We start from the raw sequence: 115343 nt of genomic DNA, 5'->3' as shown, positions 1-115343 counted from the left end.
AGTCCTAAATCTGTTCCAACATTTCCTGAACTAACTTGCCATAGTGTTGAAGATTTTCACGTGCTAAACACACGAGAAATGCAACGTTATACCATTTCACAAGAAAATATTGATATTTATGAGCAAGAAGTAATTCCTTATTGGGAAGGAAAAACCATTAGAGAACGAATTTTTAAACACGTTCCAAATGAATGGAGTAGAGCCTATGAAGCTGGTTTGTTTACAGAGTTTATGGAGCAACGTGCTCCTGGCCATACAGCGTTAGATGGAAAAGTTTATAAACTTGGAATGCTTGATTTTAAAAAGCAAATTCAAGAGCATTTAGATAGTTTAGATTTTTTAAATGATGCTGAAGCTACTGATAAAAAAGAGCAGTTAGAAGGAATGAAAATTTCTTGTGACGCTGCCATTGTTTTTGCTGAACGTCACGCAGAAAAAGCCGAAATATTGGCAAAAACTGAAACCAACTTAAAACGAAAAGAAGAATTATTAAAAATTGCTGAAGTTTGCCGTTGGGTTCCAGCCAATGCACCTCGAAATTTTTGGGAAGCCATACAAATGTATTGGTTTGTTCATTTAGGAACTATTACCGAATTAAATGGTTGGGATGCTATGAATCCTGGTCATTTCGACCAACATTTAGCTCCTTTTTACGAAAAAGAACGAGCAGAAGGAACGCTAACCAGAGAAGAAGCAAAAGAGTTGTTAAGTTGTTTTTGGATTAAAGTTAACAATCATCCTGCACCACCAAAAGTTGGAATTACAGCTAAAGAAAGTGGAACTTACAACGATTTTACAAACATAAATATTGGAGGTGTAAAGCCCGATGGTTCCGATGGTGTAAGCGAAGTTTCTTATATAATGTTAGAAATTATTGAGGAATTGCACTTGTTACAACCTGGAAATTCGGTGCACGTAAGTACAAGAACTCCAGATAGGTTTTTAAAAGAAGCGTGCAAAGTTATTCGTCAAGGTCACGGTTATCCTTCGGTTTTCAATCCAGATATTTATATTCCAGAAATGCTAAATCAAGGAAAATCTTTGGTTGATGCTCGTGAAGGTGGTTGTAGTGGTTGTATTGAAGTTGGTGCTTTTGGAAAAGAAGCTTACATTTTAACAGGTTATTTAAACGTTCCTAAAATTATTGAAATCACTTTAAATAATGGAATCAATCCGCTAACAGGCAAGCAAGCAAGTATTGAAACTGGAGATCCAAGAGATTTTAGCAGTTATGATGAATTGTATGAAGCCTTCAAAAAACAACTAAATTATATTGTAAATCAAAAGATTTTAGTTAGTAATTATATAGACAGAATGTTTGCTAAATATAGTCCTGCAACATTTTTATCGGTGGTTATTGAAGATTGTATTTCGAAAGGAAAAGATTATTACAACGGAGGACCACGTTACAATACCAATTATATTCAATGTACTGGTTTGGGTACTGTAGCTGATAGTTTATCAACTCTAAAAAAACACATTTTTGAAGATAAAACATTTTCAATGGATAAAGTTTTAACTGCTGTTGCTAATAATTTTGAAGGTGAAGAAATTTTGCGTCAAACAATAATTAACAATACACCTTTCTATGGAAATGATGATGCTTATGCAGATTCAATTGCGTTGGAAGTTTATAATGATTTGTTAGATGCCATTGATGGAAAACCAAATACAAAAGGTGAAACATTTCATTTAAATATGTTGTCAACTACGTGTCACGTGTATTTTGGAAAAGTTATGGGAGCAACTCCAAACGGGCGTTTGGCTCACAAATCAATTTCCGATGGAACTTCACCATCTCACGGTGCGGACACTAATGGACCATCGGCAGTTATAAAGTCTTTAACAAAATTAGATCAAACCAAATCTGGAGGAACTTTATTGAATCAACGTTTTTTACCAAGCTTGTTAAAGCGAGATGAAGATATTATGAAATTAGGACATTTGATAAGAACCTATTTTGCTCTGGGAGGACACCATATTCAGTTTAATATTGTAGACACTGCAACCTTGTATGCTGCGCAAGAAAACCCTGAAGACTATAAAGATTTATTGGTGAGAATGGCTGGTTACAGCGATTATTTTAACGATATGAATGCTGATTTACAACAAGAAGTGATTGATAGAACTGAAAATGAATCTTTTTAAATGAAAACAGGTTTAATTTTCGATATTAAAAAATATGCCATAAACGATGGTCCAGGAATTCGTCTCACGGTGTTTTTCAAAGGTTGTAATCTATCGTGTCAATGGTGTCATAATCCTGAAAGTATTTCGTTGAAAGTTCAAAAAATGTACACTGCTTCAAAATGTATTGGAGCATCAAAATGTTTAGATAATTGCCCAAATGAAGCTTTAAAAATGACTTCAGAGGGGATTGTTACAGATTATAACGTTTGTAATTTATGTGGTATCTGTGCCGAAGTTTGCCCAACAAAAGCATTTAAAATGTTAGGAAACAATATGCCAATTTCAGAATTAATGAAGCAAATTGATAATGAAGCAATCTTTTTTGATCAGTCGGGTGGAGGTGTTACATTTTCAGGGGGAGAACCTTTATTGCATTCGGCATATTTATTAGAAGCATTAAAAGAATGTGGTAAAAGAATGTACCATAGAGTAGTGGATACTTCAGCATTTTCTAATGAAAAAACTATTTTAGAAGTTGCAGATAACTGTGAAATGTTCTTAATAGATTTAAAATTGATGGATTCTGAAAAGCATAAACTTTATACAGGAGTTTCTAACGAAAAAATTCATTCAAATATTAAAGCTTTAGCACAAACAAACTGTGATTTAGTTTTTAGAATTCCACTGATAAAAAATGTAAATGATACTAATGAGAATATTATTTCAACTGCAGAATTTATTAGTTCATTAAAGTTAAATAGTACTGAAGTTAATTTGCTGCCTTATCATAAAGTAGCTGAAAACAAAATGATGAAATTGGGTATTCCAGAAGAATTTATTCAATTTGAAAAGCCTAACAGTGAAAGAATAAAATTAATAATTTCTATTTTTAAAAATTATGGAATTTTAGCAAAAGTAGGAGGTTAATATATAACTTAAATAGCCTTCATTTGAAGGCTATTTTGTTTAAGAATATATCTTTTTATTTGATATTTTATTATTTTAATTATAGGTCCTTCTTCCTGGTCTTTTTCTAATTGTAATGCTATTCGATTTTTTTATTCCTCCAGGTCTTTTTCTAAAATCTATGTTGTAAGATTTTGATTTATGAATTCCTCCAGGTCTTTTTCTTTTAGAAGTAGCATCAATTACTTCAGCTTGGTTTATTTTTGTATCTGAAGAAGCTTTGTAATAATCATAACCCTTTTTAGATGATTGAGAGAATGCAATTGTTGAAATAAAAAGTGCTGCGAATAATAATAATTTGGTTTTCATAATAGTTGTTTTAATAGTTAAAAAATATGTTTGTTTACTATTATATCAACTACACTTAAATTTTGTTACCCTAAAATTTAAACTATCTGAAATTCCAGTTAGAATAACTTGTAGATTTTTCTAATTTATTTTCTAAAGAATCTTCCATTTCAGAAAAAAAATCAATTCCAGTTTTTTCTTCAATATTGTCAATTGAAGTAACAAATTTATATAATGCTTTATTAGTTTCTTTATGCGGTATTATAAACGCAATTGCCTTAATTTCAGGTTCGTGATAATCTAAAATTATTTTATAAAAATAATTTGGAACAGCAACTTTTTCGGAGCCTATAGTTTTTAAATCAGATGTTAAGATTCCTCCGGTTACAACATATAATTTTTTATATTTATTAGCCCAATATCGTGTTTTTTGTTCTAACCTGTTCCAAATTCCAGAATTGAAGTCGTGTTTTTGGGGCGAAATATTACTGGTTAAAAATGTTTCATCATGTGCCGATTTTGAGAATTTTCGATCTCCTGCTGGACATAAGTGGCCTTTGTCGTAACCTGAATTTGAATAATTTTTATAATGTGCACTTTTTGATGATACTTTTCTGTCTTTTATAAAATAAGGACGATCAAAGTTTGAATTGGATAAATGACCTTTACTTAAATCATACGCAACCCATTCAGCTTGTTCAAATTTTTCAGCATAACTTAGTGAATAATAATTATGATGAATTATTTGACCTGTGGTTGTAGTTGGTAAAAAATTAGATGTACCAGTATTTACTTTTTCAGTTGAAAAATTTAAATCCTCTACAGAATAATTATCCCAAACGTAAAATAATACAGCAAAAAATATTGTTAATGCAACATAGATGTTTTTTCTATTTATCACTTTTTAAAGGTATTTCTTTAAAATTTTCTGTTTTTGGTAATGCTTTAAAAATTTCTACAAATTCTAATGGGGGAGAGGTTAATTTTCTTTTCATTAAATCAATCCAAGCACCATACACTTTAATTTCAGCTGATAAAATTCCGTCCTTATTAAATATTTGATGGTTAAATCTCCAACGTTCTATTCCCTTTGAAACTCCTTCTAGTTCCATTTTTACTGTAATATTTTCACCTATATGAATTTCTTTTAAAAACGATGTTTCTTCTTTAAAAAGAATGGGTCCTATATTAAGTTTTGCAAATTCGTTTATAGAGAGTCCATGTTCTTGAAAATATCGAACTCTTACTTCAGCAGCATAATCATTATATGCTGTGTGTCTCATATGTCTGTTTGGGTCAAAATCGGACCACTTTGTATTAAATGTAACTTCGAATTTCATATTGTATTTTTAAAGCAGCAAATTTACATGAAATTCAATAAAAAAACCTCCTTACTAAGGAGGTCTTTTAAATATTAATAATTAATGGTTTTTAGTATTTTGATGGATTATAAATTTGACTATCTATAATTGGTCCTTGTTTTTCTATTGTTGGGTAAATTATACAAGGTTCACAACGTTCGCCACCACAAATTGGTGTAAACGTAATTTTATAATTTCCGTAGGTGTTAAAACTGTAATTAAATAGTTTTCCATTTCCTGAAATTATAATTCCATTAGGGCCTTCAATTTCCCATTTGTATTCCACATCACAGTCTTCTGGGTTGCAAACATAGTTAGGAGCTGTAAATGTATAGTTTAAAGATGGATTTAATACAAAATCACTTCCACATTCAATATTTTTCTCAAAGTTTGTTTCAAAATTTATTTTTTGTTTTGGGTCTTTCGGAATTTTTTTAATGTAACCTTTTATGGAAACATTTTTTGATAACCATTCACCACAATCACAATCCTCTACACAACATTCAATTATAAATGGATCACTTCTGTCAAAACATAATTTTTCGGAATCTTCAACAATTAAAGACCAAGTTCTTGGAGGGTCACAAGGAAATCCATTAGGAATTGTATATGTAAATGAACCTGTATTTGGAATTCCAGTTGCTAAAACTGAATATATTCCTCCGTTTGTAACATCAAATAACGAAATAGTAACTTGTCCTGTTGGTGTTGTGCCAGACCAGTTTAAATTAACGGTGTCTCCAATGCAAAACTTTTGGCCTTGTCCTAGGTCCTTAATATCTATGTTACAAGGTTCAGGTTCAGTTTGTTGATCGCTTGAAAAACATATAATTTTTTCACAAACATTACAGTTTACATCTTTTACTTTTACTTTTAGGCAGAAATAAAATTCCACATCACAACAATCTAAGTTTAAAACCTCTGGATATAAAATATTAAGATTAACAGATGAATTTATAATTGAAGGGTTTCCTAATAACCAAGACAAACTACTTGTGCCATTATCACCTGCATTTAAAATTAAATTGTTAAGGTTTGTTGTAGAGGTTGTTAATATTCCAAAAATACCTAAATCTTCTGGTTTACACGCTCTTTCAGAATATTCAATATGATAATCTACCATTGAAATTTCTACTTCTTGCAAAGGCACACTTCCTCCGTTAATACTAACATTAAACGAGCCATTATTTTCTTGAATAGTTGCATCAAAACCTTCAATATCACAACATTCGGTACCTGTAACACAAGCTGCAGGAGCCTCAGGGCTTCCGTAATTAGCGCTTAATTCAACACCTGAAGTAATCATTTCTGCGGTAGCCGAAACACTTTCGTTACAACAATTTCCTCCACCTGATTTTACTACAGGAATAGTTATAGTAAAATCATTTCCTGGGAATATTTCTGTTGTAGGATTTATATTTATGGTTAAACTACCAGAAGTTGTAAAAGGTATTGGTGTTGCAATAGCATCTTCTATGTTTATTTGTCCGTTCACAGAAACACAATCTGGTAGCATGTCAGCAATAACAATATTGTTTAAAGGCACACTACCACTGTTTATAACCTTAATAATATAATTGAAACTACCTCCATTTTCTACAATTTCTTGATCGGCATATTTATTAACTTCAAGCACTCCTATTTGATCTACAGTATAAGAAGCACTACTTTGTTGGGTATCGGTATATGCTGTGTTTACTTTATTGCCATACATTTGAGTTAGTATTTCGGCATCAAATTCTATTACTAAATAGTTTGCTCTATTAAAATTACATATACCTGGCATTCCTGTAATTGCAAAACTTGGATCTTGCAAGTCTGAGGTATCTGGAATTACTGAAAAAGTAATAGGTTGTTGATTAGAAAAACTATTACCACATAACCAATTATTTGTTGAATAAGAATTGTCTTCATAATAAGTAGTTGAAATAGATGATGTGACAATTTGTAAATTTTGATTAGGTAAGCCTAAATTATCAGTAATATTAGTGTTTAAGTTTCCTGAACCTGCATTTCCTATAACAAATTTAAAATGCACTAAATCACCAATATTATAAATATTTCCAACTGGCTGATTAGTTACGCATTTTCTAAATATTTCCTTTGGAAATGGAGCAACTACCTCAAAATTACAAATAGCAGTGTCATTTAAAATTGATTGATCAATTACTGGACAGTTTACACCATTGCATTGAGTTCCGCTTCCACCGCTATTATTAGAAACACTTCCTGCATTATAATTAATTTGTGCATTGTTTGTAATAATAGTACCAGTTGTAACACTACTGTTAACATCAAAGTATATAAAAATATCTTTATAATCACCAGGATTTAATATATATGGACTTGTGGCAGGTGTAAATAAATAAGTTTGCCCTGTTATGGCTGGTGTGTTTACCCACATAGAAGGATCAATTCCAGTATATCCATTACTCCAATATGTATCAGAGATTCCCGTTATTGTAATATCAGTAGGTATTACATCAGTAATTGAATTAATTTGCCATGGAACATTGCCATCATTGTAAATGCTAATTCTGTAGTATCCACTACATCCTGCGGTTATTTGATAATTTGGAACAATATTCATACCACTAGAAGAATAAACAGATTTAGTGAAAGCTAATGATGCATTTGGACTTTGTAATGGTGGCGAAACGGCAGTAGCAGTTCCTATCATGGTTTCACAACCATCACCCAAATTAAAATTGTAGTCAATATTATTGGTAATTTGTGTACCAGTATTTTGGCAATTTTGCAGAGTTACATATTTAAAAGGAAACCAATTATTAGCATTAACGTTAATTACTCCGTTTGAAACAACCGGTAAGGTTGTGTTTTCCGTCAATGTTCCTTGAATTTTATAGTTTCCATATCCGGATGGATTTGGGTTATTATTAATTACTTTAATTCGCCATTTAGAGGTTCCACAAACCAAATCACCTATAACAAATTCTTTTGTTACAGTCCAATAATTAGCCGCTCTGGCAATAACACTTACTGAAGTAGTACAAGTAGTTATTACACCTGCGCAATCTAAAGTTACGGTTACATCAAATGTACCTACTGCACCGTTACAAGTTATGTGATTTGGAAATTTATAATACACATTAAAGTTATAACCCTCATTGCCCTTTAAGGGTCCTGGGTCGCCATTTGTAGTTGGGGTATCATCATTTTGATAGGTTCCACCTCCCATATTTATAAAAGGAATTGCAACTGAATTTTGAAATTGTAAGTTTGATGAATTTGTAATGCTTACAGTTTTTACACAAGAAGCATCATAATTACCAGATAGCGTAATGTTTAATTCAATATTATCTCCAGTTAAAACTTCAGTTGGAACAGAAACTTCTACATTTTCACCACTTAAATTGCATATACTTGTATTAGGTGTATTATTTACTGTAATTTGAGAATAGCCTATTGTTGTTGCAAATAAAAATACTAGCAACATATATGTTTTGAATGTATATATTTTATTTTTCATGATAGTAATTTTTATTGGTTATTAAAGTTAAAACAGTGAGTAAATACACACGATTTACAATTGCTTTCTTCATAAAATATTTTAACTTTTATGCATACTGTGTAATTTATTTCACAACAACTTGGATCGAGACCAGAAATTGGACCAGGTAAACCTATTGTTAAGTTTACAGGAATTGTACCGTTTAATGCTGAATTACTTATGTATTTTACATTTTTAGTAGCATTATTGTTAGAATTGGTGCTTCCAGAAGCAGTTTCATTTACTAATTGCAAACTAGTAGAGCCATTTATTGAGGTTCCAGGCATTAATATCATTCCTGATTCTTCAACATTACCAACACCTTTTGAGCAAGCTGAAGGGTTTGCAGAATAACTATAAGATTGAATTTGAAATTCTATTCCATAAATTGGAACATTTACATTAATATCTCCATCAAAATTAAATTGATTTCCAGTTGTGCCATTTAATGCAATATTGAAATTATCAAATGATACTTCAATTTCTTCACATTCGTCACAAATACATTCTGGTAATTCATCAAAATTAGCACTAACACCTGGCTGGCATAAAACAGGACTTGGATCTAAATCGTCACCTTGTAAACCAAAACCAATTGCGGTTACACTTGCAGCAACTGTAACTTCAAAACAGTAACTTACTGTTGTGCTGGTTGTACCAATTTGTGTTAAAAGTGTTGGGTTTGGACTTACCATTGTGTAAGTTAAAGAAGCGTAAGATTGATCAAATACGGATAAACCAGAACCTGGATTTATAAAAGTTAAATCTCCTGAAGTACTTGAATAGGTAGAGTCAAAACAAATTTTAAACTTTCTATTTTCCCCTTCATAACCCAAACACTCTATTTCTTCATTAGAAATGGCAAAATCTATTTCGCAATTGCTAAATGTAAAATATTTAATATCAGAAGAATTACCCGTTGTTGTTTCGATAACTTTCCATCGGTATTGCCCATTTTCTAAGTTTTTTTCTTTAAAAATACGTTCAGAAGCTATGGAAATATTGGAAGTTTTTTCAATAAAAATACGTTGCGATTTTTGATTGTCTCCAATTTTTGTAACCTCAAGAATAAATTGTGGGTTTGGAATTTTAGAGCCAACAACGTTCCAAGTAAATTTTTTAATTTCCTCAGCATTTTTAAAAACACTGTTGTTTTTTGGTAAAACACTAATTATTTTTTGTTGTTGATTTTTTTTATCTGCTTTTTCTTTTGCAAGATTTGTTAGAATAATTGAGCCACTATTTTTAGAAGATGTTGTATTACTTCTACTTGCGTTATGGTCTTGTGCTTTGGAAGATGTATTATTAGGTTTTTTTCCAAAACTATAGCTTAAACCAAATCCATAATTTAATAATTGAACGCTAGAGTTAATTGTTGAAGTTTCATAAGTTATTTGAGTGTCTAAAAGTTTACGAGCTTCATCTTGGCTAATTACTCCATCTCTGTCCAAGTCAAATTTTTGGACATCTGTTTTGGTTTCTTCAAACGATAAGTCTTCTGAAAAGGAAGACAAATAATTTGCGGCAATATAGAACGTTAAATTTGGATTTAATTTGTATCCAAGTTTAATTCCAGCATTATAAAATCCCATACTTGTGTTTTCTTTATGTGATATATTATAAACAGGAATTGATGATGGAGTATCAGCATCTTCAATAATTAAGTCACTTTCTAATGTATTAGATTTGATAGTCATAGATCCAACTCTACCTGTAATAATTGTTTCAAAATCACCTAAGTTAGTTTTGAAACTAGGCCCAATTCCATAATAGGAAGTTTTCCATTTCTCTGATTTTAGAGCAAGAGGAACTCCAGTTTTTTCAGTAAATTTTAACAAGTTACCCTCGGTTGGATTTGAAAAGCTTCCAATTGAAATTCCAGCACCTATTTTAGAAAAATAATAGTTGGATGATAATTCGATAAAGCTTCCATCACCGGCAAAAGAATTATCGCTAAACGACGAAGAAGGTGACGACATACCTGCCGCAACTATGACTTCAACCAAGCTCATGTTACTTGTTTTTAAATCATTTGGTTTTTTTTGAGAATAGCCAATAGCTACAACTGCAAAAAAAAGAAGGATACTTAATTTTTTCATAATTTATTTTGATTTTAAATTAATAATTGCATTAAATGGTTAATGCTCATATTACCATATCAAAAAAATCAAAGAATTGTTACCTTTCGTAATCAGCGATATTTATTTTATGGGATGTAATAATGATTTAATCTATTTTTAGTGATTTTTTAGGGTATAAATAATGTATTTGATTTTTTTTAGTTTTTACAAAGTACAAAATAATTTTTAATTAGTTGAAATTTAACTCGTAGAGTGTAAGAATGGATATATTCAATAATAAAGACTGATAAAGGAATAATTTAATTGAAAGATTTGGTAAAATTGATAATTTAATTTTTAACATCTAAAGCGTCTCTAAGAGCATTACCTATTAGCATAAAAGCCATAACTAAACTCATAATTGCTAAGCCTGGAATAATAGCCAAATAGGCTTTACCTAAAATAATATAACTGTAGTGATCTTTAATCATTGCACCCCAAGATGGAGTGGGAGGTTGAGCTCCAATACCCAAAAAACTTAATCCGCTTTCAATTAAAATTGCACCGGCAAAATTTGCTGCTGAAATTACAATAACGGGTGCCATTATGTTTGGTAGTATATGATTAAAAACTATTCTGAAATTAGAAAATCCTAATGCTTTTGCAGCCTCAACATATTGCATTTGTTTGGCACTCATAATTTGTCCTCTAACAACACGAGCAACCTCTACCCACATAGTTAGGCCAACAGCAATAAAAACTTGCCAAAAACCTTTTCCAAGCGCTAGTGTAATTGCAATAACCAGCAATAAGGTTGGAATTGACCAAGTTATATTTATGAGCCACATTATAAACGCATCTACCTTTCCACCAAAATAACCTGCTGTTGCTCCAATGGAAATTCCTATTATTAGAGAAATAAATACTGCAATAAACCCAATAAAAAAAGAAATCCTTGTTCCAATTAACATTCTACTAAGTAAATCTCGGCCATATTTATCTGTTCCTAAGTAAAACTTTTTTAGGGATATATAATTGGAAATACTTTTGTTCTTAAAAATTGATATTGGATATGATTTTGAAATAGTTTCCAGGCCATTTTCGGTATAAGAATCTATTATTAAATCGTTTTTTGAAACAGTGTAATTAGAGATTGGAATTTCTGTTTTTTGCAGTGTTTTTCCGTAAATAAGTTTATTGAAGAAAGACTGGTTTTCTTCATTTTTAGTAGGTAATGTTAGCATTAAAACCTCAAACCCTGGTTTTTTAGAATGAATTTCTAAATGCATTTGGTTTGCATTTCTACTATTGTCAGGTGCCAATAAATAGGCGAAAATGGCTACCATTCCACACATAATAATAAACCAAAAACTAAACACTCCAGTAGTGTTTTTTTTAAACTTCTGGAGTGCTAATTTTGTAAGAGAATTGGTTGTGTTTTTCAATAGTTTAGCTTTACTGATGTAAAGTTACAACTTTTAAAAATTATTTTTTAACTAAATGATGATTTGGTTTCAATTTTAAATCTTCTAAAACATTTAAAGCTTCCGCTACATAAATATCTTTTTTTAAGTTTTTATGCCATGTACTTCTTTTTTCAGTCAAATCAGTATCATTTTTTAAAATTGCTTTTTCGTAAAGCGGAGATTCGAAGGTTAAATTAGTTGTATAATTTTTAATCTCATCAAATTTAGATGATTCATTTTTGTGATACTCTAAATCATTTTTATATGCTTCATAGTTTAGGTAAACTATTGAGTCGTCCTGAGATTTTTTTAGCCATTTAGCATTTTCATCAATTAGTTTAAAATAAGTATTGTTAGCTATTCTTTTCTTACTATTACCTATTACTTCATTAAAATTTGCATAATTATTCCATAAAGCATAGTTCGCTTCCGGAACTTTATCAAATTTAAGAGGATTAGTTAAATCGCGTTCACCTATTTCCATATAAGTATATCTACTTGGTAACATTATATCTGAATGAACACCTTCAAGTTGTGTCGATCCTCCATTTATCCTGTAAAATTTTTGAATAGTAATTTTCAAAGCTCCAATATCTTCTTTTAAATTGTGATATCTATTTAAATCTAAAACGCTTTGTACGGTTCCTTTTCCGTAAGTTTGTTTTCCTCCAATAATAACTGCTCTTTTATAATCTTGCATTGCAGCTGCAAAAATTTCTGAAGCCGAAGCAGATAATTCATTTACTAAAACAACTAGTGGGCCATCCCACTGCATTTTTGGATCAATATCACTTTTAATTTGGGCTTCTTTATCTCTATATTTTACTTGTACAACAGGTCCTTGATTAATAAATAAACCTGTAATTTCAATAGCTGTTTTTAATGATCCTCCTCCGTTATTTCTAAGGTCAACAATTAACCCTTCAACATTTTCTTTTTTTAATCGCTCAATTTCTTGAGCCATATCTGTTGTAGAATTTCTATAATTTTTTTCGTCAAAATCTATGTAAAATTTAGGAAGGTTTATTACACCAAATTTTTTCCCATTTTTATTTACTACGGAAGATTTAACAAATGTTTCTTCTAATTCAATTACATCTCTAATAATAGAAATTACTTTAATTGTACCATCTATTTTCTTAACAGTTAACCTAACTTCCGTACCTTTTTTTCCTTTAATAAATTCAATAGAATGGTCTAAACGCATTCCTACTATATCCAAAGGTTCGCCGTCTCCTTGAGCTACTTTAAGAATTATATCTTCGGCTTCAAGTTCTCCTTGCTTCCAAGCAGGACCTCCAATCACTAATTCACTTACTTTTACATAATCATTTTGCTTTTGGAGTCGTGCTCCAATACCTTCAAGTTTACCCGAAATACTTTGGTCAAAACCTTTTTTCTTTATTGGATCGTAATAATTAGTGTGTGGGTCAAATTCTTCTGAAATACAATTTATATAAGTTGAAAATAAATCGGAATGATCTAATTCTTTCAATCTATTAAAATATTCATCCATATTTTTTAAAGTAGATTCTCTTGCCTCAATTTCAAGTTCTGAAAATGTTTTTATTTTATAATTTTTATCTTTTTTTAGTTTATCATCTTCCTCGTTTACCTTATCATAAACACGTGTTAGAACGCTAAATTTCATCAATTTTTTCCAATGCGAAATTAATTCAAAAGTGTTAGTTGCATATTTGGTTTTTTCATAATCCACATTTAAGGTTTCATCAGACATAAAATCTATTGGATGTGTTAAAATTTCTTTATAATAAGCTTTAGATTCTTCGGTGCGTTCATTAAAACGCTTGTAAACTAAATTAAAAAAAGTAAGGTTTTCTTGTTTTATTTGGTCGTCTATAGCATTTTTGTAAACCGAAAACTCCTCAATGTCAGATTGTAAAAAATACCTTTTGGAAGGATCCAAACTTTCTAAAAATTTAGTGTACACATTTTTAGAAAAATTATCATTTATTTCCTGCGGATGGTAATGCCATTGTGTTAACACATAATTAAGTATTGTAATTAAAGCTTTATCCTTTGGGTCTGTATCTTCTAGCTTTTTAAAGCTAGTTAAAAGCATTATTATTACAAGTATTGGTAATATATATTTTAAGTTTTTCATCAGTATCTTTCTTGTCAAATTATAAGTTAAAACTAGCATTATTACAACTAAAATAATGCCAATATTATATATGAATGTCTAATTTAACCTTTTTTTATAAATATAATATCAGTATTAATATTTTTGTTCAACATTTATCTAAGTGTATTTAAATATCTTATTTGGTAAAATTGAACATTTTAATTAGGCAATTATTACACGTACAATAATAATTAAAATTGAAGTAGACTTATACTTATAAAATGTTAAAGTTTAATTTATTTAAACCAAATAAATTGTAGTAGCTTTGCTGTTTAATTCAAAGTTATGAAGAAAAAACCTTTAATTTTAGTTACAAATGATGATGGAATTACTGCACCTGGAATAAGGACTTTAATTTCTGTTATGAATGAAATTGGTGATGTTGTTGTTGTTGCTCCCGAAGGTCCACAAAGTGGTATGGGACATGCTGTTACCATTGACGATGCGTTGTATTGCGATGCAATTAAAATAGATGATGGTCCACAAAAAGAATACAATTCATCTGGAACTCCGGCCGATTGTGTAAAGCTGGCAGTAAGTGAAATTTTAGATAGAAAACCAGACTTATGTGTTTCAGGAATCAATCATGGATCCAACTCATCAATCAACGTTATTTATTCTGGAACAATGAGTGCAGCTGTTGAGGCTGGTGTAGAAGGAATTCCTGCTATTGGATTTTCATTATTAGATTATTCATGGAATGCCAATTTTAAACCTTTAAAAAAATATATCAAACAAATTACACTAAGTGTTATTGAAAATAAATTGCCCGAAGGAGTGGTTTTAAATGTTAATTTTCCAAAATGTGAAACATTTAATGGAATTAAGGTGTGCAGACAGGCCCGGGCAAATTGGGTTGAAGAATTTGATAAAAGGAAAAACCCAAGAGGTAGAGAATATTATTGGTTAACTGGGAAATTTGTTAATAAAGATGAAGGAGAAGATACAGACGAGTGGGCATTGGCAAATAATTATATTTCTGTTGTTCCGGTGCAATTCGATTTAACCGCGCATAGTTTTATTAAAAAATTAAATAGCTGGGATTTATAAAAAAAATTTCAATATGAAAAAAGAAATTCTTATTGGTTTTTTAGTGGCTTTGGCTGCCACATTTTTTGGTGTGTTTATTTTTATTGAATTCTTTTCTAATTATGATTTTTATACAAGTATTGATTTAATAATAGAAGGAGGGTTGCAAGGTAAGGTTTTGGTTTTAGGAGCTATAGCTAACTTTTTTGTTTTTTTTATATTTTTAAAAAAGAAACAAGTTTATAGAGCTAGAGGAGTTTTATTAGAAACTTTTGTTATAGCTTTTTTTGTTTTGTTGTTAACGTTATTTACAAAATAAGGATATGAAATATTATATTATTTCTGGAGAGGCATCAGGTGATTTACATGGTTCTAATTTAATGAAAGCTTTATTGAAGAAAGATCCTAAAGCTGATATTAGATTTTGGGGAGGTGACTTAATGCAGCAAGTAGGAGGTGAGCTTGTGTTACACTACAAAGAAAGAGCTTTTATGGGGTTTGCCGAGGTAATAACAAACCTTTCAAAAATTTTCGGATTTATAAAATTTTGTAAAAAAGATATACTTCAGTTTAATCCAGATAAAATTATTTTTATTGATAATTCAGGTTTTAACTTACGAATTGCAAAATGGGCAAAACTAAATAAATTTAGAACTATTTATTATATATCTCCTCAAGTTTGGGCAAGCAGGTCTGGAAGAGTTAAAGCAATAAAACGAGATATTGATGAAATGTACGTGATTTTACCTTTTGTAAAAGATTTTTATAAAAAGTATGATTTCGATGTTAAATTTGTTGGTCACCCACTGTTAGATGCTATTTCTAATCGAAAGAAAGTTCAAGAAGAAGATTTCAAAAAACAATTTCAATTATCAGATAAACCAATAATAGCATTATTACCAGGAAGCAGAAAGCAGGAGATCAAAAAAATGCTTTCTATTATGCTAAAAATGGCTGAAAAATTTAAAGATTATCAATTTGTTATTGCTGGAGCTCCTAGTCAGGATTTTGATTTTTACAAACAATTTATAAATAAAGAGAATGTACAATTTATAAGTAACAGAACATATGACTTGCTTTCTGTTTCCTATGCTGCATTGGTAACTTCTGGTACGGCAACTTTAGAAACAGCATTATTAAAAGTTCCAGAAGTTGTTTGTTATAAAACAAGTTGGTTATCTTATCAAATAGGAAAGCGATTAATTGATTTAAAATTTATTTCATTAGTAAATTTAATAATGGAGAAAGAAGTGGTTAAAGAGCTAATTCAAGAAGATTTTAATGAAGTTAATTTGCAAAAAGAACTTGATAAAATACTTAATGGACAGGAGCGTTCAAAAATGTTTTTAGAATATTTTGAACTTGAGAAAAAATTAGGAGGTGTAGGAGCTTCAGAAAAAACAGCTGAATACATCATAAATAAGCTTCAAAATTAATTAAAAGTTGCCAACTTTAAGATGAGTTTTATAAAGTAATGTTTTTAATGTGTAGTTATAAGGTTGAAAATCAAAGTTCTATAACGCTTTAAAAAAAGTGTTGATGCATTAAATATTTTAACCAACAATCAATTATTTTATTACATTTACCCTGTTAAATTAAATTTTTAACAGTAAGTTTCATGAAAGATATAGAAAATATTGAGTTAACGTATTTAAAAATTGAAGACTATAAAGAGCTGAAGGCAGCCATGATAGATTCATATACAACAATGCCAGATTCTTTTTGGAAGGAATCTCAAATTGCTTCGTTAATTGACAGGTTTCCAGATGGTCAGGTGGTAATAAAAATCAACGACCAAATTGCAGGCTGTGCTTTATCATTAATTGTTGATTATAAGAGTTTTGATGATCATCATACCTACAAAGAAATTACAGGGAATTATACTTTTAGTACACATACTGACGATGGAGATGTGTTATATGGAATTGATGTTTTTATAAAACCACAATATCGAGGTTTAAGACTGGGAAGGAGATTATATGATTACAGAAAAGAACTGTGTGAACGATTAAACTTAAGAGGCGTAGCTTTTGGTGGTAGAATTCCAAATTATCATAAATATTCAGACACGTTATCACCAAAAGATTATATAGCAAAAGTTAGAAGAAAAGAAATTCACGATCCGGTATTAAATTTTCAGGTCTCTAATGATTTTCATCCAAGCAAAGTATTGAAAAATTACTTGGAAGGAGATGAGGCTTCTAATGATTATGCTGTTTTATTGGAATGGGACAATATCTATTATGAAAAAAAATCTAAAAAAGCATCAGTAATTAAAAAAGTTGTGCGTTTAGGTTTAATTCAATGGCAAATGAGGCCATATAAAGATTTGGAAGAATTAATGACACAGGCAGAATTTTTTGTGGATGCCGTTTCTGGTTATCGATCAGATTTCGCACTGTTTCCAGAGTTTTTTAATGCTCCGTTAATGGCAAAAAATAACCATTTAACTGAAGCGGAAGCTATTCGAGAATTAGCAAAAGAAACAGAAGAAATAGTTAAGCAATTCTCACAATTATCGATTTCGTATAATATAAATATAATTACCGGAAGTATGCCAGAAATGCAAGAAGGTAAGTTATATAATGTTGGATATTTATGTAGAAGAGATGGATCTGTAGAACGTTATGAAAAATTACACGTAACACCTGATGAAGCAAGAGTTTGGGGATTACAAAAAGGTCATGAATTAAAAAGTTTTGATACAGATTGTGGAAAAATAGGTATTTTAATTTGTTACGATTCTGAATTTCCAGAATTAAGTAGAATTTTAGCCGATGAAGGAATGGATATTCTATTTGTACCATTTTTAACCGATACACAAAATGGCTATTCAAGGGTAAGAAATTGTTCACAAGCACGTGCTATTGAAAATGAGTGTTATGTAGCTATTGCTGGTAGTGTTGGAAACTTACCGAAAGTTCAAAATATGGATATTCAGTATGCACAATCAATGGTTTTTACCCCTTGTGATTTTGCTTTTCCCGCCAATGGAATTAAAGCCGAAGCCACACCAAATTCGGAAATGATTTTAATTGCAGATGTAGATATTGATCTATTGAGACAATTACATCAATTTGGTAGTGTTAGAAATTTAAAAGACAGACGTAGAGATTTATACGATGTAAGAAAGTTATAATTTAAAATTATTTAAATGTTTAAAAAACTATTAAATTACACTATACAAGGAATTTTGTATCTCGCTCCAATAAGTGTAACTGTATATATTATGTATTCAGTTTTTAACTTAATCGACGATTTTTCAAAAAATTTAATAGCACGTTTTTTCGACATTTCAATTCCGGGAATTGGAATTTTAAGTTTGGTGTTGTTTTTAATTTTAATTGGATTTCTTGGTCAAACGTTAATTGCTAAACCCTTAAAACAAGTTACTAGAAGTATTATTGAAAAAATACCTATACTAAATTTTATTTATAAAGCATTAAATGATTTGTTCGCTGCTTTTATTGGGAAAGAAAAAAAGTTTAGTAAACCAGTTTTGGTAAAAGTAAACTTGAATAGCGATTTAGAAAAACTGGGTTTTATTACTGAAGAAAGTTTAAATTTTTTAGATGAGCCTGGAAAAGTTGCTGTTTATTTTCCACATTCGTACAATTTTTCAGGTGAGTTATTTATTGTACCAAGAGAAAATATAAAGCCATTAAAGGCAAACTCAAGTGAAGTTATGAAATTTATAGTTTCGGCAGGTTTAACGAGTGTTTCAGATAATAAAAAAGAAACTAAATAAGAAAACTCTGAAATGAATTAACATTTCAGAGTTTTTAATTGAACAAAATAAATAAATAAAAAATTAGTTGCAAATTGCCTCGAGAGTATCTTCAATATCTCCAGGAGTACTCATTATTTTCATAAAAGTTCCCATAGTTAATTCAGGCCAATGTAAGGCTATTCTATATTTTCCGTGGAGCATAGTTGCTTTATTTCCTTGTAAAATAATTTCATAGGGTAAGGCGGCAACATGGTCTTCACCAATTTTGGGTAAAAAATACGATTCACCATCACTAGTGCTTTTTAATCCAACTCCAAATACTGCTACTTTTTGGTTTGTATATATTAATTTGTAAACACCAACCGTACTACCTTTGTTAGCTGAAAGGTTTGCTTCAATTGTTTTTAAACCTTCTTCGAAAGAAGAATATTCATTTAAAGTTACTGGATCAGTAAAGTAAGGCATCATAATTTTATAATGGTATTTTTTAAGCTTATCAGCTTTTATAGATCCACCAAAAGGTTTAAAGTCTTTCCCTATAGAGGTAAGTGCAGTTTTTAAATCACTGCTAAATTTTGTAAAAACGGCTTTGTAAGAGTTATAATTGTCTCCAAGATATGCACGTAAAATATAATCTGGATTTGTGTATGAAATGGCAACTTGGCCATCTTTTTTAACTAAACCAATTTTAAAAGTTGCAGCTAATGCACCTCTGTCTTTTACCTTAATTACTGTGTTTTTTAGATTTTGGTTTGTAAAAGCAATTACTTTTAGCGATTTTTTGTTTGAAGGATTATAGGTTCCTAAAATTTCAAAAGAATTAGTTTTTAGTGCATCAATAATTTTTTTTGAAATTTGGTCAATACTTTCTGAAGTTTCAGAAACTTTAATATATGGTGAAATATCTTGAGCAAATGAATTGAAGCCTATTAATAAAACTATTAAATATTTAAGTAATGAGTTTTTCATATTTGTTTAATTATAATAATATATAAAGCTAATTGATATAGCTGCAAAGTATTATGATATAAGTCATTACGTAACTATTGTTACTTTAAATAAGTATAAAATATTTTTTGTAGCTTTATCAAGCTATGATTAAGTTTTTAAAGTTTGTTCCAGTTCAACTAACTTTCTTTTTAACTTTTGGTATTTTAGTTGGACACTTTTTCTCAATTAAACCTTCCGTCTTAATTGCAATAAATGCAGTGCTTTTTATTATTTTAAGTATTGTGTTTGTTATTTCTTTTATATTACATAAACAACATGTCATATTTAGAATCTTGGCTTATTTCGTATGCATATTGGTTGGAGTAACTTCAATTACGTTAAATACTCAAATTAATAAAAAACTCCATTATTCTAATTTCACTAGTTTTAACAATTACAAAGCTAAAACAAGTACCTTATATTTTCGAGAAGTATTAAAACCATCTAAAAATTATAACAAGTTTAAAGCTAAGGTTATTAATTTTGAAGGAAACAAAAGTATTGGAAATGTTATAGTTAGTATTAAAAAAGATAGTATTGTTAATACGTTGGAGGTTGACGATGTAATTCTTATAAATGGAATATTTAACCAAATTAACTCGCCTTTAAACCCACATGCTTTTGACTACAAAAAATATTTAGCAAATAATCAAATTCATCATCAGGTTTTTATTTCAAAAAATAAATTTATACACCTTCCAAATAAGATTTCATCAATTAAAGGTTGGGCAGCTGAATTTAGAGAAAAAATAAATAAATCATTAGTAAAGTATGGTTTTAAAGAAAATGAACTGGCAGTTGTTAATGCTCTTTTACTTGGGCAAAGACAATTAATTTCTGAAGATTTAATAAATAGTTATGCCGATGCTGGAGCCATCCATATATTGGCCGTTTCGGGTTTACACGTAGGAATTATTCTTATTATATTAACGTTTTTTTTTAAGCCATTTCATAAGTTTAAAAACGGTAAATTAATTTCAAGTATTTTAATTGTTATTTTGTTGTGGTTGTTTGCAATTATTGCAGGATTATCACCATCTGTAGTTAGAGCTGTTACAATGTTTACCGCATTATCCATTGGAATGCATCTTAATAAACCTACAAATACCTATAACACTTTAGTTATATCAATGTTTTTTTTGTTACTAATTAATCCTAACTTTCTATTTGAAGTAGGATTTCAATTAAGCTATTTGGCTGTATTTTCAATAATATGGATTCAGCCGAAAATTTATAATTTAATAATTCCAAAATTTTGGATTGTTAGAAAAGCATGGCAATTATTAACTGTTTCTTTTGCAGCACAACTAGGTGTTTTGCCATTGAGTATTTTTTATTTTCATCAATTTCCAGGATTGTTTTTTATTTCTAATTTGGTAATTATTCCATTTTTAGGATTTATTTTAACATATGGTGTTTTTCTAATTGCGCTAGCATTATTTAATGCTTTACCTCAATTTTTAGCAGATATTTTTATATACATTATTAAATTGATGAATGGTTTTGTTAGTTGGGTTGGTAGTCAACGTTTTTTTATTCTTGAAGACATTGGAATTTCCTTTTTATTTATGTTGCTTACCTACGGGTTAATTGTTTCATTTTTTAAATGGACCGAAAATAAGGTGTTTTATAGATTGTTTGTTTTTTTAATTATAATGATTGCTATTCAAAGCGTTTCAATAATTGAAAAAAGACAAATAGAATCAACTAATGAATTTATTCTTTTTAATGAAAACAGAACTAGTTTAATAGCAAATAGAAAAGGAAAACAATTAACAGTTTATTCAGCATACGATTCTATAAATAAGTTATATAGTTTTAACCCTTATTTATTAAATACAGGATTAATTAAAAGTTTTAAAGTTAAAGAGACAAAAAATCTATTTAAATTAAATAATGAATCAATTTTAATAGTAGATAGTTTAGGGATTTACAAGTTTAAATCTATAAAACCAACAATAATAATTTTACAAAATTCTCCTAAAATAAATTTAGAAAGACTTATTAAATTACATAAACCTAAATTGGTAGTTGCCGATGCTTCAAATTATAAATATTATATAAATAAGTGGGATAATACATGTACTAAAAAGAAAACTCCTTTTTACAATACTATGCAAAAAGGAGCTTTTTTTATTAAATATTAATTAAATAATATTAATCGTTAAACTCATAAGTGAAATTTTCTTGATAGTTTTCCCAATCACCTTGAGCTGTAATTTTTTTATAATCATCCGTTTTAAACAATTTTAAATATAGTTCCAATTGTTTTGGAGTTTTATATCCAGGCAATGGAGTGATAAAATTTGCGTCCTCATCTAAGAAAAGCAAAGTTGGATATGCTCTAATACTAAAATGGTTCGATAACTCATGTGGGCTATTTCTTCCTGAACTTTTTGGGTTAAAATTTGGATTTGTAAACGTATTTCCTTTAAAATTAATTGTTTCGTTTCCTTCCGCATTAAACTTAACGGCATAGTAGTTTTCGTTTACATATTTTACAACATCTTTATTTTGAAAAGTGTTTTTATCAAGCATTTTACATGGGCCACACCAAACGGTATATGCATCAACAAATATTTTTTTAGGCGTTTCTTTTTGAGCCATTATAGCCTCTTCAAAACTCATCCAGTTAATTTTTTGAGCAGAAACTGTTAAGCTAAATAATGTAATTGTAAGTAATATTATTTTTTTCATTTTAATCAGTAGTTTTATATTGTATCGTTTGCTTTGACGCAAAAACGTTGCCAAAATTACAATTATTCTTTAAATTTATTTTACACCGTGCATTAATTTCTTTAAAACCGGACTTAATAACAAAGCAATTCCACCAATAACAATTGGCACAAAAGTGAAAATTAAGAAGAACGTAGAAATATCATATTTAGTTGTAACATCATCAATCATTGCTCCCATTTTTCCTGAAGCTTTATTACCAATTGCTAATGCCAAATACCAAACTCCAAACATAAATGCAATCATACGAGGTGGAACTAATTTACTAACATATGAAAGTCCAACCGGTGAAACGCACAATTCGCCCAAAGTATGAAATAAATAAGCCAAAACAAGCCAAACCATACTTACGGAAGCTGTTTTTGCTCCCTGAGGAATTCCATTTGCTCCGTAAGCTAAAAATGCAAAACCTATTCCTAAAAAGAATAGTCCAATAGCATATTTTGATGCAGGAGCAGGGTTGTACTTACTTTCCCACCATTTAGAAAACAATGGAGCGAAAGCAATTATAAATAATGAATTTAAAATTAAAAACCAGGTAGCTGGAATCTGAATTTCGTTGTCTTTTTTCCGTATAACAGAAGCCTTAATTGTTGTTGGAATTGCATTAGCTTGCTCTTCTGAAAGGTATTTAAAATTAACACCTTTTTTATCAATATCAATAATTGATATTTCTGCATCTGTTTTAAATTCAGAAGAAGAACGAACAACTGCAATAGAATTACTTACAATGGCATTTTTAGGAACCGTAGTGTTTTCTGTAATAATAACAGGTTTTTTATCAGTTTCAGCCATTTTATAACTAGGGTAGCTAATTTCGTAAGAATAAGTGTTGAAGTTATTATAAATTTTCCAACCTACAATTGCCCATATTAATACAAAGCTAAATCCTAAAATTAAATTAGATACAAGGTACTTTTTAAAGGTTTGACGAAATAGTAAGAAAAGCACCCAAGTAATTAATGCAATTGGAACTACAGTAATAATTACATCTACAATATTAAAAATAAGAGCCGAATTTCCCGATAATATTCTACTTGTATAATCTTTAGCAAAAATACTCATAGAACCTCCAGCTTGCTCAAAAGATGCCCAAAAGAAAATAATAAAGAAAGCAATAATTACAACTGCAATCATTTTATCACGGGTAATTTTACTATATCTTACAATTCTTGATCCTATTAAATATAAAAATAATAGCAATGTTATTGAAATAGTTTGTCCGGAATAGTCAACTCCTCCAAACTCTAAAAAATTAACACTTCCAATTTTTGATAAAGGATCATTTATAACCCAAATTAAACCTAACGTGGCAATTATTGCAATTAAAACTTTATCAATAAGTTTAAATGGATTTAATTTATCTTCAATTTCAGTGTGGTCATCAGTTTCAATAGTTTTATTTACCTTATTGGGTTTGCTTCCGGCATCACCAAATATTCCTTGAGCTAATGTAAATTGTAATAAACCAAGCAACATAAAAATACCAGCTAAACCAAAACCCCAGCTCCATCCTAAAATTTCTCCTAAATAACCACAAAGCATAATTCCAAGAAAAGCTCCTGCATTTACACCCATATAAAAAATAGTGTAAGCACCATCTTTCTTTTCAGGAAAATCTTTATATAAAATTGAAATGAATGAACTCATGTTTGGTTTAAAAAAACCAGTTCCAAGTACTAATAAAAGTAATCCTAAATACAAGAAAAAAGGAGTTTCTATAGCCATGCTAGCGTGACCAAAAGTCATTATTAAAGCTCCAATAATAATAGCTTTTCTATTACCTAGATATTTGTCTGCGAGTGTTCCACCAATAATTGGTGTTAAATATAGCAGCGCTAAATATGTACCATAGAGTGCTAATGCGTTTTCACGAGGCCAATCCCAACCACCAATTCCTAAAGAACTAACTAAAAATAATACTAATAAGGCTCTCATTCCATAGAATGAAAAGCGCTCCCACATTTCAGTGAAAAATAAAACAAAAAGCCCTGATGGATGCCCTAAAACTTGTGTCTCGAAAAATTCGTTATGATTTTTACTCATTTTAAAAATATTAGTTTGATCCAGCTTTTTTTAACTGTTTTTTAATAACATAATCATAAATAACTAGCCCAATAATTGTTGATAATCCTATAGCAGCAATAACATACCAAATATTACCAGGATGATACATTTCCCAAATATGATTTGTCATTTGATCCTGGCTCATTTGTAATTTAGATGCAGCTTCTTGGTAAAACTGATTTTTTGTATATGCTTCACTAATTTCTGGTAATTCAATATTTTTTGAAGTCAATTCTCTTCTTATTAAACTAACTTTATCGGACAGATTTTGATATAAATCTCCTGTAATCCATTTGGTTAGTAGGTTTGCAAAGGCAATAGGTAAAAAATAAGTCCCCATGTATAGAGCTTCTTTTCCTTTAGGTGAAATTTTAGCTATATAATCAGAAAATTTTGGATTGGAAGTCATTTCTCCAATTGCAAAAATTAAAATACCAAATATTGTAAAGAATACATTTGATGTGTAAAAAGATAAGGCAATACCAATAACTGCAATAAAAATCCCAGTCATCATAGCGTTAATTGGTTTCCATTTTAATATTATTGTCGAAACAATCATTTGTAAAATAACGATAAAAAACGCATCAAGATTTACCACCATTTCAGGGTTAATTCCTCCGTGTTTATTTTTGAAAAATTCAGCAATCCAAGGTGTATAGTTCGATAAGGTATCGTAAAGAGGTTTTGTATTTACCCATTCTTCAATAAATACAGGCAACGTGTAAAACAATTGATTAAACATTAACCAAAACCCAACCATTATAATAAGCAACAAGGTCAATTTCATATCCGACAGAGCTTCTAAAATATTTTTTAATGACTTAATAATAGTTTCGCCTAATGAATCTTCATTTTTCTCTCTGTTTGGTTCTTTGAAAAAGAAAACTACAATTATTAAGTTTATAGCAATTGCCACAGCAGCCATAATAAATACAATTTTCCAACCATATTGATCTCTTAATTTTGCAGAAAACAGAGGTCCAAAAAAACCTCCAATATTTACCATCATATAAAACACTCCAAAGCCAAAAGATGAATTTCGTTCATCTGTAGATTTGGTTACAATAGCTGAAGCAACAGGTTTAAACATTGCTGCACCAACAGCAACAATTAAAAACAGCAAAAAAACAGAGGAGTAAGAAGTAACTTCTCCCATAAAATAATAACCTATACCTAGTAATAGATAAGCAATAATTAGAGATAGCTTATAGCCAATTTTATCAGAAATTGCTCCTGTAATAATGGGTAGTAAATATAAAATAAAGGTTACATAAGACATAATTTCACCCCTTTCGATATGAGTAAAACCTAAAGCGCCTTCATCAGTTGAACCGGTTAAATATAATGCTAAAACAGCAAATAAACCATACCAAGCCCAACGTTCAAATAATTCCATTGCACTTGCAATCCAAAAAGGTTGAGTGAACGATTTCAACAACCCAATAAAACCTAAATCTTGTTTTTCTGTACTCATTATTTTTAATTTTTTAAAATGGAACTATATTATCTAAAAAGCTCAAGTATTGAATACCTGAGCTTTTAATATATTATTTAATTTTAGTTGTTTTCATATCTTAGTGAATACCTTTCATTGCCTTGTTTAAGAAAGGAGAAAGTACTACTAAGCAAATACCCGAACCTAGCATTAGCATTGTAATAAAAGGGTATAATTGAAAATCATATTTATGCAAAATACTTTCTAGCATCCCGGCTAAATAGTTACCTGCAGCAAAACTTGCCATCCATAATCCCATAACTACAGAAACTAATTTCTTAGGAGCTAATTTTGTAATCATTGAAAGACCTATAGGAGACAACATTAATTCACCTAATGTTAATACAACATAAACTACAACTAACCACCAAGGAGAAACAAGTGTACCTCCTTCTGCTGCATTACTTGCTTGTGTCATTATCCAAAATGCAAAAGCACCTAAAAATAATCCAATTGCAAATTTGATTGGTGTTCTTGGGTTGAATTTCATGGCATCCAATTTTAACCACATAACTGAAAATATTGGAGCGAAAATTAAAATTGCAATAGGGTTTACATTTTGAAACCAAGTAGCTGGGACATCCCATCCAAAAATAAGTCTATCGGTGTTTTCTTTTGCAAATAAATTCATTGTACCACCAGCCTGTTCAAACCCTGCCCAAAAAGCAATATTAAAAAAGGCAAGTACTAAAATTACAATCATTCTACTCCATTCTGAGGATCCATTTGTACCTTTAAAAATTACATAACCCAAACCTATAATACCAACTGCAAAACCTACATAAGTTATTATACTTGTAACATTGTCAGGTAATAATCCCCAAATAAATATGATTAATAATGTAGTTAAAACTAAAGCTATGGAATAAATTACAATATCGCGCCAGTCTTTTCCGTCTAAAACAAATTTATCTTCTGGTGAATTTGGTGGTAACCCTTTTTGTTCTAGAGAATGTTCTCTCATTTTTAACCAAAGAACACCTACAATCATTCCAATACTTGCAGCTAAATATCCATATCCCCATGAAACATTTTCACCTAAGGCTCCAGCAATAAAAGGCCCTAAAATAGCCCCCAAATTTATTCCCATATAGAATATATTAAATGCAGAATCTTTTCTTGGGTCATTATCATCATAAAAATCACCAACAATTGTTGAAATATTTGGTTTAAAGAATCCATTTCCAATAATTAAAACACCTAAGCCAAAATTAAATATAAAAAGACGTGTTTCGGCGTCTAACGAACTTGATAAAAAAGCACTGGCGGCTAATAAGGATTGTCCTACAGCCATTACAAGCCCTCCAATATAAACTGTTTTTCGTTTTCCAAGAAAATTATCAGCTACCCAACCACCTAGAATAGGTGTTAAGTAAACTAATCCTGTAAAAATTGCATATAACGTTAAAGATTCTTCTCTATTTAATCCAAATCCGCCATTTGCTAATTCTGCTGTAAGATATAAAGTAAGCAATGCACGCATTCCATAATAACTAAATCTTTCCCACATTTCTGTAGCAAATAGTGTATAGAGTGCTTTAGGATGTCCTTTTTTTATTGTTTCGTTAGTCATTATTTTTAAAATTTAATGTTGGTTGTAAAGTTATTTATAATTTTAAAACTTAGTTTTTATTTTTTAAATTTTGCTGGATAAATTTAGTCATTTTATTATAAAGATGTAATCGGGTATTTTTACCTCTGTAAATTCCATGTGTTCTGTCTGGATAAATAGCCTGTTCAAAAGGTTTATTAGCTTCAATTAATGCATTTGTTAAGCGCATTGTATTTTGAATATGAACATTGTCGTCTCCACTTCCGTGCACCAATAAAAAGTTTCCTTCTAATAGAGAAGCAAAGTTTAAAGGTGAATTTTCATCATATCCAGAAGGGTTTTCTTGAGGTGTTTGCATATAACGTTCTGTGTAAACGCTATCGTAAAATCTCCAGCTTGTAACGGGTGCAACGGCAATTGCCATTTTAAATACATCCTTTCCTTTTAATAAACAATTGCTAGACATAAAACCTCCATAACTCCAACCCCATATACCAATACAATTTTCATCGATGTAGTCTAATTGTGCCAATTTTTTTACAGAATCAATTTGGTCTTGAACTTCGTATTTACCTAATTCTTTATAAGTTACTTTTTTAAAATCACGACCTTTAAAACCAGTTCCTCTTACATCTATACAAACTACAATGTAACCTTTTTGAGCTAGATGGTGATACCAATAATCATTATAACCATTCCAACTATTGCTTACAGATTGAGAACCTGGCCCCGAATATTGAGTTATTAATAAAGGGTATTTATTATTAGAGTTAAAACTAACTGGTTTTATCATCCAAGAATTAAATGATCCGTTTTCAGTTTCTATCGTAAAGAATTCTTTTTTAGAAAGATTATAGTTTTTTAATTTATTGGCTAATTGATTGTTGTTTAAAACTTCTTTTAACAGCTCACCTTTTTTATTGTGTAAAGTGTAAATTGTAGGTGTGTTAACATCAGAAAAAGTATTGATAAAATAATCTAAATTTTTACTAAATGAAGCAGAATTAGTTCCAGAAGCATTACTTAAACGTTTTTTGTTTTTTCCATTAAAACCAATTGAATAAACGGTTCTGTTTATGGAGCCATTTTCAGTACTTTGGTAAAAAATGGTTTTACTTTTTTCATTAACGCCATAAAAATCGGTTACTTCCCATAACCCTTTAGTTATCTGATTTTTTAATGTTCCTTCTTTAGAATAATGATAAATATGATTGAAACCATCTTTTTCGCTTGTCCAAATAAAGCTGTTGTCCTCTAAAAAAGTAAAGTTGTCATGAATATCAACATAGGCTTTATCAGTTTCATTTAATACAACATTGGTTGTGCCTGTTGAAGTATTTATAAAAAATAAATTTAAACTATTTTGGTGACGGTTTAAGGTAATTGCACTTAATGTTTCAGTATTTTTTGTCCACTTAATTCGCGGTATGTATTCGTAACTGCCTAAATCCACTTTTGAAGTCTTGTTAACTGCAGTATTGTAAATATGAAGTGTAACAATAGAATTTTTTTCACCAGCTTTTGGATATTTAAAAACCTGTTGAGTTGGGTATAAATTATTTCCAACAATATCCATTGAAAATGTTGGCACTTTTGTTTCATCAAAACGTAAAAAAGCTAAATGTTTACTATCATTACTCCATTCAAAGGCTCTTACAAAACTAAATTCTTCTTCATAAACCCAATCACAAATTCCATTTATAATTTTATTTTTTTTACCGTCTGTTGTAACCTGAATTAATTCCTTAGTTTCTAAATTTTTAATATAGATGTTATTGTTTTTTACAAAGGCTATTTTTTTACTATCGGGAGAAAAAATTGGTTCTTGAATTTTTTCATCGTCAATAATTGTTACACTTTTAGAATTTAAATCATACACAAAATAATTACCTAATGTTGAATGTCTGTAAATTGGTTCAATAGCTACACCTAAAAGTAGTTTAGTTTCATTTTGATTAAAATTATAAGTTTCAAAATAGCGCAATTCGGATAAATTTTTACTATCAACAACCGTTTCAATTTTTTCAAGAGTTTTGTAACTATATTTGTCAACACTTATACTTTTAGTGTTTTCATTAAAATTTAGAAGACTATAGAAATCCCCATTCATGGAGTTTAATTCATTCATTCCTTGGGTTCTAAAAGCACCACTCCAAATTTCTTCTAGGGTAATATCTTTTTTTTGTGCTGAAACTAAAGTTGTTACAGCAAAAAAAAGAAAAATAATTTTTTTCATAAATTGTAATTTCGAAAAATAAATGCCAAGTTTAAGAAAATTTTGGTAATTAAAGGGTGAATAAAATCATAAAAAATACAAATTTGGTAATATATAATTATGTTTAATTAATCAAGTATCTTTGCTTTTTTTAAATTCAAGATTAAAAATGTCTAAAACAATTAACGGGTTTTCAAAGTTGACTAAAATTGAAAAAATAGATTGGCTTATTGAAAATTTTTTTGAAGGTGATAAAAAAGCACGAAAAATTTTAAGTCAGTATTGGAATGACAATAAAATTATTCAAGATTTACACGATGATTTTATTGAAAACACTATTTCTAACTATTATTTACCATTTGGAATAGCGCCTAATTTTTTGATAAACGGTGTGGATTATACTATTCCAATGGCTATTGAAGAAAGTTCAGTAGTTGCAGCGGCTTCATTAGTAGCTAAATTTTGGAGTACACGAGGAGGTTTTAAAGCTGAAGTTATTTCAACAGTTAAAATTGGACAAGTACATTTTATGTTCGAGGGTAATAAAGCTGAACTTCAAAATTATTTTAATACAAAAAAGAAAGATTTACTTAAAGCAACTGAAAGTATCACCAAAAATATGCGTAAGCGAGGAGGTGGAATTTTAGACATTGAGTTGCGCGACAAGACTAAAGATTTACAAAACTATTATCAACTACACGTTACTTTTGAAACTGTTGATAGCATGGGAGCTAACTTTATAAATTCTTGTTTAGAAGCAATTGCTAGTGAGTTTGAAAAAGAAACTATCAGAGTAATAATGAGCATACTTTCAAATTATGTTCCGGAATGTTTAGTTAGAGCAGAAATAAGTTGTAATGTTGAAAATTTATATGCGGATAATTCAGAATTTTTAGCTCAAAAATTTGTAGAAGCTGTTCAAATTGCAAATATAGAACCGTATAGAGCAGTAACACATAACAAAGGCATTATGAATGGAATTGATGCAGTTGTAATTGCCACAGGAAATGATTTTAGAGCCATAGAATCTTGTGTACACGCATATGCCGCCAAAAATGGTAGGTATAAAAGTTTATCCAATGCAACTATTGAAAAAGGAATATTTAAATTTTGGATTGAAATTCCATTGGCATTAGGAACCGTTGGAGGTTTAACATCATTACATCCTTTGTCTAAATTCTCAATGCAATTGTTAGGAAATCCTACTGCAAAAGAATTAATGCAAATAATTGCAGTGGCAGGTTTGGCACAAAATTTTGCAGCTTTGAGAGCACTAACAACAACAGGAATTCAAAAAGGACATATGAAAATGCATTTAACTAATATTATTAAAGGTTTAGGTGCAAGTGAAACTCATAAAAAGTTTTTAATAAAGTATTTTGAGAACAAAACTGTAACACATAATGCTGTTGTAGAGGCTTATAATAAATTGGTTGAAAATAGATAATGAAAGAATTTTACAGCAACGGAAAATTATTATTAACGGGAGAATATTTTGTCTTAGATGGAGCAAAATCTCTAGCTTTACCAACAACTTGTGGACAAAATTTAATTGTAAAGCAAATTGAAGAACAGCAATTAATTTGGAAGAGCTACACAAATACTGACGAATGTTGGTTAGAAGCTATTTTCGATTTACCAAAATTACGTTTGTTTAGTGCCGATTTTGAAGCAAGTGAAGATGGAGGAAATGATACATTAGCGGAAACCTTAATGCATATTTTACAGGAGGTTAGAAATTTAAATCCTAATTTCTTGAATAGCAATAAAGGCTATTTAGTGGAAACACATTTAACCTTTCCTAAAAATTGGGGATTGGGAACCTCTTCAACATTAATAAATAATTTAGCAAATTGGGCAGAGGTAAATCCATATATTTTACTTCAGAATACTTTTGGAGGAAGTGGTTACGACTTAGCTTGTGCAAAACATAATACATCAATTTTTTATACAAGAAATGGAATAAAACCAACTATAGAACAAGCCGAATTTAATCCTCAGTTTAAAGATCAACTGTATTTTGTGTACTTAAATAAAAAGCAAAATAGTAGAGAAGGGATTAAACGGTTTAAAGAGTTAAAAGGCAATTTAACCTCAGAATTAAGTGATATTTCGAGTTTAACAAATGCCTTTGTGGAATGTAATAATTTACAAGATTTTGAAAAACTATTACAAGAACATGAGCAATTGGTTTCAAAAACAATTCAACTAAAAACAGTACAAGAAATATATTTTTCAGATTATTTTGGGCAAACAAAAAGTTTAGGAGCTTGGGGAGGCGATTTTATTCTTGCAACAGGAAATGAAAATTCGATAAAGTATTTCAAACAAAAAGGATTTCAAACAATAATTCCATATCAAGATTTAATTTTATAATTGGTGAAAATCCTCATTCTGAATTTATTTCAGGATCTCATCAATCTTGGCAATAATTATTATGTGAATCTGAACTAAATTCAGGTTGACCAAAAATAAGCAAGTTGAAAATATGAAGAAAAAACTAATAATAGTTGGTGGAGGTGCAGCAGGTTTTTTTGCAGCAATTAATGCAGCAGAATTAAATCCAGAATTGGAAGTTGTTATTTTAGAAGGGAGTAATAAAGTACTTCAAAAGGTTAAAGTAAGTGGAGGTGGACGCTGTAATGTTACACATGCTTGTTTTATACCAAATGATTTAACCGAGTTTTACCCCAGAGGAAGAAAAGAATTACTAGGTCCTTTTCATCAATTTATGACTGGAGATACCATGGAATGGTTTGAAAATAGAGGAGTTCCTTTAAAAATTGAAGACGATAATCGTATTTTTCCCGAAAGTAATTCATCTCAAACTATTATAGATTGTTTTACTGAAAGTGCTAATAATGCAGGAGTTGTATTAAAAACCAGTTCTAGAGTAGATACTATTGAAAAGAAAGGTGAACAGTTTGTTGTAAAAACAAATTCTGAAGAATTTATTACAGATTATGTATTGATTGCCGCTGGTAGTAATGCTAAAGTCTGGAGTTTAGTGGAAGGTTTAGGACATAAAATTGTTCCTCCAGTACCTTCATTATTTACCTTTAATATTTCTGATGAAAGATTGAAAAATATTCCAGGAATTTCGGTTCCAAATGCTTCAGTAAAAATTCTAAATTCAAAACTAGCAGAGCAAGGACCATTATTAATTACACATTGGGGATTAAGTGGACCTGGAATTTTAAAACTTTCGGCTTGGGGCGCAACAGAATTATCTAATAAAAATTATAATTTTGAAATAGAGGTAAATTGGCTGTCCAAACCTACAGAAGGAGTTTTAGAGTTTTTAAAAATTCAAAAAAATAAAAACGGAAAAAAGCAAGTTATTTTGCGTTCAGTTTTTGAAGATGTTTCAAAACGTTTATGGTTTAAACTAGTGAAGGCTGCTCGAATTTCGGAAACTGCTCAATGGGCACAATTAAGTAATAAACAGTTAGAAGATTTAGCTAACCAATTAACTAAATGTACATTTAAAGTTAATGGAAAAAGTACGTTTAAAGAGGAATTTGTAACTGCAGGAGGTGTTGATTTAAAAGAAATTAATTTTAAACGTTTTGAAAGTAAATTCCATAAAAATTTATTTTTTGCAGGGGAAGTGTTAAATATTGATGCGGTAACAGGTGGATTTAATTTTCAAAATGCTTGGACAGGTGGTTGGATTGTAGCGAATTCAGTTGGTAATTAATTTTTGATGTCATTCTGAAAGTGGTGTTAACGAATTGAAGAATCTTGTTTGAATTGAAACATAAGATTTTTCGCTATCGCTTAAAATGACATTTATAATTCTAGATAAAGTATATACGATATGAAGAATCTTTCACATAATTAGAACCCGAGATTCTTCAACATGATAAAAAATGATAAGCTATGCCAATTGTCCACGATGCGGTTTTAAAGCGTCTCTGTAGGTTTTCATATCAACTTCATCAACAATAATAAACGCAATAGCGTGCATTTCGGAAATTATTAAAAAGTTAATTTCGTAGAAATGTAATTTTTCAATTAATGCAAACTCTTTTAAATGAATACAATGGTGTTCAGCAGTTTTTTGAGAAGCCGGGCCTTTAAAATCCCAAATTAGTTTTAATTTTCTATTCATAATTACTTATTACTAATGTAAATTAGTAAATCGCCAATTGCTAAAGAAACTTTTACCGTATTTTCAATGGCTTTATTTCTTGTTCCAACTCGCATTCCAAATATTAAACTTTCATCATTTAAAGGGTATTTTAATCCTTTGGTTTTAACGCTATGAGCTTCAGGAAAAGGAACCAATGAAATAGTTTTGTTTAAAACATTTTCTAAAATACATTCGTTATTTATAAAAAAATAGGTTCCAAAATCATCGAAAAAAGTTATTCGTACATCATTAATCCATAAAAGTGCCGTACTTAAATTTCCTAAAAAATGGTCATGCTCTTTCCCGCTTCCTCCATAAATATCAATAGAAGTAAACCCTTTATCTTTTATAATTTGAAGGGCTTTTTCAAAATCGGTAAAATTTTGATCGGGAGTATTAATAACTTCTACATCTTTTGGAACTTTATTTATAGAATCAAAATCACCAGTAACCAAATCCGGAACAATATTATTTTCTTTAAAATGGTTGTACGCACCATCTATTGCACACGAAAAATCGTATTTAGATAAGTCTGGAAAAACCTTCGGTTTTAACCCATTTAAAAGAATAAAAGCCTTTTTAGTTTTCATATTTTGTAAAAGTAACTAAAAAGGCAGATAAGTGTAAAATTTATTTTTTAAGTATGTTCAAAATAATAATTCCAATTCTGGCAATTAGAAAAACAATCATACCAAATAAAGGAGAAAGAATTGCAACTTTAAGTCCGCCAGCTAAAATAGAAGGTGAAACATCTCCCATTGCTTGAATTGCGTCAAACGCAGTTATTAAACCAATCATTTGACCTAAAAATCCCCAAACCAATACAAATAAACTAATGGAACTTACCACAGTAACCGTTTTGTCTCGTGTTGTTGGTTTTACAAAACCTCTTATTAAAAGTGCAATAATTACAATTAAAATAAAAAGTGTTGTGTACATAAATAATGGACCTCCTTCATCTAATCTTGCTAAAAATGGATTTCCAATTAAAGGTTTAAAGGTTTGAAGTGCTAATAACATAATGTGGTTTTTTTAAAATTATAAGTCAAAAGTAAATTGTTTACTAATTAGTTAAATTTAATTGCGGTAATTGACAAGAAAGTTACGATAATCAACAGATTAAACCAGAATTTTGTAGAATAAAGTTGGAAATTGGTAAAATGAGGTGATTTTTTCTGTTTCTGTCGCTAAAATAGATTTAACTTTAGCATTATTTGCATATTGCACTTTATGAAAAGTAAGAATACTATTTTAAAATATATTTTAACCATTTGTGGTCACCTACTATTTTGGATAGTAATTTATAATTTTTACGCCTATTTTTTAGGATATGGAAGTTCAAATACGCAATATGTAAAATTGTTTTCGGCGTTTTTAATGCCTATTACAATTCTTGTAAGCTATTTTTTAATTTATTATTTAATCCCTAATTATTTACTCACTAAAAAATATTTATATTTTATTTTATACAGTATTTACACACTTATTCTCTCGGTGTTTTTAATTATTTTATCCATAATGTATGGATTACTATATTCTGAAGGTTATAAAAATGTTGGTAATTCTGCACCACTAACTAAAACACTGCCATTTATTGTGCTAGGAGTTTATTTTGTGGTGTTAATTATTGTGTCATTTAGTTTAATAATGTACAATTATAAATCTATAGTGAGTAATGAAAATTTAAAGAATAAAATACTGCAAACCCAGCTACAAATTAAAGATCAAGAATTACGGTTTTTGAAGATGCAAATTCATCCACATTTTTTATTTAATTCATTAAATACCATTTACGGTTTTGCTCTAAAAAAGAAAGATGAAGCACCAGAAATGATTCTAAAACTTTCTAATTTACTAGATTATATTTTATATCAAATTGAAAAACCACAAGTTTTATTAATGGACGAAATTAATCACTTAATGGATTATGTTTCTCTTGAAAAAATGAGATTTCATGATACATTAGAGGTGGAAACCAAAATTGAAGTTTCAAATAATACTACTCAAACTGCACCTATGTTATTAATACCTTTTGTTGAAAATGCATTTAAACACGGTGATATTATAAATGGTAGTTTAAATGTTGAAATTAGTATAAAAACAGAAGGAAATAAGTTATTTTTTGAAATAGAAAACACATCAATAAAAGAAAATAAAATTAATAAAGGAATTGGGTTGGAAAATATTGAAAAACGATTGGAAATGTTATACACAAATAAATATTTATTAGAAACCAAACAAACGGACAATAGTTTTAAAGTAAAATTGATTATTAAGAATTTAAAACAGTTTAAAAATGAGTAAATTAGTTAACTGTATTATTGTTGATGACGAGCCCATGGCACGTGAAATTTTGCAAAATCATTTACAAAAAGTAGACGCAGTAAATGTGGTTGCCACTTGTAAAAATGCCATTGAAGCGTTTAATGCAATAAATTCTAACCAAATAGATTTAATTTTTTTAGATATAAACATGCCTGAAATATCAGGACTTTCGTTTGCGAAATCAATCAATAAAAACATAAAAGTAATTTTTACAACAGCTTATAGAGAATATGCTATTGACGGTTTTAATTTGCAAGCGGTAGATTATTTATTAAAGCCAATTTCGTTTGAACGTCTATTGCAAGCTGTAAATAAATTTTTAGGAGAAACAAATGTTGAAGTAACTAATTCTTCAATAGAAATAAAGCCCGAAAAAAATGATTTTATTTTTGTGCGTGCTGATCGTAAAATGATGAAAATTAATTTTTCAGAAATTAAATATGTCGAAAGTTTTAGCGATTATTTAAAATTCCATTTAAATGAAAAGGTTATTGTTACTCGCGAAACAATATCAAGTATTGAAGCAAAATTGCCTAAATTAGATTTTTTAAGAATTCATCGCTCATTTATTGTTTCAATTTCAAAAATTGAATCGTTTACAAACGAGTTTATTGAGATTCATAAAAAAGCATTGCCCATAAGTAGAAGTTATAAAAAAGATGTACTTCAAAGATTAGATAATGTTTAGCTAAAACATTTATCTTTGCGCAAAATTTTTGTTTTGATTGAAGCCGATTTTATTTTAGAAAATTATAATTCAAATTCCATAAAAAGTGGGAATGCTACTTGGAAAACTCCTAGCAATATTGCTTTGGTAAAATATTGGGGAAAACGCGATCCGCAATTACCAGAAAATGCTTCTGTTAGTTTTACATTAGACGCTTGTTTTACGTTAACTACTTTAAAATATACAAAACGTCATTCTAAACTTAATTCAGAATCTCATAATGGTGGTTATAATTTTGAAGTTTATTTTGAAGGGAAAAAGAAAGAGGATTTTAAACCAAAAATTGAAACATTTTTTAAAAGGGTTGAACAATACATTCCTTTTTTAAAAGACTTCAATTTTATTATTGAATCAAGAAATTCCTTTCCTCATAGTAGTGGAATTGCTTCTTCGGCTAGCGGAATGAGTGCCTTAGCTTTGTGTTTAATGAGTATTGAAAAGGAATTAAATCTTAAAATGACAGATGAATATTTCAATAAAAAAGCATCGTTTTTAGCGCGTCTAGGTTCTGGTAGTGCTTGTAGAAGTATAGAAGGAGAATTAATTGTTTGGGGTAGTCATAAAGATATTAAAGGAAGTTCTAATTTATTTGGAATTAAATATCCTAATAAAGTTCATGATAACTTTAAAAATTACCACGATACTATTTTGTTGGTTGATGAAGGGGAAAAGCAAGTTTCTAGTACAGTTGGGCATAAATTAATGCATAAGCATCCTTTTGCGGCACAACGTTTTAAACAGGCTAATGATAATGTTTCAAAACTATCAGAAATACTTCAAAATGGAGAATTAAAACAGTTTATTGCTATTGTTGAAAGTGAAGCATTGAGTTTACATGCAATGATGATGACGAGTAATCCATATTTTATTTTAATGAAACCTAATACATTAAAAATAATAAACAAAATTTGGGAGTTTAGAGCCTCAACAAATAGTAACATTTGTTTTACGTTAGATGCCGGTGCCAATGTACATATATTGTTTCCTGAAATAGAAAAAGAAGAGGTTAACAATTTTATAACAAGTGAGTTAATTCAGTATTGTCAAGAAAATCACTATATTTGCGATAGAGTTGGAATAGGGGCAAAACTAGTATCCAATAATTAACATTTATGAAAGGACCACTTTTTTACGCTAAAATATTGTTATTTGGTGAGTATGGAATTATAAAAGATTCCAAAGGTTTGGCCATTCCTTACAATAGTTTTCAAGGAGCTTTAAAAAAGACAGAAGAGCTAAATGATAATGCCAAAAAATCTAATGAGAATTTAAAGAAGTTTTACGTCTATTTAAAAAGATTGGAAACTAACTTAGTAAATTTTAGGTTAGATGAATTTAAAGCTGATATTGAAGATGGTATGTACTTTGATTCTAGTATTCCACAAGGATATGGAGTTGGGAGTTCTGGAGCGCTAGTTGCTTCAATTTATGATAAATATGCCGATGATAAAATTACTGTTTTAGAAAACTTAACTCGTGATAAGTTAATGTTGTTAAAACAAGTTTTTTCTTTAATGGAATCTTTTTTTCACGGAAAAAGTTCAGGTTTAGATCCATTAAATTCATATTTAAGCATTCCAATTTTAATCAATTCAAAAGATAATTTAGAAGCAACAGGAATACCTGCTCAAAGGGAAGGAAAAGGAGCAGTTTTCTTGTTAGATTCTGAAATAATGGGTGAAACGGAACCTATGATTAACATTTTTATGACAAAAATGAAAAATGAAGGTTTTCGAAAAATGTTAAATGAAGATTTTGCTAAATATACAGATGCTTGTATAGATGATTTTTTGAAAGGAAACGTTAAATCCTTATTAGGAAATGTAAAAGGACTTTCTAAAGTTGTATTAGATAATTTTAAACCAATGATTCCTCAACGCTTTCATAATGTTTGGCAAAAAGGTTTAGAAACTAACGACTATTATTTAAAACTTTGTGGCTCTGGAGGTGGAGGTTATATTTTAGGCTTTACTAAGGATTACAACAAAACAAAAGAGCTGCTAAAAAACTATAATTTAGAGTTAGTTTATAGATTTTAAGAGTTTGTAATCGAGAAAAATTTCAATAATGGATTTATTAGAAATCTCAAAAAATAACAGCAAAAAAAATGCTCCGTTATATATAAAACTATTAAGTTTATTCTCTGTTGTTCGCGGTTATAATATTTTTTTAATTGTAATAGCTCAATATTTAGCATCAATTTTTATTTTTTCACCGGATAAATCACTTCGTCACGTATTATTAGATATTCACTTATATTTAATTGTGTTGTCAACATTATGCGTAATTGCCGCGGGGTATATTATTAATAATTTTTACGATACAGAAACAGATCGTATAAATCGTCCAGTGAAATCTAAAATAGATGCTATTGTAAGCCAAAGAGTAAAATTACGTATCTATTTTGCTCTAAATTTTATAGGCGTTTTAATTGCCTTATTTGTCTCTTTTAGGGCATCATTGTTTTTTGCAGTTTATATTTTTGGAATTTGGTTTTATTCACATAAATTAAAAAAATATCCATTAATTGGATTGTTTACAGCTGCAATTCTCGAAATTTTACCTTTTTTCGCAATATTTGTTTACTATAAAAATTTTTCTGAAATTATTTTTACGCACGCCGCTTTTTTGTTTTTTATATTGTTAGTAAGGCAATTAATTAAAGATTTAGAAAGAATTCAAGGAGATTTTGTCCAAGACTATCAAACAATTGCGGTTAAATACGGAGAATATTTTACGAAAATATTAATAACCTTATTGGTTTTTTTAACACTCAATCCAATTTACTTTTTATTAAAATACCCTGAAATTGGAGGGATGAAATATTATTTTTATGGAAGTATATTGGTGTTAACTGTATTTGTATTTTTGTTATGGTTTAGTAAAAGTAAAAAGCAATTTGTAATTCTTCATTTACTATTAAAGTTTCTAATATTGGCAGGAGTTTTTAGCCTTGCATTAATTGATTATTCTGTTATAATAAATCGAATATTGTAAAAGAGATATTATTTTAAACTATCAACTAAATTTAAATCTGTATTCCTTGTTTGTTGCTCTTAGCTACCACATATTATCTTGAATTTTTTGTCTTTTAAAGCTACTTGTAAAATTTTTTGTTTTAGTTTGTGAAAAGCTAATAGTTTAAATAAGTAATAATAGTGTAAAAAATGTAGTTGTTTATAATAATTTAATTTTAGTGTTTATACCTCTATATCAATCTGTTTTATAATTTGTTACCGTTGTAATTTTTGAAATGTTATTTTTTTTATAAGAAGATTAGATATACTTTTGCAAAAAATTAAAATAATGAATTCTAATAAAAACTCGTCGAGAGGACGACACCAAGGAAAAAAGAGTCCTCAAAAATCTTCAACAAGTAAATCTGGAGGGAATAGAAAATTTTCAGATCATTCAAAATCAAAACCTTTTAAAAAATCTACTGATTCTGATACTAGGGGAGGATCTCAAAATTTTTCAAATAAAAAATTTGACACAAAAAGAAAATTTGTAGATAAAGATAAGGAAAGAAGTAAGCCTAAACAAGTAAGTATTTCTAATGAAAGCGAGGGAATTCGCTTAAATAAGTATATTTCAAATTCAGGAATATGTTCAAGGAGAGAGGCAGATGTTTTTATTGCTGCTGGAAATGCCACTGTTAATGGTAAAATAATTTCCGAAATGGGGTATAAGGTTATGCCAACCGATGAAGTAAGATTTGATGGATCTTTAATAAGTCCAGAAAAAAAGAGATATGTTTTACTTAATAAGCCAAAGAATTTCATAACCACAATGGAAGATGATAGAGGGCGAAAAACGGTAATGGATCTTGTTTCAAATGCATCAAAGGAACGTATATATCCAGTTGGAAGGTTAGATAGAAATACAACAGGACTTTTATTGTTTACAAATGATGGAGAGCTTGCCAAAAAATTAACACATCCTAAGCATAATATTCAAAAAATATACCACGCTACATTAGATAAGAAATTAAGCAATTCAGATTTGAATAAAATAGCCGAAGGTTTTATACTTGATGAACGTAGGATTCAAGTTGATGAAATATCCTATATATTAAATCAACCGAAAAATGAAGTTGGTGTTAAAATTCATTCTGGTAGAAATAGAATTGTAAGAAGAATTTTTGAACATTTTAATTATAGCGTTTCAAAATTAGATCGCGTTATTTTTGCAGGATTAACAAAAAAAGATTTACCAAGAGGACATTGGAGATATTTAACAGAGATGGAAGTTAATAATCTTAAAATGTTGTAAAACAGATCATTAATCTAAGTCTAAAACCAAGAGGAATCTTGGTTTTTTTTATGTCTTTTTTGTTTAAAATAAATTTAGTTTTTTTTTATTTACTTTATTTATTCATTCATTTATTTTTTTATATTTGAGAAATTGAAATTACATTTTTAGTGTAATTATTACAGTTTTAAGTCTAATTATAACATATTTATTTTGAAGAGGATAATAGTAGATTATAAAAAATTAACACCAGAAATATTAAATTTATTGGTAGAAAAATTTCCTGACGGATACGGAATTAGAGATATTGTCCATTTTACAAATCATAAAGGTCAATTTGTTGATGCGGTTGAAGTAAAAACAGAGGATACCATTTATTTGGTTAAAATAAGCGAAGAATTAGCCGATTCAATGGATAATTATGAAGAAGAAGAAGAAGATACAGAAATTAACGATGATTTAGATATTTCAGTGGATGATGTAGATTTAGAAGCTGATTTAGATGATTAATTAAAAAAAATATAAGCCATAAAAAAACCTGTTGAAATTATCAACAGGTTTTTTTTTATACTATATGTAAAATTAAAAAACCCGAACTTTTGTTCGGGTTTTTATGGTGGTGCCTCCAGGAATCGAACCAGGGACACAAGGATTTTCAGTCCTTTGCTCTACCAACTGAGCTAAGGCACCATTGCGTTAGCGGATGCAAATATAAATGTATTTTTTATACTAAACCAAACATTTTTTAAAAAATCTGTCGTATTTTTGATACTTGTTAAAAAAACTTAATGCATTTAATAATCGATATAGGAAATACTAGAATTAAAATTGCTGTTTTTAATAATAGTGAATTAATTTATAATGAAGTGATTACAGAGAAAAATCTTCTTCATACTGCAATTGTTTTAATTGAAAAATACAATTGTACAAGTGGAATAATTTCTTCGGTTGGAAATGTAAAAAAAAATGAAATTGAAGAAATAAAATCAAAAATTAAGCTAATAGAGTTGAATTCTGACACTAAAATTCCATTTAAAAACAATTATTCAACACCAAAAACGCTTGGAGTAGATAGAATTGCTTTGGTTTCGGCTGCAGTTTCAAAGTTTAAAAATAAAAATGTTTTAATAATTGATGCAGGTACTTGTATAACCTATGATTTTGTTAATAGTATTAAATGCTATTTTGGAGGAGCCATTTCACCAGGTTTAAAAATGAGGTATATGGCACTTAATATGTTCACAAAAAAATTACCACTTCTTGAACCTATTTTTTCAATAGAATTAATTGGAAATTCAACCGAAAGCAGTATTCACTCGGGAGTAATTAATGGCATTATAAATGAAATTGATGGTTCAATTTTTGATTATAGAAAAAAAAATAGAGATTTAACAGTAGTTTTAACAGGAGGAGATGCTAAATTCTTGTCAAATAAATTAAAAAATAGCATATTTGCCAATCCTAATTTTTTGCTAGAAGGATTAAATACAATTTTGACCTATAATTTAAAATAAATGATAAAAAAAATAATAGTAGTTTTAACACTATTTATATCGGTTATCAGTTTTGCTCAAAAAAATAATGCCTCGGCATATTCTTTTTTTGGTATTGGAGATAAAAACAATACAAATACTGTTGATCAAATTAGTATGGGTGGAATTGGAGTTTCATTAAATGAAGCTTTTCGTTTAAACTTATCCAATCCAGCATCATTATCGGGTCTAAAATTTACAACCTATACACTTGGAATTGAAAACATAAATATAACAGCTAAAGATGGTGTTGATTCAGAGGCAGGTTCTGCTACGTACCTTTCCTATTTAGCTATGGGAATCCCATTAAGTGAAAAAGCTGGATTATCGTTTGGTTTAATGCCAAACTCATCCGTTGGTTATTCTTTAACATCAAGTATATATGATTCTGAGAATGAACTATCTGAAGTTTCAATTTATGAAGGAGAAGGAGGTACGAATAAGGTATTTTTAGGTTTTGGAATTCAACCATTTAAAGGACTTAGTGTTGGTCTTCAAGGAAATTATATTTTTGGAGAAGTTGAAAACAGTATTGTAAATCAATTAAAAGGCGCTTCTTTAGGAACAAAATATGAAACTATTTCTACTGTAAAAGGATTTGCGTTGAACGGTGGATTTCAATACATAACTAAATTAAATGATAAATTGAATTTTCATTTAGGAGCGAATTTTGAAATAGAATCTGAAACTGATACAGATGGGAAGGAAAATATTTATTCTTTATCTGCGGCAGGTGTTCCAAGAGATACAATTTTAAGCCTAGAAAGTAAAGGGTTAATAAAGTCACCTTTAAAATCTTCTGTTGGTATTGGAGTTGGACGAGAAAATAAATGGTTTGCTGGTGTCGATTATAGTTTTCAGGAAGCTATAGAGTTAGAAGGAAGTGTAAATGCAAATTATTCAAGAATAGCATACGACAAATACAGTAAAATTTCAATTGGAGGATTTTATACTCCAAAGTTTACGTCAATTACAAGTTACTGGGAAAGAGTAACTTATAGAGCTGGATTAAAGTTTGAAAAAACAGGTTTAAAGGTTAATGGAGATGGAGTTGGTAGTGATTTTACACCAATTGACGATTTTGGCATATCTTTTGGAGTAGGGTTACCAGTAAGTAATCAGTTATCTAACTTAAATCTTGGATTCGAATTTGGAAAAAGAGGAAAAATTACTAATGGATTAATTCAGGAAAATTATATGAATTTTAGATTGAGTTTTTCATTAAATGATAAATGGTTTAAAAAACGAGAAATATTTTAATTAAAAATTAGAGAAATGAAAAAAATGAGACATGTAGTAACCTTATTATTTTTATTAGTATCAACACCCATTGTATTTGCACAAGCTAATGCAGATTGTACTATAAAGTATAACCTTTTTAAAGGAGATTACAACGCAAAAAATTATGATAATGCTTATGAAAACTGGATGTGGTGTATGGATAACTGTCCAACTTTATCTGTTAATATTTATAAGTATGGAGTCAAAATAGCAGAGCATAAATTTGAAAATGCAGCTCCTGCAGATAAAGCTGCTGCTGCGGATGTTGTAAGAAGAGTTTTCAAACAAAGATTAGAGCATTTTCCAAAAGATAAAGCAGATGTTTTAGATAAGATGGCAACTTTTGAAGCTGAAGCAGGTTCATCTGAAGACGTTGTTTACGGATTATTAGAGCAAACTTTTAAATTAGATCCAACAGAACTTTCACCAAAAAACATTTACAGTTATTTTGATATTATTTTAAATAAATATAAAGATTCTGACACTCAAAAAGTATTTGATACCTATGATGAAGTTGGAGAAGCTATTGAATTAAAAAGAGAATATTACGCAAAAAAAATTGGAGCAATTAATGCAAAAGATTCTACAAAAATTTCATCAAAAGATGTTAAAAACAGAAAAATTTATCAACAATTAACAACAAATTTATCTATTGTAGAAAGTGGATTAGATCAAAAACTTGCTTCTATATCTACGTGTGAACGATTAATTCCTTTTAATAGAAAGAACTTTGATAAATTTAAAAATGATGGTATTTGGTTAAAAAGAGCTGTATCGAGAATGTATAATAAAGAATGTACAGACGATCCACTTTATGATCAGTTAGTTGAGGCTTATGTTCATGCCGATCCTTCTCCTCAGGCCTCTGTATTTTACGCTGGTATTTTAATGAAGAATGGTGAAACAAATAAGGCAATGGAATACTTTAAAAAAGCGGTTGATCAAGAAACCGATACTTACAAAAAGGCGGGTCACTTATATAAAGTAGCACAAATTCTTAGTAAAAAAGGAAGAAAGTCTGAAGCAAGAAGTTATTGCTACCAAGCTTTAGAACAACAGCCAACAATGGGTAAAGCCTACTTGTTAATAGGAAGTATGTATGCATCTAGTGCAAACTCTTGTGGAACTGATATTGTTTCAAAAAGAATGGTATATGTGGCAGCATTAAATAAAGCTAGAAAAGCAAAAGCAATTGATCCTAGTATTAGTTCTCTTGCCAATAGATTTATAAATTCTTATTCGGGTAATATTCCTACTACAAAAGATTTATTTGTTGCAGGTGTTAAATCTGGAACATCACATAAAATAGGATGTTGGATAAATGAAACAGTTAGAGTTCCTTAATAATTTTAATTAAAATATTATAATTGATTATATTTGTTATATGACAAAATCAATTGTACATAATGTAAGAAACATTGCTATTGTATTTTCAATAGCAATGTTTTTTTCATGTACTAACGACGCTAAAGAAGTGAGAGATTTTTTAGCTGATAAAAATTTACCCATTGGAGTAGCTAAGGATATTTATATGAAACATACAGACTCTGGTAGGGTGGATGTTAAAATGAAATCTCCAATTATGCTCGATTTTAGAAATAGAGAAGAACATCCGTATTCAGAATTTCCGGAAGGTATTTATATAACCACAATTGAAAAAAATGGTGATTCTACTTCTATAAAAGGAGATTATGCAAAAAGCTACGATAAGACAGAAGTTTCTGAAATAAGAAATAATGTTGTAATAATTAATTATTCAAAAAAGAATAAATTAGAGACTTCAGAAATTTATTGGGATCAAAAAACACATTATTTTTTTACTGAAAAAAGATTTGTATTTTACACTGAAACAGATACCATTTATGGAACTGGTTTCGAAGCTTCAGAAGATTTAGATATTTGGTGGGTTAAAAATCAAAGTGGAGTTATTAAATTAAACGAATAAATTATGAAAAATATTTCCAAAATATTTGAATACGGTTACTTAATTATTGCCGTTGTGTTCTTAGTAGAAACTGTATTAAATTGGAATACGGATAGATCTAGATCTTATTTACTATTGGTTTTTGCAATTTTAGCGATTTTTATGTATTTCTTTAAGAAAAGATTTAGAGCTAGAATGGAAAATAGGACTAAAGATTAAATGGAGGTTCAAATAGCTGTAATATTAATATCTATATTGCTTTCTGCCTTTTTTTCGGGGATGGAGATAGCATATGTATCGGCTAATAAATTTCAAGTTGAACTTGAAAAAAAGAAAATAGGTTTTACCTCGAAAATTTTAAGTAGGCTTACTTCAAACTCCTCCAAATTTATTACTACCATGTTGGTTGGTAATAATATAGCTCTTGTGGTTTATAGTTTTTTTATGGGAGAATTTTTAATTCAATTACTTCCCATTGAGAGTTTTAATGAATTTACACTTTTATTTCTTCAAACAATAATTTCAACTATTATAATTTTAGTATCGGCCGAATTTTTACCTAAAGCAATATTTCGAATTTACGCTAATGAAATGCTTTGGTTTTTTGCACCATTGGCCTACTTTTTTTATGTGATTTTTCATTTTATATCAAATTTTATAACCTTTATATCAGATTTTTTTCTGAGAACTTTTTTTAATTCAACAAAAGACGTTGAGCAAAAAGAGTTTACCAAAATAGAATTGGGAAATTATATTACAAAACAATTAGAAAATGCAAAAGATTATGAGGATGTAGATACGGAAATTCAAATTTTTCAAAATGCATTAGATTTTAACAATTTAAAAGCTAGGGAGATAATGATTCCTAGAACCGAAGTTGTTGCCGTTGAAATAGGAGAGACTATTACTAATTTAAAAAAATTATTTATAGAAACAGGGTATTCAAAAATACTTGTATATAAAGTTTCTTTAGATGATGTTTTAGGATATGTTCATGCGTTTGAGTTATTTAAAAAACCAAAAAACATAAGGTCCATACTACTTCCTGTTGAATTTGTTCCAGAAAGTATGATGATAAACAATGTTTTAAATGTGTTAACCAAAAAAAAGAGAAGCATCTCTGTTGTTTTAGATGAATTTGGTGGAACCTCGGGTGTTATAACAGTAGAAGATATTGTAGAAGAATTATTTGGGGAAATAATTGATGAACACGATACTGTAGAATTACTTGAAAATAAAATTAATGATAGAGAATATGAATTTTCTGCAAGATTAGAGGTTGATTATATAAACGAAACGTATAATCTAAATATAGAAGAAAATGAAGCTTATGAAACTTTGGGAGGTTTTATAGTTTATCATCACGAAGATATTCCAAAAGAAGAAGAAATAATTGAAATTAATGAATTTCAATTTAAAATGACACGAGTTGATTCATCAAAAATCAATGAAGTTTACCTAAAAATTATCGATAAAGTTGAATAGAATAAATGTATAATTTATTAGTTCCTATTTTTACTGTTAATTGTGGTAATTTCACTTTCATAATTAAATACTTAATTGTATTTTCGCACACTATAATAAAACAAATAATATAATGGCAATTTTATCAAAAATTAGAGATCGTTCAATGTTTCTAATCCTAATTGTAGGATTAGCACTTTTTGCATTCGTATTAGATCCAAGTTCTATACAACAATTTTTCAGTACCAGTAAGATTAATGCTATTGGAGAGGTCAATGGAGAGGAAATAGATAGAGAGGAATTTGCACGTCAAGTTGAGAATTATAGATCTCAAAATGGAGGCAGAGTTTCACAGATGCAAGCAGTAAATGCAGTTTGGACAGGAATGGTTGGTGAAAAAGTTTTTCAAGACCAATTAGAAAAAGCTGGAATTGTAGTAGGAGAGAAGGATATTTGGGATGCAATGGTTTCATTAAACGAAATCCAGAATTCTCCATTATTTAAAAATGAGGCTGGTTTATTTGATGAGGAAAAGCTTAAAGAATATATAGCTAATATGAAAGATGATGCAGACGCTGGTAATCCACAAGCATGGACAAGTTGGTTGGCTACAGAAAAAAGTATTAAACAAAACTTAGAAAGAGAGGCATATACATCATTGGTAAGAGCAGGTTTAGGTGCTTCATTAAAAGAAGGTGAACGCGATTATTTGTTTAATAACACCAAAATGGATGCACAGTTTGTATATGTGCCATACGCTTCAATACCTGATAGTTTAGGATCTGTATCTAGAGATGAAATTCAAGCATATTTAAAAAATAATAAAAAACGTTTTAAGGCAGAAGCTGGAAGAAGTTTAAAATACGTGAAATTTGATATAGTTCCTTCTGAATCTGATGACGCAGAAACGAAACAAACAGTTGAAAACTTTATTAATGATAGAGAAGAGTATAGTAATGCTGCTAAAACAACAGTTAAAATAGCTGGATTAAAAAATGCAACAGATTATGAAGCATTTTTAAGCGAAAACAAGTCTGATTTAGGAATTGATAATGGATATAAGTTCAAAAATCAAGTTTATGCTGAAGTTTCAGATGAAATATTTAATTCTGAAGTAGGAATAGTTGTTGGTCCTTATAAACAAAATGGTTATTATAAAATATCAAAAGTTGTTGAAACAATTCAATTACCAGATTCTGTAAAATCTAGCCATATTATTGTTCCATTTGCAGGAACAACAAGATCAACTTCTACAAAAACAAAAGAACAAGCAAGAAAAACTATAGATAGTGTTTTTGCTCTTGTAAAAAATAATAAATCCAAATTTACATCAATTGCAGATGAAATTAATTCAGATGGAACAAAAGGTAAAGGTGGAGATATTGGATGGGTTCGTAAAGATCAAGCATTTTCAGCTTCGTTTGATAAAGATTTTGCAAACTTTATTTATAAAAATAAAAAAGGTAGTATTGATATTGTGGAGACAGCATTTGGATTTCATATTATTAGAATAGACGATCAAACTAAATATGAGAAAGCTGTGAAGCTGGCTACCTTTGCTCGTTTAATTGAGGCTTCAGAAGAAACTGAAAACATTATTTTTGAACAGGCTGAAACATTTAATGCAATGTTAGCAGAGGGAAAAGATATAAATGAAGTAGCTGAAGAAAATAAATACATAGTTCAATCGGCAATGGATTTAAAAGCTTTGTCAGAAGTAATTCCAGGATTGGGTGCGCAACGTCAAATGGTTACTTGGGCGTTTAATGAGGAAAGAGAAAAAGGAGACTCAAAAAGATTTGACATTGATGTTAATGGAAAAAGAGGATATGCAGTTACTGTTTTAAGTAATATTTATACTGAAGATGGTATATCATTTTCGTCAGATTTATTAACTGGAGTTCGAAAAGAATTAATTGAAAAGAAAAAGGCAGGATTAATTGAGAAAAAAATGACTGGGTCTTCTTTAGAAGAAATTGCAAAAAATAGCGGAGTTACTGTTAGAAGCGCATCTTCGGTTAGTTTGTCTAGTCCTTTATTATCGGGTGTAGGAAATGAACCTGCTGTTGTTGGGGCTATGTCAACAATAAAAATTAATGAAATTTCTGATAAAATTTCTGGTGAAAAAGGAGTATTTGTTGTGAAGGTAACAAAACGTGACGCTCCTGTTGAATTAGAAAACTATGATTCTTTTAGAAAGAAAATTATAACAGAATATCAAGGAAGAGGAAATCAAGTTTATAAAGTGCTAGAAGAAACAGCAGACATTAATGATAATAGAGCTAGATTCTTTTAATTTATAAATGTACATAAATTGAATCATAAAAAAAGCGAGCATTAGCTCGCTTTTTTTATGATATGAGGTTTTAAGTTATCCGTTCATAGATATTAAAAATTCTTCATTTGAAGTGGTAAATTGAATTTTATCTTTAATAAATTCCATTGCCTCAACAGGATTCATATCTGCTAAATATTTTCTTAGTACCCACATGCGTTTAACAGTTTTTGGGTCTAATAATAAATCATCTCTTCTTGTACTGGATTTTACCAAATCAATAGCAGGATAAATTCTACGGTTAGCAATATTTCTTTCTAATTGAAGCTCCATATTACCTGTACCCTTAAACTCTTCAAAAATAACTTCATCCATTTTCGATCCAGTTTCAGTCAATGCAGTTGCAATAATAGATAAAGAACCACCATTTTCTATGTTACGTGCGGCTCCAAAAAATCTTTTTGGTTTATGTAAAGCATTAGCATCAATACCACCCGATAAAATTTTCCCAGATGCAGGCGCAACAGTATTGTATGCTCTTGCTAAACGAGTAATTGAATCTAAAAGTATAACAACATCATGACCGCATTCAACCAATCGCTTTGCTTTTTCTAATACAATATTGGCAACTTTTACATGTTTATCTGCAGGTTCATCAAAAGTAGAAGCTACCACTTCACCTCTAACGCTTCGTTGCATATCTGTAACCTCTTCTGGTCTTTCATCAATTAATAAGATTATTTGATAAACTTCAGGATGGTTCGATGCAATAGAGTTAGCAATGTCTTTTAATAACATTGTTTTACCCGTTTTAGGTTGAGAAACAATCATACCTCTTTGACCTTTTCCAATTGGGCAAAATAAATCCATTATTCTAGTAGAGAGTGTATTTGATCTCCCTGCTAAATTAAATTTTTCCTCTGGAAATAAGGGCGTTAAGTGCTCAAAAGAAACACGATCCCTTACAACATTTGGATTTAATCCATTAATTTTTGAAACGCGTATTAAAGGGAAATATTTTTCTCCTTCCTTTGGTGGGCGTACAACTCCCTTAACAGTATCACCAGTTTTTAATCCAAATAGTTTTATTTGAGATTGAGATAAATAAATATCATCTGGCGAAGATAAATAATTGTAATCAGATGAACGTAAAAAACCGTATCCATCAGGCATCATTTCTAGTACACCCTCGCTTTCGATAATTCCGTCAAATTCATAATCGGGATCTCTGTAGCGATTGTTGTTTTTTCGAGAATCTTTTTGATCCTTTTGTTGATTAGGATTTTGTTGTTTACCTCTATTTTGTTGATTCGGATTTTGTTGTTTGTGAGGTTGTTTAGTCTGTTGTTTTGCAGGTTGCTTAACTTGTTGTTTAGCCTCTCTTGTAGCTGTTTTTGATGTTGCTTCAGAATTAGAAATAGCCTTTTTTGGTTGTTGATTAGGTTTACCTTTAGGAGTTTCTTTAGGAGTTTCTTTAGGAGTTTCTCCATTAGCCTCTTTAGGTAAATTAGGCTTAATTTCTTTTGTTATTGGAACAGCATTTGCTTCAATAACTTTTTCATTTTGTTTAGGCTTATCAGTATTAGCAGGAGAAGATTCCTTTTTTACAGGAACTTTTTTAGTAATTCTTTTACGCTTCGGTTTGTTATCACTATTTGTAGGTTCTTTTTTAAGAACTTTGGAAGGCGTAGAAGCTTGAATATCTAAAATTAAATATACTAAATCTAATTTTTTAAGCTGGCTATATTTTTTAGCTCCAATTGTTTTTGCTATCTCTTGTAGCTCAACAAGAGTTTTCTCCTTTAGTTGGGAAATTTCAAACATTATGTTATTTTGTAATTATTGTTTTTATAAACGTACGTAATATGTTATTCTTTCTAAGAATTTTATTGTGAGTAAACTAAATGATGGTTAGTTGTTTTAATTGTAGTCGAATTGCTTTGTAAGAGTCAATTGATATGCAAATATATGAAAATATTTCACATAATAATGTTTAGAACTTTAAAAATAAAATGTATTTTTGCAATCCATCAATTTATTATGATTCAAAGGATACAAACTATTTACTTGTTATTAGCAACTTTATTTTCGGGAGGGTTAATTTTCTTCTTGAATTTATGGGTTACTGAAGAGGGAAATAAGTATTTTGCTACAGATTCCTTTAATACCGATAGTATGTTATTGAAATTAATTACATTATTGTTTTTAGTATCATCTTTAATAACATTAATTGCGGTATTTCAATATAAAAAAAGACAACTACAATTTGTTTTGGGACGTCTTTCAATTTTGATCAACTTTATTTTATTAGGTGTGCTCGTATATTTTGCACAAAACTTATCTGGAGAAATGGAAGTTTCGGAGAAGGGTATTGGGTTGCTTATTCCAATTTTAACGATACTATTAGTTGTAATGGCTAATAAAGCAATTAAAAAGGATGAGGAGCTTGTAAAATCTGTCGACAGATTGCGGTAAACCTAACATCTTAGTATATTTAGTGCAGAAAAACCATTTTAATTTTAATTAAAATGGTTTTTTGTTTCTAACGGTTTTCCGTGATGGATAAATTTCATTACTTTTAAGTATGGTATGGGATTTTATTAAATAATATATTTGCAAAGGGAAATTTATGAGAAAGATAACAGTTCATATTGCCGATGACCATCAATTGTTAATTGATGGTTTGGTTGCAGTATTATCATCAGAAGAAAATATTGAAATTGTTGGTACTTCGCTCAATGGAGAAGAAGTATTGAGTTGGTTTGATAATCATAAGGCAGATATTTTAATTTTAGATATTAATATGCCAAAGATTGATGGAATTTCTGTTTTAAAAAGCTTCTTAAGTAAAGGTTTACAACAAAGTGTTATTGTGTTGTCTAGTTACGATGATTCTAAATTAATTAAAGAGGTTTTAAAAATTGGCGCACGTGGTTTTTTAGCAAAAAAATGTGCGGGACATAGCATTGTTAATGCAATAAATGATGTTTATAGTGGAAAACAATATTTTAGCGATAGTATTAAAGAAAAACTACTTCTTACATTTTCAACAAACCCATCTAGCATTGAAGAAATTTCTCAAGATGGAACTTTTTTTAGTGCGCTAACTCCAAGAGAAATAGATGTGCTAAAATTAATTTGTAAGGAAATGAATTCAAAAGAAATAAGTGCTAAACTTCATATTAGTGTTAATACTGTTGAAACTCATCGAAAAAATTTAATAAATAAGTTGAAAGTTAAAAATGTTGTTGGGTTGGCTATTTATGCAATGAAACACAATATTGTTTAATATTTAGCTATTTTTTCAATTATGTATAAAGTTTTATATTGTTTTCTAATACTTTTTTTAGGGATAAACCATGTAGCAGCCGCTAATTTTAAGTTTGATTATGAACATTTTAATTATTTAGAATCTGATAATGGAAGCTTAAAACTTATTAAAAAACTTTTAGAAGATGGCAAAAGTGAAGAGGCTTTAGAGAAATTATATAAATATATTGAAGAAGTAAAAATAACTAAAGAAAATAAAAAGGTTATTGAGGCAAAAATTTTACTTGCTGATATTTATAGAGAAAATGGAGATTATAAAAAATCCACATCAATTTTTAACGAAGTTATTCCTTTAATTTCTGATGATCTTAGAAACCTAGAATATGTTTTTTTTAAAAAAGGAGGAAATTTTCAAAGAGATAGTCAAATTGATTCTGCAAAAGTTTTTTATGAAAAAGCAGTTGAAGTTGGTGAAAAAGTAGTAGATAACGAGGATTTAAAAGCAAAATTATATTCAAATTTATCAGGCATATTTTATTTAAATGGTGATTACGATAGTGCAATTAAATATTTTAAAATAGCAGCCAATTTTCAAAAAATTCTTGGGAACAAAGATATTGAAGCAGGAATTTTAAACAATATTGGGAGTGTTTATTATATGCAAGGGAAATACACGAATGCTTTAGAAACTTTTCAAAAGGCATTTGATTTAGTAGGTTTTGGACAAGAAGATTTACAAAAACAAACTAGAAATAAGTCATATATAAATATGGCGTATGCATATAGCAAACTAAAAGATTATAAAAAAGCATTTGAATATCAGGATAAATATTTTTCACTTAATGATTCTTTACAAAAGGAGTTAAAGTATAAGGAAATTGCGGTTATACAATCTGAATATAATTTAGAGAAGAAAGAAAAGGAAAAAGAAATTGAAAAAGCCAAAAGAAAGGATGCAGAGTATTTAACTTTTGGCCTAAGTATAGCAGTAATAATACTGTTATTAGGCGTTTATTTTTTACATAAATTGTATAAGTTAAACAAGAGAAATCACGTATTACAAATAAATCAAGAGCAGCTTTTAAGTCAGAATAAAATTGAAAAAATAAAAACCGATAATCAATCAAAAATTTTAGCGGCTACTTTAGATGGGAGACTTGAAGAACGAAAAAAGATTGCTAATGTACTTCATGATAATGTTAGTGCCTTACTATCTGCAACAAATTTACATTTGTATGCAAGTAAAAAGAAATTAAAGGAAAATGTTCCAACTGAAATTGAAAAAGCTCAACAAATATTAGATGAAGCTTCAGAGCAAATTAGAGATTTGTCGCACAACTTAATATCATCAGTACTTGTAAAATTTGGATTATCAGTAGCAGTTCAAGATTTGTGTGAAAAATCATCAAATTCAAGTATTAGTTTAATTTGTATATCTAAAGATATAGGTAGATTTTCAGAAAATTTTGAAATTAAAATGTTTAATATTATAAATGAATGTGTTAATAATATTTTAAAGCATAGTAAAGCAAAAAAAGGGATTATTTCATTAGAGCAGTTAGATGCAAATTTAATTATAAATGTTTCTGATAATGGAGTTGGTTTTGACGCTAAGGGAATTTCGGGTAAAGCAGGAATTGGTTTAAATCAAGTTAAAGCTAGAATAAAAGTTTTATACGGTACAATAGAAGTAAATTCTTCAAAAGAAGGAACTCAAATTTTTATTTCTGTTCCAATTGAGAATTAACGTTTTTCTAATTCAATAATTTCTAAATTAGAAATATTTCCTTTTGAAATTTGAAAACGAAGCATTGTTCTTACTTTATGAAAGCCACTTTTACCAGCGGCGCCAGGGTTTAAATGCAGCAGGTTTAATTTTTTATCATAAATTACTTTTAAAATATGTGAATGCCCGCTTATAAAAATTTTAGGAGGATTTGCGATAAGTTCATCTTTTACTCTAAAATCATACTTGTTTGGGTAACCTCCAATGTGGGTAATCCAAACAGAAACACCTTCTGTTTCGAACTTATTATCTAACGGAAATTCAGATCTAATAGTGCTATTATCAATGTTTCCGTAAACAGCCTTTAATGGTTTTAATTTAGAAATGATATCAGCAACCTCAATACTTCCAATATCTCCAGCGTGCCAAACTTCGTCTGCTTTTTTAATATACTTAAGTATTTGGTCATCTATAAAACTGTGCGTATCGGAAAGTAAAATAATTTTTTTCATTCTTATTGAAAATTTAAACTCACAAATAAGCATTATATTTGCAGTCGTACAAAATTAGCATTTCAATTGAGATATTTTATAGAAATAGCATATAAAGGAACAAATTATCATGGATGGCAATTACAGCCAAATGCTATAACAATTCAAGAATTAATTAATAAGGTTTTAACAACGATATTAAGATGTGATATTAATGTTGTTGGAGCAGGAAGAACAGATTCTGGCGTACATGCTCAACAATTGTTTGCTCATTTCGACTATGATGCTTCAATTGATTCTAATGAATTTTTATATAAAATGAACTCATTACTACCTATTGATATTGCGGTGCTTAATATTTTTAAAGTATTTGACGATGCGCATGCAAGGTTTGATGCACTTAGTAGAAGCTATGAATACCGTATTTATTTTGGTAAAAATCCTTTTTTAACAGATACAACCTGGCAACTTATTAATAAAAAGTTAAATGTTGAATTAATGAATAAAGCGGCTGAAATTTTATTAACTTTCGCCAACTTTAAGTGTTTTTCTCGCTCTAACACTGATGTTAAAACGTATAATTGCGATGTAACTAATGCTGTTTGGGTAAGGAAAGGAAATGATTTAGTTTTTCATATTTCGGCCGATCGTTTTCTACGAAATATGGTGCGCGCCGTAGTTGGTACTCTAATTGATGTTGGAGTTGGGAAAATTACAATTGAAGATTTTATTAAAATAATAGAAAGTAAAGATAGGAAAAATGCGGGGCCATCGGCTCCTGCACGCGGTTTGTTTTTAACTGAAGTAAAGTATCCTAAAAAAGTATTTATAAATGAGTAAAAAAATTACAGGTAAAGCCTTTGATTTAAAAATATTTAGCAGGTTAATGTCTTTTGCAAAGAGTTACCGTTATGAATTTATTATAAGTACACTTGCCGCAATTATTCTTTCGGTAGTAGCTGTTGCTAAGCCAATTTTGCTTCAAGAAATAATAAACACATACTTCGAGAGTAAAGACAAAGTAGGTTTGTTAAATTTTTCGCTAATAATGTGCGGTTTTTTAATTTTGGAAGTTTTGTTGCAATTTGTATTTATCTACAAAGTTAACTGGCTAGGACAACATATTATAAAAGATATTAGAGTGAAATTGCAAAATCATATGTTGCAATTTAAAATGGCCTATTTCGATAAATCTTCTGTGGGTAAATTGGTTACACGTTTGGTTTCAGATACCGAAACAATAGCACAGTTCTTTGGTGAAGGTTTGTTTATGATTATAAGTGATTTATTAAAAATGCTTGTAGTGGCAATTGTAATGCTATTGATTAATTGGAAGCTGGCATTGGTTGCTTTTATTGTGCTGCCAATTTTAATATATGCTACAAAAATATTTCAAATTGCTATTAAATCATCATTTCAAGAAGTAAGAACTCAAGTTGCTAATTTAAATGGCTTTGTGCAAGAAAGAGTTACAGGGATGAATATTGTTCAACTGTTTAATCGCGAAAAATTAGAATATGAGAACTTTGTAAAAATTAACGAAAAGCATAAAAAAGCCTATATAAGAACAGTTTGGTATTATTCCATATTTTTTCCAATTGCGGAAGTGTTAACTTCTATAGCAGTAGGTTTAATTGTTTGGTTTGGAGGAATTGACATTGTTAATTCAGGAATTACTAATGCGGGTGAAATAGTAGCTTTTATTATGATGTCTCAAATGTTGTTTAGACCTTTAAGACAAATTGCTGATAAGTTTAATACTTTGCAAATGGGTATGGTTGCCGGTGATCGTATTTTTGAAATATTGGACACTGAAAGTAGAATTGCAAAAAATGGGACAGTTGTTGCCGAGCATTTTAAAGGTGATATAGCTTTTAAAGATGTTCGTTTTAGTTATATAAAAGGTGAAGAAGTTTTAAAAGGTATATCATTTAACGTTAAAGCTGGGGAAACTGTAGCAATAGTAGGTGCCACCGGAGCGGGAAAATCCACTATAATTAATTTAGTAAATCGTTTTTACGATATAGATAATGGTGAAATTTGTATTGATAATCATAATATTGCTCAATATACATTACAGTCCTTAAGAAATCAAATTGCAGTGGTTTTGCAAGATGTTTTTTTATTTTCAGATACCATTTTTAATAACATTGTTTTAAATAAAGAGGGTGTTTCTTTAGATGATGTAAAAAAAGCGGCAAAAGAAATTGGAATTCATAAGTTTATTATGAGTTTACCAAACGATTATAATTACAATGTAAAAGAGCGGGGAGCTATGCTTTCATCTGGTCAACGACAATTGATAGCCTTTTTAAGAGCCTATGTTAGTAATCCCAGTGTGTTAATTTTGGATGAAGCAACATCATCAATTGATTCATATTCAGAAAAATTAATTCAAGAGGCAACAGATAAAATAACTAAATATCAAACTTCAATTATTATTGCCCATAGATTAACTACCGTAAAAAAAGCAGATAGAATTATTGTAATGGATAAAGGTTTAATTGTAGAGCAAGGTTCTCATGCTGAATTGTTAGAGAAAGAAGGTTATTATAAAAATTTATACGATATGCAATTTGCCAATGAGGTTGTGTAAAATTAGAGTTAATTTAAATCGTACCTTATAGTTTCAATCAATTCATTAGTATTTTTATATAGAACAAATTCACCATCTTTAATATAAGTAATTTTTCCGGTTTCTTCGGAAACAACAATACATAAACAATCGGTTTTTTCAGTAATACCAATTGCAGCTCTATGTCTTAAGCCGAACCGAGATGGTAGTTGTTTTTTTGATAATGGTAGTATTATACGAGTTGCGATTATGTAATTTTCTTTAATAATTAGAGCTCCATCGTGTAGTGGACTATTTTTGTAGAAAATGCTTTCTAAAATTGGTTGATTAATTTCTGCATTCATTATATCACCACTATTTTTTACAAAGTCTAAATTATGGGTTCTTTCCAAAACAATTAAAGCACCTGTTTTTGTAGAGGCCATTGCTTCACAGGCGGCAATAATAGTTTCTACATTCATATTGGTATGAATTTCGGTATTTAAAAATTTTAATTGTTTTAAAAAATTTCTTTTGTTTGAAAAATTTGTGGACCCAAGCATTAATAAAAATTTACGAACCTCAGGCTGGAAAACAATTAGAACTGCGATGGCTCCAACACTTATTAAAGTACCCAACAAGCCGCTAAGCATTTCCATTTGTAAGGCTTGAGTAATTTTCCAAATTAAAACCACCAACGCAATACCAATAAAAATATTAATAGCAACAGTTCCTTTTAAAAGTTTATATATGTAATACAGCAAAAGAGCAACTAATACTATGTCTAGTGCATCAAGAAAAGTAAAGTCTAAAAAGTCTAGCATTAGTTTATTTTTTTTGTAAAAATAGGAAAAAGATTACATATTGGTTGCTTAATCACATCCGCAATCGGGAACTTTATTTGGGTCGAAAATAAACTCAATGTTATTTGTTAAAATTGCGTTATTCCTTAACGATTGTATTTGGGTTAAATATAGCAGATAATCCTTGTACCTGAGGTTTTGATTAAAATTTAAATGTAGCATTGTTTGATTACCTTCAGCAGAAAATTCAACAAATTGAAGCAGGGTTTCTTTGAATTCTCCGTTTTCCATTTTTGCATCATTAACCCAAGTGTTTGTTGGATTGAAAGTTAAGCTTATGTTGTTGTAATTACTATAGTCTTGGCTGTTTTCTTTAATAAAAGTTTTAGATAAAACGCTGTCGGTAATAAATGTTGTTTTATCAAATTCAATAAAAGAAAGTTTTTTAGAAATAGTATCTGAGTAGCTAAAATAATCATGCTTGCCTTCTTTTGAATGAATTCCATTAGCATGTTTGTGTTTTAATTTATTTATAGAAGGAATTATGGATTTTAGAGGTAGATTTTTATCAATGTTATAAATCCAGTTGGTTGAGCTGATAGTATTTTTTCTGTTTATATCAGCAATAGTATCATTGTCTTCAATTTTTAAAAACATCCAAACCTGAGAGTGGTCGTGTACTTCCTGAATTCCATTAATAGCTAATGTTGGGATTTTTATTTCTTTTTTTGAACAGCTAATAGATATAGCGAATATTAATAGTAGTGTGAGTTTTTTCATTCTTTTTAACTAAGTAAATCTAAAATTTTTATTGCTTCCATAGCCTCTTTAACATCATGCACTCTTAAAATATTTGTCCCTTTTTGCAATGCTATTACATTTGCAATAGTTGTTGCGTTAAGAGCCTCGTTTGATGAAATATTTAAAGGCTTGTACAGCATAGATTTTCTAGAAATACCAGAAAGTATTGGAATTTCAAGATTTTTAAACAATTCAAGGTTATTTAATAAAGTGTAATTATGTTCAATGGTTTTTCCAAAGCCAAAGCCAACATCTGCAATAATATCGTTAATACCTTCCAATCGTAATTGTTGCAATTTTTCAGAAAAGTAATACAGCACATCGGTTACTACATTTTTGTAGCTTGGATTTGTTTGCATAGTTTGTGGTGTGCCTTGCATATGCATTATTATATATGGTACTTGAAGTTTTGCAACCGTGCTAAACATTTTAGTGTCCATTGCACCTGCAGAGATATCGTTAATTAAACTAGCACCTTCTATTATAGCTTTTTCGGCAACGTTACTTCTAAAAGTATCTACAGAGATTCTTGCTTTCGGGAAATTTTTTAAGATTAATTCTAAAACAGGAAGTAGTCTGATTAATTCTTCTTTTTCTGAAATATGTTTGGCTCCAGGTCGAGATGAATAAGCACCAATATCTATAAAGGTAGCTCCTTCGTTTAGCATTTTTTTAACGTGCTTAATAATTAATTCATTGGTTGAGTGTTTACCGCCATCAAAAAAAGAGTCGGGAGTTATATTTAGAATCCCCATTACTTTTGGGGCGTTTAAGTTAATTAATGTTCCATTACAATTAATACTACTCATTAGCTCACAACTGTATTAATTACTTTGGTCATCACCGGAGCTTTGTAATTAAACATTTGCATCAATAAATCATCAATAGAATTAGATACAATTAACATGTCTTTATTAGATTGTTTTAAATATCCTTCTTTAACCATTACGTCTAGTTGTTTAATTAAAAAATTAAAAAAACCATTTGTATTTAAAATTCCCACAGGTTTTTGCTCAATTCCTAATTGACCTAGTGTTAGTGCTTCAAAAATTTCGTCCAAAGTTCCAAATCCACCAGGAAGAGCAATGTAGCCGTCGACCAATCTACTAATTTTAACCTTTCGTTTACTCATGGTTTTAGTCACTATCATTTCTGTAATATTTGTATGAGCAACTTCTTCGTGTCTTAATAAACCTGGAATTACGCCAATTACTTCTCCTTTTTTATCTATAATGGTATCCGCTAAAACACCCATCATTCCAATTTTTCCACCTCCATATACTAATCCAATGTTGTTTTCAGCAAAATAATTACCAAGTTTTATGGCATCATTTTTATAAACTTCACTAAATCCTAAACTTGAACCACAAAAAACAGCAACTTTCTTCATTATTTATTAAATGTTTGGTTAATTCATTAAATTTGTTCGAAATTTACGGAAATATTTAAAGTTACATGCAACAAACTTCAAAACAATACGACGCAGTTATTGAAAAATGTCGATCATTATATATAAATAAACTAAAAGATTATGGAAGTGCTTGGCGAATTTTACGTTTACCATCTTTAACCGATCAAATTTTTATAAAAGCACAACGAATTCGTCAGTTGCAGCAAAATTCTACCAGAAAAGTTGATGAAGGTGAAGTTTCTGAATTTATTGGAATTATTAATTATTCAATTATGGCGTTAATTCAACTAGACAAAGGAGTTGTTGAACAACCAGATTTATCAAATGAGGAGGCCATTACTTATTATGATGAGCAAATTGCAATTACTAAGCAATTAATGGAAGATAAAAATCATGATTATGGTGAAGCGTGGCGTGATATGCGTGTTAGCTCATTAACCGATTTAATTTTACAGAAGTTGTTACGAGTAAAACAAATTGAGGATAATAAAGGGAAAACATTGGTTTCAGAAGGGATTGATGCTAACTATCAAGACATGATTAATTACGCAGTGTTTGCACTTATACATATAAATGAAGCTTAAAACAATGAAAATACTAATTCACATTTCTCGCTTAATCGTTTCTTTAACATTTATTTTTTCAGGATTTGTAAAATTAGTCGATCCTTTGGGGTCAACATATAAGTTTCAAGAGTATTTTGGAGCTGATGTTTTAAATCTAGAATTTTTAATTCCCTATGCATTACCTTTTTCTATTATATTAATATTAGCAGAGATAATGCTTGGTGTTATGTTGTTGGTTGGGTATTTGCCAAAATTAACTGTTTGGAGTTTGCTTGGTATTATATTGGTATTTCTTTTTTTAACGTGGTATTCGGCATATTATAATAAGGTAACAGATTGTGGCTGTTTTGGTGATGCTGTAAAACTATCCAGTTGGGGAACTTTTTATAAAAATATAGTATTAATTGCGTTTATTGCTATTTTAGTTATTGGTGTTAAAGAAATTAAACCATTATTTAATATTAGTGTTGCTAAATGGAGTTCGTTTCTTTCGTTTTTTCTTTTCTTATATATTATATATTATGTGTTAGTCCATTTACCTTTAATAGATTTTAGACCTTATGCAATTGGAAAAAACATTCCAGATGGTATGGAATATGTGGGCGACATAGAGCCTCCAATTCATGATTTTTATTTGGAATCTAGTGATGGAGAAGATCTTACAACTTCAATATTACAAGGTGATAAGGTAATGTTAGTTGTGGCATATAATTTAAGTGTTAGTGATAAAGAGGGTTTTTCAAATATTAAAGTTGTTACAGATAAAGCAATTGATAATGGATATTTGGTATATGCATTGTCGTCTTCTTTAAATGAAGAATTTTCTGAAATAAAAAACACATATAATTTAAATTTCGATATGTTGTTTGGTGATGAAACCATGTTAAAAACAATTATTAGGTCAAACCCAGGTGTTATAACCTTGCAAAACGGCACTGTAATGGGTAAATGGAGTTGGGTGGATGTTAGTAAATTGGATTTTAAATAATTGATTTACCATTTTTATTAGTATAATTATTACCTTTTCCTAATGTTTTGTTTTTATGGAATTTATTTCATTAAATATTCAAAGTATTATTCAATTATATATTTAAGTGTTGTTTAAATAATGCATTATTTAACGGTGTAACTTAATTATATTCTATTTTTTATATAAACCTATCATATTTCTCATTTAGGTTAATTCTCCATCTAATTTTATAATTCTAGCTTAGATAATCAGTTTTCTAGCTGATTTGTTATGCGTTGAATCTTCAAAATTAAACTATTTAACATTTTTTTTATGTCTTCTATTATCCGTGAAGTTGTAAAGCTCAGGTAAAAGAAGTCTAAAATTGATAAAATAGCATATCAAAATTGCAAAACCCTAAAAAAATAGGGGTAAAAATAAATAAAATGTAAAAATAACATTTACTACCCCTAAAAATTAGGGGGGTAAAAAAAATAAATATATTTTTGTCAAGAAATCAATTATAAAAATCACTTTATTATGAAGAAAATTGAAGTTATTATTAGAAAGTCAAAATTTGATGAAGTTAAAGAAGCTTTACATCAAATTGAAGTCAATTTTTTTAGTTACTGGGATGTAACTGGAGTTGGAAACGAAAAACAAGGTCATGTTTATAGAGGTGTTAGTTATAGCACAACAGATATACAACGAAGATTTTTGTCTATTGTAGTTTCTGATCCTTTCTTAGATATAACTATTGATGCAATTCTAAAATCTGCAGGAACAGGAATGGTAGGAGATGGTAAATTATTTGTCTCTACAATTGATGAGGTTTATAGAATTAGAACCAAGGAAAAAGGAACTGACGCTGTAAACTAAAAAATTAAAAAAAAGAATTAACTAATTATTAAAAAATAAAAAATTATGGAAGCTAACGCTGTATTGGATTTAATGTGGATTGTGATCTGCGGAATTTTAGTGTTTTTTATGCAAGCGGGTTTTACCCTTGTTGAGGTTGGGTTTACCAGATCGAAAAACGCAGGAAATATAATTATGAAAAATGTAATGGACCTTTGTATTGGGAGTATTGGGTTCTGGGCAATAGGTTATACTGTAATGTATGGAGAAACAATAGGTTCTTTTATAGGGAAGCCAACGTTGTTTTACGATAATGTAGAAGATATGCATAACTTGTTTTTTCAAACTGTATTTGCTGCGACTGCTGCAACTATTGTTTCAGGGGCAATTGCTGGTAGAACAAAGTTTACTACGTATATTATCTTTTCTTTTATAATGACTGTGGTTATTTATCCAATTTCTGGTCACTGGGTGTGGCAAGGTGAAGGTTGGTTAACAGAACTTGGTTTTGTTGATTTTGCTGGTTCAACTGTAGTACATTCAGTTGGTGGATGGGCTGCACTAGTGGCTGCAATTTTAGTGGGTCCTAGGTTAGGGAAATATACAAATGGAAAATCGAACGCGATTCCAGGTCATAACTTGGTGTTAGGGGCTTTAGGTGTGCTAATCTTATGGTTAGGTTGGTTTGGTTTTAATGCTGGTTCTGAATTAGCTATTTCAGGAGATAGTGCAAATGCTGTTGCGGGTATTGTTATTACTACAAACTTGGCTGCTGCGGCTGGAGCTCTTGCTGCTATGTGTGTTTCTTGGATAAGATATGGAAAGCCAGATGTGTCTATGACGTTGAATGGTGCTTTAGCTGGTTTGGTTGCAATAACCGCTGGTTGTGCAGCAGTTAGTCCTGCAGGTGCTTTTGTTATTGGGCTAATCGGAGGTTCTGTTGTTGTGTTGTCAATTGATTTTATCGATAAAAAATTAAAAGTTGATGATCCTGTTGGTGCAGTTTCGGTACACGGTGTTTGTGGTGCGCTAGGAACTTTATTGGTTGGGGTGTTCGCAACTGATGGTGGATTGTTATATGGTGGAGGTGTTTCACTATTAGGTGTTCAGGCAATTGGTGTTGTGGCAATTGGAGCTTGGGCTGCGGCAACTGCATTTGTAGTGTTGTTTATCTTAAAGAAAACTATTGGGTTAAGAGTTTCTAAAGTAGAAGAGGTAGATGGATTAGATGAGCACGAACATAAATCAAGTGTATATAATTAATAAGATAGGTTAAATAATAAAGAACATTAATAAATAAAAATTAAAAAAATGAAAACAATTTTAAAAAGTACATACGTAAAGGCATTTCTACTTTTAGCTGTAATTTTTGTAACGGCTTCAGGTTATGCTCAAGAAGAAAAAGCAGAGAAAAAATTAAGTTTAAGCGGGTCTGTAGATGCGTATTACCAAACTAATTTGAGTGCTTCTGATACTGATGCTCAATCTTTTGGGTCGTCATTTGCTAATGAATTAGGTTTTGCAATGGGAATGGCTAATATTGTTGCGGCTTATGAAGGTGAAAAAACTGGTGTTGTAGCTGATATTACTTTTGGGCCACGTGGTGATGACGCTACAGGTGGTTATAACTTAAATCAGTTATATGCTTATTTAAATGTTTCAGAAAGTACAACTTTAACAATGGGTAGATTTAATACGTTCTTAGGGTATGAAGTTATTTCTCCAGTAGGTAATTTTAACTATAGTACTTCATATTTGTTTTCAAGTGGGCCTTTTTCACACGTAGGTTTAAAAGCGGATTTTGCTTTATCTGAAAGCGCTAGTTTAATGTTGGCTATTATGAATGTTACGGATGTAAATAATAACTTAACAGGTAATTACTCTCTTGGTGCTCAATTTGGAATTGCAGGTCAGTACTTAAATTTATATTATGATAATGGAGAAGCATTAGGTTTTGAAATTGATTATACAGGTGGTTTTGATGTGTCAGATTCTTTTTACTTAGGAATTAATGCTGCTCTTGCAGATAACGATGGTGAAGGTTTTTATGGTGCTGCACTGTATCCTCAGTTAGGTCTTTCAGATGGTTTTACATTAGGTTTAAGAGGGGAGTATTTTGGAACTAAGTCTGATGTTGATCCTGAAAAAAGTGTTTTTGCTACAACTCTTACGGGAAGTTATACTGTTGAAAATTTAACAATCAAGCCAGAGATTAGATTAGACTCTTGGAGTGATGATATGCCGTATGTTGATGCTGATGGATTGGCTACAGATAAATTATCTTCATTCTTAATAGCTGCAATTTATTCATTCTAGTGTGTATTTTCATTAGGTGTATCTTAATGTAAATTGCCACTTTATAAAAATATATAATTGAGGTTTAGTTTAAAAATTGTCTAATGACCATGTGTTGTTAGGCAATTTTGTTTTGTATAATATTCTTAAAAAATCATTTATTGATTTGCATGTATTAAAAAGTATGGGGTAATATTGCATTTTTTGTAAAAAAAAATATTAACCCCCTATAATTTATAGGGGGTTAATATTTTTTTTTACTTTTGCACACGATCAATTATATAAAACAGTTTATTATGAAGAAAATTGAAGCAATTATTCGAAAATCCAAATTCAATGAAGTGAAGGAAGCTTTACATGAAATTGAGGTTAATTTTTTTAGTTACTGGGATGTAACTGGTGTTGGAAATGAAAAGCAAGGGCACGTTTATAGAGGTGTAAGCTATAGTACTTCAGATATACAGAGGAGGTATTTATCAATTGTGGTTTCTGATCCTTTTTTAGAAAGAACTGTTAAGGCAATTATGGATTCTGGAGCTACAGGGCATGTAGGTGATGGAAAAATTTTTGTTTCAGATATTCAAGAGGCTTACAGAATAAGGACAAAAGAAAAGGGTTCAGATACGCTAAACTAAAAAATATTTAAGATTATATTATGGAAGAAACGCTATTTACAGTGAATAATGTTTGGATGATGATATGTACCGCGTTGGTATTTTTAATGCATTTAGGATTTTCGCTTTTAGAAATTGGATTAACAAGACAAAAAAACACAATAAACATTTTGTTTAAAAATGTATTTATTATATGTATTGGGTTGATACTCTATGCTTTAGTAGGTTTTAATTTAATGTATCCTGGTTCGTTTATTTGGGGAGGTGTGTTGCCAGATTATTTTGTTGATTTATTTGGTCTAAGTTTACCTGAGAATGGATTGACGGCAGAGTATGCTGATGGAGGTTATACTTATTGGACTGACTTTTTATTTCAAGGTATGTTTGCGGCTACTGCTGCAACAATTGTGTCTGGAGCTGTAGCTGAAAGAGTTAAATTGGGAGCATTTATGGTATTTGCACTTGTTTATGTAGGTTTGGTTTATCCAATTGTTGGTTCTTGGAAATGGGGATTAGGTTGGTTGGATGAGTTAGGGTTCTATGATTTTGCAGGTTCAACATTGGTGCATTCAGTTGGTGGTTGGGCAGCTTTAGTTGCTGTTTGGTTATTGGGAGCTCGTATTGGTAAATTTAAAAAAGATGGTTCCGTAGGAGCTATTCCTGGTCATAATATGCCTTTTGCAACTGCTGGAGTTTTTATTCTTTGGTTAGGTTGGTTCGGTTTTAATGGAGGTTCTGTGTTGTCTGCAGATCCTGGAGCTACTTCACTTGTGTTAGTTACAACTTGTGTTGCTGCTGCATCCGGGGGAATGTCTGCTTTTTTAGTTTCTTTATTTAAATATAAGCAATATGATTTGTCTATGTTTTTAAATGGAGTTCTAGGAGGGCTAGTTGGGATTACGGCTGGAGCTGATTTAATGAGTGTAACAGATTCAATTGTTATTGGGTTTATTGCTGGGGCGCTTATTGTGTTAGGTGTTTCTTTAATAGATAAGTTAAAATTAGATGATCCTGTTGGTGCAATAGCTGTTCATTTAATTTGTGGTATATGGGGTACGTTAGCGGTTGGAATATTTGGAGATTTAGCTGGTTGGGCTCAATTTGGATATCAAATAATTGGTGTTGTTGCTGTGGGTGTTACCTGTTTGGTGTCTGCTTATGCAATTATTAAAACATTAAAAAGTACTGTTGGTATTAGAGTTTCGTCCGAAGAAGAGCAAGAAGGGTTGGATATACATGAGCATGGTATGGATGCATATCCTGACTTTCGATTAAATCAGCATTAATTTTTTATAAAATTTAAAATAAATATAAAAACCTGCTTAATATATTAAGCGGGTTTTTTTTGTTAATTTGTTTAATAGGTTATTTGTTTTGTGGTTTATGAAAATCCTTAACTCCTGCTAGAATTTCTATGGGCAAAATGTTTTCGCTTGGAGGAATTGGGCAGGAAAATTTGTGGTTGTATGCGCAATACGGATTATAGGACTTGTTAAAATCGATAATTATTTTGTTGTTGTTATTTTTTGGGATTTCTAGGTCAATGTATCTTCCGCCGCTATATGAAGATGTGCTGTTGGTTTTGTCGTTAAATGGTAAAAATAAATAGTTGTTGTTTGGGGTTAAATTTAAATCGTGGTTTTGGTAAATGCTTAACTCCAAGGTGGTTCCGTTTAATTCAAATTTGGCAATTCCGTATTTTTTGTATAGCGGAGCTCTTTCTGTTGTGGTTGGCATTTCGAAAATTGGAGCATTAGGTGTATGGGTGATACTAGCGTTAACTTTATAATTTTCATCAATATTAAAAAAATCTAATGATTTAAATGTTTTGAAATCTTCATTGGTTAGCGGTGATTCATTTCTATCAGCGAATTGTGTATTTAATTTATATTGAAATTGTTGAATGCTTTCTTGGTATGTTTTAGGTGGTGTTGAGCATGATAATAAAGTGAGAACAATTAGAGTTACAGTTAGAAATTTCATTTTTGTTTAATTAGTAGTGGTAATTAGAATAGAGGTGTTAATGTTTTATTTTAAATAATTTTTAATAACTTCTTTCACTTTTTTGCTGTCTTCAGCTGCATTCACTTCTGCGTTTTTGTATATAATTTCTCTTTTTTTGTTTAAAACAAAAGTCCATCTAGGTGTTGTAAGATTACGTGAAAAAATAAGCTCTTCGTTGTTGATTATTCTTTTTATTGATCCTCCTTTTTTAATTGGAACTCCAAATAACTTAGAAATTTCACCAGTTTTGTCTGAAAGTAAAGGGAAATTTAATTGATAATTGTCTTTAAAGTGTTTTAGATTTTCAACGTCGTCACCGCTAATGGCTACAACTGAAATTCCAAGATTGGAGAATGAAGATTTGTCATCTCGGTATGCGCAAGCTTGTTTTGTGCAGCCTCCAGTCATTGCTGCAGGGTAAAAATAAACTACTAAAAAATTGGAGTCAATATTCGATGAATTCCATTCTTTTCCGTTTTCATCAATTCCTGAGAAATTGGTTATTTTATCCCCAATTTTTTTTTCATTATTCATTTGAGAAAAACTTGAGATAGCTATAAAAAGTGTTGTAATTGTAAAGATGTATTTCATTTTAATATTTTTTAGTTGTGTGTTTTTAAGTTAGGGTTACTTCAATTCCAAATTCGGTTAATCTAGCATGAGTTTTACTATCAATATTTTTGTCGGTTATAATTTGGTCAACTTCTTCTAAGCCACATATTCTGCCAAAACCTTTTCTGCCAAATTTTGACGAGTCGGCTAATACAATAATCTTTTGTGCAGCGTTAATCATTGCTTTGTTTAATGATGCTTCCATTGAGCTGGTGGTTGTTAATCCGTATTCTAAATCTATTCCGTCAACTCCTAAAAATAATTTAGTGCAAGTAAATTCAGCTAACATTTTTTCAGAAATAGGGCCAATTACTGAGGATGAGCTTTTCCTAAGAACGCCACCTAGCTGAAGAACATCGATATTTGTTTTTTCTGAGATTATAAGGGCTGCGTTTAATGATGCGGAAAGTACTGTTAAATCAGTAATATCGTTGAGTTGATGTGCAAATTCAATAATTGAAGTGCCTGATGCGAGAATAATGCTGTCATTTGGAACTAAAGTGTCTACTGCACATTGGGCTATTCTAAATTTTTCTTCTTTATGGAGCTTTTCTTTTTCGTTAACCGTTTTTTCTGTGGCGTATGGATTTGATGGTATAGCTTTTCCATGTGATCTAAATAATAAGTTTAATTCTTCTAAAAGCTTTAAATCCTTTCTTATGGTTACGGATGAAACGTTAAATTCTTTACTTAGTTCGGAAACTGTAACTGAGCCATCTTTTTCTAATTTGTTAAGGATTAGCTTGTGTCTTTCTGCTATTTTAATGCTCATAGTAATTCATGTTTTTAAACAAATATACGTAAAAAATTGACTAGAATGTTTCAGTTTTGTGTGATGAAAGTAACTTTTAAGAAGAAATAGATTGAAAATTTTCTAAAACGAAACCTAATAATAACACAAAAGTATGTTAAATTGATATAAAACGAAACTAAAACGTTATAGCGGAACGCTTATGAAACCTACTAAAATGAAAAATTACTAAAAAAAAGTTTCAAAAAGTTTCGAAATGTTTCTAAAATTTATAAATTTACATTGTAGAAAAGAATAAGTTTAAACAAATTATAATAGAAGTCATGGTAAGAAGTGAAATGATTAATAAGGTTGGAAAAAGCTCAAATGAGTATGATTTCATAGTTATTGGTGGTGGGGCAACAGGAATTGGAATTGCATTAGAAGCCTCGGCACGTGGGTATTCTGTAGTGTTATTGGAGAAATCTGATTTTACAAAGTCAACTTCGAGCAAAAGTACAAAATTAGTTCATGGTGGAGTTCGGTATTTAGCTCAAGGAGATGTAGGTTTGGTGAGAGAGGCCGTTGTAGAAAGGGGGCTGCTAACTCAAAATGCACCTCATTTAGTTAAAAATCAGTCGTTTATAATTCCTACGCAAGGATTGTTTGATGAATTACAATATACTGTTGGTTTAACGCTATATGACCTGCTAGCTGGTAAATTAAGTTTAGGAAGGTCAAAAAGAATCTCGAAAGCAAAAACCCTTAAAAGAATTTCAAACATTAATGCTGAGAAAATTACTGCTGGTGTTGTGTATCATGATGGTCAGTTTGATGATACTAGATTGGCAATTAATACATTGCAGTCTTCTTCTGAAATGGGCGCAATAGTTTTAAATTATTGCAATGTAAAGGGGCTAGTTAAAAATAAGGAAGGGAAAGTTTCGGGTGTTGAGTTTATTGATGAAGAAACAGGAATTGAATATAAAATAAAAGGAAAACAAATAGTAAATGCAACCGGAGTGTTTGCTGACGATGTTTTAAGAATGGATTCTCCAAATGCAAAAAAAACAATTGCTCCAAGTCAAGGTGTACATTTAATGTTGGATAAATCGTTTTTACCTGAAAATGATGCTATTATGATTCCTAAAACGGATGATGGTAGAGTTTTGTTTTTAGTGCCTTGGCATAATAGAGTAGTGATTGGAACTACTGATACTCCAATAGAAAAGGAATCTTTAGAGCCAATTGCTCTTGAGGAAGAAATAGAATTTATTTTAAATACAGCAGGAAGATATTTGAAAAAATCTCCAAAAAGAAGCGATGTTTTAAGCGTATTTGCTGGGCTTCGACCTTTGGCTGCTCCAAGTGGTGATGGAAAAAAAACGAAAGAGATATCAAGAAGTCATAAAATTTTTACTTCTGATTCGGGATTGTTGACAATGGTTGGTGGAAAATGGACAACATATAGAAAAATGGGGCAGGATTTAGTTGATAAAACTGAAAAAAATCACGGATGGAAACATGTACCATCAAAAACAAAGCATTTAAAGATACATGGATATAAAGAAAATGTAGATCATAACAATCCTCTTTATTTTTATGGTTCTGATGAAAATGAAATATTAAAAATTGCAAAAGTAAATGGAAATAGCAATATAATTAGTAAAAAGCTTGAGGTGATAGATGCTCAGGTGGTTTGGGCTGTTAAAAATGAAATGGCTCGCACTGTGGAAGATTTTCTGGCAAGAAGAACTCGTTGTCAACTGCTAGATGCTAAGGAAAGTATTAGAATGGCACCAAGAGTTGCGGAAGTTATGGCAACTGAAATGGGAAAAGATCTTGATTGGCAAAAAAATCAAGTGGCAGAATATCAAGAAATTACATCTAATTATATTTTGTAAGAATACGAACAAATTAACCAAAACAACCAATATATAATGGAAAATAAATTAATATTAGCCTTAGACCAAGGCACAACATCATCCAGAGCGATTTTATTTAATAAAAATGGTGAAATAGTAAAGGTTTCTCAGAAACCATTTGAGCAAATTTTCCCAAAACCAGGATGGGTTGAGCATGATGCGAATGAAATATGGTCGTCTCAAATATCTGTAGCTGCTGAAGTTGTTGCTCAAAAAGGCATCACAGGTGAAGATATAGCTGCGATTGGAATTACTAATCAAAGAGAAACAACTGTTGTTTGGGATCGCGAAACTAGTGAGCCTATTTACAATGCAATTGTTTGGCAAGATAGAAGAACTTCAAAGTATTGTGATGAGTTAAAAGAAGCAGGCCATATTGATATGATTAAAAAGAAAACAGGATTGGTTTTAGATGCATACTTCTCTGCAACAAAATTAAAGTGGATTCTTGACAATGTTGAAGGGGCAAGAGAAAAAGCAGAAGCAGGTAAATTATGTTTTGGAACAATTGATACCTGGCTAGTATGGAAACTAACACGTGGAAATATGTTTATCACAGATGTTTCTAATGCGAGTAGAACCATGTTGTTAAACATTCATACGTTAGAATGGGATGAAGAATTATTAGAGCTGTTCAATATTCCTAAAGCAATTTTACCAACAGTAAAAGAGAGTAGTGAAATTTATGGAACTACTGCTACTACTTTATTCTCTACTAAAATTCCAATTGCGGGAATAGCAGGAGACCAACAAGCTGCATTATTTGGACAAATGTGTACGAAACCAGGGATGGTTAAAAATACTTATGGAACCGGTTGTTTCTTGTTGATGAATACAGGAGAAAAAGCAGTTTATTCCGAAAATAATTTATTAACAACAATAGGTTGGAAAATAAATGGTAAAACTACCTATGCTTTGGAAGGAAGTGTATTTGTAGGAGGAGCTGCAGTTCAGTGGCTACGTGATGGTGCAAGAGTTATTAAAACTGCGCCAGGTGTAAACACCTTAGCTGATACCGTAGAAGATAATGGAGGCGTTTATTTTGTGCCAGCACTTACAGGGTTAGGAGCTCCATATTGGGATCAATATGCTCGTGGGGTTATTATGGGAATTACTAGAGGAACTACAGATAATCATATTGCAAGAGCAACATTAGAAGGAATTGCTTTCCAAGTGTATGATATTGTAAAAGCTATGGAGGCTGATGCAGGTGAAAAAAGTATTGAATTAAGAGTTGATGGTGGTGCTGCTGCAAGTGACTTGTTAATGCAAATTCAATCAGATTTATTTGGATTTAAAATTATTAGACCAAAAACATTAGAAACAACTGCATTAGGTGCTGCTTATTTAGCTGGGCTAGCTGTTGGTTATTGGGATAGTGTTGATGATATTCAATCCCAATGGATAGTAGATAAAGAATTCTATCCGCAATTAGAGGAAGAGAAAGTTGAAAAAATGTTGCATTACTGGCATAAAGCTGTTAAGTGTGCTCAAAATTGGATAGAAGATTAACCTTTAAAATATAATATTATGTCAATTTTAGTAGCAGAAATATTAGGTACAATGATGCTTATTCTTTTAGGGAATGGAGTAGTTGCCAATGTAGTTTTAAATGGAACAAAAGGAAATAATTCAGGATGGATAGTAATAACAACAGGTTGGGCTTTGGCCGTTTTTGTTGGGGTAGTAGTTGCGGGTCCATATAGTGGTGCTCATTTAAATCCGGCGGTAACTGTTGCTTTGGCAACCGCAGGGAAACTTTCTTGGGATTTAGTTCCCGAATATATAGCTGGAGAAATGATTGGAGCAATGTTAGGAGCGTTTTTAGTATGGGTTTTTTATAAAGATCACTTTAAGGCGACAGAAGATGAAGGAGGTAAACTTGCCTGTTTTAGTACAGGTCCAGCAATTAAAAACACTTTTTCTAATTTAACAAGTGAAATAATAGGAACTTTTGTTTTAGTATTTGTAATATTTTATTTAGCAGGGCCAAGTCTTGATATTCTTGGGGATGTAAATGCCAGAGCTATTATTGGTTTGGGGTCTATTGGAGCAGTACCAGTTGCATTTTTAGTGTGGGTTATTGGATTATCATTAGGCGGAACAACTGGATATGCAATTAACCCTGCACGTGATTTAGGTCCAAGAATTATGCACGCTTTATTGCCTGTAAAAGGTGGAAGTGATTGGGGATACTCGTGGATTCCTGTTGTTGGGCCAATTATTGGAGCTGTTATAGCCGCTCTTTTGTATGTTGCATTAGCTTAAATTATTCCATAAAAATATAAAACAAATAAAATGAAAAAAGTATTATTAATACTAGTAGCTGCATTTGCGGTGCAGGTAAATATTGCTCAAGAAAAAAAATTAAAAGACAGTCCAATTGATTTTTCGGTGGATTTAAAATCAAATCATTTATGGAGAGGTTTAGTAATTACAGATAAACCTATGGTTGCGGTTTTTACTTCTATAAAACTAAACAAATCTGGCAGTTTTACAACTGGTTTTTGGGGAGGAATGTCTTTTTCAAATGAAAGTGATGGAACTTCTTATAAAGAAATAAATTACTATGTTCAATATGCAAAAAATGGTTTTTCTATTGGATTGTGGGACTTGTTTAATACACGTGGAGTAGATAGCCCTGATGTATGGAATTATGACAAAGAAACAACAGGTCATATTTTAGACTTAAGAACATCTTATAATTTTGGGGAGAGTTTTCCCTTAACCTTAGAGGCTGATTTTTTATTACACGGAAGTGCTGATTCTCAAATAACTGATGGTGAGTATGAGAAACGATATTCTACTTATATGCAGGTTGCTTATCCTTTAATAAGTGAGGCTAAAGTAAATCTTAATGGATTTGTTGGTGCTGGATTTTCATTGAATGGAGATACTCATTTATATGGAGATGGACAAGAGAACTTTGATTTAGTAAATGTTGGTTTAACAGCTTCAAAAGTTGTAAAATTGGGTAATTATAGTATGCCGGTATCGGCAACTACACTTTGGAACCCTTCTTTAAAAATTGCGAGAGTTCAACTAGCCGTTACTGTATTTTAATTAAAAATTTAATTATACAAAATTCTTTATATTTACGAAACCCATAATTTAGATGAAAGTCTAAGTTATGGGTTTATTTTTTATATATGATTAAGATAATTATTATTCAGGCACTCCGTAGTTTTCTACAACATAATCCAAATCTTTATCTCCTCTTCCACTTAAATTTACAAGTATTGATTGTTTTGGGTTTGCTTTGGCTAATTTTAAAGCGTATGCAACGGCGTGGGCACTTTCTAATGCTGGAATAATTCCTTCCATTCTGCTTAATTCATAAAAAGCTGCAATGCATTCATCATCTGAAATACTTTCATAAGTTACTTTTTTTAAATCTTTTAACATACTATGTTCGGGTCCCACACCTGGATAATCAAGCCCACTTGCAATAGAGTGTACAGGAGCTGGTTCACCTTTTTCATCTTGTAATGTATAACATTTAAATCCATGAATAATTCCAGGTGTTCCTAATGTCATAGTTGCAGCGTGATCTCCAATTGTTTCTAATGATTTTCCGCCCGGTTCAACACCATATAATTTGCATTCGTCATCTTCTAAAAATGCTGAAAAAATTCCTATTGCATTACTACCTCCGCCAACACAAGCTACAACGTTATCTGGAAGTTCACCAGTCATATCAAAAAATTGATCTTTTGCTTCAATTCCAACAATACGTTGAAAATCTCGCACCATCATTGGGAAAGGATGTGGTCCAACAACTGATCCTATGCAATAAATAGTATTAATTGGGTCTTCTAAATAGGCTCCAAATGCACTGTCAACGGCTTCTTTAAGTGTTTTTAATCCATGTGTAGCAGGAACAACTTTAGCTCCTAAAATTTTCATTCTTAAAACATTTGGATATTCCTTTGCAATATCTACTTCTCCCATATGAATTTCACATTCCAAACCAAAGAAAGCAGCGGCAGTAGCTAAGGCAACACCATGTTGTCCTGCTCCAGTTTCAGCAATTAATTTCTTTTTTCCAAGGTGTTTTGCAAGTAAAGCTTCACCCATGCAATGGTTTAGTTTATGAGCTCCGGTATGATTTAAATCTTCGCGTTTTAAATAAATTTGTCCACCATATTTTTGTGATAAACGATGGCAATGATATACAGGTGTTGGTCTTCCTTGAAAATGTTTACGGATGTCTCTTAATTCTGAAATAAATTTATGAGATTTGCTAATAGCAAAATATGCATCATTAATCTTTTTCATTTCTGCTTCCAATTGAGGAGGAATAAAAGCTCCGCCATATTCATTGAAAAAACCTTCTGGGTTTGGGTAATTTTTGAAGTAATTTGCTGACATTTTAAAATATTTATGTATTTATTCTATTCTATATCTTCAATAATATTGAAAATTTCACCTAATTTAATTCTTTTTTTAGCAGCATCAATTGATAGTTCTAAAATATTTTTAGATCTTAACTTGGGTTTATTGGTTTTATTTTGATTAAACTCCTTTTTAAAATTATTGTTTTTAATTTCAGTAATTAAATTCCAAATTTTGTTGGCGCTTTTTTTGGTAAATTCTTCAATAATATTTGATCCGCCAAATGGATCTACAGTTTTTGTAATAAAAGTCTCTTTTTCAATTAAATTGAAATTTTCTTTTGAAGTTATGCAGCTTTGTGCTCCTCCTAAAACTGCTGATAGGGTATTTAAATAACTATTGGAATTTGTTATATGAATTTTTAGTGCTTGCGATTCTTCCAGTTTTGGAGAGTATTGTTTTATAAGTTTTGACCATACTATACGCAAGGCTCTTAATTGAGCAATGGTATTTGAGGGTGAACCGTTAAGTTCAATACTTAAGCTGAATTTAGGTGCGATGTTATCGATTTTTAAACCTTTTGAGAGGCATACTTCAATATAATTTGAGATATTAGAAATTAATTTGGCTAAGGTATTTTCAAAATTTATATTTTTCTCGGAAAAGGTGGTTGAAAATAAAATTGTTTCGAATTGTGAGACGTGTTTATTTAGGTAAAAAAGAGTGTCGGTTAAATTGTTTTTTTTAATTGAATTTTTAATGCAATGTTGTATAGAAAAATTTATTTGTTTGTTATTAAAACCAAGTTCTTCTGATGTTGCTAAAAAAATTGCAATCAAAGGTATGTTTAAGGTTGTGTCTAAATTAAGTGTAAAAGAAATATTATTTAAAGGTAGGTCATTTAAAAGTATGCACATATCATCTACGGAGTTTACTTTAATTCCATTTGATGAATTTTTTGATGTAAATTTTAATATAAAATCTTGATATCCTTTTTTTAAATTTATTTTAATTATTTCATTACTTTTTAATGGAGAGTTGTGGTCAATTACCATTTTACATTTCAAAGGTTTTTGAATAAACATTGAGGTGTAAATTCCTCTTAAAAAAGGTGCATTCCCAGCAATAGATTGCTCGTATTCAAAACTTTGTTTTTTTTCGGTTTGAATATCAATTTTTAAATCTGAAAAATCTTTACGTCTCATTTATTTTACTAATTTAATGTTCTAATTTTTCAGTTAATCGTTTTTCAATAATTGGGGTGATTAATGTTTTATATCCAGCTTTAAGTTTGTTTTTTGAGGGTTTGTTTGTGTTGTGTTTTTTTAAATTGATTATGTCAGTTAACACAATAGTTCCATTATTAAAAGCAGTTTGTTCTTTTTGTGCATTCTCATTAATTTTTCTTTGAATAGTGTCATTTTTTAATTGGCTTAAAAAACCACCACTTTTTTCAATATCTTTAAAAATAGCTAAAGACTTTTCAGCAATTTGGACAGATAAGGATTCTATGTAACTTGCTTCTTCTGCAATGTTTTGAATGTTTTCAATGTTGCATTTCTTTTTTAATATAAGCAATTGGTTTTTAGATACCTTTTCACTTAATGTATTGTTAAGTGTAAATAAATTGTCAAACAAAAAAGTGGATACAGTATTGGAGCCACCTATTGAAGCGCTCAGGCATTCATTAGTTGATCGTATAATATTTGTTTTTAAGTCTATTTTGGTTTTATTTCGTTTTGTAGGTTCACAAAAAATTATTGCATTTGCACTAATATTGTATTTTTGAAGTATTAAGTTATAGAGATAGCGAAATGCTTTTATTTTCGCTATTTCAAAAAAGAAATTACTTCCAATTGAAAAGTTAAATTGAATTTTGGAAGCAATATTGGCTCCAAATTTTGTTAAATATTCATTTACATGAGCCAGTGTATAGGCAATTTGTTGAACGTTGTTTGCGCCTGCATTTTGATAAATATTAGAGTTGATACCTAAAATAAAAGTTGAAGCATTTCTTTTTAAAAGGTTTTCAATAATGTTAAAATCGGAAGATATTGTAGAGTGCCAATTACCTGTTTTTGCTAAATTACCAATTATATCTATGTTATAAAAAACAACTTCATTTTCTAATTTCTGTATTAATTCTGTTAAAAAGACCTCGTTTAAGAAGTGAAAGTTAAAATGAAATGTAATGTTTTTATTAAGTAAATTGTCAAATAGAATAGTGCTATTAAAACTGTTTTTTACATTAAATTTTATTGCATTTGCACCATTTTTTATTGCGAATAAGGCTTTTTTATTTGCGTTTATTTCTGAATCAATATTAATAGGTTCGCAAAGTTGTGCAGTGTTTTGTTTTGAAGTAGAATTTAATTTCTGAAAAGAATCAGAGTGATAAAATGGCTTTATAGAAATTCCTTCAAGAGTTTGCTTTAAGAGTGTTTTATTATAATCGGCACCTTGTAATTCAAATTGAATTTTTTGCTTCCAGGCTGCGGAAGAACTGGGTTCAAAATCTTCAGAATAAAGGTTGTTCATGTTTTGTTTAGTACTAGTTAACGTCTATAAAAAAACTTTTTTATAGGTACGGTGCTGTTATTTTTTTATGGTGTCGTATTCAATAATATAAATTTCTTCGTTTTCTTTTTTCATTTTGTATTCTTCTCGTGCAAATTTCTCTAACTCTTTTTTATCATCTAAGTTTTTAATCAATTCTTTATCAGAGTTAATTTCATTTTGATAGTATTCTTTTTCATTTTTAAGTTTTTCTATTTCTTTATTAAATTCTCTATGGTTTAGGTAAGAGTTTTCATCAAAAAAAACCATCCAAACTAAAAAAGACATAAGTATTAATACATACTTATTGGATAAAAGTTTTACGAGTGGCTTGTTTTTGAATTGCTTAAAAGTCATGTTATTATAATTTATTTGTAATAACAGTTCTAACTATATCTATTGCAACATTATTGTATCGATCGTTAGGAATAATAATATCAGCATAGTTTTTTGTTGGTTCAATAAACTGCTGGTGCATTGGTTTTAAAGTTGTTTGATAGCGATTTAAAACCTCATTTATATCGCGCCCTCTTTCCTCAATATCTCTTCTAACTCTTCTAATTAAACGTTCATCAGTATCTGCATGTACAAATATTTTTATATCGAAGATATCGCGTAAAGGTTTATTGTTGAAAATTAAAATACCTTCAACAATTACCACTTTTCTGGGGTGTGTTATTAAAGTGTCTTTTGTGCGATTATGAGTTATAAAGGAATATACAGGTTGTTCAATAATTTCACCTTTTTTTAATAAAGTTAAATGGTTTACTAATAAGTCAAAATCAATTGCCTTTGGGTGATCAAAATTTATTTTTGTACGTTCTTCATAATTTAAATGTTCTGTTTCATTATAATATGAATCTTGTGAAATTACGCAAACTTCATCAGCTGGTAATTCGTGTAAAATTTGATTTACAACAGTTGTTTTTCCACTTCCGGTGCCTCCGGCAATACCAATAATTAGCATAAAATAGTTTTAATTTTACAAATTTAATGAATCTCTTTTTGTAGTGAACCTAATTAATGCTGTTTTTTAGTGCAATTAATTTTTTAGAAGCATTTTTGGTAAAAAAAAAAGACCATCTTTTAAAGATAGTCTTTTTAAACTTGAGCCGATGGAGGGACTCGAACCCACGACCTGCTGATTACAAATCAGCTGCTCTAGCCAGCTGAGCTACATCGGCTTTTTGCGTGTGCAAATTAAATTACTTTATTGATAAAAAACAAGCTTTTTTTTATTTTTTTTAAGTAGGGTGTTATCTTTAATTTAGAGTGTAATTTTTAAGGTGTCTAAACAATAAAAAAAAGCCTTGATAAACAGTATTTTACCTTGTTTTAAACTAGGGTTTTTAAAAATAAGTTTTTTTTGAAAATTCTTTCTAAATCAAAGAGAAAGCGGATTGTAATTTCTCATATTTTAAGAGTATTAAAATAATAGGGATATATAAAGAGTAAATTGTAAAATGATAAATATCAAATTAATGGCTTGTTGAAGTTTTTATTTTGGATTAAAACGCTGAAAATTAGACTTTTTTTAACATATAGAGAATAAGTATATGAGGAATATCATTTAGGGAGAGAGAAACAATTTTTAGCTTTATTATACAAAATAAATCTATTATGAAAAATCTACTATTCTTAATTTTTTGCCTTTTGTTTAGTGGTCCAAGTTTTAGTCAAATAGTAACGGATGTTGATGCTATATATCCATTTTATGGCGAATTATCTGCAGTTCGAAAAAGTGGAACTTGGGGATTTATAAATAAAGAAGGTGTTTTAAAAATAAACTATAGAAGTGATATTGTTTTAAATAATGATTCAAATGAAAAATATCCAATTTTTAAAAATGGAAGATGTTTAGTTAAACGGTTAATTGATAATATTTATATGTATGGTTTTATAGACGAAAATGGAAATGATGTAGTTACACCTCAATATTTAAATGCGTCAAATTTCGAAAATGGATATGCCATTGTAGTGAAACTTTTAAAAGATACTATTGGCTATAACGAAGTGTTTAGAAAGCCACTTACAAAATATAAATTGGAAGAATATATTATTGATGTTTCAGGGAAAACAATAAAATATTTAGAAAATCCTATAGAATATATTATTCCTAAAAGAACTCAGCTAACTCCACCAAAAATACATTCGAAATTTATAGCGCCTGGAATTGTTGCAGTTCAAAATAAAAATAAGAAATGGAATATTTATAAATATTAATTTTAAAAATATGGCACTTAATTTTAATCAATTTGCAGTAGAAGCTAATACTTTTATGAAAGAGTATGAGCAACAAATAAATTTGAAAGGTGAAACAGATAAAGCAAGTAGAATTTTATCTGCAATTTTACATGGATTAAGAGAAATAATTTCAACTGAGGAGTCTTTTCAATTGTTAGCTCAATTGCCAATGTTTTTAAAAGCTGTTTATGTAAATGGATGGTCTGGTCGAAAAAAAAGAAAAATTAAAAATTTGACCGAATTTATTGATTTGGTTTGGCTATTGAATCAACCAACATCATTAAACGATTTTGAATCGGATGAAGTGCTAGAAAATTATATGAAAACTACTTTCATTGTTTTACGTAAATATATTTCGTTAGGAGAACTCGAAGATATTAGAACTGAGTTGCCAAAGGACATTAAGAATATAGTATACCAGAATATTATGTTTTAAAATTTAATTTTATAGAATATCAAATTGCGTTTAAAATAATGAATAGATAGTTACATTTAAAACTTAAAAATGCTAACATTTAAAAATTTTAATATTGCAGATTGGTTTTCATTTTATAGAATTGCGTCAGCGCCAATTTTACTTTTATTACTATGGTTTGAAAAACAAGAAATTTTTACTTGGCTATTGCTAATTAGTTATTGTACCGATGCAATTGATGGGTTTATTGCGCGTAAATTACAAATTACAAGTGCTCGTGGATCGCAACTAGATTCCTTTGGTGATCAAATTACATTTATTATTGGTTTAATTGGAATATTAGTGTTTGAATTTGATTTTATTCAAGAGAATTACACTTTAATAGTAATTTCGTTTTCACCATATATTTTACAAATGATTTTAGCTTTTTTAAAATATGGAAAGGCTACAGCTTTTCATACATATTTAGCTAAATTATCAGCAATTATACAAAGCATATTTATACTTTGGTTGTTATTCTTTGAGCCAATATATTGGTTGTTTTATGTTATGATTATTCTTGGGATATTAGAAACTATTGAAGAGATTACCCTTATTTATATGTACGATAATTGGGTTGCTGGAGTTAAAGGGATTTATTGGGCATTAAAAGATAAACGAAGAAAGAAATAATCAAATATACTATGAGATCCTATCCGTTTTCTGCAGTGTTATTATTATGTTTTGTAATTTTATTAGTTGATATTTTTGCTTTTTATTGGTTGTTATCTATTACACAAATAATTACTACTTTATTGGTGAAATATGTCATTTATGCTGCATTTTGGATATTTACAATTGGACTTATTGCTTCAATAATAATTTTAAGAAGTAGGTTAAAAAAAATACAAGCTTATAGAAGGCAACTTTTTATTTCGTCGCTATACGGGTTAGTGGTTGTGTCTTTAGTTCCTAAATTTATTTTTGTAGTTGTTTTTTCTACACTTTATTTTACAAATTATATAATTTCAAAAGAGGCGTCATTAATAGTGTTACCCTTAATTGGTTTAGTATCTGGATTTCTACCTTTTTTTACAATTTTATATGGAATTTTTAGCACAAAATATAAGTTTGAAGTGCGTAGAAATATTATTAAATTTAAAAATTTACCGATTGATTTTAATCAGTTGAAAATTGTTCAAATATCAGATTTGCATTTGGGAAGTTTTAGTTTTAATTATGCTATTTTAGAAAAAGCCGTTACAATAATTAATAAATTAAATCCCGATTTTATTTTTTTTACCGGCGATTTGGTAAATAATTATGCTTGGGAGTTAAAAGGTTGGAGTAGTGTTTTGCTAAAGTTGAAGGCTAAAATGGGTAAATATGCTGTATTAGGAAATCACGATTATGGTGATTACAGTAAATGGAAATCTTTAAAAGCTAAACAATCTAATCACGAATCGATAAAATATTTTTTTAAAAAGATAGAGTTTAATTTATTGCTAAATAGTGCTGAGGTTGTAACACTTAATAAAAACAAGTTAGCAATAATTGGTGTCGAAAATTGGGGAATACCACCATTTAAGCAGTATGGAGATCTGCAAAAGGCGTTGGCTGCAGTAAAAGATGTTAAATTTAAAATATTGTTGTCGCATGATCCAATACATTGGAGTAAAGAAGTTGTTCGTAAAACGGATATTTCACTAACTCTTTCAGGACATACACATGGAATGCAAGCTGGTGTTCAAACTAAAAACATAAAATGGAGTCCAATAAAATACAAATATAAACATTGGGCCGGATTGTATCTAATAGGAGAACAATATTTACATGTTAACAAAGGGCTAGGTTGGTTAGGGTTTCCAGGAAGATTAGGTATGCGACCTGAAATTAGCTTAATTACAATTGGAATTAAATAAACTTTAAAATTTAGTTCAATTTAAAAACCAACTTTGTTTGTTATTGTTGGAAGTTCCCAAGCAATCATTTCTTTTAAAAAACCTTCAACTTTATCAATAATAAGTGCTTCTGAAATAGAGTTTGGAGTAAATGTTTCAGGCTCTTTTTCATTTGGTCGATTATCTAAATTTTCGACAAAAGGATAAAGTATAAATACATTTACATCTCCACTATATGATTGTGAAAAAACCAAAGCGCCTCCTTGTATAAATTGATAAGATGGTATTTTATTGGTGCTTGTAATAAGTTCAGGTGGAAAAGAGTCAAATGTTATATTTACAGCTTCATTGGTGTTAATCCAACTTAATTCTTGTACTCGCCATCCAATATCGTATTTTTTTACTATGGTATTTAAAGTGGAAATAAGTAGTTTTTTTGTTTTGGTTTCCCATAGAATTTTCTTTTCAACAACAGATTTTATAATCGTTTACCAATGATTCTAGATTATCTGTTTTCATTTTTTTTAATTTTAATTATTTCTTTTTGTTGAAGGTGTTCTTCTTTTTATAATAGTATTATTATGATATTTTTTAATGTTGTCTCCATGATAATTTTTGATGCGAACTTGGCGGCTTCTTCTTAAATTAATACCGGCATATTTTGAAGGTAAAATTTTAACAGATAACCAGGATCCATTATTAAAATAAATATAGTTTTTTTGCGTAAAATCATAATAAAACTCAAATTCGGGGAAGTAAACATATCTAACATGTTCTACTCTATTTGGATAAAACCATGGTGGAGGAGGAGCGCCTAATCTTGATGAAAATACGACAGGGCCACAGCTTAAGAGTGTAAATACAACTGTAAAAACTGTGCTTACTAGTGTTAAACTTACTTTTTTCATAATTGTAAAATTTATATTATACAATTTACTAATACGCCAATATAATTGGAATGATATATCTCAATATACATGGAAAAAAAGCATTGTATTAGTTATTCTTTTTTAGCTTCTTTTGCTTTTTGTCGCTCTATTTTTTTAAAATAACCTCTAAAAAGAAAATTATGTTTAAGGGCTTCTAAATTTTCATTTAATTTAAGGCTTCCATCTTTTATGTTTTTTACTGTTTCATCAATGTTTTTTACAAGTAGTGTATCTTTAATAATATAATTTAAAGAACCTTCACTGGTTTTTAAAGATTTAAGCAGCTCATTTATAGTTGAAACTGAAGCGTCCATTCCAGTACTCGATTTATCTAAATTTGTTATAATAGATTTCATTTGAAGTGCTGTAACTGAGTCGCTTAATAACACAGCGGCCATACTTTCATTATAATTAATAGACTTTATTATTTTGTTAAATTCATTTAAAGAATTTGAAGCGCTGCTACTTGCTGTTTTTAAATTTTTAACGGTTGTTTTTAGATTTGTTGCCATTTCGGGGTCATTAATTAGCATACTTAATGTGCCATCACCAGTTTTTATTGATGTGGTTATTTTTAATAAATCTGATGTTAATAATGAAATATTATCATTGGTAGTATTTAAGGTTTCCAACATGTCGTTTGTTGAGATTTTACTATATGATTTTATTGTATCTCCTGGATTTAATGGAGGAGCAAACTCTTTTTCAGGAGCAATATTAATTACCATACTTCCTACTAAACCATCGGAACTAATACCTGCAACGGCGTTTTTTTTAAGATGTTTTAAAAACTTATAATCTATATGCATGTCCACACATATTGTGGTGTCATTAATCATATGTATATTTTTTACCGTACCAACATTAATACCTGAATAGCGAACGTTATTTCCTAAAATTAAGCCGTTTACATTATTAAATACGGCACTTATTTTAAAGTTCTTGCTAAAAAGATTTTGTCTGTTACCAATAAAGTACAAGGCAATAATTAAAAATAGAGAACTTATAATTATAAATAAACCTAGTTTTATTTTATGTGAATTTGATTTTTTCATAACCTTGTTATTTAAAAAATTCCTGAACCTTTTTATCTTTTGAAGCGGATAAATCGTTAAACGTACCTTCCATATAATTGATGCCGTCTATAAGCAAAATCATACGATTTGAAATAACTCTGGCGCAATCCACATCGTGTGTTATAATTAGTGATGAGGTTTTAAATTGTTGCTGTATGCCTTTCATTAGCTGTATTATTTCTTTTGATGTAATTGGATCTAAACCAGTTGTTGGTTCGTCGTAAATAATTATTTTTGGACGAAGAATTATGGCTCTTGCCAATGCAATTCTTCTTTTCATTCCTCCAGATAGTTCTTCAGGCATTAAATCTATGGCGCTACTTAGTCCAACATTTTCGAGTGCTTCACTTACTAATTTTTCACTTTTACTTGCGTATTCTGGAAACTTTCTAAGTGGAAATTCCAAATTTTCTCGAACCGTCATTGAATCGTATAAAGCACTTCCTTGAAACAGAAAACCAATTTCAGATCTTAAATTATTGAATTCTTTTTGATTGAGTTTTGAAATATCCTTTCCCATAATTTCAATTGTGCCGGTATCGGGTTGCATTAAGCCAACTACACATTTTATCATAACAGATTTTCCAGAACCAGATTTACCCATTAATACCAGATTTTCCGCTTCAAATAAATTCATATTAAAACCATTTAAAACGTGATTATTTCCAAAACTTTTTTTTAAATTTTGAATTTTTAGTACGGGTTTTATGTTTGTTATTTTGTTCATTGTTAAATTTCAAAGAAAATATCAGAGATAAATACAGCAATAAAATCGATTACAAATAATAGCATAGATGCGTATACAACAGCAGAATTAGATGCTTCACCAACACCAACTGTACCTTTTTTGCAGTTGTAACCTTTAAAACAACCTACCAGTCCAATTGCAAATCCAAAGAAAAAAGATTTAATTGTGGCTGGAATAATGTCAGAAAATTTTAGAGCATTAAAAACCTTGTTGTAATAAAGTTGAAATGATACGTCTCCCTTTAAATTTTCAATAAGTGCAGACCCAACAAGTGCAATTGTATCGCCAAAAATTATAAGTAAAGGTAAAATTAATGTTGCTGCTAAAATGCGTGTTACCACTAAGTATTTAAACGGATTGGTTCCAGAGACTTCCATTGCGTCTATTTGTTCCGTAACTCGCATAGAGCCTAGTTCTGCTCCAATTCCAGAACTTAGTTTTCCTGCGCAAATTAAGGCAATAATAACCGGTCCAAGTTCTCTTACAATTGAAATACTAACCATTGATGGCATCCAAGATTCAGCGCCAAATTCCATTAACGTTGGTCGTGATTGTAAGGTAAAAACCAATCCTAAAATAAAACCAGTTACGCCGACTAATAGCAACGATTTATTTCCCATTTTATAACATTGCAATAGCAGTTCGTTAAATTCAAAGGGCTTTGAAAAAAGTTCCTTAAAATAGCGTGACGCAAAAAATGAAAGTTCACCAATTTCTATTAGAAAGGTTTTTGTTTTTTGTGCTATTTTATGTGAAATAGTCATAATTAATAAGCTTAATTAGAACGTGTATATCAAAGGTAAAGCAGTTTTGATTTTATTTATATGATATTGGTCAAGTTAAATAGCTAAAACAGCTTTAAAAAGTGATATTTATTATTTTTTGAAAGCTTCTTTATTTATAAATTTAGTTAGGGAGAAAGCAATGTTTTAAAGCTAATTTTATGAATTTTTTAAAATTAATAGTGAATCATGTAAGTATATTGTTGTTGTTTTTAATAGTTCCTTTATCTATAAACAATCAATCTTTAATTTCTAAAAAATATTATAGGGATTACTGTGTTCGAGATTCGGCAAAGTTTATACTGGTTCCTAAGAACATTTTAGTTAAAAATTATTTTCCATTCCTAGATTCCGTTATTAAATATTTAAATAGTAAGGAAGATTTAAACTTAACTGAGCACCTTCTTGTACGCTACAATCCTTGGATTATTGATTCTTTGTCGCAGACCGATTATTATAAAATGATGGCTAAAGATTCATTTGTTTATGATCAAAAAGAACTTATTGTTTTAAAAAAAGGAAGTAAAATTTTAATTCCTGATTCAATTGCTGTTTCAAATTTGCTTACTATTTTCGATAATACTTATATAGATATTAATATTCCGGAGTTTAAACTTCGAGTTTTAGAAGATTCCAGAGAAATATTAAAATTTCCGGTTAGAGTGGGAAGAAATGAAAAAAAATATCTTAAAATGGGTGATAGAATTACTGATTTAAAAACGATACAGGGAATTGGGAAAATTGTAAAACATGTAAAAAATCCTGATTATTACAATCCAGTAAATGGGCATAGGTATTATTTAACAAAACGAGATGATAATAAAATTACAAAATTACCTCAAGTTCCTTTTCTTGAAACAGAAATAAATGGCGTAAGAAATGGGCAATTAATTCATCCAACAACAAATCCAGAAACACTTAGTAAAGCATATTCTAATGGTTGTGTAGGAATAGGAGAAGGTGATGCTTGGGAACTCTATTATTATGCGCCTATAAATACAAAAGTTGTTATTAGGTATAATTTAAAAAGTGTAGATAGTAAAGGTGATACTCTAACTTTTAAAAACATATATGGCTATAAAACTTCTCCATTATAATGTTGGAATAATATGAGCAGTTTCTAAAGATTTTAGAATTGCTTTGTTGCATCCTTTAATTGCATTTTTAATTTTCTGAGGATTAATAAGATTGTAAGATGCAATCCAAACCAAATCTTTATTATTATCGGTGCCAATATAAAATAAGGAGGTTTCAATATGAAAAACCTTATAATTGTCATAATAGTCCGTATCGAAATAAACATGTTGATTTAAAAAATAATAATTTTCAAAATCGTTGAATGTTGTATTGTTGTCGAAAAGATTTCCTTTGTATGGTGTTTTTTCTTCATAGCCTTTAACGGTTGCAATTAGAACGGAATCAAAACCTAGTTTAGATAAATTAGAAACTTCTTTATTAATGGTAGTTTCAGCTTGCTCTAAGGTTGTAAATGAAGGTTCCAAAATATTTGATGCTTCATAGGCATTAATACCTCTTTTTATGAAGGCGGAACTAAGCTCACTTTCGTAAATTTTTTTTGCAATTGTATTTGGTGTTGCTCCTAAAATTAGGACTTGTTTTGGTTCAAACTCTGAAAATGAATCATTGCTCCAACTATCGGCTATTTGAGTTGAAGAACAACTAGTTAATAGTATAATAAAAAATATAACTCCTATTTTTAACATAACTAGTTGTTGTTTTTTAGTTAGAAAAAAACTGCTTGAAGGCAATTTAGCTTTCAAACAGTTTTAAAATGGTTGACTATAAGAAGTTTCCTTCAGCATCAACTTTAATACGAATACGTTTATCATTATTTTCTAAAACGATTTTGTATTTTTTGCTTATGTTGCCTGATTCGTGGTAGTTAACCAAATATACATCTTTTTTAAAAGTCCAATTAGGATACTGTTTAGCAACAGATTCTATAACTTCTCTTGGAAGAGCAACATCATTAAATTTTTCAATAGTACGTATTATATTACCATCTTTATCGTAAGCTACAAGAATCTTGCCATCTGGAATATAAAAATCAACCGCATAAGTATCATATTCATCACGATAAAACTCGGCATTTTTTAAGTCGAAACTGGCAACTTTCTGTTCAAGCATTGAAACATTAACATCTGCATTTTCCAAACCTACTTTATTTAGGTATTTGTAGTTTGTTGCAGCAATAACAACCTCAGATAATTTTTCAGTTCTTATCTGGGCAAAAGATTGGAAGGCAAATCCAAAAACTAATAAGCCAATTAATATTTTTTTCATAATTCATTTAATTTTAGTTAATCACTTACTAATGTGAAGGTAAAAGGTAATTTATTTGGTAACAATGAGGATGGTCACTTTTAGTTTAAATTGTTGGTTTAAATAGATTTATCGGTATGATTCTCATCAATTTTTAAAAAAATAAGTTCAAATTCACTCTCAAAAATTATTTAGTTAATATTTTGTAAAATTTGATTAATTAATTTTATTATGAACGTAGGTTCATTATATTTGTATTTTATTTCTAATGAAATTTTAATTATTAATGCCTCGACCAGAGAAAAACAGGAAAATAGGCAGACCGCCACTTATGCAAGGTTTTAAACCTTTTGGTATTCCATTATGCAAAATTGAAAAGATAAAATTAACATTCGAAGAGTACGAAAGTATTCGTTTGGTTACGTATAACAGGCTTCCTCAAGATAAAGCGGCAGAACAAATGAACATTTCTCGACCAACTTTAACACGTATTTATAACAAGGCATTAAAAAATATTGCAAAAGCATTTGTAGAAGGAAAAGCTATTGAATTTGAAGGTGGAAATTATGAATTGGATAAGGAATGGTATCGATGTGCAAAGTGCTATAATTTAATAGAAAACCCTAGAAATCAAAAAAAATGTAAGAATTGTATTGATTATAGTGAAGATGAATTAATAAAATTAAATAATAAAGTTATGCCTAATTTAGATCACAAAGGTCCGGATGGCTTAGGACCAAAATCGGGACGAAAACTAGGAAAATGTCGAAAAACTGAAGCCGAAAAAAAAGAAATTGTAGACTTGGGAGCTAGAAAAGGAAAGCAACACTGCAACGGCAAAGGGCAAAGAAAAAAAGTACACAAAAAGAAAGATTAATATTATAATATTTAAAAAATGAAAAAAATAGCAATTCCAGTTTCTGAAAATAATCAATTAGAAGACCATTTTGGTCAATGTGAATTCTACGGTATTTATACAATTTCTGATAAAAATGAAATTATTAATGCTCAAATATTAGAATCGGAGCAAGGTTGTGGGTGTAAATCTAATATAGCCAGTGTTTTAGCTATGCAAGGTGTTACTTTAATGCTTGCGGGAGGTATAGGAGCAGGCGCAATTAATGTTTTAAATAATTCAGGCATTGATGTGTTACGTGGTTGTTCAGGAAATGTGACCGACATTCTTGCTCAATATATTAATGGACAGCTAATTGATAGTGGGGAAAGTTGTTTACAGCACGAACATCACCATGGAGATGGTGACGGTCACAGTTGCGGTCATTAATATGAGTTTATAAAACCATTTTAATTGAATTTTTTCATTCAATTAATGGAAAAATATAAGCTTCATTTTAGACTAAAACTATATTCAATATCAAAAATTTACAATTAGTAAATAAGCTGTTCTAATGAATCAAAAAAATTCAACTATTACCCAAGGGGAAACTATTCAACTGCCTACTAAATATGGTCATTTTAAACTTATACCATTTCAAGAAAATTTAAATGGAGTAGAGCATATTGCATTAATTAAGGGCGATTTTAAGTTAAACGAAATTGTTTTTACTAGAATTCATTCTGCTTGTGCTACCGGAGATTTGTTTGGCTCCTTAAAATGCGATTGTGGAGAGCAGTTAATTGAGGCTATGAAAATGATTGAGACCATTGGCAAAGGTGTAATTGTGTATTTACAACAAGAAGGAAGGGGAATAGGGTTAATGAACAAAGTAAAGGCATATAAATTACAAGAGCAGGGTTTTGATACACTCGAGGCAAACTTGCATCTTGGATTTGCTGCAGATGAGAGAAATTATAAAATTGGAGCCGAGATTCTAATTGCTATTGGTGTTAATAAAGTAAAATTAATAACCAATAATCCTGAGAAAATTAATGGTTTAGAGCAGTATGGAGTCGAAGTTGTTAATCGCATTCCGTTATTAATAAAATCAAATAAATTTAATAAAGATTACTTAAATACAAAAGAAATTCGAATGGGACATTTGTTAAATGAGGAAGAGCAAGAATATCAGTGTTATGATAACTGATATTTTTAAATTTAGACCTCGGTATGGGGAAGTAGATCAAATGGGGTATGTATACCATGCTAACTATGTTTCTTATTGCCATCAAGCACGTACAGAAATGTTAAGGAAGTTTGGGATTTACGAGAGTGAATTTGAGAAAAATCAGATATTGTTGCCTGTAATTTCTTTTGATATAAAGTATAAAAAACCAGCTCATTTCGATGAACTTATATCAATTAAAACAACTATTAAAGAAATGCCGCAAGTGCGTGTTAATTTCGAATTTGAAATAAAAAATGAACACAATACCTTATTGAGTAGAGCTAAATCTACTGTTGTTTTTGTAGACAGTCAATCGCGTTTACCAATAGCTGTTCCTAAATTTGTATTGGAAACGCTAGAGCCCGAATTTAAAAGTGAGTGTTTATGAAAATAACTGTACTTACGGAAAATTGCGCAGGATCTGTATTTCTTGCAGAACATGGATTATCTTATTTAATTGAGCATAAAGGTGAAACAATATTGTTTGATACTGGGCATACAGATGTTTTTATAAAAAATGCCAGTAAACTCGGAATTAATATTCAAAAAGAAGTAAATAAGGTTGTTCTTAGTCACGGTCATTGGGATCACGGAGATGGATTAAAATATCTTCAAAATAAAACGTTAATTGCTCATCCCAATGCTTTTATTAAGAGATTCAGAAAAAATGAAACGGCTAATATTGGGCTAAGCCTACCAAAAAGTGAACTCAAGCAAAAATTTAACTTAGTTTTAAAAGAAGAACCATATTATATTTCAGATAGCGTTGTTTTTTTAGGACAAATTCCAAGGTTAAATGATTTTGAAGCAAAAGAAACACCATTTTTAGATGAATTTGGAAAACCTGATTTTGTAATTGATGATTCTGCAATAGCTATTGTGCAAAATAAAGAGTTAGTAATAATTACAGGTTGTTCACATTCGGGAATTTGTAATATTATAAGTTACGCACAGAAAGTTACTGGTATTAATAAAGTAAGATTGGTAATTGGTGGTTTTCATTTAAAGCATAACAATCAACAAACTATAAATACTATAAATTTTCTTAAAAATAATAATATTAATAGTATATATCCATCACATTGTACTGCTTTGCCTGCACTAGCTGCTTTTTATATAAATTTTAATATAGAACAACTAAAAACAGGGATGATTTTAAATTTTTAAAAATGGAATTAAAACAAATAACTATAAATCCTATTGGAATTGTTCATACTCCTTTTAATAATGTTGAAGGAATGCCAATTCAACCACTAGCAGCGAAAGGGATAAAAGGTTATATTGCACTATTTCCTGAATATATAGAAGGGCTTAAGGATTTGGATGGGTTTTCACATATAACACTTTTGTATTATTTTCATAAAATAAAAGGCTATAATTTAACTGTAAAACCTTTTATGGATACATTAGAGCACGGGATATTTGCCACAAAATCACCAAAACGTCCAAATTCAATTGGCTTTTCAACCGTTAAACTGTTGGGAATTGAAAAAAATATAATCCATATTGAAATGGTTGATATGCTAAATGAAACACCTTTAATTGACATAAAGCCTTTTTTTTCAAGGTTTGATAACAGAATAAATACTAAATCTGGATGGTTGGATAAGCCTGAAAACTTGCCAATTGAAAATCTTCGGGCGGATACTCGCTTTAAAAACTAACACAATACAAATAAATTTAATAAATTTATTTTTTAATAAATTACTTATGACAAACAATATACTTATTGAAGATCAATATAAAAGAACAAGCTTATTTGAAAAAGAAAATGTAAATTATCTGGTCAGAGTTTTAAAAAGATTCAATACAGTTCCTAAAATAAACAGTATAAACATTATTACAACTAACAGAGAGCCAAATTTATTTAAAATAGTTCCAAATAAATCTATAAAAATTGGTTCAGCTTTTTTAGATAAGCCCGTTTTAGCGTTGATTTATTTAAGATATGGAATAGAATGGCAAGTTTGGTATAAGTCTTTGGGTAACGATAAATCTAATACTATTTTATGTGATTTGGCGGCCTTAAAAGTTACTCAGGTGTTTTATGATTTGCTTCCAAAAGAGGATAAAGAAAAATTGGAAAAACTCGATTATTTTTTAATTGATAAGTTTAGGAAAAATGAAGATTTTAACGAGCAATTTTTACAAAAGCATAATGAGCTCCAGTCGTTTCATGGATTAAGTTGTTCAAATAAAAATGTTGAAGAGTCTTGGAATTCTATTCTTGAAAATCTCGCTAAACCAACTGAATATTTATTAATGTCGGGTGGAGATCTTAGGCTAAATATAGATGAGTTTCAATTGCTTAATAAATATGGTTGTAGACCTTTTCCAAGACCAGAAGCATTTACTTTTGCTTCATCTACTGCAACAAGCGTGTCAAACTTTGCTTTTGATAAAACCGATAAAACAAGGACTATTTTAATTCAAAATAGTTTAAAAAAAGGTTTTAAAAATACAACTTTAGAATTTTCAGAATTATTAAAGAATAACCTAAGGAAAGCACTAAAAATAAATGATGAATGTCAAATTATATTTTCTCCATCGGGTACAGATTCTTCTCTTCAAATAGCGGCAATAACTCAAATTATTTCAGATAAAAAAATTACACATGTTTTAGTCGCTTCGGATGAAACCGGCAGTGGAGTTCCTGCAGCATTAAAAGGATGTCATTTTGAAAATACAACAGCACTCAATTATCCCGTTAAAAAAGGAGATACGGTTGAGGGTTTTAAAGATGTTGATTTAATTGAAATTCCTTTAAAAAATGAAAAAGGCGAATTAAAAACAGTAGCTCAATTGGATGACGAAGTTTTAAATGCAATTTCAAAAACCAATGATTTAGGAAGGCATGTTGTGCTGCATACAATGGATCAATCAAAGCTAGGCTACCAATCGCCTAGTGTAGAAATGATAAAAAAATTAGATAAGCTTCATAATCTTTCAATTCAAATAATTGTAGATGGTTCTCAACTTAGATTAGATCCAAAAGACATACAAAATTATTTAAATAAGGGTTATATAGTTACCATAACAGGTAGTAAATATTTTACTGGGCCTCCTTATTCTGGAGCGTTAATTGTGCCAAAAAGTGTAAGCAAAACAATTGATGCGGTTAAGAAAAAATTACCAAAAGGTTTAAATAATTATTACAACCATACCGATTGGCCAACTACTTGGTTTTGTTCAAAAGATTTATCAGATGGATTTAATTATGGTTCTTATATGCGTTGGAATGCAGCTATAGTTGAAATGGATAGGTATTACAAAACACCAATTTTATATAGAAATTTAGGGATTGAAATGTTTTGTAATTTTGTTGAAGATTCCATCAAGGATTCCTCGTTTTTAGAACCTCTTTTTAAAGAAGAAACTAAAATTAACTCGTATAATTCTGAAGAGTTTGGACTTAGAAATATTCGTACTATTTTTCCGTTTTTTATTCTTAATAATAATAATGAAGTGCTAGATGTTGATAAAGTGAAAAAACTTTACACGTTGCTAAATTCTGATCTTTCAGAACAATTTAAAGATTCTTCCCTTGAAATAATGAGACTTGCAGCTCAAAAATGTCATATTGGACAAGCTGTAAATGTAAAATATGGAAATGATATTCAAAGTGCAATTTTAAGGATTAGTTTGGGAGCAAGAGTTATATCTGAAAGTTGGGTAAATAGAGATATTAGTATTTATTTTAGAAATATTGAAGCACAAATGAGTCAAATTACCGTAATAATAAAAAAAATAGAGCTTATTCTTAACAATTCTGAATTGCTAAATTAGATATAAATAAAAAAAGCCTTTCACAATTAGTGAAAAGCTTTTTTTGTCGGGGTGGCAGGATTCGAACCTGCGGCCTCCACGTCCCAAACGTGGCGCGATAACCGGGCTACGCTACACCCCGAATAATTTCGGACTGCAAAGATAATACTAATAATATATTTTGCAAGTTATTATTCAAAAATAAGTTCATAAGGTCGTTTTAGAGTTTCTTCAAGCTCTAAAATACTAAAGCTTCTGCTTTTTTTAATTGTTTCTTTTCCTTGAAAAAATACAATAACAGTAGGTTCTACAAATACAGAATAATTTGCCGCAATATTTGGAGCCAAATTCATGTCAACACTAAAAGTTTTAATTTTTGGAAATTTAGATTTAATTAGGTCGTTTATTTTTGGTTCAACAGCTTCTCCAACTACACAAGAGTTAGTTTTGAAATAGAGTAGTACAGCCTCATTTAAAACTAAAATATTTTCTAATTCTTCTTGAGACGTAATTGCATTTTTTATATTCATAAAATGTTAAAATTTATTCAAAAATACAATTTATTTAGGGGTTTATTGATTAAAATAAGACCTATTACAAAAGCTTATAAAAGCATTATTAAAAATTATAAACATTGGTGTTAATATCTAATAAAATGCCATAAATTTGTTTCTCTAAAAATTAAAATGAATAAATGATGTCAGACACAATAGAAAAAATAAAATGTTTAATTATTGGTTCAGGACCAGCAGGTTATACGGCAGCTATTTATGCTGCGCGTGCTGATTTAAAACCAGTTATGTATACAGGTATGCAAATGGGAGGTCAATTAACAACTACAACCGAAGTTGATAATTTTCCTGGTTATCCAAATGGAACGGACGGCACAGCAATGATGGAAGATTTAAAAAATCAAGCAGAACGTTTTGGTACCGAAGTTAGGTTTGGACTAGTTACAAGTGTAGATTTGAGTTCGGAAGTAGGAGGGGTTCATAAAATTACTGTTGATGAGACCAAGCAAATAGAGGCTCAAACAGTTATTATTTCTACAGGCGCAACTGCAAAATATTTGGGATTAGAAAGTGAACAACGACTAATTGGAGGAGGAGTTTCGGCTTGTGCAACTTGTGATGGATTCTTTTATAGAAATCAAGATGTAGTAGTTGTTGGAGCAGGAGACACCGCAGCTGAGGAGGCAACTTATTTGGCTAATATTTGTAAAAAAGTTACAGTTTTGGTTAGAAAGGATTATATGAGAGCGTCCAAAGCTATGCAACATAGAGTTAATAAAACTAAAAACCTTGAGGTTAAATATAATACCGAAATAGATGAGGTTTTGGGAGATAAAGTTGTTGAAGGTGTTCGAGTTTTTAACAATATAACTGGAGAAAAAGAAGTAATTGATGTAACCGGTTTGTTTGTAGCAATTGGGCATAAACCTAATACAGATATTTTTAAAGGAATTTTAGAAATGGATGATACAGGTTACCTAATTACAAAAGGAAAATCTACAAAAACAAACTTACCAGGTGTTTTTGCAGCAGGAGATGTTCAGGATAAAGAATATAGACAAGCTGTAACTGCGGCAGGAACAGGTTGTATGGCAGCACTTGATGCCGAAAGATATTTGGGAGCTCTAGATTAAAAATTAGCATGTGATATTTCAAACCCAAGTTTTTACTTGGGTTTTTTGTATTCAATATTTTTTATTGCAATCGTTTTCGTGATTACTGCAATTAATTATTAAATGAGTCTGAAATACTAAGTAATTTTGTTCTTCAAAAAATTATAATTATGAATTTATTAGCTAATAGTTATTTTGTATTGTTTTTAATTATTTTAATTGGTTTTATAATTGGCCGCATTAAAATAAAAGGTATTTCATTAGATGTTTCGGCAGTAATATTTGTAGCCTTGGTTTTTGGTCATTATGGTGTTGTTGTGCCAAAAGATTTTCAATATTTAGGATTGGTACTATTCATTTTTACGATTGGAATCCAGGCCGGACCAAGTTTTTTTGAATCATTTAAAAAAAATGGAAGAGAATTGGCAATGCTTGCGAGTATGCTAATTGTAAGTGCAGGGCTTATTACATTTTTAATATATTATTTTTTAGGAGTAGATAAGAACTTGTGTATTGGGCTGTTAAATGGATCGTTAACAAGTACGCCTGGATTGGCAGCAGCTATTGACGCAACAGGTTCTCCATTGGCATCTATAGGATATGGTATTGGTTACCCTTTTGGTGTAATTGGTGTTATTTTATTTGTAAGTTTTTTACCTAAAATTCTTCGTGTAAATCTTAAAAGTGCAGAAGAAACATATAAAAAAGAGGTGCTTACAGGTTTTCCTGAAATAACAAGAAAATATTTTGTTGTTGAAAATGAAAACGTTATTGGTAAAACTTTAGGAGAGTTAAATATTCGATTTATGACCAAAGCTGTCATTTCTAGAATTATGCACGATGGAGTTGTAATTGTACCCGAACCAAAAATAGTGTTTCATAAAGGAGATATTGTTAAAGCAGTTGGTACAAATGATGCTCTTGAAAGAGTAAAATTGTTAATTGGTAACGAAACTGATCAAGAAATTCCTTCAGATAATAATTTTGATATTCGATCGGTACTAGTTACAAACAAAGATGTGGTTAAAAAAACATTGGGACAATTAAATATTTTAGAGACATACCGAGCAACCGTAACTAGAATACGTCGTTCAGGTATTAATATTTCTCCTAGCCCATCAACAAAATTACAATTTGGTGATAAATTAATTGTTGTTTGTCATAAAGATACAATGAAACATGTAAGTCGTATTTTTGGAGACGACACAAGCAAACTTTCCAATACAGATTTTTTACCTATCGCAACCGGAATTATATTAGGTATTCTAGTAGGGAAATTAAGTATTAATTTTAGTACTTTTTCATTTAGTTTAGGTTTAACCGGAGGTATATTATTAGTAGCTCTAGTTTTAGGGCGAACAGGTAAAACAGGACCAATTATGTGGACTATGACGGGTGCAGCCAATCAACTATTGAGACAGTTTGGATTGCTCTTTTTCTTGGCAGCAGTTGGTACTAGTGCAGGTTCTAGTCTTGTAGAAACGTTTTTAGAATATGGAATTGAATTATTTATCTATGGTATTGTAATTACATTAATTCCAATGATAATTACAGCAATTTTTGCAACCTATGTGTTAAAATTAAATATTTTAACCATACTAGGTACTTTAACGGGTAGTATGACAAGTACGCCTGGTTTAGCAGCTGTTGATAACCTAGTAGATACGGATGCACCGGCGGTGGCTTATGCAACTGTTTATCCTATTGCAATGGTATTACTTATTATAGTAGTTCAAATATTAAGTTTGGTTTAACTAGAGTTCCTTTTTATATAAGGTAGCTTTATCAAAAAATTCTAATAAGGTTATTTTAGGATTGGCATAAATGTATACTTGAGAGGAGTTTTTAGCACGTACATCTATAGATTCTTTCGCATTAACCCAAACGTTTGACGAATTTGTTGCGTTTAAATCAATTTCTTTTGAGGTAAAATTTTTCCCTTTAAATGAACTGTTTCCAGAGGTGTCAATGTTTGTCCAACTTGTTGATCCAGTTAAGTTTAATGAGGATTTATCTATTAAATTAATTACCGTTAGTTTAGAGTCTAAAACAGCCTTAATATCTGAGGTTTCTTCACCTCTAATATTAATTTCATTCGTTAAAATTTCAAGTTTTAAATCACTTGTTTTTTTAGAATTAATGTGTAGTAATTTAGAATTTAATTTTAAACTTATATCGGCATTGTCAAATGCATTTACCACAAGTGTATCAATAGATAAAGAGTTGTTTGATTTTATATTTGCATTATTGTAAACAGAAATATCTTTTATGCTTTTGTTTACATCAATGTGAATAGTTAGCGCTTTTTTTCTAATTATTTTGTCATTTAATTTAATGCTTAAAGTTCCATTACTTACTTCAGTTAAAATACTGTTTTGTAAATTAGAGTCAGCTTCTACTCGTACCGATTGAAATTCATTGTAAACCAACTCTACATCAACATCGTCAATAACTTCAATTCTATTAAAATCCGATATATTTCTATCTTCTGTTTTTACTTCTTTATTTCCTTTTAATTTCTGTTGAGAATTTACATTCGTAATTATTAAAAATGTAAATAGTATGGCAATTTTATAAGAATAATTCATAATTATGTTTTTAGTAAATTTAATAAAATAAATTTTCAATGAATAATTTGTTCATTTAAAAATGAATGTTAAATTTGTCATCGAAATGAAGAATTCAAATTTAAATATTATTTGGTGGTGGAACTCTCTTATGCAATAAGCGAGAAGCATCCATTTATATTTAAAATTAATATATAACAAAAAGGACTTATCTCGCGATAAGTCCTTTTTTATTTAAGAAAAAAATGAAAAGATTAAAATTTAAAACAATTTCAAAACAACAATTGGCAGATACTGTAACGCCAGTAGGCTTGTATTCTAAAATTAGAGACAAGTACGCCAATAGTTTATTACTTGAAAGTTCTGATTATCATAGTAAAGAAGAAAGTTATACTTTTTTATGTGCAGATCCAATAGTTACTTTAAAAGCAGATAAAAATAAATTTACTTATAGTTATAAAAACAAAGAATTGGATTCTAAAGAAATTAATCGGGATTTCTATTCAATTTTTGAAGAATATAAGAGCACCGTTGATGTGTCTTGTGATGAAGCAATTAAATCATTTAATGGGTTTTATGGCTATATTTCTTATAATTCTATTCAATATTTTGAAACCATTAAATTAAAAGCTGCAAAGGCGCCGTCTGAAATTCCAGACTTACAATTTAGTTTTTTTCGTTTTATAATTGCAATCAATCATTTTAATGATGAACTGACTTTAATTGAAAATATTGAAGAAGGAGAGAAGTCTAGAATACATGAAATAGAAACCTTGATTAATTCAAGAACTTATGGATTGTATAAATTTGATATGGATGGTAAAGAATCATCCAATTGCACCGATGAGTATTTCAAAAACAATGTAGCCAAAGCAAAGCAGCATTGTAAACGTGGGGATGTTTTTCAGATTGTATTATCACGTCAATTTCAACAATCATTTTCTGGAGATGAGTTTAATGTATACAGAGCGTTACGTTCTATAAATCCTTCGCCATATTTGTTTTATTTCGACTATGGAAGTTTTAAATTAATGGGATCTTCACCAGAAGCACAAATTAAAATTGATGCAGAAAAAGCAATTATTAATCCTATCGCTGGAACTTTTAGAAGAACAGGAGATATGGCAAAAGATATTTTGTTAGGTGAAAAACTATCAAAAGATCAAAAAGAAACAGCAGAGCACGTAATGCTGGTAGATTTAGCGCGTAACGATTTAAGTAAACACGCTAGTGACGTAAATGTTGAGGTGTTTAAAGAAGTACAGTATTTTAGTCACGTAATTCATTTAGTTTCTACAGTTCAAGGTAAACCCAAAGGAAAAGCTATAGAAATTGTTGGAGATACATTTCCAGCTGGAACGTTAAGTGGAGCACCAAAATTTAAAGCAATGGAACTGATTGATACTTATGAAAACCAAACACGTGGTTTTTATGGCGGAGCTGTTGGTTTTATAGGGTTAGATAATAGTGTAAACTTGGCGATTGCTATTCGATCTTTTGTTAGCAAGAAAAACACATTGTATTACCAAGCAGGGGCAGGAATTGTAATGAAATCTACAGAAGAAGGTGAATTGCAAGAAGTAAATAACAAATTAGCTGCTTTGAAAAAAGCATTAATCTTAGCAGAAAAAATTTAGAACATGAAAATTTTAATATTAGATAATTACGATTCATTTACCTATAATTTGGTACATATGGTTGAGGATATTACAGGTGAATATCCAACTGTATTTAGAAATGATGAAATAGCCATTCATGCAATAAACGAATTTGATGTAATAATTTTGTCACCAGGACCTGGAATTCCAGATGAAGCAGGAATTTTAAAAGAAACCATACGAGCCTACGCTGGAAAAAAACCAATTTTTGGAGTGTGTTTAGGTTTACAAGCGATAACAGAAGTTTTTGGAGGAAGTTTAGAAAATTTAGATGAAGTATTTCACGGTGTTGCAACTACAATGAAAGTAACAAAAGAAAACGCGGTTATTTATAAAGATTTTCCAGAGGAGTTCAAAGCAGCTCGTTACCATTCTTGGATTGCTTCAAAAAAAGATTTTCCAAATGAATTGGACATTACAGCAGAAGATGAGTTTGGAGATATTATGAGTCTACAACATAAAAAGTATAATATTAGTGCGGTACAGTTTCACCCGGAATCGATTTTAACTCCAACAGGTGAAAAAATGGTTCGTAATTTTTTAGATGCATGTAAAAAATGAAAACAATATTAACTAAATTATTTGAGCAACAAAGCTTAACTAAAAAAGAAGCAAAAGGAATATTAATAGAAATTGCTTCAGGGAAATTTAATAATACGCAAATAGCTTCATTTTTAACGGTGTTTTTAATGCGTCCAGTTTCTGTTGATGAATTATCAGGTTTTAGAGAAGCATTATTAGAGCTGTCCGTAAAAATTGATTTATCAGATTTTAATACCATTGATTTATGTGGAACAGGAGGAGATGGAAAAGATACATTTAATATTTCAACCTTAACATCTTTTATTGTTGCCGGTACAGGGAATAAGGTTGCAAAACATGGTAATTATAGCTCGTCCTCAGTAAGTGGTTCATCAAATATGTTGGAATATTTAGGTTATAAATTTACAAATGATGAAGAAACTTTAATAAAACAAGTACAAAAAGCAAATATTTGTTTTTTACATGCACCGTTGTTTCACCCAGCAATGAAAGCTGTTGGACCTGTAAGAAGGGAATTAGGAATGAAAACCTTTTTTAATATGTTAGGACCTTTGGTAAATCCAAGTAATCCTCAAAATCAGATGGTTGGAGTTTTTAGTTTAGAAGTTGCAAGACTATATAATTATTTATTGCAAGAAACGAATCAAAACTATGCAATAGTTCATAGCCTGGATGGTTATGATGAAATTTCGTTAACAAGTGGTTTTAAGTTGTTTACAAAAAATAATGAACAAGTAATAACCCCTGAAAGTTTAGGTTTAAGACGTTTAGAGCAATCGGAGATTTTTGGAGGTCACTCTGTCGAAGAATCGGCCAAAATATTTGTTTCAATATTAGATGGTAATGGAACTGAAGCACAAAATAATACAGTAATAACAAATGCAGCATTCGCATTAAAAACATTTGATGTAAATAAATCTTTTGAAGATGCTTTTGAAGAAGCAAAGGATTCATTACTAGGGTTAAAAGCAAAAGAATGTTTAAAAAAATTAGTGAGTTAAATCGTGAAGCTGAACTTGTATCAGTGTAACGAAAAGAATAGAAAGTGTTATTCCTATGAACATAGGAATGTAGATAAATTAAAGATGTAAAATAAAATTCCTGCCAATTCAGGAATGAAAGAAGCATAGAAAATGAACATTTTAGATAAAATAATAGCACATAAAAAGCAAGAAGTTGCCCAATTAAGAAAAGAAGTTCAAGTTGAAAAATTGGTTAAAAGTCCAAATTTTCAAAGAACACCAATTTCTTTAAAAAAGAGTTTGCTAACAATTGGTTCTACAGGAATTATTGCCGAATTTAAACGTCAATCTCCATCAAAAGGAATTATTAATGATAAGGCAACTATTGAAGAAGTAACCGAAGGATATTTGCAAGCTAAAGTCGCAGCACAATCTATTTTAACAGATAATCATTTTTTTGGGGGAAATATAATTGATGTAATGAAAGCTCGTGCTATCCAAGATACAACACCAATACTTCGCAAAGATTTTATTGTTGATGGGTTTCAGATTGTTGAAGCAAAGGCAATTGGTGCTGATGTGATTTTACTAATTGCGGCTTGTTTAACAAAAGAAGAGTTGAAAAATTACGGAAAATTAGCTGAAGATCTTGGATTAGATGTTTTGTATGAAGTTCATAACAAACAAGAACTAGATAAAATAGAATTGGATAATAAAATTATTGGGATTAATAACCGAAATTTAAAAACTTTTGAAGTTGATTTAGAACACTCAATTGAGTTAGCTAGCCAAATTCCTGATAGTTGTATTAAAGTTTCAGAAAGTGGATTAAACGATCCAAGAGTAATTACAGGGTTAAAAGAATATGGTTTTCAAGGGTTTTTAATAGGTGAAAATTTTATGAAAACTGAAAACCCTGGCGAAGCTTGTAAAGAATTTATTGATCAAATAGGATAAGAAAATGAAAATTAAAGTTTGTGGAATGCGAGATGCCGAAAATATTTCGGAACTAATAAAATTAGAACCAGATTATATTGGGTTTATTTTTTATAGTAAATCGAAGCGTTTTGTAACTAATTTTCCAAAAATAGAAATTCCTTCTAAAATTAAAAAGGTTGGAGTTTTTGTAAATGAAAGTATTGATGAAGTAATTGAGATTGCTGAAGAAAATAAGCTAGAAGCAATTCAACTACATGGAAAAGAATCTCCTGAATATGTTGAAGAGTTAAGAGTTTTATTAATTAGGGAAGTTGAAATTTTTAAAGCATTTTCACTAGATGAGAATTTTGATTTTACTAAAACGGAAGCTTATCAAAAAGTTTGTGATTACTTACTTTTTGATACCAAAGGAAAAGATTATGGTGGTAACGGAGTTAAATTTAATTGGCAAGTTTTAGATAATTATAATGGAGAAACCCCATTTTTATTAAGTGGAGGAATTTCAAAAGTGGATGCTGAAGAAATTAAGAAAATTTCGCACAGTGCATTTGCAGGAGTTGATATAAACAGTGGTTTTGAAATTAAACCAGCGTTAAAAAATATAGCAAATATTAAAGAATTTAAACAAAATTTATAATGAGTTATTTTGTAGATGAAAACGGATATTATGGACAGTTTGGTGGAGCTTATATTCCAGAAATGTTATATCCAAATGTAGAAGAACTACGTCAGAATTATTTAAAAATAATGCAAGAGGATTCTTTTAAAAAAGAATTTGATGAATTACTAAAAGAATATGTTGGACGACCAACACCTTTGTATTTTGCAAAGCGTTTGTCTGAAAAGTACAATACAAAAATCTACTTAAAGCGAGAAGATTTATGTCATACAGGTGCTCACAAGGTTAACAATACTATTGGGCAAATTTTAATGGCAAAGCGTTTAGGTAAAAATAGAATTATTGCCGAAACTGGAGCAGGACAGCACGGAGTTGCTACAGCAACGGTTTGTGCATTAATGGGCTTGGAGTGTATTGTTTATATGGGTGAAATTGACATCGCTCGTCAGGCACCAAATGTTGCACGTATGAAAATGTTGGGTGCAACGGTAATACCGGCATTATCAGGAAGTAGAACATTAAAAGATGCTACAAATGAAGCGATTAGAGATTGGATTAACAATCCGGTTGATACTCATTATATTATTGGTTCTGTTGTTGGGCCACATCCATATCCAGATATGGTTGCAAGGTTTCAATCGGTTATATCCGAAGAAATTAAATGGCAATTAAAAGAAAAAGAAGGAAAAGAAAATCCGGATTATGTAATTGCTTGTGTTGGAGGTGGAAGTAATGCTGCAGGAGCATTTTATCATTATTTAGATGATAAAGAAGTTGGTTTAATAGCTGTTGAAGCAGCAGGTTTAGGAGTTGATTCTGGTGAAAGTGCCGCAACAAGTGTTTTAGGAAATGAAGGTGTTATTCATGGTAGTAAAACCTTGTTAATGCAAACTAAAGATGGACAAATTATTGAACCATATTCAATTTCCGCTGGATTAGATTATCCAGGTGTTGGACCTTTACATGCACATTTATGTGAAAGTAAACGCGCAGAGTTTATTTCAATTACAGATGATGAAGCTATGAATGCCGGTTTGGAATTATGTGAATTAGAAGGAATTATTCCAGCTATTGAAAGTTCGCATGCATTGGCTGTTTTTAATAGTAAGAAGTTTAAAAAAGACGATGTAGTTGTGTTGAACTTGTCCGGAAGGGGAGACAAGGATTTAAATACGTATATAAAATATTTTAAGTTGTAGAAAATGAACAGAATTAATAAAAAATTACAAGAAGATAAGAAGCTACTTTCTATATATTTTACAGCTGGTTATCCTAAATTAAATGATACTGTTGAGGTTATTGAAAGTTTAGAAAAAAGCGGTGTCGATTTTATTGAAATTGGCTTGCCGTTTAGTGATCCTTTAGCTGATGGCCCAACAATTCAGGAAAGTTCTACAGCTGCTTTAGAAAATGGAATGACTTCCGAAGTATTATTTAATCAATTGAAGGATATTAGAAAAACAGTTTCAATTCCTTTAATTATTATGGGATATTTTAATCCAATGATGCAATATGGAGTGGAAGCTTTCTGTAAAAAATGTGCTGAAATTGGAATAGATGGTTTAATTATTCCAGATTTACCTGTGCAAGATTACAATGAGAATTATAAAGCAATATTTGAGAAATACGGAATTATAAATGTGTTTTTAATAACACCTCAAACTTCCGATGAACGTATTCGTTTTATTGATAGTATTTCAAACGGATTTATTTATATGGTAAGTTCGGCAGGGGTTACAGGAGCTAAAAATAGCTTTGGAGACACTCAAAAAACTTATTTTGATAGAATAGCAGCTATGAGTTTAAAAGCTCCTCAAGTAATTGGTTTTGGTATTTCTAATGCCGAAACTTTTAAACAAGCAACATTAAATGCAAAAGGTGCAATTATTGGTTCAGCTTTTGTAAATAATTTGTCTAAAAATGGTATAAAATCAATTCCTGATTTTATTTCATCTATTAGATAAAACAAAAAAGCTCATTTATTTTAAATGAGCTTTTTTGTTTATTTTAATTATTTTAGTTTTTCGATAAAACTTCAATATCAAAAGCTACTACGGTATTGGGAGGAATTGTATTTGAATATCCATTTTCTCCATAAGCCAATTCGGGTACTATAAAGATTGTTCCTTTTCCTCCAACGTTAAAAAAAGATATTCCTTCAGAAAAGCCAGAAATGGTATTAGCTAAATATAGTGTAGAACCTCCATCGGGACTTTTTTCAAACTCGGTACCGTCTAAAAGGTATCCTGTATAATTTATAGTGACAACAGAATTTTCATTTATTGGATCTCCATCACCTTCATTTTCAACAATATAATATACCCCTTCACCATTATCTTCTGCAACCAAATTATTTTCAGCTAAATAAGCAATTATATTATCTTCAGTTTGCGGATTATAAACGTTTAAAATCTCAATATCAAAAATCAAGACAGCATCTCCAGGAATAATATTAGATCCATAACTTCCGTAACCTAAGCTTGGCGGAATTAAGATTTTTCCTTTTCCTCCTTTTTTAAAATTTGTTAATCCTTCAGAAAAACCTCTAATTAAATTAACTAATTGAAACGTATAGCCTTCAGAGTCGCTAGAGTCAAAAACGGTTCCGTCTAAAAAATATCCCGTGTATTTTACATTAACCGTAGCCTTAATATCTACAAAGTCTCCGTCACCTTCTTCTTCAACTATATAATATAGTCCTGTTTCGCTTCGTTCAGCAGTTAAATTATTAGCAGCAATATATGCAACTATGTCTTCTTCTGTTTGACCTAAAGATTTTAGTGTGTCATCATCAGATGAGTTACAAGAAATGAATAATGTTATTAATAATATTGAAAAAAATGATTTCATAAGTTTGTTTTTTTGTTGGGAGCAAATTTAACTCAAAAATTATATAAAAAATGTTAAAAAATGGGTGGATTGCTTTTTTTGTTTTTTAGAATTAACTCAAATTGAATTAACAATAATATAATTTTTAAAATGTTTCAATAAATAAATACTATGTAAATTTGCAAATTATTGTTTTTATATGTTGTCCAAATTAAAAAGATTTTTTAAAAGTGTAAACTTTGTAAAAGCTGTTGTAATGGCTATTGCAATGATAGCACCAATTTTATTTGCAAATTTTATTCTTAACAATGTAAGTTTGGGATTTAGCGTTTCTTTGGGTGTATTATTTTGTTCGCCGGCTTATGCACCTGGCAGCAAAAAGCATTTATTTTTTGGATTGTTAAGTGCTATATTTTTAGCGTTTTTAATGACGCTTTTAGTTGGAACTGTATCTTCAAATAATTATGTTTTTTTACCGGTATTAGCAATTCTTGTATTTTCGGTTTCATATATTTCAATATTCGGATTTAGGGCATCAATGGTTTCTTTTGCGGGTTTATTAGCAATTGTGTTGAGTTTTGCTCACGATAATTCAATAATGTCTTTATTAGATCATTCATTTCTTGTTGCTTTAGGAGGCTTTTGGTTTTTGTCTTTAATTATGCTTGCCACATTTTTATTTCCGAAAATTCAAACGGATGAATTATTTGTTGAAACGATTGAGAAAACAGCCGAATTTTTAAAAATTAGAGGAAAATTATTAATAGAAAAAGATCAAAGAGATATACTTTTTAAAAGATTATTTGAACTTCAAACGGAATTAAATGATAATCACGAAAAAATTAGAGAAGTAATATTAAGAAAGCGTCTAAATGCAGGTTTTTCTAATAGAACAAGAAGACAACAATTATTGTTTTCTCAATTGATGGAAATGTTTGATTTAGCCGTTTCAAATCCTGTTGACTATGATAAGTTTGATTTGATTTTTGAAGGTCATTTAGAAAAAATTTCAGAATTCACAAAATTAATGACAGAGATTGGGAACCAGTTAATTCATATTTCTAAAGTAATTTTAAATGAGGAGGAATTACAAGAAAACAAGGAAATACAGAAAACCTTACTTAATATACAAACTCAAATTGATTATTACCGTATTTTAGTTGGCTTACCTAAGTCTAGAGTTGGAACTATAATGTTGCTAAACTTAAAAACCTATCAAGAAAAACAGGCACAAAGAATAAATGGGATTGAGCGGATTTTAAATAATTATATTCATAATAATTCAATTGTTGGTATTAAAGATGCCGAACGATTTATAACTCCACAAGATTACGATTTAAAAAAGCTATGGGCTAATTTTAATTTTAAATCACCAATTTTTAAGCACTCTCTTCGGTTATCAATTATGATGCTAATTGGCTTTGTAATTGGTAATTTGTTTGAAATGCAAAATGCTTATTGGGTATTGCTAACTTTGGTTGTAATAATGAGACCAAGTTATGGTTTAACAAAAGAACGCTCAAAAAACAGAGTAATTGGAACTCTTATAGGTGCAGCAATAGCTATTAGTATTATTTTTATTACACAAAACACCATTGTTTACGGAGTAATAGCAGTTTTGTCGTTGCCAATAGCGTTATCATTAATTCAATTAAACTATAGAAATGCAGCAATTTTTATAACGTTAAATGTGATTTTTGTATATGCTTCGTTAGAACCAAATATTTTAGAAGTAATAAAATTTAGAGTATTAGATACAATTATTGGAGCATCACTTGCATTTATTGCAAATTATTTTTTATGGCCAGCTTGGCAAATTCAAAATATAGATGAGTTTTTGTGCGATGCAATTAAAGCTAACAAAATATTTTTAAAAGAGATTGAAGCGTATTATCATAAAAAAGGAGAAGTTCCAACTTCATATAAATTAGCTCGAAAAGAATCGTTTTTAAAAATAGGAGATTTAAATGCAGCTTATCAGAGAATGAATCAAGAACCAAAATCAAAAAAGAAAGATTTGGGGATTATTTACGAATTGGTAACATTTAATAACACATTTTTATCTTCATTATCTTCATTAGGAATGTTTTTAAGAACAAATAAAACAATGAAAGTTCCTTCTCACTTTGAAACGTATGTTGCACATATTTCAAATAATTTAGAGGTTTCAATAAAATTGTTAAACAATGAAGTTTCTTATGAGAAAATTGAGACTAATGAATTGAAAAAGGCTGAAGAATTTTATGAAAATTATTTTAAAAACCTATCTAAACAGCGCGATGAAGAAATAATGGAAGGTAAATTAATTACCGAGGAAATGAAAATTCAATTGCACGAAGTTCAATTAGTTTCTGAACAGATTAAGTGGTTACTTAACCTGTCAGAAAATATTATTAATGGAATAAAAAATTTATATTTTAAAAAAATAACTAATTAGTAATTATTGATTTTAGAGATCGAATTTATATGTAATTCCGGCTAAAACTTGTAACGATTGAACTTTGTAATTTACAAATGGTTCGTAATTATTTCCAAAAACATTATTTATTTTAGCAAAAGCAGTTAACCTATCCGAAAATAAGTATCCACCATTTAGGTTTAAATCTACATAAGAGTCATTTTCAATAATATTGGGTTCAATGTTATCGTTGCCAAAAGCGTAAACTAAGTCTTTTGTGGTGCCAGAATAAAACAATTTACAACCGGCAAACCATTTTTTATTTGAATAATTGGCGTTAATTGTTCCTTTTAAAGAAGGTAAATTCCAAGCTTCTAGTTCAGTTTGTGTTGTGTAATTATCGAAATTAAAAGAGCCGCCAAAGTTAAATTCTTTGGATGCTTCAACGGTTATTTCTCCATAAAAACCAAGTGTTTTAACATTGTCGTATATTACATTAAATGAGTTTCCTGCTTCATAACCTTGAGAAACTGCAATGCTCCCATCAGTTTTTGTTTTGTTTTGAATAAATAGAGGTTTACTATTTTCATTGGTGTGACTAATATCAAAATTATAACTAATATTAGAGGCTAATTTACCTTTTGCACCCACAAACGCTTTGTATTGTTTGTCCGTTTGCAAAATTGTTAATGTTGGTGAAATGTATGGATTGGCGTTTGATAAATCGCGATAATTATTTTGAATTAAATCTCCTGTTGCTCCCGCTACTAAAATAAATACATCATCAATTAATTTAAGCGAAGCGGTAACATTTGGATATGCATAAAATTTATTTGTTTTGTTCTCTAAATCACTTGAATAGTATAACTTGGCTCCAAGATTTACGGTTAAGTTTTCTCGTAAAACTTCAAAGTTGGGATTAACTCCTAAATTTAAAAAACTATAATTTATAGCATCCAGAGAATTATAGCTTTGCTCAAATTTACCTTTAATAATATCTATTATAAACTCACTGTTTATTAACTCGGTTGAAATAGGAAATTCCAATTTCGGTTTTGCTAAAAACCGAAATTCGTTACTTTTATAATTGTCTGAAAAATTAACAAGCTCCGCAGAAGCACCCTGAAAAAATGAATCTTCAAAATAAACCTTTCCTCCAACATAAATGTTTTTATAAATCTGCTTTTCATCTATTGAATTTAGAGTTGTTTCATCTAAAACTACTTCATTAGGAGTACCATAATAATTAAAAAGTTTGCGTTGCATACCTGCATTAATTTGCCAACCATAATATTTGTCAAATTGTTTGTAAAAACCATCAATACGTGTGTCGGAAAAATCATTTTTTAGTTGAATATCTTTGATGCCACCTTGTGATGAGTGATGATTTATAAAAACTCCTAAATCATTATGTCTAGGATCTCCAGTGTGTAAATAAGCTTCAAATAACGGACTTGTATAATTTCCGAAACCAGCCGAAATATAATTTTCATATAAGCGTTCCTTTGGTTCTTTTTTAATTCCTTTTGCTTTTCCTTTGGAGGGAGTAAAAGTTGAAGCTACGGGAATTGAAAAAATACTATAATTTACCTTTTCTTTGGCTACTTTAGTTAAAGTATCAATAACCGGATTTGATTTTACTTTAAAAGCATCGGAAATTGTTGGGGTGTATGGTTTTACAACCGATATTTCTTCGGTTTTTAATGAGTCTATTTTAGTTTCTTGAGAAAAAGAAATAGTTGCAATTAAAATGAATAGTGAACTTATAAGTAGCTTTCGCATTGGTTTAAATTTTCTGTTTAACTATAATTTTATTAATAAATCTATAAATTAGTTGTTCTAATTTTTAATAGATTCGTTTGTTTTTGCTTCCTCTGTTTTTATTTTATTTAATGCTGTTGTAGCTTCTGAAACTACATCATCAAATTGCGAAAAGTTTTTAATAACACTTTCTAAAATATATGTAGCTTGGTAGGCGTCATTTAATTCGTAATAGTTATTAGCCATAATAATTAACCCTTTTGAAGCCCAATATTTGTAAGCAGAATAGTCTGATGCTATTTTTTGAACAATTTGATTGGATACACGATAACTTCCATCTTTGTTTTCAAAATAGGCATTATAATAAAGTGCTTCGGCTTTTAATTCCCCAGAAGCAATTTTTTCAACTTCTTTATATGCATTTCTGGCTTTTGTTTCATTGTTTGTTTTTATTGCTGAACGAGCAATAATAATTTGTGCATCGGATTTAATTCTATTTTCAAGTTTAGAATTTTTCAATACCGTTTCGGCGTAAGCAACCGCTTTGCTATAATTTTTATTTTCGTAATACCCTTTCATTAAATTGGATTGTGCAAAAGTTATATTTTGAGGTAAATCGGCTTCGTTTTCTAAACGTTCTAAAACTGGAATTGCACGTTGCCAATTGTTGTTTTCTAATAGAACTAAGGCTAATTTTGATAAAGAATTTTCCGTAAACTCATTAGGTTCTTGCTCAGTAACAAAACTGTAATAAGGAATGCTTTCTGTTCGCTTGTTTTCAGAAAATAACGATTGTGCTAAATAAAAGTTTGCTTGTAATTTGTGCAGACCTCTAGGGAAATTTTGCAAATATTTTTTAAAGGCCGTAATAGATTTACTATGATTGTTTTGTAAATATTGCTTTTCTGCAGATTCGTACATGTCATTATCTAATTCAGCATCAGAAACATTTATAAAATCAATATTTTTTACCCAACTAGCATATTCATCAACTCTTCCTAAATCAACATAAATTTGTCTAATATCTTTAACCGCTTGTTTTGCTTCTGCAGTATTTGGAAATCTTTTTACAACAGATTTATAAGTTGTTAAAGCTTGTTCATTTTGATCTGCATTATAGTATATAAGTCCTTTTTTTAGTAATGATTTAGATACTAACGGACTTCTTTTAAAATTGGTAATTAATTGATCAAAGCTTGAAATTGCCTTTTGATTTTCACCTTTTTTAATATAAGAATTACCCAAAACGTATAAAGCATCATCTTTATATGTAGATCGTGCATATTTGTTTAAAAAAAGATTTAATTCGTCAATTTTTTGATTTTCTTTTCCTATAAGACCATAACTAATTGCTTTTTGAAAATGAGCATAATCACTATCAATTCCGTTTATTTTTATAGCGTTGTTGTAGTAATTTATAGCATTTGAATAGTTTCGGTTTACAAAATAGCCATCTGCAATTCTTAAATAACTATCATTTCTACGAACTTTATCATCGGTATTTTGATTTATATATTTTTTAAAGGCATCAATTGCATTGTTGTAATCTTTTTGTTTAAAAAATGTATAAGCCATATTATAATTAAGATGCTCATATTCAGCAGTTTTAGGAGCTTCGCTATTTATTGAAAATTGTTTAAAATCATTCAACGCATTTACAAAATTATTTAATCTGTAATTAGATTCTCCTTTCCAAAAATTTGACTTAGCTGTAAATAATTTATCGATTGGTGCTTTCAAAGAGTTTTCGAAATTTTCTTTAGCTAAATCAAAGTTTCCTTCAGAAAAAAGTTCAACACCTCGATAGTAAGCAACTTTTTGATACAGTCCTAGATCTTTAGCACTTTTTTTATCTTTTAAAAATTCTAAGGCTCCTTTATAATCTTTAGAAGTAATATATGCGCTTATAATTAAATCGTTAATTTCTTCTTTGTGAGTTGAGTTTGGATATAACTCTATGTATTCTTGTAAAACTTCAGGAACACTTTTATACGGGTTTCCAATTTCGTAACTTAATTTGGCATAGTTTAACCACGCATCTTTTTGAATTTCTGGTTTAAATTTCATTTGAGATGCATTTCTAAAAGCATTTAAGGCCTCGTTTTTTTGATTCAATTTTAAATAACATTCGGCTAAATGATAATATGCGTTTTGCGAAACACCATTATCTCCTCCTATAATTTTATTGAAAAAATTAATGGCATTTTCAAAGTCGTTTTGTTTGTAATACGAATATCCTAATAAGTAATAATCTGTATTTGTCCATTTACCTCGCTTTCCTTTGTATTTTTTTAAATGCGGAATTGCTTCTTTGTATTTTTGCAGGTTAAAATAACTCTCTCCAACAATTTTCGAAATTTCAGAATGTTCTAAACCTCTAGATTTTTCCAAAAGAGGTTCTCCTTTTTCAATAGCCGTTTCAAATTTCCCTAATTTAAAATTCATATCGGCTAAATAGTACGATACGTTTTGTTTAAAGTTTGTGTTCTCTTCTACTTCTCCTAAATATTTGTCGGCTGTAGTATAATCATCTTGGTTGTACGCAATAAAACCATAATAATATTTAGCTTGGGCTCCGTATTCTTGAGAATCGAGTAAACCTAAAAAATAGTTTTTTGCTAAAGCATAATTTTTGGTTGCAAATAGTGAATAACCATATTTAAAATTAAATGCCTCCTCTTGTTTTATATTTAAATTGGTTGTATTTACTTTTTTATACCACTTTGCAGCGTATGAATATTTTCCAACCTTGTAATAATAATCGGCAACATCAATAAAAGCATTGTTTCTTTTGGTGCTAGTCGGATATTTGTCTACAAATTTTTGCATTAAATCATCCGAATTTCTTTGTCCTAGTCTTATACCACAATTTGCTGCATAATATTCGCAATTTGCTTTTAGTTCTGAAGCGTGATCGAAATTATTTTTTAAGTTGTTAAATTTGTGTTGTGCAGCAACATAAGCTTTGTTTTGGTATAATTCAACAGCGTGGTTATATTCCTTTAAGCTATTGGTATAAATAGCGGTTTTTTGTGCAAAAAGTGAGCACGAAATAAAAAATATTATAAATGGTAATACAATTTTTTTATAATTCATTTTAATAAAAATTGAAAGTTTAAAACTATAGTCTAATAACGTAATAATTTTACGAAATTGCATTTTCTTTTTATTTTTTTATCAAAAGATGATAACAATAACTGTTCCTAAATTTAATTTTAAAGCGTAATTGTAGGTATTTTAAATTGTTATATGTTGAAATTTTATTTTTAAATATTTAGATTTGTTAAAAATCATAATTACATGTCCGAAGCTATACTTTCTTTAAAAAATGCTCAAATATTTCAACGCGAAAATTTAGTGTTATCCAAAGTGAATTTAACCATTAATAAGGGTGAGTTTGTTTATTTAATTGGTAAAACAGGAAGTGGAAAAAGTAGTTTAATGAAAACTTTATACGGAGATTTAACACTTGAAGAGGGAACAGGGAGTATTGTTGGTTTTAATTTAAATACATTAAAAGAAAAGGAAATTCCGTTTTTAAGAAGGAAATTAGGGATTGTTTTTCAGGATTTTAAATTATTAAATGATAGAAATGTTTTTGAAAATTTGAAATTTGTTTTAAAAGCAACGGGCTGGAAAGACGCTGATAAAATGAAGTCTAAAATAATGGAAGTTTTGTCAAAAGTTGGAATGGAAACTAAAGACTTTAAAATGCCGTTTCAATTATCGGGAGGTGAGCAGCAGCGTGTGGCAATAGCGCGAGCATTGTTAAATGACCCGGAATTAATTTTAGCCGATGAACCTACGGGTAATTTAGATCCAGCAACTTCGGTTGGCGTTATGAATGTTTTAAAAGAAATACATGCAACAGGCAAAACTATTTTAATGGCAACTCATGATTATGCACTTATTTTAAAATTCCCTTATAAAACTTTAAAATGTGAAGGAGGAGAATTATTTGAGGTTGTTCAGCAAAAGACAAACGTTTAGTTAAGTAAATCTATAATTTTTTGAGCACTTTTTAAGTTGTTAAATGGTGCTAAAGCATTTTGTTTTTCTTTAATTAATTTCTCTGTAAACTGTTGCTGAAATAAAATTTCAATTTGTTTTGTAAATTCTTGTTTAGAATTGGCAATATTACAAATCTCTTCAAGTCCAGTATTTAAAACCATTGCATCGTTAACCAAACAAAATCTTCCATTAAATAGAGCATTAATAAGTTTAAGTTTTATTCCAGTATTTTGGAAAGTAGGTAAAATATTTATATGTGCCGTTTTTATAAGTGTATTTAACTGGTTATTATCGGTAAGTTTTTCGAATTTAATATTGGAAAATTCTTTTATTTTTTTTTCAAGTTTTAAATTGGTTAAATTACTTGCAATTTTTAATGGAAACGAAGTTTTAGAAAATATTTTAATTAAATAATAACAAGCTTTAAGATTGTCTGAAACTCCAATATCTCCATGATATAAAGCAAAATTCCCTTTACCTTCAAAAGTCTCAATACTATTGTTTTGATGAAATACAGGAATGTAAATGGATTTATTTGGAAATTTGGATATTAAATATTCTTGTTCAAAAGGAGAAATAGATAAAATGTAGTTTGTTTTTTTTAAAATTTTCTGAAATTTAAGCAATTTATAAGCTTCAATATTAAAGTATATTTTTTTTAATTTATTTGGTTCACTTTTCGATAATCCTTTGTAATAATTATGTTCAATATTATGAGCTCTAACAAAGGTAATCCTATCATTAAAATAATTTGTTAAAAGTGGATAAGTACTATGAAGACCTTCAAAAAGGATTGGATAATTATTGCTTTTTAAGTTTTTAATTAACTGATCATCATTTCTTGTGTTTACAATAAAGGGAGTTTTTGAGAATAATTGACTTATTTTTTTTTCTCTTTTATAATAATAAACAGTTTTACAATAATTCTTTAATTCGGTTTGATTGCCTCTTCCATATTCAAAAGTGTGTAAAATAATTTTAACACCAAGTTTGTTTAGTGCTTTTAGTTTATAGAAGACATCAATAACTCCACCATAATTTGGGGGATAAGGAACGTCAAAAGAAACTATGTTTAGTGTTTTACTCAA

General features: G+C 29.6%; 107 protein-coding genes and 3 tRNA genes (1 of these 110 cut by a window edge). 64 read left to right on the top strand and 46 right to left on the bottom strand.

The annotated features are described in order from the left end of the window. A protein-coding gene (gene hypD, locus Q0776_RS11420) for a trans-4-hydroxy-L-proline dehydratase (protein WP_298368263.1) crosses the window boundary here: on the top strand, window positions 1–2148 show its 3' portion. It extends 312 nt beyond the left edge of the window; 2148 of the gene's 2460 nt are visible here — the last part of the coding sequence; its start codon lies off the left edge, out of view; it ends in the stop codon at window positions 2146–2148. Further along, a complete protein-coding gene (locus Q0776_RS11415; protein WP_298368261.1) occupies window positions 2149–3057 on the top strand; it encodes a glycyl-radical enzyme activating protein in 909 nt (302 codons plus the stop codon). A 75-nt stretch (window positions 3058–3132) separates the two neighbouring features. On the opposite strand, the gene Q0776_RS11410 is transcribed toward Q0776_RS11415, so the two are convergent. From Q0776_RS11410 to Q0776_RS11380, 7 genes are all read right to left on the bottom strand, one after another. Beyond that, window positions 3133–3405, bottom strand: coding sequence for a hypothetical protein (locus Q0776_RS11410; RefSeq protein ID WP_298368259.1), 273 nt, complete (start codon window positions 3403–3405; stop codon window positions 3133–3135). Window positions 3406–3487: 82 nt separating this feature from the next. Beyond that, window positions 3488–4282 (bottom strand): DNA/RNA non-specific endonuclease, encoded by a 795-nt coding sequence (locus tag Q0776_RS11405; protein WP_298368550.1) that lies wholly within the window; start codon window positions 4280–4282, stop codon window positions 3488–3490. Beyond that, window positions 4275–4724: an acyl-CoA thioesterase gene (locus tag Q0776_RS11400; protein ID WP_298368257.1), complete on the bottom strand. Its 450-nt coding sequence runs from the start codon at window positions 4722–4724 to the stop codon at window positions 4275–4277. The genes Q0776_RS11405 and Q0776_RS11400 overlap by 8 nt, the downstream gene beginning before the upstream one ends. Before the next feature lie 91 nt (window positions 4725–4815). Further along, window positions 4816–8235 carry a hypothetical protein gene (locus tag Q0776_RS11395; protein WP_298368254.1) on the bottom strand — a complete coding sequence of 1140 codons (3420 nt, stop codon included), beginning with the start codon at window positions 8233–8235 and terminating at the stop codon, window positions 4816–4818. 11 nt (window positions 8236–8246) lie between these two features. After that, window positions 8247–10355 carry a hypothetical protein gene (locus Q0776_RS11390; RefSeq protein ID WP_298368251.1) on the bottom strand — a complete coding sequence of 703 codons (2109 nt, stop codon included), beginning with the start codon at window positions 10353–10355 and terminating at the stop codon, window positions 8247–8249. Window positions 10356–10666: 311 nt separating this feature from the next. Next, on the bottom strand, window positions 10667–11761 hold the full coding sequence (locus Q0776_RS11385; RefSeq protein WP_298368248.1) for an ABC transporter permease: 1095 nt from the start codon (window positions 11759–11761) through the stop codon (window positions 10667–10669). Between the two features lie 40 nt (window positions 11762–11801). Then, window positions 11802–13907 (bottom strand): carboxy terminal-processing peptidase, encoded by a 2106-nt coding sequence (locus Q0776_RS11380; protein ID WP_298368246.1) that lies wholly within the window; start codon window positions 13905–13907, stop codon window positions 11802–11804. A gap of 306 nt (window positions 13908–14213) precedes the next feature. Here Q0776_RS11380 and surE point away from each other — a divergent pair, with 306 nt between their 5' ends. The 5 genes from surE (at window position 14214) to Q0776_RS11355 (ending at window position 18705) form a co-directional block, all read left to right on the top strand. Further along, window positions 14214–14978, top strand: coding sequence for a 5'/3'-nucleotidase SurE (surE, locus tag Q0776_RS11375; protein WP_298368242.1), 765 nt, complete (start codon window positions 14214–14216; stop codon window positions 14976–14978). 13 nt (window positions 14979–14991) lie between these two features. Next, window positions 14992–15276, top strand: a complete 285-nt coding sequence (locus tag Q0776_RS11370) for a hypothetical protein (protein WP_298368239.1) — start codon at window positions 14992–14994, stop codon at window positions 15274–15276. A 4-nt stretch (window positions 15277–15280) separates the two neighbouring features. After that, entirely contained in the window at window positions 15281–16393 is a 1113-nt protein-coding gene (gene lpxB, locus Q0776_RS11365; RefSeq protein ID WP_298368236.1) for a lipid-A-disaccharide synthase, read from the top strand. Between the two features lie 182 nt (window positions 16394–16575). Beyond that, complete coding sequence (locus Q0776_RS11360; RefSeq protein WP_298368232.1) at window positions 16576–18096, top strand: carbon-nitrogen hydrolase family protein; 1521 nt, start codon at window positions 16576–16578, stop codon at window positions 18094–18096. A 15-nt stretch (window positions 18097–18111) separates the two neighbouring features. Next, entirely contained in the window at window positions 18112–18705 is a 594-nt protein-coding gene (locus Q0776_RS11355; protein WP_298368229.1) for a DUF502 domain-containing protein, read from the top strand. 63 nt (window positions 18706–18768) lie between these two features. Here Q0776_RS11355 and Q0776_RS11350 read toward each other — a convergent pair whose 3' ends face one another. Further along, window positions 18769–19656, bottom strand: coding sequence for a hypothetical protein (locus tag Q0776_RS11350; RefSeq protein WP_298368228.1), 888 nt, complete (start codon window positions 19654–19656; stop codon window positions 18769–18771). Between the two features lie 125 nt (window positions 19657–19781). Between Q0776_RS11350 and Q0776_RS11345 the strand changes: the two genes are divergently transcribed. Further along, the gene (locus tag Q0776_RS11345; RefSeq protein ID WP_298368226.1) at window positions 19782–21824 is read left to right on the top strand and encodes a ComEC/Rec2 family competence protein; all 2043 of its coding nucleotides are present in this window, start codon (window positions 19782–19784) and stop codon (window positions 21822–21824) included. A 10-nt stretch (window positions 21825–21834) separates the two neighbouring features. Here Q0776_RS11345 and Q0776_RS11340 read toward each other — a convergent pair whose 3' ends face one another. The 5 genes from Q0776_RS11340 to Q0776_RS11320 all read right to left on the bottom strand — a co-directional run bounded on the left by Q0776_RS11340 (window position 21835) and on the right by Q0776_RS11320 (window position 29763). Continuing rightward, a complete protein-coding gene (locus Q0776_RS11340; protein ID WP_298368223.1) occupies window positions 21835–22374 on the bottom strand; it encodes a thioredoxin fold domain-containing protein in 540 nt (179 codons plus the stop codon). 75 nt (window positions 22375–22449) lie between these two features. Continuing rightward, window positions 22450–24459 (bottom strand): peptide MFS transporter, encoded by a 2010-nt coding sequence (locus tag Q0776_RS11335; protein WP_298368221.1) that lies wholly within the window; start codon window positions 24457–24459, stop codon window positions 22450–22452. Between the two features lie 10 nt (window positions 24460–24469). Beyond that, window positions 24470–25954, bottom strand: coding sequence for an MFS transporter (locus tag Q0776_RS11330; protein ID WP_298368218.1), 1485 nt, complete (start codon window positions 25952–25954; stop codon window positions 24470–24472). A gap of 100 nt (window positions 25955–26054) precedes the next feature. Beyond that, a complete protein-coding gene (locus Q0776_RS11325) occupies window positions 26055–27548 on the bottom strand; it encodes a peptide MFS transporter (protein ID WP_298368215.1) in 1494 nt (497 codons plus the stop codon). A 49-nt stretch (window positions 27549–27597) separates the two neighbouring features. After that, on the bottom strand, window positions 27598–29763 hold the full coding sequence (locus Q0776_RS11320; RefSeq protein WP_298368213.1) for a S9 family peptidase: 2166 nt from the start codon (window positions 29761–29763) through the stop codon (window positions 27598–27600). 148 nt (window positions 29764–29911) lie between these two features. Here Q0776_RS11320 and Q0776_RS11315 point away from each other — a divergent pair, with 148 nt between their 5' ends. The 3 genes from Q0776_RS11315 (at window position 29912) to Q0776_RS11305 (ending at window position 33442) form a co-directional block, all read left to right on the top strand. Then, window positions 29912–31189, top strand: coding sequence for a hydroxymethylglutaryl-CoA reductase, degradative (locus Q0776_RS11315; protein ID WP_298368211.1), 1278 nt, complete (start codon window positions 29912–29914; stop codon window positions 31187–31189). After that, complete coding sequence (locus Q0776_RS11310; protein ID WP_298368210.1) at window positions 31189–32118, top strand: GYDIA family GHMP kinase; 930 nt, start codon at window positions 31189–31191, stop codon at window positions 32116–32118. The genes Q0776_RS11315 and Q0776_RS11310 overlap by 1 nt, the downstream gene beginning before the upstream one ends. Before the next feature lie 112 nt (window positions 32119–32230). Continuing rightward, window positions 32231–33442 carry an NAD(P)/FAD-dependent oxidoreductase gene (locus Q0776_RS11305; protein WP_298368207.1) on the top strand — a complete coding sequence of 404 codons (1212 nt, stop codon included), beginning with the start codon at window positions 32231–32233 and terminating at the stop codon, window positions 33440–33442. A 180-nt stretch (window positions 33443–33622) separates the two neighbouring features. On the opposite strand, the gene Q0776_RS11300 is transcribed toward Q0776_RS11305, so the two are convergent. The 3 genes from Q0776_RS11300 to Q0776_RS11290 are packed head-to-tail and all read right to left on the bottom strand — an operon-like array spanning window position 33623 to window position 34897. Continuing rightward, window positions 33623–33856: a hypothetical protein gene (locus tag Q0776_RS11300; protein ID WP_298368204.1), complete on the bottom strand. Its 234-nt coding sequence runs from the start codon at window positions 33854–33856 to the stop codon at window positions 33623–33625. 2 nt (window positions 33857–33858) lie between these two features. Next, window positions 33859–34467: a thiamine diphosphokinase gene (locus Q0776_RS11295; RefSeq protein WP_298368202.1), complete on the bottom strand. Its 609-nt coding sequence runs from the start codon at window positions 34465–34467 to the stop codon at window positions 33859–33861. 40 nt (window positions 34468–34507) lie between these two features. Beyond that, entirely contained in the window at window positions 34508–34897 is a 390-nt protein-coding gene (locus tag Q0776_RS11290) for a MotA/TolQ/ExbB proton channel family protein (protein ID WP_298368199.1), read from the bottom strand. A 210-nt stretch (window positions 34898–35107) separates the two neighbouring features. Between Q0776_RS11290 and Q0776_RS11285 the strand changes: the two genes are divergently transcribed. The 7 genes from Q0776_RS11285 (at window position 35108) to Q0776_RS11255 (ending at window position 41690) form a co-directional block, all read left to right on the top strand. Beyond that, window positions 35108–36181, top strand: a complete 1074-nt coding sequence (locus tag Q0776_RS11285; RefSeq protein ID WP_298368197.1) for a histidine kinase — start codon at window positions 35108–35110, stop codon at window positions 36179–36181. Continuing rightward, window positions 36174–36890 carry a LytTR family DNA-binding domain-containing protein gene (locus Q0776_RS11280; RefSeq protein ID WP_298368194.1) on the top strand — a complete coding sequence of 239 codons (717 nt, stop codon included), beginning with the start codon at window positions 36174–36176 and terminating at the stop codon, window positions 36888–36890. The genes Q0776_RS11285 and Q0776_RS11280 overlap by 8 nt, the downstream gene beginning before the upstream one ends. A gap of 33 nt (window positions 36891–36923) precedes the next feature. Next, window positions 36924–38036, top strand: coding sequence for a diphosphomevalonate decarboxylase (locus Q0776_RS11275; protein WP_298368547.1), 1113 nt, complete (start codon window positions 36924–36926; stop codon window positions 38034–38036). A gap of 5 nt (window positions 38037–38041) precedes the next feature. Further along, on the top strand, window positions 38042–38968 hold the full coding sequence (locus Q0776_RS11270) for a mevalonate kinase (RefSeq protein ID WP_298368192.1): 927 nt from the start codon (window positions 38042–38044) through the stop codon (window positions 38966–38968). A 28-nt stretch (window positions 38969–38996) separates the two neighbouring features. Continuing rightward, window positions 38997–39926, top strand: coding sequence for a geranylgeranylglycerol-phosphate geranylgeranyltransferase (locus tag Q0776_RS11265; protein ID WP_298368190.1), 930 nt, complete (start codon window positions 38997–38999; stop codon window positions 39924–39926). A gap of 309 nt (window positions 39927–40235) precedes the next feature. Further along, a complete protein-coding gene (locus Q0776_RS11260; RefSeq protein WP_298368186.1) occupies window positions 40236–41201 on the top strand; it encodes a pseudouridine synthase in 966 nt (321 codons plus the stop codon). 192 nt (window positions 41202–41393) lie between these two features. Continuing rightward, complete coding sequence (locus tag Q0776_RS11255) at window positions 41394–41690, top strand: hypothetical protein (protein ID WP_298368183.1); 297 nt, start codon at window positions 41394–41396, stop codon at window positions 41688–41690. A gap of 104 nt (window positions 41691–41794) precedes the next feature. On the opposite strand, the gene Q0776_RS11250 is transcribed toward Q0776_RS11255, so the two are convergent. Then, window positions 41795–41870, bottom strand: a tRNA-Phe gene (locus Q0776_RS11250). A gap of 98 nt (window positions 41871–41968) precedes the next feature. Between Q0776_RS11250 and Q0776_RS11245 the strand changes: the two genes are divergently transcribed. From Q0776_RS11245 to Q0776_RS11215, 7 genes are all read left to right on the top strand, one after another. Beyond that, entirely contained in the window at window positions 41969–42694 is a 726-nt protein-coding gene (locus tag Q0776_RS11245; protein ID WP_298368181.1) for a type III pantothenate kinase, read from the top strand. Beyond that, window positions 42695–43972 (top strand): hypothetical protein, encoded by a 1278-nt coding sequence (locus Q0776_RS11240; protein WP_298368178.1) that lies wholly within the window; start codon window positions 42695–42697, stop codon window positions 43970–43972. A 15-nt stretch (window positions 43973–43987) separates the two neighbouring features. Then, window positions 43988–45337, top strand: coding sequence for a tetratricopeptide repeat protein (locus tag Q0776_RS11235; protein ID WP_298368176.1), 1350 nt, complete (start codon window positions 43988–43990; stop codon window positions 45335–45337). A 40-nt stretch (window positions 45338–45377) separates the two neighbouring features. Next, window positions 45378–45938 carry an LPS export ABC transporter periplasmic protein LptC gene (gene lptC / locus Q0776_RS11230; protein ID WP_298368175.1) on the top strand — a complete coding sequence of 187 codons (561 nt, stop codon included), beginning with the start codon at window positions 45378–45380 and terminating at the stop codon, window positions 45936–45938. Window positions 45939–45941: 3 nt separating this feature from the next. Next, window positions 45942–46136: a hypothetical protein gene (locus Q0776_RS11225; protein WP_298368172.1), complete on the top strand. Its 195-nt coding sequence runs from the start codon at window positions 45942–45944 to the stop codon at window positions 46134–46136. After that, a complete protein-coding gene (locus Q0776_RS11220; RefSeq protein ID WP_298368171.1) occupies window positions 46137–47402 on the top strand; it encodes a hemolysin family protein in 1266 nt (421 codons plus the stop codon). Between the two features lie 112 nt (window positions 47403–47514). After that, complete coding sequence (locus Q0776_RS11215; protein WP_298368168.1) at window positions 47515–49677, top strand: peptidylprolyl isomerase; 2163 nt, start codon at window positions 47515–47517, stop codon at window positions 49675–49677. A 75-nt stretch (window positions 49678–49752) separates the two neighbouring features. On the opposite strand, the gene rho is transcribed toward Q0776_RS11215, so the two are convergent. Continuing rightward, a complete protein-coding gene (rho, locus tag Q0776_RS11210) occupies window positions 49753–51480 on the bottom strand; it encodes a transcription termination factor Rho (RefSeq protein ID WP_298368166.1) in 1728 nt (575 codons plus the stop codon). Window positions 51481–51696: 216 nt separating this feature from the next. On the opposite strand from rho, the gene Q0776_RS11205 reads away from it, so the two are divergent. From Q0776_RS11205 to Q0776_RS11195, 3 genes are all read left to right on the top strand, one after another. Beyond that, window positions 51697–52131, top strand: a complete 435-nt coding sequence (locus Q0776_RS11205; RefSeq protein ID WP_298368164.1) for a DUF4293 domain-containing protein — start codon at window positions 51697–51699, stop codon at window positions 52129–52131. A 154-nt stretch (window positions 52132–52285) separates the two neighbouring features. Then, entirely contained in the window at window positions 52286–52945 is a 660-nt protein-coding gene (locus tag Q0776_RS11200; protein WP_298368163.1) for a response regulator transcription factor, read from the top strand. Window positions 52946–52966: 21 nt separating this feature from the next. Beyond that, on the top strand, window positions 52967–54673 hold the full coding sequence (locus tag Q0776_RS11195; RefSeq protein ID WP_298368161.1) for a tetratricopeptide repeat protein: 1707 nt from the start codon (window positions 52967–52969) through the stop codon (window positions 54671–54673). Here the strand turns inward: Q0776_RS11195 and Q0776_RS11190 are convergent. Further along, window positions 54670–55164 (bottom strand): metallophosphoesterase family protein, encoded by a 495-nt coding sequence (locus tag Q0776_RS11190; RefSeq protein WP_298368160.1) that lies wholly within the window; start codon window positions 55162–55164, stop codon window positions 54670–54672. The genes Q0776_RS11195 and Q0776_RS11190 overlap by 4 nt on opposite strands. A gap of 66 nt (window positions 55165–55230) precedes the next feature. Between Q0776_RS11190 and truA the strand changes: the two genes are divergently transcribed. After that, entirely contained in the window at window positions 55231–55983 is a 753-nt protein-coding gene (gene truA, locus Q0776_RS11185; RefSeq protein ID WP_298368158.1) for a tRNA pseudouridine(38-40) synthase TruA, read from the top strand. Beyond that, window positions 55976–57739 carry an ABC transporter ATP-binding protein gene (locus Q0776_RS11180; RefSeq protein WP_298368156.1) on the top strand — a complete coding sequence of 588 codons (1764 nt, stop codon included), beginning with the start codon at window positions 55976–55978 and terminating at the stop codon, window positions 57737–57739. Before truA ends, Q0776_RS11180 begins: the two co-directional genes overlap by 8 nt. 8 nt (window positions 57740–57747) lie before the next feature. On the opposite strand, the gene cdaA is transcribed toward Q0776_RS11180, so the two are convergent. The 4 genes from cdaA to Q0776_RS11160 are packed head-to-tail and all read right to left on the bottom strand — an operon-like array spanning window position 57748 to window position 60691. Further along, window positions 57748–58521: a diadenylate cyclase CdaA gene (gene cdaA / locus Q0776_RS11175; protein WP_298368154.1), complete on the bottom strand. Its 774-nt coding sequence runs from the start codon at window positions 58519–58521 to the stop codon at window positions 57748–57750. 48 nt (window positions 58522–58569) lie between these two features. Then, window positions 58570–59280, bottom strand: coding sequence for a hypothetical protein (locus Q0776_RS11170; protein ID WP_298368153.1), 711 nt, complete (start codon window positions 59278–59280; stop codon window positions 58570–58572). Between the two features lie 5 nt (window positions 59281–59285). Then, complete coding sequence (folP, locus tag Q0776_RS11165; protein ID WP_298368151.1) at window positions 59286–60110, bottom strand: dihydropteroate synthase; 825 nt, start codon at window positions 60108–60110, stop codon at window positions 59286–59288. Then, the gene (locus Q0776_RS11160; protein ID WP_298368150.1) at window positions 60110–60691 is read right to left on the bottom strand and encodes a TIGR00730 family Rossman fold protein; all 582 of its coding nucleotides are present in this window, start codon (window positions 60689–60691) and stop codon (window positions 60110–60112) included. Before Q0776_RS11160 ends, folP begins: the two co-directional genes overlap by 1 nt. A gap of 65 nt (window positions 60692–60756) precedes the next feature. Between Q0776_RS11160 and Q0776_RS11155 the strand changes: the two genes are divergently transcribed. The 7 genes from Q0776_RS11155 to amt all read left to right on the top strand — a co-directional run bounded on the left by Q0776_RS11155 (window position 60757) and on the right by amt (window position 67280). Further along, window positions 60757–61296 carry a DUF1599 domain-containing protein gene (locus Q0776_RS11155; protein ID WP_298368148.1) on the top strand — a complete coding sequence of 180 codons (540 nt, stop codon included), beginning with the start codon at window positions 60757–60759 and terminating at the stop codon, window positions 61294–61296. A 4-nt stretch (window positions 61297–61300) separates the two neighbouring features. Further along, entirely contained in the window at window positions 61301–62266 is a 966-nt protein-coding gene (locus Q0776_RS11150) for a DoxX family protein (protein WP_298368146.1), read from the top strand. Between the two features lie 501 nt (window positions 62267–62767). Then, window positions 62768–63106, top strand: coding sequence for a P-II family nitrogen regulator (locus tag Q0776_RS11145; RefSeq protein WP_298368145.1), 339 nt, complete (start codon window positions 62768–62770; stop codon window positions 63104–63106). Between the two features lie 45 nt (window positions 63107–63151). After that, window positions 63152–64348, top strand: coding sequence for an ammonium transporter (locus Q0776_RS11140; RefSeq protein WP_298368144.1), 1197 nt, complete (start codon window positions 63152–63154; stop codon window positions 64346–64348). A 48-nt stretch (window positions 64349–64396) separates the two neighbouring features. Further along, window positions 64397–65401 (top strand): outer membrane beta-barrel protein, encoded by a 1005-nt coding sequence (locus Q0776_RS11135; RefSeq protein WP_298368143.1) that lies wholly within the window; start codon window positions 64397–64399, stop codon window positions 65399–65401. A gap of 275 nt (window positions 65402–65676) precedes the next feature. Continuing rightward, complete coding sequence (locus Q0776_RS11130; protein WP_298368141.1) at window positions 65677–66015, top strand: P-II family nitrogen regulator; 339 nt, start codon at window positions 65677–65679, stop codon at window positions 66013–66015. Between the two features lie 20 nt (window positions 66016–66035). Continuing rightward, window positions 66036–67280 carry an ammonium transporter gene (amt, locus tag Q0776_RS11125; RefSeq protein ID WP_298368140.1) on the top strand — a complete coding sequence of 415 codons (1245 nt, stop codon included), beginning with the start codon at window positions 66036–66038 and terminating at the stop codon, window positions 67278–67280. A gap of 79 nt (window positions 67281–67359) precedes the next feature. Here amt and Q0776_RS11120 read toward each other — a convergent pair whose 3' ends face one another. From Q0776_RS11120 to Q0776_RS11110, 3 genes are read right to left on the bottom strand one after another with little or no spacing between them, the layout of a single operon-like run. Beyond that, on the bottom strand, window positions 67360–67977 hold the full coding sequence (locus Q0776_RS11120) for a DUF1684 domain-containing protein (protein WP_298368139.1): 618 nt from the start codon (window positions 67975–67977) through the stop codon (window positions 67360–67362). A 45-nt stretch (window positions 67978–68022) separates the two neighbouring features. Next, window positions 68023–68589: a peroxiredoxin gene (locus Q0776_RS11115; RefSeq protein ID WP_298368137.1), complete on the bottom strand. Its 567-nt coding sequence runs from the start codon at window positions 68587–68589 to the stop codon at window positions 68023–68025. 25 nt (window positions 68590–68614) lie between these two features. Further along, complete coding sequence (locus tag Q0776_RS11110) at window positions 68615–69382, bottom strand: DeoR/GlpR family DNA-binding transcription regulator (protein WP_298368136.1); 768 nt, start codon at window positions 69380–69382, stop codon at window positions 68615–68617. Window positions 69383–69684: 302 nt separating this feature from the next. Here Q0776_RS11110 and Q0776_RS11105 point away from each other — a divergent pair, with 302 nt between their 5' ends. The 4 genes from Q0776_RS11105 to Q0776_RS11090 are packed head-to-tail and all read left to right on the top strand — an operon-like array spanning window position 69685 to window position 74328. Beyond that, window positions 69685–71244 (top strand): glycerol-3-phosphate dehydrogenase/oxidase, encoded by a 1560-nt coding sequence (locus Q0776_RS11105; protein ID WP_298368135.1) that lies wholly within the window; start codon window positions 69685–69687, stop codon window positions 71242–71244. Window positions 71245–71280: 36 nt separating this feature from the next. Further along, window positions 71281–72777: a glycerol kinase GlpK gene (gene glpK / locus Q0776_RS11100; protein WP_298368133.1), complete on the top strand. Its 1497-nt coding sequence runs from the start codon at window positions 71281–71283 to the stop codon at window positions 72775–72777. An 18-nt stretch (window positions 72778–72795) separates the two neighbouring features. After that, window positions 72796–73533, top strand: coding sequence for an MIP/aquaporin family protein (locus tag Q0776_RS11095; protein ID WP_298368131.1), 738 nt, complete (start codon window positions 72796–72798; stop codon window positions 73531–73533). Between the two features lie 30 nt (window positions 73534–73563). Then, window positions 73564–74328, top strand: coding sequence for a hypothetical protein (locus Q0776_RS11090; RefSeq protein ID WP_298368130.1), 765 nt, complete (start codon window positions 73564–73566; stop codon window positions 74326–74328). Window positions 74329–74430: 102 nt separating this feature from the next. Here Q0776_RS11090 and trpB (Q0776_RS11085) read toward each other — a convergent pair whose 3' ends face one another. The 6 genes from trpB (Q0776_RS11085) to Q0776_RS11060 form a co-directional block, all read right to left on the bottom strand. Beyond that, a complete protein-coding gene (gene trpB, locus Q0776_RS11085) occupies window positions 74431–75636 on the bottom strand; it encodes a tryptophan synthase subunit beta (protein WP_298368128.1) in 1206 nt (401 codons plus the stop codon). A 23-nt stretch (window positions 75637–75659) separates the two neighbouring features. Beyond that, on the bottom strand, window positions 75660–76805 hold the full coding sequence (locus Q0776_RS11080; RefSeq protein WP_298368125.1) for a methylmalonyl-CoA mutase family protein: 1146 nt from the start codon (window positions 76803–76805) through the stop codon (window positions 75660–75662). A 13-nt stretch (window positions 76806–76818) separates the two neighbouring features. After that, window positions 76819–78138, bottom strand: coding sequence for a methylmalonyl-CoA mutase family protein (locus tag Q0776_RS11075; RefSeq protein WP_298368122.1), 1320 nt, complete (start codon window positions 78136–78138; stop codon window positions 76819–76821). A 57-nt stretch (window positions 78139–78195) separates the two neighbouring features. Beyond that, window positions 78196–78444 carry a septum formation initiator family protein gene (locus Q0776_RS11070; protein WP_366139258.1) on the bottom strand — a complete coding sequence of 83 codons (249 nt, stop codon included), beginning with the start codon at window positions 78442–78444 and terminating at the stop codon, window positions 78196–78198. 73 nt (window positions 78445–78517) lie between these two features. Beyond that, window positions 78518–79123: a uridine kinase gene (gene udk, locus Q0776_RS11065; protein WP_298368117.1), complete on the bottom strand. Its 606-nt coding sequence runs from the start codon at window positions 79121–79123 to the stop codon at window positions 78518–78520. A gap of 143 nt (window positions 79124–79266) precedes the next feature. After that, window positions 79267–79340, bottom strand: a tRNA-Thr gene (locus Q0776_RS11060). A gap of 436 nt (window positions 79341–79776) precedes the next feature. On the opposite strand from Q0776_RS11060, the gene Q0776_RS11055 reads away from it, so the two are divergent. The 4 genes from Q0776_RS11055 (at window position 79777) to Q0776_RS11040 (ending at window position 82716) form a co-directional block, all read left to right on the top strand. Then, window positions 79777–80379, top strand: coding sequence for a WG repeat-containing protein (locus Q0776_RS11055; protein ID WP_298368116.1), 603 nt, complete (start codon window positions 79777–79779; stop codon window positions 80377–80379). A 10-nt stretch (window positions 80380–80389) separates the two neighbouring features. Continuing rightward, entirely contained in the window at window positions 80390–80836 is a 447-nt protein-coding gene (locus Q0776_RS11050) for a DUF2267 domain-containing protein (protein WP_298368115.1), read from the top strand. 69 nt (window positions 80837–80905) lie between these two features. Further along, window positions 80906–81487: a CDP-alcohol phosphatidyltransferase family protein gene (locus Q0776_RS11045; RefSeq protein ID WP_298368112.1), complete on the top strand. Its 582-nt coding sequence runs from the start codon at window positions 80906–80908 to the stop codon at window positions 81485–81487. A gap of 11 nt (window positions 81488–81498) precedes the next feature. After that, window positions 81499–82716: a metallophosphoesterase gene (locus Q0776_RS11040; protein ID WP_298368109.1), complete on the top strand. Its 1218-nt coding sequence runs from the start codon at window positions 81499–81501 to the stop codon at window positions 82714–82716. Window positions 82717–82736: 20 nt separating this feature from the next. Here the strand turns inward: Q0776_RS11040 and Q0776_RS11035 are convergent, their stop codons facing one another. The 5 genes from Q0776_RS11035 to Q0776_RS11015 form a co-directional block, all read right to left on the bottom strand. Then, entirely contained in the window at window positions 82737–82949 is a 213-nt protein-coding gene (locus Q0776_RS11035; RefSeq protein ID WP_298368106.1) for a hypothetical protein, read from the bottom strand. Window positions 82950–83225: 276 nt separating this feature from the next. Further along, window positions 83226–83603, bottom strand: coding sequence for a hypothetical protein (locus Q0776_RS11030; protein WP_298368102.1), 378 nt, complete (start codon window positions 83601–83603; stop codon window positions 83226–83228). A gap of 92 nt (window positions 83604–83695) precedes the next feature. After that, a complete protein-coding gene (locus tag Q0776_RS11025; RefSeq protein WP_298368099.1) occupies window positions 83696–84679 on the bottom strand; it encodes an MlaD family protein in 984 nt (327 codons plus the stop codon). A gap of 7 nt (window positions 84680–84686) precedes the next feature. Then, a complete protein-coding gene (locus Q0776_RS11020; protein WP_298368096.1) occupies window positions 84687–85427 on the bottom strand; it encodes an ATP-binding cassette domain-containing protein in 741 nt (246 codons plus the stop codon). Between the two features lie 2 nt (window positions 85428–85429). Beyond that, window positions 85430–86212, bottom strand: coding sequence for an ABC transporter permease (locus Q0776_RS11015; protein ID WP_298368095.1), 783 nt, complete (start codon window positions 86210–86212; stop codon window positions 85430–85432). 179 nt (window positions 86213–86391) lie between these two features. Between Q0776_RS11015 and Q0776_RS11010 the strand changes: the two genes are divergently transcribed. Next, window positions 86392–87327, top strand: coding sequence for a L,D-transpeptidase (locus Q0776_RS11010; RefSeq protein ID WP_298368093.1), 936 nt, complete (start codon window positions 86392–86394; stop codon window positions 87325–87327). Here the strand turns inward: Q0776_RS11010 and Q0776_RS11005 are convergent. Both Q0776_RS11005 and Q0776_RS11000 read right to left on the bottom strand, forming a co-directional pair. Continuing rightward, a complete protein-coding gene (locus tag Q0776_RS11005; protein ID WP_298368092.1) occupies window positions 87322–87954 on the bottom strand; it encodes a hypothetical protein in 633 nt (210 codons plus the stop codon). The two genes, Q0776_RS11010 and Q0776_RS11005, sit on opposite strands and share 6 nt — an antisense overlap. 76 nt (window positions 87955–88030) lie before the next feature. Then, window positions 88031–88534: a nicotinate-nucleotide adenylyltransferase gene (locus Q0776_RS11000; protein WP_298368090.1), complete on the bottom strand. Its 504-nt coding sequence runs from the start codon at window positions 88532–88534 to the stop codon at window positions 88031–88033. A gap of 265 nt (window positions 88535–88799) precedes the next feature. Between Q0776_RS11000 and Q0776_RS10995 the strand changes: the two genes are divergently transcribed. The 7 genes from Q0776_RS10995 (at window position 88800) to Q0776_RS10965 (ending at window position 94365) form a co-directional block, all read left to right on the top strand. After that, complete coding sequence (locus tag Q0776_RS10995) at window positions 88800–89390, top strand: DUF134 domain-containing protein (protein WP_298368087.1); 591 nt, start codon at window positions 88800–88802, stop codon at window positions 89388–89390. Between the two features lie 18 nt (window positions 89391–89408). Continuing rightward, window positions 89409–89798, top strand: coding sequence for a NifB/NifX family molybdenum-iron cluster-binding protein (locus Q0776_RS10990; RefSeq protein WP_298368085.1), 390 nt, complete (start codon window positions 89409–89411; stop codon window positions 89796–89798). A gap of 124 nt (window positions 89799–89922) precedes the next feature. Continuing rightward, window positions 89923–90558 (top strand): GTP cyclohydrolase II, encoded by a 636-nt coding sequence (gene ribA / locus Q0776_RS10985; RefSeq protein ID WP_298368082.1) that lies wholly within the window; start codon window positions 89923–89925, stop codon window positions 90556–90558. Next, complete coding sequence (locus tag Q0776_RS10980) at window positions 90548–90967, top strand: thioesterase family protein (protein ID WP_298368080.1); 420 nt, start codon at window positions 90548–90550, stop codon at window positions 90965–90967. The genes ribA and Q0776_RS10980 overlap by 11 nt, the downstream gene beginning before the upstream one ends. Beyond that, entirely contained in the window at window positions 90964–91746 is a 783-nt protein-coding gene (locus Q0776_RS10975; RefSeq protein ID WP_298368078.1) for an MBL fold metallo-hydrolase, read from the top strand. The genes Q0776_RS10980 and Q0776_RS10975 overlap by 4 nt, the downstream gene beginning before the upstream one ends. Window positions 91747–91748: 2 nt before the next feature. Further along, on the top strand, window positions 91749–92243 hold the full coding sequence (gene tsaA / locus Q0776_RS10970; RefSeq protein ID WP_298368077.1) for a tRNA (N6-threonylcarbamoyladenosine(37)-N6)-methyltransferase TrmO: 495 nt from the start codon (window positions 91749–91751) through the stop codon (window positions 92241–92243). Window positions 92244–92289: 46 nt separating this feature from the next. Then, window positions 92290–94365 (top strand): hypothetical protein, encoded by a 2076-nt coding sequence (locus tag Q0776_RS10965; RefSeq protein WP_298368075.1) that lies wholly within the window; start codon window positions 92290–92292, stop codon window positions 94363–94365. Window positions 94366–94411: 46 nt separating this feature from the next. On the opposite strand, the gene Q0776_RS10960 is transcribed toward Q0776_RS10965, so the two are convergent. Then, window positions 94412–94486 (bottom strand) — tRNA-Pro (locus Q0776_RS10960). Between the two features lie 49 nt (window positions 94487–94535). Then, the gene (locus Q0776_RS10955; protein ID WP_298368073.1) at window positions 94536–94874 is read right to left on the bottom strand and encodes a thioredoxin family protein; all 339 of its coding nucleotides are present in this window, start codon (window positions 94872–94874) and stop codon (window positions 94536–94538) included. 167 nt (window positions 94875–95041) lie between these two features. Between Q0776_RS10955 and trxB the strand changes: the two genes are divergently transcribed. Continuing rightward, a complete protein-coding gene (gene trxB / locus Q0776_RS10950) occupies window positions 95042–95989 on the top strand; it encodes a thioredoxin-disulfide reductase (RefSeq protein ID WP_298368545.1) in 948 nt (315 codons plus the stop codon). 149 nt (window positions 95990–96138) lie between these two features. Continuing rightward, the gene (locus Q0776_RS10945; RefSeq protein WP_298368070.1) at window positions 96139–97722 is read left to right on the top strand and encodes a TrkA C-terminal domain-containing protein; all 1584 of its coding nucleotides are present in this window, start codon (window positions 96139–96141) and stop codon (window positions 97720–97722) included. Here Q0776_RS10945 and Q0776_RS10940 read toward each other — a convergent pair whose 3' ends face one another. After that, a complete protein-coding gene (locus tag Q0776_RS10940; RefSeq protein WP_298368068.1) occupies window positions 97723–98556 on the bottom strand; it encodes a DUF2807 domain-containing protein in 834 nt (277 codons plus the stop codon). A gap of 224 nt (window positions 98557–98780) precedes the next feature. Between Q0776_RS10940 and Q0776_RS10935 the strand changes: the two genes are divergently transcribed. From Q0776_RS10935 to trpA, 7 genes are all read left to right on the top strand, one after another. Continuing rightward, entirely contained in the window at window positions 98781–100172 is a 1392-nt protein-coding gene (locus Q0776_RS10935; protein WP_298368067.1) for an anthranilate synthase component I family protein, read from the top strand. A gap of 3 nt (window positions 100173–100175) precedes the next feature. Further along, window positions 100176–100754: an aminodeoxychorismate/anthranilate synthase component II gene (locus tag Q0776_RS10930; protein WP_298368065.1), complete on the top strand. Its 579-nt coding sequence runs from the start codon at window positions 100176–100178 to the stop codon at window positions 100752–100754. Next, a complete protein-coding gene (gene trpD, locus Q0776_RS10925) occupies window positions 100751–101737 on the top strand; it encodes an anthranilate phosphoribosyltransferase (protein WP_298368063.1) in 987 nt (328 codons plus the stop codon). Before Q0776_RS10930 ends, trpD begins: the two co-directional genes overlap by 4 nt. Before the next feature lie 132 nt (window positions 101738–101869). Next, window positions 101870–102655: an indole-3-glycerol phosphate synthase TrpC gene (trpC, locus tag Q0776_RS10920; protein ID WP_298368061.1), complete on the top strand. Its 786-nt coding sequence runs from the start codon at window positions 101870–101872 to the stop codon at window positions 102653–102655. Window positions 102656–102659: 4 nt separating this feature from the next. Then, complete coding sequence (locus Q0776_RS10915; protein ID WP_298368058.1) at window positions 102660–103274, top strand: phosphoribosylanthranilate isomerase; 615 nt, start codon at window positions 102660–102662, stop codon at window positions 103272–103274. After that, the gene (trpB, locus tag Q0776_RS10910) at window positions 103274–104455 is read left to right on the top strand and encodes a tryptophan synthase subunit beta (RefSeq protein ID WP_298368057.1); all 1182 of its coding nucleotides are present in this window, start codon (window positions 103274–103276) and stop codon (window positions 104453–104455) included. The genes Q0776_RS10915 and trpB (Q0776_RS10910) overlap by 1 nt, the downstream gene beginning before the upstream one ends. A gap of 3 nt (window positions 104456–104458) precedes the next feature. Next, window positions 104459–105220, top strand: coding sequence for a tryptophan synthase subunit alpha (gene trpA / locus Q0776_RS10905; protein ID WP_298368055.1), 762 nt, complete (start codon window positions 104459–104461; stop codon window positions 105218–105220). Window positions 105221–105272: 52 nt separating this feature from the next. On the opposite strand, the gene Q0776_RS10900 is transcribed toward trpA, so the two are convergent. Continuing rightward, entirely contained in the window at window positions 105273–106106 is an 834-nt protein-coding gene (locus Q0776_RS10900; protein ID WP_298368054.1) for an FKBP-type peptidyl-prolyl cis-trans isomerase, read from the bottom strand. 178 nt (window positions 106107–106284) lie between these two features. Here Q0776_RS10900 and Q0776_RS10895 point away from each other — a divergent pair, with 178 nt between their 5' ends. Then, window positions 106285–108522: an FUSC family membrane protein gene (locus Q0776_RS10895; protein ID WP_298368052.1), complete on the top strand. Its 2238-nt coding sequence runs from the start codon at window positions 106285–106287 to the stop codon at window positions 108520–108522. A gap of 12 nt (window positions 108523–108534) precedes the next feature. Here the strand turns inward: Q0776_RS10895 and Q0776_RS10890 are convergent, their stop codons facing one another. Both Q0776_RS10890 and Q0776_RS10885 read right to left on the bottom strand, forming a co-directional pair. Then, window positions 108535–110265 (bottom strand): TonB-dependent receptor, encoded by a 1731-nt coding sequence (locus Q0776_RS10890; protein ID WP_298368050.1) that lies wholly within the window; start codon window positions 110263–110265, stop codon window positions 108535–108537. A 57-nt stretch (window positions 110266–110322) separates the two neighbouring features. Further along, window positions 110323–113340, bottom strand: coding sequence for a tetratricopeptide repeat protein (locus tag Q0776_RS10885; RefSeq protein ID WP_298368047.1), 3018 nt, complete (start codon window positions 113338–113340; stop codon window positions 110323–110325). 204 nt (window positions 113341–113544) lie between these two features. Between Q0776_RS10885 and Q0776_RS10880 the strand changes: the two genes are divergently transcribed. After that, a complete protein-coding gene (locus tag Q0776_RS10880) occupies window positions 113545–114234 on the top strand; it encodes an ATP-binding cassette domain-containing protein (protein WP_298368045.1) in 690 nt (229 codons plus the stop codon). Here the strand turns inward: Q0776_RS10880 and Q0776_RS10875 are convergent. Further along, window positions 114231–115343, bottom strand: a complete 1113-nt coding sequence (locus tag Q0776_RS10875; RefSeq protein WP_298368042.1) for a hypothetical protein — start codon at window positions 115341–115343, stop codon at window positions 114231–114233. The two genes, Q0776_RS10880 and Q0776_RS10875, sit on opposite strands and share 4 nt — an antisense overlap.

This window comes from uncultured Lutibacter sp. (genome assembly GCF_947495725.1).
Classification (GTDB): Bacteria; Bacteroidota; Bacteroidia; order Flavobacteriales; family Flavobacteriaceae; genus Lutibacter.
The sequence above is the reverse complement of the archived record's forward strand: the minus strand, read 5'-3'. Positions and strand labels throughout refer to the sequence as shown.

What these genes read in the sequence shown, in the direction of transcription:
- Q0776_RS11075 (WP_298368122.1), bottom strand. Translation starts at nt 78,138, where the DNA reads ATGAACAACCTTTATTCTGAAGATTTTGAACCCAGTTCTTCCGCAGCC.
- lptC (WP_298368175.1), top strand. Translation starts at nt 45,378, where the DNA reads ATGACAAAATCAATTGTACATAATGTAAGAAACATTGCTATTGTATTT.
- cdaA (WP_298368154.1), bottom strand. Translation starts at nt 58,521, where the DNA reads ATGCTAGACTTTTTAGACTTTACTTTTCTTGATGCACTAGACATAGTA.
- Q0776_RS11020 (WP_298368096.1), bottom strand. Translation starts at nt 85,427, where the DNA reads ATGAACAAAATAACAAACATAAAACCCGTACTAAAAATTCAAAATTTA.
- Q0776_RS11330 (WP_298368218.1), bottom strand. Translation starts at nt 25,954, where the DNA reads ATGAGTACAGAAAAACAAGATTTAGGTTTTATTGGGTTGTTGAAATCG.
- Q0776_RS11170 (WP_298368153.1), bottom strand. Translation starts at nt 59,280, where the DNA reads ATGAAAAAACTCACACTACTATTAATATTCGCTATATCTATTAGCTGT.
- Q0776_RS11265 (WP_298368190.1), top strand. Translation starts at nt 38,997, where the DNA reads ATGGATTTATTAGAAATCTCAAAAAATAACAGCAAAAAAAATGCTCCG.
- Q0776_RS11000 (WP_298368090.1), bottom strand. Translation starts at nt 88,534, where the DNA reads ATGAAAAAAATATTAATTGGCTTATTAGTTTTTGGATTTGCCTTCCAA.
- Q0776_RS10930 (WP_298368065.1), top strand. Translation starts at nt 100,176, where the DNA reads ATGAAAATTTTAATATTAGATAATTACGATTCATTTACCTATAATTTG.
- Q0776_RS11135 (WP_298368143.1), top strand. Translation starts at nt 64,397, where the DNA reads ATGAAAACAATTTTAAAAAGTACATACGTAAAGGCATTTCTACTTTTA.
- Q0776_RS10885 (WP_298368047.1), bottom strand. Translation starts at nt 113,340, where the DNA reads ATGAATTATAAAAAAATTGTATTACCATTTATAATATTTTTTATTTCG.
- Q0776_RS10915 (WP_298368058.1), top strand. Translation starts at nt 102,660, where the DNA reads ATGAAAATTAAAGTTTGTGGAATGCGAGATGCCGAAAATATTTCGGAA.
- Q0776_RS11240 (WP_298368178.1), top strand. Translation starts at nt 42,695, where the DNA reads ATGATAAAAAAAATAATAGTAGTTTTAACACTATTTATATCGGTTATC.
- Q0776_RS11155 (WP_298368148.1), top strand. Translation starts at nt 60,757, where the DNA reads ATGCAACAAACTTCAAAACAATACGACGCAGTTATTGAAAAATGTCGA.
- ribA (WP_298368082.1), top strand. Translation starts at nt 89,923, where the DNA reads ATGAATCAAAAAAATTCAACTATTACCCAAGGGGAAACTATTCAACTG.
- Q0776_RS10940 (WP_298368068.1), bottom strand. Translation starts at nt 98,556, where the DNA reads ATGAATTATTCTTATAAAATTGCCATACTATTTACATTTTTAATAATT.
- Q0776_RS11380 (WP_298368246.1), bottom strand. Translation starts at nt 13,907, where the DNA reads ATGAAAAACTTAAAATATATATTACCAATACTTGTAATAATAATGCTT.
- Q0776_RS11285 (WP_298368197.1), top strand. Translation starts at nt 35,108, where the DNA reads ATGAAAAGTAAGAATACTATTTTAAAATATATTTTAACCATTTGTGGT.
- Q0776_RS11225 (WP_298368172.1), top strand. Translation starts at nt 45,942, where the DNA reads ATGAAAAATATTTCCAAAATATTTGAATACGGTTACTTAATTATTGCC.
- Q0776_RS11235 (WP_298368176.1), top strand. Translation starts at nt 43,988, where the DNA reads ATGAAAAAAATGAGACATGTAGTAACCTTATTATTTTTATTAGTATCA.
- Q0776_RS11360 (WP_298368232.1), top strand. Translation starts at nt 16,576, where the DNA reads ATGAAAGATATAGAAAATATTGAGTTAACGTATTTAAAAATTGAAGAC.
- surE (WP_298368242.1), top strand. Translation starts at nt 14,214, where the DNA reads ATGAAGAAAAAACCTTTAATTTTAGTTACAAATGATGATGGAATTACT.
- Q0776_RS11080 (WP_298368125.1), bottom strand. Translation starts at nt 76,805, where the DNA reads ATGAGACGTAAAGATTTTTCAGATTTAAAAATTGATATTCAAACCGAA.
- Q0776_RS11335 (WP_298368221.1), bottom strand. Translation starts at nt 24,459, where the DNA reads ATGAGTAAAAATCATAACGAATTTTTCGAGACACAAGTTTTAGGGCAT.
- Q0776_RS10965 (WP_298368075.1), top strand. Translation starts at nt 92,290, where the DNA reads ATGACAAACAATATACTTATTGAAGATCAATATAAAAGAACAAGCTTA.
- Q0776_RS11395 (WP_298368254.1), bottom strand. Translation starts at nt 8,235, where the DNA reads ATGAAAAATAAAATATATACATTCAAAACATATATGTTGCTAGTATTT.
- trxB (WP_298368545.1), top strand. Translation starts at nt 95,042, where the DNA reads ATGTCAGACACAATAGAAAAAATAAAATGTTTAATTATTGGTTCAGGA.
- Q0776_RS11300 (WP_298368204.1), bottom strand. Translation starts at nt 33,856, where the DNA reads ATGAATAGAAAATTAAAACTAATTTGGGATTTTAAAGGCCCGGCTTCT.
- Q0776_RS11130 (WP_298368141.1), top strand. Translation starts at nt 65,677, where the DNA reads ATGAAGAAAATTGAAGCAATTATTCGAAAATCCAAATTCAATGAAGTG.
- Q0776_RS11290 (WP_298368199.1), bottom strand. Translation starts at nt 34,897, where the DNA reads ATGTTATTAGCACTTCAAACCTTTAAACCTTTAATTGGAAATCCATTT.
- Q0776_RS10975 (WP_298368078.1), top strand. Translation starts at nt 90,964, where the DNA reads ATGAAAATAACTGTACTTACGGAAAATTGCGCAGGATCTGTATTTCTT.
- Q0776_RS11410 (WP_298368259.1), bottom strand. Translation starts at nt 3,405, where the DNA reads ATGAAAACCAAATTATTATTATTCGCAGCACTTTTTATTTCAACAATT.
- Q0776_RS11390 (WP_298368251.1), bottom strand. Translation starts at nt 10,355, where the DNA reads ATGAAAAAATTAAGTATCCTTCTTTTTTTTGCAGTTGTAGCTATTGGC.
- Q0776_RS11110 (WP_298368136.1), bottom strand. Translation starts at nt 69,382, where the DNA reads ATGAGCATTAAAATAGCAGAAAGACACAAGCTAATCCTTAACAAATTA.
- trpC (WP_298368061.1), top strand. Translation starts at nt 101,870, where the DNA reads ATGAACATTTTAGATAAAATAATAGCACATAAAAAGCAAGAAGTTGCC.
- tsaA (WP_298368077.1), top strand. Translation starts at nt 91,749, where the DNA reads ATGGAATTAAAACAAATAACTATAAATCCTATTGGAATTGTTCATACT.
- Q0776_RS11325 (WP_298368215.1), bottom strand. Translation starts at nt 27,548, where the DNA reads ATGACTAACGAAACAATAAAAAAAGGACATCCTAAAGCACTCTATACA.
- Q0776_RS10895 (WP_298368052.1), top strand. Translation starts at nt 106,285, where the DNA reads ATGTTGTCCAAATTAAAAAGATTTTTTAAAAGTGTAAACTTTGTAAAA.
- trpD (WP_298368063.1), top strand. Translation starts at nt 100,751, where the DNA reads ATGAAAACAATATTAACTAAATTATTTGAGCAACAAAGCTTAACTAAA.
- trpB (WP_298368128.1), bottom strand. Translation starts at nt 75,636, where the DNA reads ATGTCAGCAAATTACTTCAAAAATTACCCAAACCCAGAAGGTTTTTTC.
- Q0776_RS11095 (WP_298368131.1), top strand. Translation starts at nt 72,796, where the DNA reads ATGTCAATTTTAGTAGCAGAAATATTAGGTACAATGATGCTTATTCTT.
- Q0776_RS11010 (WP_298368093.1), top strand. Translation starts at nt 86,392, where the DNA reads ATGAATTTTTTAAAATTAATAGTGAATCATGTAAGTATATTGTTGTTG.
- Q0776_RS11145 (WP_298368145.1), top strand. Translation starts at nt 62,768, where the DNA reads ATGAAGAAAATTGAAGTTATTATTAGAAAGTCAAAATTTGATGAAGTT.
- Q0776_RS11055 (WP_298368116.1), top strand. Translation starts at nt 79,777, where the DNA reads ATGAAAAATCTACTATTCTTAATTTTTTGCCTTTTGTTTAGTGGTCCA.
- Q0776_RS10955 (WP_298368073.1), bottom strand. Translation starts at nt 94,874, where the DNA reads ATGAATATAAAAAATGCAATTACGTCTCAAGAAGAATTAGAAAATATT.
- Q0776_RS11270 (WP_298368192.1), top strand. Translation starts at nt 38,042, where the DNA reads ATGAAAGGACCACTTTTTTACGCTAAAATATTGTTATTTGGTGAGTAT.
- Q0776_RS11070 (WP_366139258.1), bottom strand. Translation starts at nt 78,444, where the DNA reads ATGTCTTTTTTAGTTTGGATGGTTTTTTTTGATGAAAACTCTTACCTA.
- Q0776_RS11415 (WP_298368261.1), top strand. Translation starts at nt 2,149, where the DNA reads ATGAAAACAGGTTTAATTTTCGATATTAAAAAATATGCCATAAACGAT.
- Q0776_RS11050 (WP_298368115.1), top strand. Translation starts at nt 80,390, where the DNA reads ATGGCACTTAATTTTAATCAATTTGCAGTAGAAGCTAATACTTTTATG.
- Q0776_RS11215 (WP_298368168.1), top strand. Translation starts at nt 47,515, where the DNA reads ATGGCAATTTTATCAAAAATTAGAGATCGTTCAATGTTTCTAATCCTA.
- Q0776_RS11370 (WP_298368239.1), top strand. Translation starts at nt 14,992, where the DNA reads ATGAAAAAAGAAATTCTTATTGGTTTTTTAGTGGCTTTGGCTGCCACA.
- Q0776_RS11115 (WP_298368137.1), bottom strand. Translation starts at nt 68,589, where the DNA reads ATGAAATACATCTTTACAATTACAACACTTTTTATAGCTATCTCAAGT.
- Q0776_RS10995 (WP_298368087.1), top strand. Translation starts at nt 88,800, where the DNA reads ATGCCTCGACCAGAGAAAAACAGGAAAATAGGCAGACCGCCACTTATG.
- Q0776_RS11140 (WP_298368144.1), top strand. Translation starts at nt 63,152, where the DNA reads ATGGAAGCTAACGCTGTATTGGATTTAATGTGGATTGTGATCTGCGGA.
- trpB (WP_298368057.1), top strand. Translation starts at nt 103,274, where the DNA reads ATGAGTTATTTTGTAGATGAAAACGGATATTATGGACAGTTTGGTGGA.
- Q0776_RS11295 (WP_298368202.1), bottom strand. Translation starts at nt 34,467, where the DNA reads ATGAAAACTAAAAAGGCTTTTATTCTTTTAAATGGGTTAAAACCGAAG.
- Q0776_RS11090 (WP_298368130.1), top strand. Translation starts at nt 73,564, where the DNA reads ATGAAAAAAGTATTATTAATACTAGTAGCTGCATTTGCGGTGCAGGTA.
- Q0776_RS11160 (WP_298368150.1), bottom strand. Translation starts at nt 60,691, where the DNA reads ATGAAGAAAGTTGCTGTTTTTTGTGGTTCAAGTTTAGGATTTAGTGAA.
- Q0776_RS11340 (WP_298368223.1), bottom strand. Translation starts at nt 22,374, where the DNA reads ATGAAAAAAATAATATTACTTACAATTACATTATTTAGCTTAACAGTT.
- Q0776_RS11150 (WP_298368146.1), top strand. Translation starts at nt 61,301, where the DNA reads ATGAAAATACTAATTCACATTTCTCGCTTAATCGTTTCTTTAACATTT.
- Q0776_RS10900 (WP_298368054.1), bottom strand. Translation starts at nt 106,106, where the DNA reads ATGAAATCATTTTTTTCAATATTATTAATAACATTATTCATTTCTTGT.
- amt (WP_298368140.1), top strand. Translation starts at nt 66,036, where the DNA reads ATGGAAGAAACGCTATTTACAGTGAATAATGTTTGGATGATGATATGT.
- Q0776_RS11345 (WP_298368226.1), top strand. Translation starts at nt 19,782, where the DNA reads ATGATTAAGTTTTTAAAGTTTGTTCCAGTTCAACTAACTTTCTTTTTA.
- Q0776_RS11120 (WP_298368139.1), bottom strand. Translation starts at nt 67,977, where the DNA reads ATGAAATTTCTAACTGTAACTCTAATTGTTCTCACTTTATTATCATGC.
- Q0776_RS10890 (WP_298368050.1), bottom strand. Translation starts at nt 110,265, where the DNA reads ATGCGAAAGCTACTTATAAGTTCACTATTCATTTTAATTGCAACTATT.
- Q0776_RS11190 (WP_298368160.1), bottom strand. Translation starts at nt 55,164, where the DNA reads ATGAAAAAAATTATTTTACTTTCCGATACGCACAGTTTTATAGATGAC.
- Q0776_RS11245 (WP_298368181.1), top strand. Translation starts at nt 41,969, where the DNA reads ATGCATTTAATAATCGATATAGGAAATACTAGAATTAAAATTGCTGTT.
- trpA (WP_298368055.1), top strand. Translation starts at nt 104,459, where the DNA reads ATGAACAGAATTAATAAAAAATTACAAGAAGATAAGAAGCTACTTTCT.
- Q0776_RS11200 (WP_298368163.1), top strand. Translation starts at nt 52,286, where the DNA reads ATGAGAAAGATAACAGTTCATATTGCCGATGACCATCAATTGTTAATT.
- glpK (WP_298368133.1), top strand. Translation starts at nt 71,281, where the DNA reads ATGGAAAATAAATTAATATTAGCCTTAGACCAAGGCACAACATCATCC.
- Q0776_RS11355 (WP_298368229.1), top strand. Translation starts at nt 18,112, where the DNA reads ATGTTTAAAAAACTATTAAATTACACTATACAAGGAATTTTGTATCTC.
- Q0776_RS10935 (WP_298368067.1), top strand. Translation starts at nt 98,781, where the DNA reads ATGAAAAGATTAAAATTTAAAACAATTTCAAAACAACAATTGGCAGAT.
- Q0776_RS11180 (WP_298368156.1), top strand. Translation starts at nt 55,976, where the DNA reads ATGAGTAAAAAAATTACAGGTAAAGCCTTTGATTTAAAAATATTTAGC.
- Q0776_RS10980 (WP_298368080.1), top strand. Translation starts at nt 90,548, where the DNA reads ATGATAACTGATATTTTTAAATTTAGACCTCGGTATGGGGAAGTAGAT.
- Q0776_RS11015 (WP_298368095.1), bottom strand. Translation starts at nt 86,212, where the DNA reads ATGACTATTTCACATAAAATAGCACAAAAAACAAAAACCTTTCTAATA.
- udk (WP_298368117.1), bottom strand. Translation starts at nt 79,123, where the DNA reads ATGCTAATTATTGGTATTGCCGGAGGCACCGGAAGTGGAAAAACAACT.
- Q0776_RS11280 (WP_298368194.1), top strand. Translation starts at nt 36,174, where the DNA reads ATGAGTAAATTAGTTAACTGTATTATTGTTGATGACGAGCCCATGGCA.
- Q0776_RS11205 (WP_298368164.1), top strand. Translation starts at nt 51,697, where the DNA reads ATGATTCAAAGGATACAAACTATTTACTTGTTATTAGCAACTTTATTT.
- Q0776_RS11315 (WP_298368211.1), top strand. Translation starts at nt 29,912, where the DNA reads ATGTCTAAAACAATTAACGGGTTTTCAAAGTTGACTAAAATTGAAAAA.
- folP (WP_298368151.1), bottom strand. Translation starts at nt 60,110, where the DNA reads ATGAGTAGTATTAATTGTAATGGAACATTAATTAACTTAAACGCCCCA.
- Q0776_RS11320 (WP_298368213.1), bottom strand. Translation starts at nt 29,763, where the DNA reads ATGAAAAAAATTATTTTTCTTTTTTTTGCTGTAACAACTTTAGTTTCA.
- lpxB (WP_298368236.1), top strand. Translation starts at nt 15,281, where the DNA reads ATGAAATATTATATTATTTCTGGAGAGGCATCAGGTGATTTACATGGT.
- Q0776_RS11310 (WP_298368210.1), top strand. Translation starts at nt 31,189, where the DNA reads ATGAAAGAATTTTACAGCAACGGAAAATTATTATTAACGGGAGAATAT.
- Q0776_RS11025 (WP_298368099.1), bottom strand. Translation starts at nt 84,679, where the DNA reads ATGAAAAAATCAAATTCACATAAAATAAAACTAGGTTTATTTATAATT.
- Q0776_RS10880 (WP_298368045.1), top strand. Translation starts at nt 113,545, where the DNA reads ATGTCCGAAGCTATACTTTCTTTAAAAAATGCTCAAATATTTCAACGC.
- Q0776_RS11350 (WP_298368228.1), bottom strand. Translation starts at nt 19,656, where the DNA reads ATGAAAAACTCATTACTTAAATATTTAATAGTTTTATTAATAGGCTTC.
- Q0776_RS10990 (WP_298368085.1), top strand. Translation starts at nt 89,409, where the DNA reads ATGAAAAAAATAGCAATTCCAGTTTCTGAAAATAATCAATTAGAAGAC.
- Q0776_RS10945 (WP_298368070.1), top strand. Translation starts at nt 96,139, where the DNA reads ATGAATTTATTAGCTAATAGTTATTTTGTATTGTTTTTAATTATTTTA.
- Q0776_RS11005 (WP_298368092.1), bottom strand. Translation starts at nt 87,954, where the DNA reads ATGTTAAAAATAGGAGTTATATTTTTTATTATACTATTAACTAGTTGT.
- Q0776_RS11195 (WP_298368161.1), top strand. Translation starts at nt 52,967, where the DNA reads ATGTATAAAGTTTTATATTGTTTTCTAATACTTTTTTTAGGGATAAAC.
- Q0776_RS11040 (WP_298368109.1), top strand. Translation starts at nt 81,499, where the DNA reads ATGAGATCCTATCCGTTTTCTGCAGTGTTATTATTATGTTTTGTAATT.
- Q0776_RS11220 (WP_298368171.1), top strand. Translation starts at nt 46,137, where the DNA reads ATGGAGGTTCAAATAGCTGTAATATTAATATCTATATTGCTTTCTGCC.
- Q0776_RS11260 (WP_298368186.1), top strand. Translation starts at nt 40,236, where the DNA reads ATGAATTCTAATAAAAACTCGTCGAGAGGACGACACCAAGGAAAAAAG.
- Q0776_RS11305 (WP_298368207.1), top strand. Translation starts at nt 32,231, where the DNA reads ATGAAGAAAAAACTAATAATAGTTGGTGGAGGTGCAGCAGGTTTTTTT.
- Q0776_RS11030 (WP_298368102.1), bottom strand. Translation starts at nt 83,603, where the DNA reads ATGAAAAAAGTAAGTTTAACACTAGTAAGCACAGTTTTTACAGTTGTA.
- rho (WP_298368166.1), bottom strand. Translation starts at nt 51,480, where the DNA reads ATGTTTGAAATTTCCCAACTAAAGGAGAAAACTCTTGTTGAGCTACAA.
- Q0776_RS11105 (WP_298368135.1), top strand. Translation starts at nt 69,685, where the DNA reads ATGGTAAGAAGTGAAATGATTAATAAGGTTGGAAAAAGCTCAAATGAG.
- Q0776_RS11400 (WP_298368257.1), bottom strand. Translation starts at nt 4,724, where the DNA reads ATGAAATTCGAAGTTACATTTAATACAAAGTGGTCCGATTTTGACCCA.
- Q0776_RS11045 (WP_298368112.1), top strand. Translation starts at nt 80,906, where the DNA reads ATGCTAACATTTAAAAATTTTAATATTGCAGATTGGTTTTCATTTTAT.